We start from the raw sequence: 111,286 nt of genomic DNA, 5'->3' as shown, positions 1-111,286 counted from the left end.
CGCGGAGCCGGCGGATCTTGTCGGTCATGTCGATGAAGCTCTGGCCGCCGAAGCCGGGGTTCACCGTCATCACGCAGACCAGGTCCGCGAGGTCGAGCAGATGGGCCGCCGCCTCGGCCGGCGTGGCGGGGTTGAGCGCGACGCCGGCACGCATCCCCGCCGCGCGGATCGCCTGAAGCGTGCGGTGGATATGGGGCCCGGCCTCCAGATGGGCGGTGAGGATGTCGGCCCCCGCATCGGCATAGGCCTGGATGCTGGGATCGACCGGCGCGATCATCAGATGCACGTCCATGACGGTCGTCACATGGCGGCGAAAGGCTTTGACGGCGGGCGGGCCGAAGGTGAGGTTGGGCACGAAGTGGTTGTCCATGACGTCCACGTGAACCCAGTCGGCACCCTGGGACTCGATGGCGCGGATCTCCCGTCCGAAATCGGCGAAATCGGCCGAAAGGATGGAGGGCGCGATCTTGACGGTGCGCTCCAGCGTCACGCGCCCGCTCCGTCCGTGCGGTCCGTCGCCGCGCCGATGCGCCGTCCGGTGGCCGCCGATCCGGCGGGCAGGGCGGCAGGCGCGCCCCGCGGCCGGCCCGGCGGGTCGCGGCGGCAACGGCCCCGGTCGGCAGAGGAGAGGCCGCCGGCGGGTGCGGTCTGCGAAATCATGGTCCTGACCTCCGGTGTCTTTCCAGCGAACGTGGGCGCGGCCGCGCGGATGCGCAAGGATTCCCCGGCCGCGCCAAGGTTGCAAGCCGACCTTTCGGCGCCGCGCCGTCCGATCCGGACCGCGCAGATCCGACCGGTCGAAATCCGCCGCCCACCCGATGCGGCGGAGACGGACCGCCCGCGCGGCACCCGCCACCGCCGTTCCCCCGCGAACGAGCGCCGGACGCCGCGGCGCCGGACCAGGGTCGCGGCGATCGCGACCGCAGCGTTTCCGGCACCGCCCGCCTGCCGCGGCACGAATAGAGGGCCGCGGTGTCCCTGACGCAGTCCGCGTAGTGGGACCCGCCTGAGCACCGACCTGTCGCCTACCCGGCGGCAGGTCTTTATTTTTGGGGGTGTCCGCGAACCGTGTTGGTCCGCTCTGCGGACAGAGCTGCCGTTCAGGCTCTCTGGCGAAGATGCGCTTTCAGTCCTGAAGGATAAAGCTTCGGGCCTTCTGGAAGATCTAAGGTATCCAGCGAGAACCATTCTGCGAAGCATGTGGTCCCACTGTCTTCAGTGAACTGTATGCGCCCTGACCTGCCACTGAACTTTCATCCAGCCGCGATCGGAGCCCAGTTGGTGTTTACGCCAGTTGGCGCAGGTTGAGCAATCGCCCGACGCGCGGAGCTTTCATCTCGCGCAGCGGGGCGGGCGATTGCGGTGGTCAGGGTCCGCGCGTAGGCGGCCGGGGTTTGGTAATCGAAGGCCGAGTGTGGGCGCTCGGTGTTGTAGTCGGCTGCCCAGGCGGCGATCACGGCGCGTGCGTGAGCCAGGTTCCGGAACATGGTCTCGTTGAGCAGCTCGTCGCGCATTCGCCCGTTGAAGCTCTCCACGAAGCCGTTCTGCATGGGCTTGCCCGGCGCGATGTAATGCCACTCGATCCGGTGTTCGGAACACCACCGCAGGATGGCATTCGAAGTCAGTTCCGTGCCGTTGTCGCTGACAATCATACCGGGCTTTCCGCGGCGCTCGATCAGGGCCGTTAGTTCGCGCGCGACACGGCGCCCCGAGATCGAGGGTGAGCCATCGGGCCGCCACCGGTCCGAAGCCGATGGCGAACGGGATCGCGGCGAGACACTCGCGGGTCACGTCGTCGACCACGTTGAGCACCCGGAAGCGCTGGCCGTTGGCGAACTGGTCATGGACGAAATCCAATGACCAACGGGCGTTCGGTCGCGCCTCGACCAGGATGGGAGCCCGTGTCCCGAGGGCCTTGCGTCGGGCCTTTCGCTTGCGCACCGTGAGCCCTTCCTCGCGGTAGAGCCGATAGATCCCCGAGGGCTCGCCCTCGCGGCGCAGCAGGACGAAGAGCCGCCGGTAGCCAAACCGTCGGCGCTCGGTGGCCAGTTCCCGCAGCCGACCGCGCAGCACTGTGTTCGGCGCACGCTGAGATCGATAGCGGATCATCGTGCGATCCGCGCCGACGATGTGGCAGGCCCGTCGCTCCGACAGGCCATGCTTGGCCCGAAGATGCGTAACGGCTTCACGCTTCACGGCGGGCCCTACCCTTTTTTTTGCAATCAGATCCTTCATCGCAGCCAGATCCAGCATCTGCTCGGCCAGCAGCTTCTTCAGCTTCGCATTCTCATCCTCGAGCGCCTTCAGCCGCTTGGCCTCTGACACCGTCATGCCGCCGAACTTGGCCTTCCAGTTGTAGAAAGTGCCTTCCGACATGCCGTGCTTGCGACAGAGGTCCGCGCACTTTGCGCCTGCCTCGTGCTCGGCAAGGATACCGATGATCTGCTCGTCCGTGACTCTCGTTCGCTTCATTGTCCGTCCTCAGGTTGGGTCGGACTCTAATCGAGGCGTGGAGGAAAAATCCCGTGGCAGGTCAGGTGAGATCCAGCGCCTTCGCCTCATTGGCGAGGAAGGGTTCGGATTCCGATCCGACAAGGAGCCGGCCCGAGGCTCATTCACAGGCATGATGGTGCGGGACACCTACACCAAGGCCGCACACTTCATCTTGCCGAAGGAGATGCTGCCACCGGGAACATCGTCCTGACGACGGAGCAGGAATCGACGCTGCCAGCCAGTCTGCCTCATGTCGTTCATGACGAGATCCTGCGCGACCAGGTCACCTGGCTTGCCATGACGTACGACAAGACGGCGAAGACGCCGGAGATCGTGCGAAAGGTTAACGCCTACCGCGAGGACCGGTGGGAGTGCCACAACATCGGCATGTATGACGGTCGTTTCACCCCGGACACAGACGAGGAAACCGTAACCAAGGCGTTCATCGCCGAGAGGATGAAGAATGCCGCGCCCGAACGCAAGACACCGGCCATGCGCCACGGGATCGAGGCCTTCGTTCGTCGCAAGACCGGCAAGGCGGATGCGCCAGACCTTCACCGGGTGATCTATCGACCGTGGCTGTATGCAGGCACGAAGGTCGGCGCCCGGCTCGACAGCAGTTGGGGGCGTCGTGCAGTGCGGAAAACGCAAACCACGACTTTGGTGCCCGCCGTCACCGAACCTACGTCGGGTGTATGAAGTCTTGTCTCAACCCATTCTTGAGATTACGCTTTTCCAATACGCGAGGAGGTTTCATGACTGATCGGCCGGATTTTATCGTCAGTGGAGACGAGGCAAGGCTATTTCCGATACTTGCGGAAACAAGCAAAGAAAAACGGGTGGCCTCCATTTTTCTGGCCGTAATGACGCAGATCCCTGCACTCGCCGAGGAGCTCCTTTCGACCGTCGGTATACGGGTCGGAAAACGCACGCGCGTTCGAGCATTCACCGAAGTGGTGCTGAAGGAATAAGTCGAAGATGGCTGCCGCCCCGATGGGCTCCTGATCATCGACACTGGACGAACCCGGTGGTCAGCCCTGATAGAGGCCAAGATCGGGCGTAACGAGCTGACATCTGAGCAGGTCGCAAAATATGCAGAGCTGGCGAAGGCCAACGGCATCGATGCGGTGATCACGATCTCGAACGAGTTCGTCGCGCGAGCGGATCATTCCCCCGTTTCGATCTCGAAAACACTTCTCCGAAAGGTCGACCTATTCCATTGGTCATGGTCGTGGTTGGCCACCGTTTGCGAGATTCTCGAATACAAGGAAGCCGTGACCGACAGCGAACAGGCATACCTGCTCCGACAACTGAACCATTTCCTCGCGCATCCCGCCACCGGGGTCGAGCGCTTCACCCAGATGACCGCGAGTTGGAAGGACGTGACGCAGTCGGTCCTGAACGACGAGGCATTGAAGAAAACGGCTCCCGAGGTCGAAGCTGTTGCCGCAAGCTGGGTCGCGGAAGAGCGCGACCTGTGCCTGCACATGTCCAGCCATGTCGGCCAAGAGGTCGCTGCCAAGGTCGAGAGGAAGCTCGCCGAAGATCCCGCAGCCCGGCTCAAATCACTGGTGGAAAGCCTCGTTGCTCGGCAGACGATGTCGTCCGTCATACGCGTGCCCAACTGCGCTTCGGACATGGATGTCTGCGTCGATCTTGCCCGGCGGACGGTTGCCGTGTCGATGTCGCTCAAGGCTCCGAGCGACAGGAAATCCACCAAGGCTCGGGTCAACTGGTTGCTGCGAATGCTGTCGGAAGATGACGAACGCCTTCTCATTCGTGCGCACTGGCCCGGTCGTGGAGCTCCGACGACGAAGGATGTCAAGACTCTCCGGAGTGATGCGTCTGCCATCCAGAACGACAATGCGGACGCGACGCCACACACCTTCGAAGTTCTGCTCGTGGAGAATCTGGGCAAGCGCTTTTCAGGTCGCCGCACCGTCATCGAGGACATCGAACGCATCGTTCCCAGCTTCTACGATCTCGTCGGTGTCAACCTGAAGGCATGGCAAGCGCCGCCGCCGAAACCAGTCAAAGCCCGCCACGAGCCCGATCCGGGGGAGCTAGGCCCGGATGATCTGGAAGAGGCTGGAGCGATTCCTCACGACGAATGAGTCAGCCGGCCCTGAGGCCGGCTGAACTTTTCTGGTCCCGCTAGGCGGAATGCGTCACGGTGTTCCGCAGCCCGTTTCCCGTCACGCCCTGGCCGATCCGCTCAGCAGATCGACATGGCCGCCCGCCGCGCCTCTGGCACGTCGAAGCGGTCGAGCATCATCACCTTGGTCCAGGCCCGCACGAAGTCCTTGACCAGCCGCGCTTCGCCGTCGGAACCGCTGTAGAGCTCGGCCACCTGACGCAGTTCCGCATTGGCGCCGAACACCAGGTCGCAGCGCGTCGCGGTATGGCGCGTCCGGCCGCTGGACCGCTCGACGATGTCAAAGCTCATCTCCTGCGCGTCATGCGGCTCCCAGCGGTAGTCCATGGAGACCAGCACCTTGAAGAAGTCGTTGGTCAGCACCCCCTTGCGGTCGGTAAAGACGCCATGCGGCGCGCCGTCGTAATTCTGGTCGAGCGCGCGCATCCCGCCCGTCAGCGCCGTCCATTCCGGAGCGGTCAGGGTCAGCAGGGCGGCACGGTCCAGAAAGATGTGCTCGGGCGCCACGCCGAAGCCCACCGCCGTGTCGTGGTAGTTGCGGAACCCGTCCGATACCGGCTTGAGCCAGTCGAAGCTTTCCGCGTCGGTCTGGTCGTCGGTCGCGTCGGTCCGGCCCGGCACGAAGGGCACGGTCACCTCATGGCCGCCGTCGCGTGCCGCCTTCTCAACCGCCGCGGCGCCCGCCAGCACGATCAGGTCGGCCATGGACACGCGCTTTTCCCCGACGCCGTCGAAGTCCGACTTGATCCGCTCCAACATCGACAGAACCCCGGCCAGGCGGTCGGGCGCGTTCACGTCCCAGTCCTTCTGGGGGGCCAGCCGGACGCGCGCGCCGTTGGCGCCGCCCCGCTTGTCCGTGTCGCGATAGGTCGAGGCGGAGGCCCAGGCCGCCGCCACCAGATCGCGCACCGGCATCCCGGCGTCCAGGATGCGGCGCTTCAGGTCGGCCACGTCGGCCTCGTCCACCAGCGGATGGTCCGCCTCGGGCATGGGGTCCTGCCAGATGAAGTCGCCGCCCACGTCGGGTCCGATGTAGCGCGACTTCGGACCCATGTCGCGGTGGATCAGCTTGTGCCACGCCTTCGAGAACGCCTCCGTGAAATAGTCGAAATCCTCCAGGAAACGCTCGCAGATCCGGCGGTATTCGGGATCCACCTTGAAGGCGATGTCGGAGGTCATCATCATCAGCGGGTTCATCTGCCCCTCGATATGGGCGTCCGGCGTCTTGGGCGCGTCGGGATCCTTCGGGGTCCACTGGACAGAGCCGGCCGGGCTCCTGGTCTGCTCCCATTCGAAGGCGAAGAGGTTCTCAAGATAGCTGTTGTCCCAGTGGGTGGGATGCGGGGTCCAGGACCCTTCGATGCCGTTGGTCATGGTGTGCTGGGCAAAGCCCGTCCCGCGGGGGTTCTGCCAGCCCATGCCCATCGCCTTCATGGGCGCGCCTTCGGGCGCCGGGCCGATCTCTTCCGCTGGGGTCATGCCGTGGGACTTGCCGAAGGCGTGCCCGCCGGCGATCAGGGCCACGGTCTCTTCGTCGTTCATGGCCATGCGCGAGAAGGTCTCGCGGATGTCGCGGGCCGAATCCATCGGATCGCCGTTGCCGTTCGGACCTTCCGGATCGACGTAGATCAAAGCCTGGTGGGACGCCCCGACCGGGTTCTCCAGGTCGTAGTGATCCGACTTCACGTCGCCCTCCCAGCGCAGGGTCCGCGTGACCATCTGGTCGGGGTGGCCCTCCATCGGGCCGGCGGCGGTCTCGGTCGGCTTCTTGCCGTTCCAGCCCTCCGGGCCCCAGTAGGTCGCGCGGTCGGCCTCCCAGGCGTCGATCCGCCCGAAGGCGAACCCCTGGATCGGCAGGCCCATGTCCTCCAGCGCGACGGTGCCCGCCAGCACCATCAGGTCGGCCCAGCTGAGCGCGGAGCCGTATTTCTGCTTGATCGGCAGGAGCAGGCGGCGCGACTTGTCGGTGTTGCCATTGTCCCACCAGGAGTTGATGGGCGCAAAGCGCTGCATCCCCTCGGCCGCGCCGCCGCGGCCGTCGGCGATGCGGTAGGTTCCCGCGGAATGCCACGACATGCGGACCATCTGCGGACCGTAATGGCCGTAATCCGCCGGCCACCAGTCCTGCGATGTATGGAGCAGGGCGCGCACGTCCTCCTTCAGCGCCTCGTAGTCGATGCGCGCGAATGCCTCGCGGTAGTCGAACCCTTCGCCAAGCGGATTGGCCTGCACCGGGTTCTGGTGGAGCAACTCGACCTTCAGCCGGTTCGGCCACCAGTGGTCGAGCTGCGGCTCCGAGCCGAGCGCGCCGCCGACGCGCGTGCCGCGGAACGGGCAGGCGCCCTGGGTTGCTGCGTGATCTTTCATGACGAGGGACTCCTTGGGGATCTTTCCGTCCCTCTCAATGGCGTTTCGTGCGTGCGGTTCCGGCCCGCGTCGTCCTGCCGCCGGTTGCGCCGGGTTCCCGTTGCGACAACCCCTGCGATCTCTCGCAATCGTGACCCTCGGCGCGGGCGGCAGCGGGCGCGCGGCCCGTCTGGCGGCGGCGGCCCGGTCGCGATCTTTGGCCTATGCCCGCCCGCCGAAGGACGCTAGAGCACGCCGCGACGGGGTCGTTGCGAGGCGCGACCGCCCGCCGCCCGTGCCGCTCCCGCCTCACGACGACCGGTCAGACCCCCGGAGGCTGCGATGACCACCACCGTTCGGCTCGCCATCGGAAGCATATTCGTAGGCGCGCTGGTGCTGGCCATCAAGATCCTGGCCTGGTGGCTGACGGGATCGGTGGCGCTCCTGTCCGACGCGCTGGAAAGCACCGTCAATGTCGCCACCGCCTTCGCGGCGCTGATCGCGATCCGCATCGCCGCGCGGCCGGCCGACGCGTCCCATCCCTACGGCCATCACAAGGCCGAATTCTTCAGCGCCGTTCTGGAGGGCGTGATGATCATCGTCGCCGCGTTGCTGATCCTGCGCGAGGCCTATGCGGGCATCCTGAACCCCACGGCGCTGGACCTGCCGTTCGGGGGGCTGCTGGTCAACGGTGCCGCGACGGTTCTCAATGCCATCTGGGCCGGGGTGCTGGTCCGCCGCGGGCGCGACGCGCGCTCTCCGGCGCTGGTCGCGGACGGCAGGCACCTGTTCACGGATGTCGTCACCTCGGTCGGGGTGGCGCTGGGGGTGCTTCTGGCCATCCTGACCGGCTGGTGGGTGCTCGACCCGATCCTGGCGGCCCTTGTCGCGGTGAACATCCTGTGGTCCGGATCGCACGTGGTGCGCGAATCGCTGAGCGGGCTGATGGACGAAGCGGTGCCCGAAAAGACCCTGGACACCGTGCGCGCCGTCATCTCCTCGGAGGCCGGCGGCGCCGTCCAGGCCCATGACCTGCGCACCCGGCACGCGGGCCAGGCGACCTTCATCGACTTCCACCTTGTCGTTCCCGGCGACACGACCGTGTTCGACGCCCATGAGATATGCGACCGCCTGGAGGCCGCGCTCAAGACCGCCATCGACGGCGCGCGGATCACCATCCATGTCGAGCCGGAGCACAAGCAGAAGCGCTCCGGCGTCATCCTGCCCGACTGACGGCCGACTGGCGGCCCGACTGGCGGCCCGACTGGCGCGCTGCGGCGCGGACGGTCGCGGCGGCGGTGCCCGGGCGACCCGGCGCCTGGCACCGCGCCGCCCGGCCCCATCCCGCGCCCGGGCGGGCAGGGCGCCCCCCTGCGGACGGCGCCCCCTCCGGCGGCTACTTGTGCAGGTCGAAACGGTCCAGGTCCATGACCTTGGTCCAGGCGGCGACGAAATCGCGGACGAACTTGGGTCCGGCCCCGTCCTGGGCATAGACCTCCGACAGCGCGCGAAGCTGTGAGTTGGAGCCGAACACCAGATCGCAGCGGGTTCCGGTCCACAATGTCTCGCCGGTCTTGCGGTCGCGGCCCACGTAGGTGACCGCGCCCTCGGACTCAGGCTTCCACTCCGTTCCCATGTCCAGCAGGTTGACGAAGAAATCGGTCGTCAGCTGCCCCGGACGGTCGGTCAGTACGCCGTGCGACGTGGCCCCGGTGTTGGCGCCCAGCACGCGCAGCCCCCCGACCAGCACCGTCATTTCCGGCGCCGTCAGCGTCAGAAGCTGGGCGCGGTCCACCAGCAGCGCCTCGGGAGAGGCGGTATAGGCACGGTCCTGGTAGTTGCGGAACCCGTCTGCCTTGGGCTCCAGCGGCGCGAAGGACTCCGCGTCGGTCTGGTCCTCGGTCGCATCGGCCCGGCCCGGCGTGAACGGCACCTCGATGTCATGGCCGGCGTCGCGGGCGGCCTTCTCGACCGCCGCCGTGCCGCCCAGGACGATCAGGTCGGCCAGCGATACCGGCCGGGCAAAGCCGTCGCGGATACCGTCCAGCACCTTCAGCGTGGCGGCCAGACGGTCGGGATCGTTCACCGGCCAGTCCCTTTGCGGCGCCAGACGGATGCGCGCGCCGTTGGCCCCGCCGCGGCGGTCCGACCCGCGGAAGCTGGCCGCGGAGGACCAGGCCGCGTGCACCAGATCCGCCACCGACAGGCCGCTGTCCAGGATCCGGTCCTTCAGCGCGGCGATGTCATCGGCCCCGATGACGTCATGCTCCCATGCCGGGATCGGGTCCTGCCAGATCAGATCCTCCGCCGGCACCTCGGCGCCCAGATACCGCGCCTTGGGTCCCATGTCGCGGTGGGTCAGCTTGAACCACGCGCGGGCGTAGGCGTCCGCGAAACCGGCGGGATCGGCCAGATAGCCCTCGGCGATGCGGCGGTACTCCGGGTCCGCTTTCATGGCCATGTCGGCGGTGGTCATCATCGGCGCGTGGCGCATCCCGTCGCGATGGGCGTCCGGAACCGCATCGGCCATGGCATCGCCCTTGGGCTTCCACTGATGCGCGCCGGCGGGGGATCTGGTCAACTCCCACTCGTTGTTCAGCAGCGTCTCCAGATAGCTCATGTCCCAGGTGACCGGCGTGGGCGTCCAGGCCCCCTCGATGCCGCTGGTGGTGGTGTGCGGCCCGTGCCCGGTCTCGAACGCGTTCTTCCAGCCGAACCCCATGTCCTCCATGCCGCCGGCCTCGGGCTCGGCGCCCACCAGACCTGCGTCGCCCGCGCCATGGGCCTTGCCGAAGGTGTGGCCGCCCGCGGTCAGCGCCACGGTCTCCGCGTCGTCCATGGCCATCCGGGCGAAGGTGTCGCGGATGTCCTCGGCCGATTTCATCGGATCCGGCTCGCCGTTGCGGCCCTCCGGGTTGACGTAGATCAGCCCCATCTGCACCGCGGCCAACGGGTTCTCCAGATAGCGCCCCTGACCGGACCCCGCGCCGTAGCGCGTGTCCTTGTCGTCCAGCCAGGTGTCCTCCATGCCCCAGTAGATGTCCTCCTCCGGCTCGTAGATATCCTCGCGCCCGCCGCCGAAGCCGAAGGTCTTGAACCCCATGGTTTCCATCGCGACGTTGCCGGTCAGGATGAACAGGTCCGCCCAGGAGATGGCGTTGCCGTATTTCCGCTTGATCGGCCACAGCAGGCGCCGCGCCTTGTCCAGGTTGCCGTTGTCGGGCCAGGAGTTCAGCGGCGCGAACCGCTGGGAGCCGCTGGTCGAGCCGCCGCGCCCGTCCGCGGTGCGATAGGTGCCGGCGCTGTGCCAGGCCATGCGCACGAAGAACGGCCCGTAATGGCCGTAATCGGCGGGCCACCAGTCCTGGCTGTCGGTCATGAGAGCGGCCAGGTCGGCCTTGACCGCGCCCAGATCCAGCTTGGCAAATTCCGCGCGATAGTCGAAATCGGCGCCGTTGGGATCCACCTGCGGCAGGTTTTGGTGCAGGATCTTCAGGTTCAGCTGGTTGGGCCACCAGTCGCGGTTCGACCGGGTGCTGCCCATGACATGGCGCGCGCCGGCATGGGCGACGGGGCATCCGCCTTTGGTGGGTTGGTCGTTTCCGTCCATCATGGTCTGGTCTCCCGCTGGGTCTGGTTTGCCGACGTGTTTAGCAAACCCTCAGCATAAAGAAAAATTGCATTTCCATATCCGCGCGATAACTCTGCGCTATGAGTCACCTGACCCTCAAGCAGCTTCGCTATTTCGAGGCCCTGTCGCAGGAGCGTCACTTCGGCCGCGCGGCCGATCTGTGCCACGTCTCCCAGCCCGCCCTGTCCGTGCAGATCCGGACGCTGGAGACCGGGCTGGGCGCGCCGCTGTTCGAGCGCGCGCCGAAGGGCGTCCGCCTGACCGCCTTCGGCGACGGCTTTGCCGCCCGCGTCCGCGACATCCTGCGCGCGGTGGACGACCTGGAGGACCTGGCCCGGTCGGCGCGAGAGGGCCTGACCGGCCACCTGCGCCTCGGCGTCATCCCGACCGTCGCGCCCTATCTGCTGCCGCGACTCATGCGCCGTCTCCAGCGCAGCTGGCCCGGGCTCGCCATCGACATCCGCGAGACCGCCACCGCGCATCTGTTGCGGGAAATCGCGGACGGGCGGCTCGACACCGCCATCGTCGCCCTGCCGGTCTCCGAACCCGGCCTGCACGAAGAGCCGCTTCACGAGGAACCGTTCGTGCTGGTGCGTCCCGCCGCCGACGGCTCCCGCCCCATGCCGGACCGCGCCGCGCTGCGCGAGATGCGCCTGCTGCTGCTGGAAGAGGGCCATTGTTTCCGCGATCAGGCCCTGTCCTTTTGCGACATGGACCGGGCGCACACCGCCCATGGGCTGGACGCCACTTCGCTCTCGACCCTGGTGCAGATGGTCGGCGCCGGCATGGGCGTCACCCTGGTTCCGGAGATGGCCGTCCCGGTGGAAACCCGGCTGGCCCGGGTCGCCACCGGCCGCTTCGCCCCGCCCGCCCCGTCCCGGCGCCTGGGCATGATCTGGCGCCGCACCACGCCGCTGGGCGGCCAGCTCGCCCGGCTCTCCGCCACGGTCGGGGACGCGCTGCGCGAGACCGGCTCACCCCCCGCGTAACAGACACCGCCCGCGCCCACGCGTCGCCGGACCGCAGCCCGCGCCCGCGCCCGTCCCGCCCTTCATCTTTCCCAAAATATCCCGGGGGAGTCGCCGCAGGCGACGGGGGCAGCGCCCCCTCCCGCGAAAAACTCAAGGCACGCCGCCACGCAGGTGCCGACCGCCGCGATCGGCCCAGCGACCCCGCAACGGCGCTCGCCGGAGCCCGGTCCGCCCGGCGCCGGAACCGCTCTGGGCGATCGACGACTGCCGCGCTCCGCCCGTTCGCGCCCCGATCGCTCCGCCGGAGCGATCGCCGGCAGAGCCGGATCGGCGCTCTGCGGGGCTCCGCCCGTTCGCGCCCCGATCGCTCCACCGGAGCGATCGCCGGATGCGCCGGATCGGCGCTCTGCGGGGCTCCGCCCGTTCGCGCCTCGATCGCTCCACCGGAGCGATCGCCGGCAGAGCCGGATCGGCGCTCTGCGGGGCTCCGCCCGTTCGCGCCTCGATCGCTCCACCGGAGCGATCGCCGGCAGAGCCGGATCGGCGCTCTGCGGGGCTCCGCCCGTTCGCGCCTCGATCGCTCCACCGGAGCGATCGCCGGCAGAGCCGGATCGGCGCTCACCCCATTCGATCCGAGGTGTAGGAGCCGGGGGAGGGCGGAAAGACCACCGTCTTGTCGCCGTTGATGAACACCCGGTGGCGCGCATGGGCGTGGATCGCGCGGGCCAGGACCTGCGCCTCCACGTCGCGGCCCAGGCTCACGTAATCCTCGTTCGACTGGGCGTGGGTCACCCGCACGGTGTCCTGCTCGATGATCGGGCCCTCGTCCAGATCGCCGGTCACGTAGTGGGACGTTGCGCCGATCAGCTTCACCCCCCGCTCGAACGCCTGCCGGTACGGGTTGGCGCCCTTGAACGACGGCAGGAACGAGTGGTGGATGTTGATGATCCGCCCCGAATACTCCCGGCACATCCGGTCCGACAGGACCTGCATGTAGCGCGCCAGCACGATCAGGTCGGCGCCGGCCTCGTCGATGATCTCCATCTGCCGCGCCTCCGCATCGGCCTTGTTGTCCTTGGTGACGCGGATGTGGTGGAACGGGATGTCGTGGTTCACCACCACCTTCTGGTAGTCGAGATGGTTCGACACCACGCCCGCGATGTCGATCGGCAGCGCGCCGATGCGCCAGCGGTAGAGCAGGTCGTTCAGGCAATGCCCGAACCGGGAGACCATGACCACCACGCGCATCTTCCGCGACTCGTCGTGGAAGGCGAATTCCATGTCGAAAGGCTGCGCGACCGCGGTGAAGGCCTCGGCCAGGCCGTCTGCCGTCGCGCCGGTCTCGGCCCGCACAGACAGGCGCATGAAGAACCGGCCGGTCCTGAGGTCGTCGAACTGCGCGGAGTCCACGATGTTGCAGCCCTTTTCGGTCAGAAAGACCGAGATCGCCGCGACGATCCCGCGGGTCGACGGGCAGGTGACGGTCAGCGCGATGGTGTCCATGGACGGGCTCCGGGCGGAAATGGGTTGGGGCCGGGCACACCGGCGTCGGGGGTGTCGGCGGGGCGAGAGGCAGGTGCAACCCCTTGCCCCTCGCTAGCGGCGTTTCCGGACGGCGCGTGGCGCGCCACCGACGGCGGGCGGACGGAAACCGACGCGGGCAGCGCCATTTCGCGGTTTCGCCGCGACCGCGGGGCGTGCAGGATCGGCGCATCGCAACGGAGGGGACGGCAGATGCGCCACGGCGGACAGATCCTGATCGACAGCCTTGTGGCGCTGGGCGCGCGCAAGTGCTTCGGCGTGCCGGGAGAGAGCTTCCTGGCCGTGCTCGACGCGCTCCACGACACGGCCGGAAGGCTCGATTTCGTCAACTGCCGGCAGGAGGGCGGCGCCGGTTTCATGGCCGCGGCCTGGGGCAAGCTGACGGGCAGTCCGGGCATCGCCTTCGTCACCCGCGGGCCGGGGGCCACCAACGCCTCCATCGGGGTCCATACGGCGATGCAGGATTCGGTGCCGATGATCCTGTTTATCGGCCAGGTCGGCACCGCCATGACCGGGCGCGAGGCGTTCCAGGAGGTCGACTACCGCGCCATGTTCGGCCCCCTGGCGAAATGGACGGTCGAGATCGACCGGATCGGGCGGCTGCCGGAACTCGTCGCCCGCGCCTGGACCACGGCCACCACCGGGCGGCCCGGTCCCGTGGTCGTCGCCCTGCCGGAGGACATGCTGTCGGCGCGCTCCGACGTGGCGCCGCTGACCCGCGCCGCGCGCATCGCCCCCGCCGCGCCGGACCCCGACGCCGTGGCAGAGGCCCGGCGGATGCTGGGAGAGGCCGCCCGCCCGCTCATCCTGATCGCCGGCGCGAACTGGAGCGGGGCGGGCCGCGCCGCCCTGCGCGCCTTTGCCGAAGGCTCCGACATCCCGGTGGTGGCCGCGTTCCGCTACCAGGACAAGATCGACAACAATTCCAAGGTTTTCGCGGGTGAAGCTGGCGTCGGGATGCCGCCCCATGTGCGCGCGCTCATGTCCGGGGCCGATGTGATTCTGGCGCTCAACACCCGGTTCGGAGAGAACGTCACCGGCGGCTACACCCTCCTCGACGTGCCGGTGCCCGGGCAGCGGGTGATCCATGTCCACGCCTCCGACCGGGAGATCGGCAAGGTCTACCAGCCCGCGCTCGGCATCCACGCCCATCACGACGCGTTCGTCCGCGCGGTCTCTCCCATCTCGGGCGGTTGGGCCGGCTGGCGGGCGGAGGCCCGCGCGGGGTACGAGGCCAGCCTGGACGTGCCGCCGCAGCCCTCTGCGGTCGATATGGGCGCGGTGATCGCGCACCTCCAGGACGTGCTGCCCGGGGACGCGATCCTGACCAACGGGGCGGGCAACTTCTCGATCTGGTCCAACAAGCTTTTCCGCTACGCAGAGGACGCGCGCCTGCTGGCGCCGCAGTCGGGCGCGATGGGCTACGGCCTGCCCGCCGCCATCGCCGCAAGGATCGCGTATCCCGACCGGACTGTGGTCTGCGTGGCGGGCGACGGCGACCTGCAGATGACGTCGCAGGAACTGGCCACCGCGGCGCAGGAGCGCGCCTGCCCGGTGATCCTGGTGGTCAACAACGGCACCTACGGCACGATCCGCGCCCATCAGGAACGCCACTACCCCGACCGCGTGTCGGGCACCGCCCTGGCCAACCCCGATTTCGCCGCCCTGGCCCGCGCCCACGGGTTCCACGCCGAGCGCATCGCGGCGACGGCGGACTTCGCCGCCGCCTTCGCGCGTGCCCTTGCCTCGCCGACCGGCGGGCTTCTGGATCTGGACGTCTCGGCAGAGGCGCTGACCCCGCGCCAGAGCCTCGGCCAGATTCGCCAGGCCGGCCGGGACGCCGCGAAAAACGCCTGAGACGCCGGGTTTTCGCCACCTATCCGCAATAATCATTGACGATCGCGCGGAGTTCCAGACCAATGCGCCCGTCAAGGAAGGCCCGCCGCACGGGCCCGGACAGCCAACAGGAGAGACGATGAAACACCTGATGACGACCACCGCCGCCCTTACCCTGATCGCCGGCGCCGCCTGGGCCGAGGACGTGAAGATGGGCGTCCTGCTCAGCTTCACCGGCCCGATCGAAAGCCTCACCCCCGCCATGGCCACCGGCGCGGAAATGGCCATTTCCGAGGTTTCCGGCGACGCCAACTTCATGGACGGCTCCACGGTTGAGCCGGTGCGCGCCGACGCCACCTGCGTGGACGCCGCCGCCGCCACCACCGCGGCAGAGCGGCTGGTGACCTCCGACGGGGTGACGGCGATCATGGGCGCCGACTGTTCCGGCGTGACCACCGCGGTGCTGGCCAATGTGGCGGTGCCCAACGGCGTGGCGATGATCTCTCCCGCGGCCACATCCCCCGCGCTGACCGACGCAGAGGACAACGGCCTGTTCTTCCGCACCGCGCCGTCCGATGCCCGCCAGGGCGAGGTGCTGGCCACGATCCTGTCCGAAAAGGGCATGTCTGAGGTCGCGGTGACCTATACGAACAACGACTACGGCAAGGGTTTCGCCGACGCGTTCGAAGCCGCGTTCCAGGACGCCGGCGGCACGATCACCCTGTCGGCCGCCCATGAGGACGGCAAGGCGGACTACTCGGCGGAGGTCGGCGCGCTGGCCTCGGCCGGCGGAGACGCGCTGGTGGTGTTGGGCTACGTGGACCAGGGCGGCGCCGGGATCATCCAGTCGGCGCTGGACAGCGGCGCGTTCGACACCTTCGCGCTGGGCGACGGCATGATCGGCGACAGCCTGACCGAGCGGTTCGGCACCGACATCGACGGCACCGTTGGCACGGCGCCCGGCTCCGACAACGAAGGCGGCAGCATGTTCGCCGAGATGGCCTCGGGCGCGGGGATCGACGGCACCTCCGTCTATGCGGGCGAAAGCTACGACGCCGCCGCACTGCTGCTGCTGGCGATGGCGAAGGCCGGCTCGACCTCGGCCTCCGACTACGCGGGAGAGGTGATGGGGATCGCCAATGCCCCCGGTGAGCCGATCCTGCCCGGTGAGCTTGCCAAGGCGCTGCAGATCATCGCCGACGGCGGCGATGTGGACTATCAGGGCGCCACCGGCGTGGAGCTCGTCGAACCCGGCGAGGCCGCCGGCAGCTACGCCGAATACACCGTCACCGACGGCGCGCTGGAGGTGGTCGGCTACCGCTGATCGCACGATCCGACGACAGGGCAGCCCGGACGCGCGTTCGGGCTGTTTTCGCATGACAGGGGCAGGGGCATGATCGTCGTTCAGGACGTTCACAAGCATTTCGGCGGATTCCGCGCGGTCGATGGCGCCAGCCTGACCGTCCGCGAGGGCACGATCACCGGACTGATCGGACCGAACGGCGCGGGAAAGACCACGCTTTTCAACGTGATCGCAGGCGTTCTTGAGCCTACCTCCGGCCGCGTGACCATGGCCGGAGAGGACATCACCGGGCTGCCGCCCCACGTGCTGTTCCACAAGGGTCTGCTCCGGACCTTCCAGATCGCGCATGAGTTTTCGTCCATGACCTGCCGGGAGAACCTGATGATGGTGCCCGGCGGCCAGGCCGGAGAGCGGCTCTGGGACACCTGGTTCGGCCGCCGCCGCATCGCGGAGCAGGAGCGCGCCCTGCGCGCCAAGGCCGACGCGGTGCTGGAGTTCCTGACCATCGCGCACCTGGCCGATCACAAGGCCGGGCAAGTCTCCGGCGGGCAGAAGAAGCTGCTGGAACTGGGCCGCACGATGATGGTGGACGCGCGAATCGTGTTCCTCGATGAGGTCGGCGCGGGCGTGAACCGGACGCTGCTGAACACCATCGGCGACGCGATCCGGCGCCTGAACCAAGAGCGCGGCTATACCTTCGTGGTCATCGAACACGACATGGAATTCATCGGCCGGCTGTGCGATCCGGTGATCTGCATGGCCGAAGGCCGCGTGCTGGCCGAAGGCACCCTGGAAGAGATCAAGGCCAATGACGACGTGATCGAGGCCTATCTGGGCACCGGCCTTAAAAATCGCGACAAGCTGGGGACGGGCGCGTGAGAGAGAAAACGGACCAACCCGTGCTTCCGGGAGCGCCCGCCCTCGGCGCGGACGTAGCCGACCTGATCCGCATCGCCGCGCGTCACACCTTGTTGCCGCACCCCGATGTCGTCGCAAAAATGAATGGTGCGATGTTCCCGTCCGTTCGCGGTCCGATGAAAGATCGCTTGCGTGTGATCCGGCACGGCACGTCCGACGTGCTGGTCGATGACAACACCACTCCGCGCTGGGCCTTGTTTTGGTCACACGGGATTCGCGCAACGCACAGTGCCAAGGGCTGGACGGTCGCGCATCTTTGGCCGGGTGCGACCGTGCGGGACCCCCGATATTATACCGCGCTAGGCAATCTTGCCCTGATCGCGGAACCTTTGGCGGCGCTCTCGGACACGTCCGGCCCGTTCGCGGATTATCTGCGGTTCCATGCAAAGGCGGTCTATGGATTCGTGCCGTCCGGCGCGCCAATCCCGGCGGAGCCGCCGGGCTACGGTGCGATAGCCTGGCGCTATCTCGATCCGATCCCGGATCCGCGAGCATTTCTGCGCGGGCAGATGCTGCGGCTTGCAAATCAACGGGTCGAGAGACTTCGCCCTTTGATGTGGCCCGCGCAATGAGTGAAAGCGGCACCGACTACGGCGGGCGCGGCACGCGCGACGCCTCCATCGTGAACCCGCGCGGGGGCGGGAGGCTGCGTGCGGCGCATCGGACCGGCGGCCCCGCGCCGCAGGTGGCGGACGCGCCGTTCCTGGAAGGCCGCGCGATGACGGGCGGCTACGGCAAGGGGCCGGACATCCTGCACGACTGCACGGTGTCGGTGAACGCCGGAGAGATCGCGGTGATCGTCGGGCCGAACGGCGCGGGCAAGTCCACGGCGATGAAGGCGATCTTCGGGATGCTGGACCTGCGCGAGGGCGCGGTGATCCTGGACGGGCGGGACATCACCGCTCTGTCGCCCCAGGACCGGGTGGCGGCGGGCATGGGGTTCGTGCCGCAGACCTCGAACATTTTCACCTCGCTCAGCGTGGAGGAGAACCTGGAGATGGGCGCCTTCATCCGCCGCGACGACATCCGCCCGACCATGGAGCAGGTCTATGACCTGTTCCCGATCCTGCGCGAAAAGCGCCGCCAGATGGCCGGGGAGCTGTCCGGCGGCCAGCGCCAGCAGGTCGCCGTGGGCCGCGCGCTGATGACCCGGCCCAAGGTGCTGATGCTGGACGAACCCACCGCCGGCGTCAGCCCCATCGTCATGGACGAGCTCTTCGACCGCATCATCGAGGTCGCCCGCACCGGCCTGCCGGTGCTGATGGTCGAGCAGAACGCCCGCCAGGCGCTGGAGATCGCGGACCGCGGCTATGTGCTGGTCCAGGGCCGCAACGGATTCTCCGGAACGGGGCAGGAGCTTCTGGCCGACCCCGAAGTCCGCAAGTCGTTCTTGGGGGGGTGACGGAATGATCCGGTGGCTTCCCCTGCTGGCCTTCACGCTCGCCCTGTCATCGACGGCACAGGCCGATATGACAACCTTGAACTGCACCGTCACGGCGCGGTGCGACGGGCGCATCCTGGGGGCAAACTGCGTTCCGATCGCACCCGAAACGCATCGGTTCTCGCTGAGGGAAGGGGGCGCGACCGCGACCCTTGTCATTCGGAAAGAGCGGCTGAGACGGATCACCTATGTGCCCCACGAACGCCAATACGCCTTTGTCGACTATCTTGGGTCCGGCGCTCCGTTCGATACGATGGAATATGCAATCGAAAGATCCGATCTTAGCCTTCTGAAAGTGCCCGACTGGTCGCAGCCGGGCGGGCTCGACCAGCCGCACTGGACGGGCAGCTGCGCTGAGACCGCGCCCGACCTGCTCTCCATGAACGGAACGGAGCCCGCCGTATGGACCTTCTGAACGCCGTCGTGGCGCTGTCCAATTTCGTCCTGATCCCGGCCATCGCCTATGGCAGCCAGCTGGCGCTGGGTGCGCTGGGCGTGACGCTGGTCTACGGGATCCTGCGGTTCTCGAACTTCGCGCATGGCGACACCATGGCCATCGGCACCATGGTCACGGTGCTGTTCACGTGGTGGTTCCAGTCCATGGGGCTGAGCCTCGGCCCCGTGCCCACCGCGCTACTGGCGCTGCCCTTCGGGATCGCCGGCTGCGCGCTGCTGCTCCTGGGCACCGACCGGCTGGTCTATCGCTTCTACCGCGCGCAAAAGGCCAATCCGGTGATCCTGGTGATCGTCTCCATGGGGGTGATGTTCATCTACAACGGCATCACCCGGATCGTCATCGGACCCGACGACCAGCGTTTCGCGGACGGGGCGCGGTTCCTGATCTCGGTCGGCGACTTCCGCAAGGCCACGGGGCTTGAGGAGGGGCTGGCGATCCGCACGACGCAGGCCGTCACCGTCGTCACCGCGGTGATCGTGGTGGCCGCGCTCTTCTGGTTCCTCAACCGCACCCGCACCGGCAAGTCCATGCGCGCCTTTTCCGACAACGAGGACCTTGCCCTGCTTTCGGGGATCTCGCCCGAGCGGGTGGTCACCGTCACATGGCTGCTGGTCGCGGGACTCGCCACCATCGCGGGGGTGCTCTACGGGCTCGACAAGTCGTTCAAGCCCTTCACCTACTTCCAGCTTCTGCTGCCGATCTTCGCCGCCGCCATCGTCGGCGGGCTCGGCAGCCCGCTGGGCGCCATCGCCGGCGGCTTCGTCATCGCCTTTTCAGAGGTCACGGTCACCTACGCCTGGAAGAAGGTGCTGGGCTATCTGACGCCCGACGGGTGGGAGCCGGATGGCCTGGTCCAGCTGCTGTCCACCGACTACAAGTTCGCGGTCAGCTTCATGATCCTGGTGGTGGTGCTGCTGTTCCGCCCGACCGGCCTTTTCAGGGGGAAATCGGTATGAGCGAACCCGTCCGCAACGCCGGCCTTTTCGGCATCGTGGCGCTGCTGATCCTGGGCACGGGCGTGCTGCAAAGCTGGAACTCGGCTCTGTTCATCCTGAACTTCGGGCTGGTCTCGGCGATCATGGCGCTGGGGGTGAACCTGCAATGGGGTTTTGCCGGGCTCTTCAACGTCGGTGTCATGGGGTTCGTGGCGCTGGGCGGTCTGGCGTCGGTGCTGGTCTCCATGCCGCCGGTGGGGGCGGCCTGGTCGGCCGGCGGGCTGCGCATCCTGGCGGGGCTGGCGCTGGGGGCCGTCAGCATCGCGGCGGCCATTGCCGCCTGGCGCCTGCTGGCGCCGGGCCGGGTGCGGGCGGTGGCCATGGTGGCGATCCTGATCCTGGGGTTCGTGCTGTTCCGCGCGGTGCTCGATCCGGGCGTCGCGGCGGTGGAGTCGGTGGACGCCTCGACCACCGGCTATCTGGGCGGGCTGGGACTGCCGATCCTGCTGGCCTGGCCCGCGGGCGGATTGCTGGCCGCGGGGGCCGCCTGGGTCATCGGCAAGACGGCGCTGGGGTTGCGGTCCGACTATCTGGCCATCGCCACCCTCGGCATCGCCGAGATCGTCATCGCCGTCATGAAGAACGAGGATTGGCTGGCCCGCGGCGTCAAGAACGTCATCGGACTGCCGCGCCCCGTCCCCTACGAAATCGACCTGCAGCGCTCCTCCGCCTTCGTGGAGCGTGCCGATGCGCTGGGGATCGACCCCGTCACCGCCTCCGGCCTCTGGGTCAAGCTGCTCTATGGCGGGCTTTTCGCCGTGGTTCTGGCGATCGTCTTCGTCCTGGCGCAACTGGCGCTACACAGCCCCTGGGGCCGGATGATGCGCGCGATCCGCGACAATGAGGTTGCCGCCCGCGCCATGGGCAAGGACGTCACCCGCCGCCATCTGCAGGTGTTCGTCCTGGGCTCCGCCGTCTGCGGGCTGGCCGGCGCGATGATGACCACACTGGACGGGCAGCTGACCCCGACCACCTACCAGCCGCTGCGCTACACCTTCCTGATCTGGGTGATGGTGATCGTCGGCGGGTCGGGCTCGAACCTGGGGGCCGTGCTGGGCGGGTTCCTGATCTGGTTTCTCTGGGTCCAGGTCGAGCCTCTGGGCCAGCTGGTCATGTCGCTGGCCACGTCCGGCATGTCCGACGCCTCGCCGCTGAAATCGCATCTGCTCGACTCGGTCGCGCATATGCGGCTGCTGACCATGGGCGTGGTTCTGCTGCTGGTGCTGCGGTTCAGTCCGCGCGGGCTGATCCCGGAGAAATGACCGCTCAGACCTGCTCGACCGTCACCGTGTCGCCCTGGAATGCCAGGCAGCGTTCGATCCGGCCCACGCCGGCCTTGGGCTGCTCGTAGCTCCAGGCCGCGTCCTTCAGCGTCACCGATTTGGTCTGGATGCTGAAATAGCTGGCCGTTCCCTTGTGCGGGCACTCCGTCGTGGTGTCCGAGGGGTCCAGGAAGGCCATCGCCACATCGCCGCGCGGAAAGTAGATGACGTCGTCATGGCCGTCCTCGATCAGCCGCAGCGCCGCGGCGCTTTCGCCGATGACCGCGCCGCCGGCCCGCACGACCCAGGTGCCGTCGGCCTCTTCGATGGTGATCTTTTCCGCCATGGTGTTCTCCCCCGGTCGCGGGCCGCCGATCCGGGCCCGGTCGGTGGACTGTAGCAGGTCGCGCGTCGCAGGCAATTGCGACAGGCGCTTTGCGGGGCGCCCGTCACCGGGGACGCGCCCAACCGGGGGCGCGTGTCACAGGGGCCGGGTCACGTCCCGGAGCCAGGCCGCGACCTCCGCGGGGACCAGCGGACCGATCCGCGCCGCCACGGCGGCGTGATAGCCGTCGAGCCAGCGGCGTTCCGAGGCGCAGAGCGCGTCCGTGTCGATCAGCCGCCGGTCGATGGGTGCGAAGCTCAGCGTCTCGAACTCCAGCATCTCGCGGTCCGGATCGCCGCCCGGGGGGGGCGCCGCGCGCGCGACCGCGACCAGGTTCTCGATGCGGATGCCGAACGCCCCCTCGCGGTAGTAGCCGGGCTCGTTCGACAGGATCATGCCCGGTTCAAGCGGCGTGGCCGACTGGCGAGAGATCCGCTGCGGCCCCTCGTGGACCGACAGGTTCACGCCGACCCCGTGGCCGGTGCCGTGGTCGTAGTCCTGTCCCGCCCGCCACAGCGCCGCCCGCGCCAGCGCATCCAGGTCGCGGCCGGCCAGCCCCTCGGGCCAGCGCGCGCGGGACAGCGCGATCATCCCCTGCAACACGCGCGTGAAACAGGCGATTTCCTCGGCGCCGGGCGCGCCGATGGCCACGGTGCGGGTGATGTCGGTGGTCCCGTCCTCGTACTGGGCGCCCGAATCGACCAGCAGCAGCTCTCTGGCCGCCAGCGCCCGGTCGGTCCGCCGCGTCACCCGGTAATGGACGATGGCCCCATGGGGACCGCTGCCGGCGATGGTCTCGAACGAGATGTCCTGCAGCGCGCCGGTCTCGTGCCGGAACCCCTCCAGCGCCGTGACCACGTCGATCTCGGTCACCCGGTCGCCGGCCAGCACGCGCGCCTCCGCGCCCGCCAGCCAGTGCAGGAACCGCGCCATGGCCGCCCCGTCGCGGAGATGCGCGGCGCGGGTCGCCGCGATCTCCGCGCCGGTCTTGCGCGCCTTGGGCAGGATGCAGGGATCGGGCGCCCAGGCGATCTCCACCCCGCTCTCCTCCAGCATGTCGCCAAAGGCGAAGGGGGCGGTGTCGCGGTCCACGCGCACGGGCCCGGAGAGTTGGGACAGCGCCTGGACGATGGCTTCCTGCGGCAGCACCGGCACGCCGGGGTCCATGTCGCGGAACTTGGCTCGATCGGCAAAGAGCGTCACGGCGCCGGTGGCGGTCTCGATCAGGGCGAAGGCGTGGACGACGGGGGTGCGGGGAATGTCCGCTCCGCGGATGTTCAGCAGCCAGCAGATCGAATCCGGCACGCTGAGCGCGGCAAAGGCCTGTCCCTCCGCTTTCATCGCCGCGCAGATGCCGGCGATCTTCTCCGCCCGTGTGGCCCCGGCGATGGCTTCGGGAAAGGCGCGGACCGGACCCCGGGGCGGGGCGGGGCGGTCGGTCCAGATCCCGTCCACCGGATTGGGCGTCACGGGCACCACGCCGATCCCGGCGCCCAGACGGTCGCGCAGCCCGTCGATGTCGGACCGGGTGTGCAGCCACGGATCGAAGCCGACGCGCGCCCCCTGTCCCAGCCGGCCGGCCAGCCAGTCGGAAACCTTGCGCCCGGGCACCTGCTGCGGTTCGAAGCAGGGCGCCACCTCCGCGCGGACCTGCACGCCGTAGCGCCCGTCCACGAAGATCGCCGCCGCCTGCGCGGTCACCACGGCCATCCCCGCCGATCCGGTGAAGCCCGTCAGCCAGCGCAGCCGTGCGTCGCGCTCGGCCACATACTCGCCCTGATGCGCATCGGCGCGGGGCACCAGAAACGCGTCGAGCCGCGCCGCGGCCATGGCGGCGCGCAACTGCATCAGCCGTCCGGGCCCCGCATCCCGCTCGCCCGCCGTCTCAAAGCTCTGGAACATGGCCCCGCCCTTCATCTTTCCCGAAATATCCCGGGGGAGTCGCCGCAGGCGACGGGGGCAGCGCCCCCTTCTTGCGCGCCGTCAGGCCGCGCGGCCCGGCCTGCCCAGCATCCGCGCGCGCTTGCGGCGGTCGATGTCGAAGAGGCTCGCCAGCTGTTCGGTGATCGCGCCGGCCAGCTGGTCGGCATCGGTGATCGTCACCGCCCGGTCGTAGTACCGCGTCACGTCGTGGCCGATGCCGATCGCGCAGAGTTCCACGGCGCGCCTCTTCTCGACCATGGCGATCACGTCGCGCAGGTGCTTTTCGAGGTAATTCGCCGGGTTCACCGACAGGGTGCTGTCGTCCACCGGCGCCCCGTCAGAGATCACCATCAGGATCTTGCGCTGCTCCGGCCGTGCGGCGATGCGCCGGTAGGCCCATTCCAGCGCCTCGCCGTCGATGTTCTCCTTCAGCAGACCCTCCTTCATCATCAGCCCCAGGTTCGCGCGCGCGCGGCGCCAGGGCGCGTCGGCGGACTTGTAGATGATGTGGCGCAGGTCGTTCAGCCGGCCCGGCAACTGCGGGCGGCCGGCGGCCAGCCACGCCTCCCGGCTCTGGCCGCCCTTCCAGGCGCGGGTGGTGAAGCCCAGGATCTCGGTCTTGACGTCGCAGCGTTCCAGCGTCTGGGACAGCACGTCGGCGCAGATCGCGGCGATGCTGATCGGCCGCCCCCGCATCGAGCCGGAGTTGTCCAGCAGCAGCGTGACCACGGTATCGCGGAACTCGGTGTCCTTCTCGACCTTGTAGCTGAGCGGCGTCGTCGGCGACGCCACCACCCGCGCCAGCCGCCCGGCATCCAGCAGCCCCTCGTCGCGGTCGAACTCCCAGGACCGGTTCTGCTTGGCCTGGAGACGGCGCTGCAGCTTGTTGGCCAGGCGCGACACCGCGCCCTTCAGCGGCTCCAGCTGCTTGTCGAGATAGGCGCGCAGCCGCTCCAGCTCGGCCGGTTCGGCCAGCTCCTCGGCGCGGATGATCTCGTCGTGCTGCTGCAGGAACACCTTGTAGTTGCTGTCGGCCTCGCTCACGGCGGGGGGCGGCGGCGGCTCCAGGGGCGCGTCGCCGTCGGGCAGGTCGCTCTCTTCGCCCTCGGCGGCATCGGCCATGTCGTCCATGGAGACCTGCGCCTCGGCCGCGTCGGTCTGGGTCTCCTGGCTCTGGTCGGGCGCGGCCTCCTGTTCGTCGCTGTCCTCCTGGTCGCCGCCGGTCGAATCGGGCTGGTCCTCCTCCGCGGCATCGGCCTCCTGGTCGTCGCCCTCCTCGTCCGGGTCGCCGTCGGGATCGTCGCCCAGCTGGTCGCCGTAGCCCAGATCGTCGATCACCTGCCGCGCCATCCGCGCGAACCGGGCCTGGTCGGACAGCGCGTCGTCCAGCTCGCCCAGGGTCGCCCCGGCCTGATCCTCGAAATGCGCGCGCCACAGGTTCGCGGCCACGTCGGCGCCTTCCGGCAGGTCGCGGCCGGTGGCCATCTGACGCACCAGGTAGCCCGCGGCGACCGACAGCGGCACCTCTTCCTTGGCGACCAGCGACTTGTAGCCCTTGCGCGCGGCATCCGCCTCGATCCGCGTGTCGATGTTGGACGCGGTGCCGGGCATGGCGCGGGCGCCGATCGCCTCGCAGCGGGCGTGTTCCATCGCCTCGAAGATCTCCCGCGCCAGATCGCCCTCCGGGGCGTAGCGGCGGTTCGTCGCGCCGTCGTGGAACCGGCGGCGCAGCGCGTAGCTGTCGGCGGTGCCGCGCGCCAGCATGACCTCGTCGCGGGTCATGCGGCGGCTGACCTGCGGCAGGCGCAGCCCGTCGTTGGAAATCCCCGGCGGATCGACCGAATAGGTCACGCCCATCTCCGGGTCGTTGGCGAGCGTGCGCGTCGCCTCTGCCAGGGCCTTCTTGAACGGATCGGCCGGATTTTCGGTCTTGTTCGCCATGGGGTGCAATCTAGCCGCTGGGACGGCAGGCACAATGGGGCCGGGCGATGTTGCCGGCCGCCGCCACGCCTTTCGCCCCGGAGCCCCGCAAGGCGGGCCGGGGGACGGCGGATGTCCGTGATGGGGACGATTGGTGGCGCCACCCGGTCGGGGCAGGGATGCTGCGGCGGGGCGTCACCCCCGGGCCGTTTCTCTCACCGGTGAGACCGTTGCGGCCACCCCCTCCGATTGCCAGGCCGGAGGTGGCCCCTGATCCCTGTCGTCGTCCTGTCGCGCGCCGGGGGGTGATGCCCCGGCGCGCCTTTCGGCGGCCCTAACGCGCCGCGCGCAGGTCAGCCCAGGCTGACGCTGGCGGCACTTTCGGGCAGTTCCTCGTCAAAGCAGCGCTGGTAGAACTCGGCCACGGTCTCGCGCTCAAGCTCGTCGCACTTGTTGAGAAAGCTCAGCCGGAAGGCGTAGCCGACATTGCCGAAGATCTCGGCGTTCTGGGCCCAGGCGATCACGGTCCGGGGACTCATCACGGTGCTCAGCTCACCGTTCATGAAGGCGGTGCGGGTCAGATCGGCCACGGTCACCATCTGGTTGATGGTCCGGCGCCCCGTGTCGGTGTCGTAGCCGGGCATCTTCGACAGCACGATCCGCGCCTCCGCGTCATGCTCCAGGTAGTTCAGCGTCGCCACCAGCGACCAGCGGTCCATCTGGCCCTGGTTGATCTGCTGGGTGCCGTGATAGAGTCCGGTCGTGTCGCCCAGCCCCACGGTGTTCGACGTGGCGAAGAGGCGGAAATAGGGATGCGGATGGATCACCTTGTTCTGGTCCAGGAGCGTCAGCTTGCCGTCCACCTCCAGCACCCGCTGGATCACGAACATCACGTCGGCGCGGCCCGCGTCGTATTCGTCGAACACGATGGCGGTCGGGTTGCTCAGCGCCCAGGGCAGGATTCCTTCCTGGAATTCCGTGACCTGCACCCCGTCCCTCAACTTGATCGCATCCTTGCCGATCAGGTCGATCCGGCTGATGTGGCTGTCGAGGTTCACGCGCACGCAGGGCCAGTTCAGCTGCGCGGCCACCTGCTCGATATGGGTGGACTTGCCGGTGCCGTGGTAGCCCTGGATCATGACGCGGCGGTTGTGCTCGAACCCGGCCAGGATCGCCAGCGTCGTGTCGGCGTCGAAGCGATAGGTCGGGTCGCGTTCCGGCACCCGCTCCGAGCGATCGGCGAAGCCGTGCACCACCATGTCGCTGTCGATGCCGAAGGTCTCGCGCACCGAGACCTTGCGGTTCGGCTTGGCTTGGATGTCGAGGCTGCCGTCGGCCATGTCTGGGTCCTTCTTTCTCCGCGCCGGGGCGGGGGTCGCGTGTCGCAGGCGTCGTGCAACATATGGCCCCCGCCCGCAAGGGAAAGGCCTTTTCCGTCTGGCCAGAACAGCGCCGGTTTGGTCTAACCGCGGTCAGTGACCGTCCCCAGATCCGGAGCGACGCCGTTGGCGACCACCACCAGAGACGATATCGAGGCGATGATCGCCCGCACCGCGCAACAGGATCGGGACGCTTTCCTTGCTCTCTACGACGCGACATCGGCGAAACTGTTCGGCGTCTGCCTGCGTGTGTTGGACAGCAGGCCCGATGCGGAAGAGGTCTTGCAGGAGGTTTTCGTGAAGGTCTGGCGCAATGCCGGGCGCTATTCCGCGAACGGGCTCAGCCCGATGACGTGGCTCATCACCATCGCCCGGAACACGGCGATCGACCGGCTGCGCGCGCGCAAGGTGGTCCATGAGGATGCCGATGCCGTGGGCGGGCTTGAGGACAAGGCGCCCGGCCCGGAGGCGCAGGCCATCGCCGCCTCCCAGGCGCGGGAGATCGCCCGCTGCCTGGATGAGCTGGACGACGACCGCGCCGCCGCCGTGCGGGGTGCGTATCTGGACGGCCAGTCCTATCAGGACCTGTCGGACCGGTTCGCCGTGCCGCTGAACACGATGCGAACATGGCTCCGGCGGAGCCTGATCAAGCTGAGGGAGTGCCTGGGCGGATGAGCGACGGGACGATCGACGGACCCTTCGGGAGCGATGCGGTGCTGGCGGGCGAATATGTCCTCCACCTGCTGCCGCCAGAGGCGCGCAGGGCGGCAGAGGACCGGCTGGCCGTCGATGGCGCGTTCCGCGCTCTTGTCGCACAGTGGAGCGAGCGGTTCGCGCAGCTGGCCGACACGGTCGCGCCCGTCGATCCGCCCGCCGGCATCCGCGCGGCGCTGAGACAGGCCGTGGCCGACGCGCGCCACAATGAGCGGCGGCGGCGCGGTTCGGTGCTGGGGCGGCTGTTCGCCGGCGGTCTGGGCGGGCTGTTGGCGGCGGGCGCGGCGGTCCTGTTTCTGACCGTGGCCCTGCCGCGGATCGAGCCGCCCTATTCGGGGCCGCTTTATGCCGCGCAGTTGCAGGGAGAGGACTCGGACCTGGTGGTGCAGGCCCGTTTCGATCCGCGCGACAACGCGATCACCGTGCTGCGCCAGGCGGGCGGCCCGGCGCCGGGACGGGTGCTGGAGCTGTGGCTGATCGCGGAGGGCGCGGAAGGCCCGGTATCTCTGGGCGTGCTGCCCGAGGGCCGGGAGGTCGAGGTGGACGTGCCGGACGATCTCGCCGGCGCCATTCCCACCGGGACGCTGGCGATTTCGGACGAACCGCCCGGCGGCTCTCCGGATGCCGCGCCTTCGGGTCCGATCCTGGCGGTCGGCGCGGTGGAAGACGCCTGAGAAGACGCCTGACACGTCGATCACGTCTGCGCCATGCCGCTGTCGCCCCGCCGGCCCTGCGGGTTACTGTATCCACCGAAGATCCAAACCGGAGGACGACCGATGTACCGAAGGGCTTTCCTGACCGCCGGCGCCATGGCCGCCCTGCTGCCCGGCGCCGCCCGCGCCGCAGAGGCGTTCGAGGTGACCCGCTCGCGCAAGGAATGGCGGGCGATGCTGACCGACGCCGAATACCGGGTGATGCGGGACGAGGGCACCGAACGGGCGTTCAGCTCACCGCTGAACGCGATCACGGACAAGGGAACGTATCACTGCAAGGGCTGCGATCAGGCGCTCTACCCGTCGGACACCAAGTTCAAGTCCGGCACCGGCTGGCCGTCCTTCTGGGCGCCGCTTGAGGATGCCGTGGGCACCAAGCCCGACCCGGGGCTGTTCGGCACGCGCACGGAGGTCCATTGCGACCGCTGCGGCAGTCACATGGGTCATGTGTTCCAGGACGGGCCGGAGCCCACCGGACAGAGATGGTGCATGAACGGCGTGGCGATGTACTTCGCCCCCTCCGCCGGGGGCGCGAAGGTCGTCGGCTAGAGCGGACCTGACCGGGCGCGGCCGCAAGGTGCGCGCCCGACGCGTCAGCCGGTGAAGTGACGGCTGTCCTTGATCTGATCCCAGGCCCAGACCACCTCTGACAGCTGTTCCTCGTGACCGCGGTCGCCGCCGTTCATGTCGGGGTGAAGAACCTTGATCAAAGCCTTGTAGGCCTTGCGGATTTCCGCCTTGGTCCAGTGGTCGCGCGCATCCAGGATCTCGATCGCGCGGCGCTCTGTCGGGGGCAGTCGGCGGGTCGTGCCGCCGGTCTCGGACTTGCCGGGGTTGCGGGTGGCGTTGTTGCCCAGCACCTGATGCGGGTCGTCCACGCCCAGCCGCGCCCAGGCGCGCTGCTCCTCGGACCGCCAGGGCTTGGTGTCGCGGCCCCAGACCTTGTCCTTGGAGATCTGCTCGTCGAATTCCTCCTCGGTCTGGCCGTTGAAGAAGTTCCACTTCAGATTGTACTCTCTGACGTGATCCTTGCAGAACCACAGGTACTCATCCAGGTGATCGGGTGAGCGGGGCGCCCGGTAGAGACCCTTTTCGGCGCAGCCGGGATGTTCGCAGACCCGCGTCGAGGTCTCGAACGCGCCGGACATGCCCCGCTTGCCGCGCGGGTTTTTCTTTTTCGCCGACGACACGCGCATGTCGAATCCGAATGGGTCGCTTTTCGGCATGGGGCAGTGCTCCTTTCCGACTCGGAGACGAGAGTTTAGAGGTCCACCGCGAGAGGTGAAGAGGGAGATGCTTCTAATGCGTGTTGCCGAAGAGATCAAATCGCGGCTGGAGACCCGGTTCGCCCCGCGCGAACTGGCCGTCGAGGACGAGTCCGCGCTCCATGCGGGTCACGCCGGGGCCCCGGACGGGGGGCAGAGCCATTTCGCCGTGCGCATCCGTGCCGGAGAACTGGGCGATATGTCGCGTATCGCGCGCCACCGGGCCGTGCATGACGCGCTGGGACAGGGGTTGATGGACCGGATCCACGCCCTGGCGATCGACGCGGACGGCTGACGGCGCGGCATAGCGCCCTCAGTCGCGCGAGGTCCCGGGCAGGGGCCGGAGCCGGCCGTCTCCCTCCCGCCGGGCCGACAGGCGCGGGCCGGTCTGGCCCGGCGCATCCACGGGATCGCCACGGGCCGTTTCGGACGCGGACGGTCGCGGCTGCGCGACGCCGGGCTCCGGCCGGAGGGGGGCGGTGTCGTCCGGCGCGGCGGCGCTGTCGTCCCATGCGTCCCCCGTTCCCGTGTCGATCCAGCGGCGGAAGATCAGCACCGCCAGCGTCTCCGGCGACCGCTTGCCCAGCCAGCCGCGCCGGACCTCCGCCGTCAGGCTTTCGGAGCGCTGGAATTCCCAGCCCGCCAGCCCTTCGGCGTTCAGGATCTGCGCCATGGATTGGGCAAAGCGATCCTCCGGCGTCCTGGCCCCCTTGATGCGGGGCACGGAAGCGGGGGCCGGCACGACACGATATTCGTAGTGGGACATGGGGCGTTCTCTCTGGATCGGCCCGCCGATCTCTAGGTCAAGGGACCGGACCTGCGCAAGCCGGGGGCGGCGCGGTTTTTCGCCCGGCGGCGGGAACCCCCGGCGGGTTCCGCCGTTGCCTCGGAGTTCCGGGGCGCAGAACGCGGACGCGGCGCCATGTCCGTCCGCTTTCACAGCCGGTTCGGGACGTGGGCAATGGTGAACCTGCCCCGCAGGTTCCCGTCCCGGCAACCCCGTGCCGTCCGCCGGCGCGGACCCGTCGCACCGATCCACGATTGGCCTTTCTCTTGCGGACCTTTCACCTCACCGATCTTCAAGGAGACCACATGACCCGTATCACCGCCTTCTCAGCCCTTCTCGTGTTCCTCGCCGCCTGCCAGACCGGCGGGCCGACCGCCAGGGAGATCACCTCGGTCGATGAGCCGGAAACCATCGAAAATCCCAGCGACGGGTTCGACAACGAGATTGAAGCGGAGTGAGCCGGCCCGGCAGCCGCGGGGCCGCTCTTTCGCCGCGGCCGGTGAGCCTACATCCTGCTGACTGACCCTTCCGCGGCCCGATGCCGGTCTTGCCCCTTGCAGACCGGCATCGGGTTACGTGGCGCGATCGCCCCACCGGCCCTGACATGCCGCGCGCCCCGGAAATTCGCTTTGGCCCGCGGCCCGGCGGGTCAGAGCCCCAGCCGGTCCTGGACGATCCGGTTGACCGCCGCGGGATTGGCCTTGCCGCCCGTGGCCTTCATCACCTGACCCACGAACCAGCCGGCCAGCTTCGGATTGGCGCGGGCCTTCTCGACCTGAGCCGGGTTGGCGGCGATGACGTCGTCCACCGCCGCCTCTATCGCGCCGGTGTCGGTGACCTGGCGCATGCCGCGCTCGTCGACGATGGCCTCCGGGTCTCCGCCTTCCAGATAGACGATCTCGAACAGGTCCTTGGCGATCTTGCCGGAGATGTCCCCGGCCCTGATCAGCGCCACGATCCGGCCGAGCTGCGCTGCCGACAGCGGGCTGTCGCCGATGTCGCGATCGTCCTTCTTGAGCTGCCCGAAAAGCTCGTTGATGACCCAGTTGGCGCTGGCCTTGCCATCGCCGGACACCTGGGCGACCTGCTCGAAATAGGCGGCGTTCTCGACCTCGGCCGTCAGCACGTCGGCATCGTATTCCGTCATGCCGTAGTCGAGCACGAAGCGCGCCTTCTTCTCGTCGGGAAGCTCCGGCAGGGAGGTGGCGATGTCGTCCACCCAGGCCTGCTCGATCTCCAGCGGCAGCAGGTCGGGATCGGGGAAATAGCGGTAGTCGTGCGCCTCTTCCTTGGAGCGCATGGATCGCGTTTCGCTCTTGTCGGGATCGAACAGGCGGGTCTCCTGCACCACCGTGCCGCCGTCCTCCAGAATGGCGATCTGGCGCCGGGCCTCTACCTCTATGGCGGCCTGGATGAACCGGGTGGAGTTCATGTTCTTGATCTCGCACCGCGTGCCCAGATGGGCGAAATCGCCGCTTTCCTGGTAGCGCTCGTAATCGCCGGGGCGGCAGACCGACACGTTCACGTCGGCGCGCAGGTTGCCGTTCTGCATGTCGCCGTTGCAGGTGCCGAGGTAGCGCATGATCTGGCGCAGCTTCAGCACGTAGGCGGCGGCCTCCTCCGGCCCGCGGATGTCGGGGCGCGACACGATCTCCATCAGCGCCACCCCGGTGCGGTTGAGGTCCACGAAGGACAGGGCGGGGTCCATGTCGTGGATCGACTTGCCGGCATCCTGCTCCAGGTGGATGCGCTCGATCCGCACCCGGCGGGCGATGCCGGGGGCCATGTCCACGATCACCTCGCCCTCGCCCACGATGGGGTGGTAGAGCTGGCTGATCTGGTAGCCCTGCGGCAGATCGGGGTAGAAATAGTTCTTGCGGTCGAAGGCGGAGGTCAGGTTGATCGCGGCTTTCAGCCCCAGACCGGTCTTGACCGCCAGCGCCACGCAGCCCTCGTTGATGACCGGCAACATGCCGGGCATTCCGGCATCCACGAAGGCGACGTTGGCGTTCGGCTCCGCGCCGAAAAGCGTGGAGGCGCCCGAAAACAGCTTGGCCGCGCTTGCGACCTGGGCGTGGACTTCCAGCCCGATCACCAGTTCCCAGTCGTCTCGCGCGCCCTGGATCACCTTGGGCGCGGGCGGCTCATAGGTCAGGTCGAGCATGGCCGGACTCCTTCATTCGCGGGTGGCGGTGTCCTATCCCCGGCCGCGGGTGAGCGCAACGCCGCCGACTCCGCCGGCGGGGACTCGCCAGTCGGCCGCGAATCGGTCTAGGGGTCCGCTGCCGGCCGCATCGGAGCCGGCGCAACCGGCAAGTGAGAAAATGCGGCGACTGTTGCTTATCCTGGGCCTTCTTGGCCTTTCGGCCTGCGCCACTACCCCCAATGCGGCGCAGCCCGAAGAGCCGGAGACGCCGCCGGTGATGCGCTGGGATTTCCGGCCCGACAGCGCCCCCTGGACCGAAAGCACAATGGAGGCGCTGCAGACCTTCGGCGCGGGCCTGCCGGCGATGGTGCCCGCCGACTACGCCGAATGGTGCCCCGCCTACCCAGACCAGACGGCAGAGAACCGCGCCGCGTTCTGGGCCGGGCTGTTTTCCGCGCTGGCCAAGCACGAGAGCACCTGGCGGCCCGAGGCCGTGGGCGGCGGCGGGCTGTGGTACGGGCTGGTGCAGATCGACCCGCGGACCGCGCGCGCCTATGATTGCGAAGCGCAGTCCGGAGAGGCGCTGAAGAACCCCATCGCCAACCTGCGCTGCGGCGTGCGGATCGCGGCGCGGCAGGTGACCAAGCGCGGCACCATCGCCCGGGGGATGCGCGATTGGGGACCGTTCTATTCTGCCGCGAAGCGGGCCGAGATGTCGGCCTGGACACGGTCCCAGTCCTACTGCCGACCGCAGGCGTAATCCGCCGACGGGGCCGGGCGGGCCGTTGCGCCAGAGGCGCGGGGGCGGTTTACTGACGCGGATGCGACGCGCCCTCATCCTGCTTCTGGCGCTGCTGGCGGCCCAGCCTCTCTGGGCAGAGCCCCAGCGCCCCAGACCCCGCCCGGTGGCGGACCCGATCCCGGTGACGCGCTGGGATTTCCGCCCCGAGGGCGAGGACTGGAGCCGGGCCTCTCTCACCGCGCTGAAGTCCCATGGGCGCAGGCTGGTGGACTACACCCCCCGCGATGTCCGCCGCTGGTGTCCCGGCTATCCGCGCGCGTCCGGGACGGAGCGGCGGGCCTTCTGGGTCGGGTTCCTGTCGGCGCTTGCGAAATACGAAAGCACCTGGAAGCCCCGCGCCGTGGGCGGCGGCGGTCTGTGGTACGGCCTGCTGCAGATCCTGCCCTCGACCGCGCGGCAGTACGGCTGCGCCGCCGGAACCGGAGAGGCGCTGAAGGACGGCGCCGCCAATCTGTCCTGCGCGATCCGCATCATGGCCCGCACCGTGCCCCGCGACGGGGTGATTCACGCGCGCCAGCCGCGCTGGTCCGGGGTCTCGGCCGACTGGGGCCCGATGCGCTCGGCGGAAAAGCGCCAGGACATGCGGCGCTGGCTGCGGTCGCAGGAGTACTGCCAGATCGGCGTCAGCCCGCGCCCGCAGCCGCGACCGGCGCCCCGGACCCTTGTGTCCGGCCCCTACCGCGCGCCGCTGGTGCCGTTGCAGCGGCCCGAGGCGGGGCTGCGCGGCGGCCGCGCGCCGGCGTCGAACCTGGCAGAGACCTCGGACGCGCGGGACGACGACGATGTGCTCGGCGACGATCCGGGACGCCCGGCCCCTGTGTCCGGGGGTCAGTAGGGGCGGGCGGACCAGCTGGGGCGCTTGGTCATGTCGAGAAGCGACACTTCGGGCGCGTGGCGTCCGCCCAGCGCCAGGGTGGCGCGGCGCATCACGTCGATGGCGTCCTCCGCATCCGCCGACAGCGCCTTGGGCGAGATCGGATCCCCGACGCTGATGCGGTAGGGCTGGCGCGCCTTGTTCAACGTCTCATGGAACAGGGTGATGTCGCGCAAGGACGGGTGGATCAGGTCGAAGATGTAGAACAGCGCGGAGTTGCGGGCGCGGATGTTGATGGGGATCACCGGAACGTCGAACTTGCGCGCGATCATCGCCGCAGAGGTCATCCAGGGCCGTTCGTACAGGCGCAGACCGCGCCTCTTGGCCAGGCGGCCGGAAGGGAAGATGATGCCCAGCCGGTCGTTGCTGAGCGCTTCGCGGGTATAGGCCATCGTCTCGCGCGTTTTGGAATGGCTGCGCTTGTCCTGGCGCCATTCGACCGGCGCGATCATCGACTCCAGCTGCGGGACGACCCGCAGGATGTCGGAATTGGCATAGAAGAAAAGATCCGGGCGGATCGGCGCCAGCAGCGACCACAGGATGATGCCGTCCGCGATGCCGGTGGGATGGTTGCACACGATCAGCGCCCCGCCCGCCCGGGGAATGCGGTCCAGGCCGGTCACCTCGACCTCTTGGGCCAGCATCCGGCCCATCCGGTCCATGATCCGGGGTCCGGACCAGCTTTCCATCTCCCGGGCCAGGGCGATGGTGCGGTCGTAGCTGAGCATCCGGTTGAGCACCGCCCGGATGCCGGAAACCACCGGATTCGGGCGTTCGAGCCATCCGGCCCGTTCGACGATCTGCTCGTCTATCCGCTCTTTCATCCCCATGGGTGCCTCGGGACATGACGCATATCATGTTGAAATGGCCCGAGGACCACCGAAAGGCAAGGCACGGCATACGGAATCGGGCGGCTGGGCAGCGACCCGCCCATCGCCGCCCGGGCGGCCGTCACGCGGCCCGGCCTTCGGACGCCGCGCGTGTCACGGCGTCCACGATGGCCCTGACGAAGGCGGGCAGGTCGCCGGGGTTGCGGCTGGTGATGACGTTGCCGTCGGTCACCACCTCTTCGTCCACCACGTCGGCGCCGGCGTTCTTCAGATCCGTGCGGATCGAGTTAAACGAGGTCATGCGCCGTCCCTCGACCACGCCAGCCTCGATCAGCAGCCACGGCGCGTGGCAGATGGCGGCGACCGGTTTGCCGCTGTCCGCGAAGGCGCGGATCTTGTCCACCACCGCGGGCATGGCGCGCAGCAGGTCGGGGTTGATCTGGCCGCCCGGCAGCACGAGCGCGTCGAAATCGGCGATGTCGATATCCTCGATCCTGGCGTCGGCCGCGGTGACGTCGCCCCAGTCGTCGCCGTCCCATCCCCTGATGGAGGATCCGTCCGGCGTGGCGACGGTCACGGTGGCGCCGGCGTCGGTCAGGTCGTTCTTGGGCGTGGTCAGTTCGGATTGCTCGAACCCGTCGGTGGCGAAGATCGCGATTCTGGCGGTGTCTATACGGTCCATGGGATGCATCCTTTCACTCTGTAACATGTCGGTTGATCCTGGGGGCGAAACGGCGCGGGGCGCGGCGGGTTCCGCGGGGCGGCCGCATGTCTCAGGCCGCGCGCGGGTCCGTGTAGGGTCAGCGTCCCCCGCGCCGGCGTCGCCGGTTCCGCCTCAGCCCGCGGAGGCGCCAAGGATGCGCGACACCATTTCGGCGGTGTCGCGGCTGAGGCCGGGCGTGTCGGCGATGCGCTCCAGCGCCCGGGACGCCCTGTCCCGGCGGCCGGTATCGTAGCGGCGCCAGGTCTCGAACATGGTGGTCATCCGGGCGGCGGTCTGCGGGTTCAGCGGATCGAGCCGGATCAGCCAGTCCGCGACCAGATCGTAGCCGCTGCCGTCGGGGGCGTGAAAGGCCGCGTGATTGGTCCCCAGCGCGCCGATGACGGCACGGAACCGGTTCGGGGTCTTCCAGTCGAAGGCCGGATGGCCGGTCAGACGGGCGGCGACGGCCGCGCCCGTGTCGCCCGGCGCCGCGGTGATCTGGAGCGAGAACCACTTGTCCAGCACCAGCCGGTCCCCCTGCCAGCGGTCGTGGAAGGCCGCGGCCTGGTCATCGCCTGCGCCGATGCGCAGAAGGGCGGCAAGTGCCGCGATGCTGTCGGTCATGTTGTCGGCGGCCGCGAACTGCGCCCGCGCCCGCGCGCCCCCGTCCCGGCGGGTCAGCAGCGACAGGCAGGCGTTGCGCAGCGCGCGCCGCCCGGCCGGTTCCGCGCCGGGGCTGTAGGGGCCGGCGACGGCCATCCGGTCGAAAAGATCGGTCAGCACGGGCTTTAGCTCATCGGCCATGGCGGTTTGGAGTGCTGTCCGGGCCGCGTCGATGGCCGCGGGGTCGGGGACGGTGCCGCGGTCCGACAGGGCCTGCGCCAGGTCGTCCGCCGACGGCAGCCCCAGCACCAGCGCGCGAAACGCCGGATCCAGCGTGCCATCCGTCAGCACCGGCGCCAGCGCGTCGATATGGGCGGGGTCCGGGGCGGCTCCGTCCGCGACCATCCCCAGCAGGGAGTCGCGTGCCAGGATGCGGCCCTGCTCCCATTTGCAGAACGGATCGGTGTCATGGGCCAGAAGGAGCGCGCGGTCGGCACGCGACAGCGTCTGGGTCAGGATCACCGGGGCGGAGAAGCCCCGCAGGACCGACGGCACCGCCGCCTCTGCCCCGACCTCCAGCCGCAATTCCTGGCGCGGCTCCGTCAGCTCGACCACCTGGCTCGGCACAAGCTCGGCGCCGTCCGCGCCGATCACGCCAAGCTCCAGGGGGATGAGATGCGGGGCCTTCGCGTCCTGTCCCGGCGTGGCCGGGATCTCCTGGCGGACCTCCAGCACCATGGTGCCGCCCTCCATCCGGTGGGCGACATGGACCCTGGGCGTTCCGGCCTGGTGATACCACAGGGCGAACTGCGCCAGGTCCCGGCCGGTCGTGTCCTCGAACACCTTCAGCCAGTCCTGGATCGTGCAGGCCTGCCCGTCATGACGGAGGAAATAGAGGTCACACCCGGCGCGATAGGCGTCGTCCCCGATCAGACGCTTGAGCATGCCGATGATCTCGGCGCCTTTCTCGTAAACCGTCGCGGTGTAGAAGTTGTTGATCTCTATGTAGGATTTCGGCAACACCGGATGCGCCAGCGGCCCTGCGTCCTCACGGAACTGGCGGGCGCGGAGCATCTGCACGTCCTCGATCCGCTTGACCGCGCCGGACCGCGCATCCCCGGAGAACTGCTGGTCCCGGAACACGGTCAGCCCCTCCTTGAGGCAGAGCTGGAACCAGTCGCGGCAGGTGATGCGGTTGCCGGTCCAGTTGTGGAAATACTCATGCGCGACGATCGCCTCGATCCGGGCGTAATCGGCATCCGTGGCCGTTTCCGGCGAGGCGAGGACGTAGCGGGCGTTGAAGATGTTCAGCCCCTTGTTTTCCATCGCCCCCATGTTGAAGTCGTCCACCGCGACGATGTTGAACACGTCCAGATCGTAGGCGCGGCCGTACTCCGTCTCGTCCCAGCGCATGGCGCGCTTCAGCGCGTCCATGGCGTAGGCGCAACGGTCCTGGTCCCCGGCGCGGACCCAGATGTTCAGCGTGACGTCCCGACCGTCCATGGTGGTGAACCGGTCCGACCGGGCGACCAGATCGCCCGCGACCAGCGCAAAGAGATAGGCGGGCTTCTTCCACGGGTCGTGCCAGACGGCGTGGCCGCCGCCGGTCCGGACCGCGTCGCCGTTGGACAAAAGCACCGGCAGGTCGCTGTCGATGCGCACGTGGAAGGGCGCCATGACGTCGGGGCGGTCGGGATAATAGGTGATCTTGCGGAAGCCCTCGGCTTCGCACTGGGTGCAGTAGAGCCCGCCCGACATGTAGAGCCCGTCGAGCGCGGTGTTCTCCTCCGGCGCGATCTCCACCTCCGCCTCCCAGGTGAAGCTGTCCGGCGCCGCGATCTCCAGGCCCGTGTCCGTCAGGCGGGGCGTCACGGGGGCGCCGTCGATCCATGCGCCGATCAGCCGCAGCCCTTCGCCGTCCAGCGCCAGGGGGCCGCCCGAACCGTCCGGATTGCGCCGGAACGCGATGCGCGACAGCACGCGCGTGGCCTTTGGATGCAGGCGGAACGTCAGATCGACGTGATCGACCAGATAGGCCGGCGGCCTGTAGTCCGACAGGCGGATCGCGCGCGGCTGGGCATCTTTCATCGAAACCTCCTGGGGGTCGTGGCGAACCTTGTGCCGCCGTCTTACGTTATCGGCATGAATGCCCGGAACCGGGCAGATCGCACAGCCGAAAGGAACGACATGTCAGCGCCCGAGACGAATGTGAAGAAGCAGGAAAAGCAGCACAAGGTGCCGCTGGTCGGAATGGTGTGGACGGTGGTCTGGTCTGCGGTCCTGCTGATCGGCCTGCTGGTCTGGCTCAGCTTCTCCGGCAATGAGCCCGGCAACGACAAACCCATCGGCGAGGAACAGGGCGGAACGGGTGCCGCGACAAGCACGCAGTGACGCGCCCGCCCCGCGGGTCCGCAAGGCAGACCTGCCCAGCAAGACCTGCGCCGTTTGCGGACATCCGTTTTCATGGAGAAAGAAGTGGCGGACGGACTGGGACCGTGTGAAGTACTGCAGCGCAAAATGCCGCAGCCGCGGGACAAGGGAGACGACGACATGACCGAACGGGTTGAGCGCGGGGGGCTGCGGGTGGCCGCCCCCCTGGCGGAATTCGTGGAAAAAGAGGCTCTTGAGGGGCTGGATCTGACCGCCGAGGCGGTCTGGTCCGGGCTTTCGGGGATCCTGCACGACATGGGCCCGGAAAATGCCGCGCTGCTGTCGGCCCGCGCGGATCTGCAGGAAAAGATCGACGCCTGGCACAGGGACCGGCCCGGCCCGGTCGCAGATGGCGACGCCTATCGGGACTTTCTCCGCGAAATCGGCTATCTGGTCGAGGAGGGCCCCGACTTCGCCATCGAGACCGGCCGGACCGATCCGGAGATTGCCGACATCCCGGGTCCGCAGCTCGTGGTGCCGATCATGAACGCCCGCTATGCGCTCAATGCCGCGAACGCGCGCTGGGGATCGCTCTATGACGCGCTCTACGGCACGGATGCGCTGGGCGACGCCCCCCAAGGAACGGAGTACGACCCCGCGCGGGGCAACCGCGTCATCGCCCGCGCCAAGACGTTCCTCGACACGCATTTTCCGCTTGCGTCCGGCAGCCACGAGATGGCCGTCGGATACCGCATCGGAGCGCAGGGCCTGGAGGCGCTGATCCTCAACGGCGAGGACTGGCGCACGGCCGACGCCACCCGCAAGAGCGACAAGGCGCGGCCGTCCGGCGACACGCCGCGGGTCGAGCACGCGCTGCCCCTCGACCGGCCCGAGACCTTCGTCGGGTTCCGCGGCGACAGGGATGCACCGACCGAAATCGTGCTCAAGAACAACGGGCTGCACGTCATTCTTGTGATCGACAGGGAGCACCGGATCGGCAAGCGGGACGCGGCCGGACTGGCCGATGTCGAGATCGAAAGCGCCATTTCCGCGATCATGGACTGTGAGGATTCCGTCGCCGCCGTCGATGCGCAGGACAAGGCGCTGGCCTATCGCAACTGGCTTGGCCTCATGCGGGGCGATCTGTCCGAGGAAATCGCAAAGGGCGGTGAGACCTTCACCCGCAGCCTGCATGGCGACCGGGAGTTCACCGCCCCCGACGGCGGCGCGCTGCGGCTCAAGGGCCGGGCGCTGATGCTGGTGCGCAATGTCGGCCATCTGATGACCACGCCCGCGATCCTGGACCGCGACGGAAACGAGGTGTTCGAGGGGTTGCTGGACGGCGTGATGACCTGTCTCCTCGCGCTCCACGACCTGAACCGGGAGGGCGGCAATTCGCAGACCGGTTCGATCTACGTGGTCAAGCCGAAGATGCACGGACCCCAGGAGGTCGCCTTCAGCGACCGTCTCTTCGCGCGGGTCGAGGACATGCTGGGCCTGCCCGCCGGGACCGTGAAGATCGGCATCATGGATGAGGAACGCCGCACCTCCGCCAATCTCAAGGAATGCATCCGCGCCGCGAAGGGCCGGGTGGCCTTTATCAACACCGGTTTCCTGGACCGCACCGGCGATGAGATCCACACCTCGATGGAGGCCGGTCCGATGGTGCGCAAGGGAGAGATGAAGAACTCTGCCTGGATCCGCGCCTATGAGGATCGCAACGTGGACATCGGGCTGGCCTGCGGGCTGCGCGGCCGCGCGCAGATCGGCAAGGGCATGTGGGCCATGCCGGACCGGATGGCGGAGATGCTGGAACAGAAGATCGGCCATCCGAAGGCGGGCGCCAACTGTGCCTGGGTGCCGTCGCCCACTGCGGCGACGCTGCATGCGCTGCACTACCATGAGGTGGACGTGCTGTCGGTTCAGCAGGAACTGGCGCGCGGCGGGCCGCGCGCGTCGCTTGACGACCTGCTGACGCTGCCGCTGGCGCAGGCCGACTGGGGCGATGCGGAGATCGACGAGGAGATCGAGAACAACGCACAGGGGATCCTGGGCTATGTGGTGCGCTGGGTGAACCACGGGATCGGCTGCTCGAAGGTGCCGGACATCCACGACGTCGGGCTGATGGAGGACCGCGCGACCTGCCGCATCTCCAGCCAGGCCCTGGCGAACTGGCTGCACCACGGCGTCGTCTCCCGCGACCGGGTGATGGAGACCATGCGCAAGATGGCCGAGGTTGTGGACCGCCAGAACGACGGCGATCCGGCCTATGCCCCGATGGCGCCGGGCTTCGACGGTCCGGCCTTCAGGGCGGCCTGCGATCTGGTCCTTGAGGGGCGCGAGCAGCCTTCGGGCTATACCGAACCGGTCCTGCACGCGCGCCGCCGCGAGAAAAAGGAGATGACCCAATGACCCTCACGCTCGACGTCGCCCGCGCCGCGATCCGCGCCACGTTCGACGCCGGGGCGGAGGCGGGACTGAAACCGCTTTCGGCCATCGTGCTGGATGCCGGCGGCCATGTCCTGGCCTTCGAGCGGCAGGACGGCGCGTCGCCCGGCCGCTTCGCCATCGCGCATGGCAAGGCCTACGGCGCGGTGATGCTGGGGATGCCCGGTTCCGCCCAGATGCAGCGGGCCGAAGAGCAGCACTACTTCATGACCGCCGCCAACGGGGCCTTCGGGGGCGCGGTGATCCCGGTCCCGGGCGGGATCCTGATCAGCGAAGCCGGCGCGGTGATCGGCGCGCTGGGCGTGACCGGCGACACGTCGGACAACGACGCCGCGGCCGGGATGAAGGGGCTGGAGGCCGCCGGCCTGACCGGCGCCGCCTGACGGTCGCAACCGCTCTGCGGCAATCGCCGGGCGCGACGCGGTTGCCTACCGGGGTGGGCGGGCACTAGATAGGGGCTATTCGCAACAAAGGATGACCCCATGCCCCGCCCGGTTGTCGGCATCATCGGCAATTATCATCTGGTGAACGACACCTATGAGATTCACGGCGGAGGCCGCATGAACTCGGAGGCGGTGGCGCAGGTGGCGGGGGCGGTGCCGCTGATCGTGCCGTCGGACCCGGCGCTGGTGTCGGTCGAGGATCTGATGCAGACCTGCGACGGGTTCCTGTTCACCGGCGGCCGGCCCAACGTCCATCCCGAGGAATACGGCCATGGCGAGACCGAGGCCCACGGCACCTTCGACCGGCCCCGCGACCGCGTTGCCCTGCCGCTCATCCGTAGCCTGACAGAGCGCGGCCAGCCGTTTCTGGCGATCTGCCGGGGCTATCAGGAGGTCGCGGTCGCCTTCGGGTCGGTACTGCACCCCGAGATCCGCGACCTGCCGGGGCGGCTCAACCACCGGATGCCGCCCGACGGTACGATCGCGGAGAAATTCGCCCTCCGCCATGAGGTGACCTTTTCCGAGGGCGGCCCGTTCCATCGGCTCATGGGCGCGCAGCGGGTGATGACCAACACGCTGCACGGGCAGGGTGTGATGGCCCCCGGTCCGCGCTTCGCGATCGACGGGTGGGCGCCGGACGGCACGCCGGAGGCCGCCTATATCGCCGATGCGCCGGGGTTCACCCTGTCGGTCCAGTGGCACCCCGAATACGATGCCGCGCGGGATCCGGTCTCGCGCGCGCTGTTCGGCGCCTTCGGCGCGGCCCTGCGCGACTGGGCCGACGGCGCCGCCCGCGTGCCCACCCGCGCCATCGCGTGACCGGAGCCGCATCGGGCTGCCCGCCCGGGCGTCACGTGTTGCCCGGATCGGCGCTCGGCCCGGCGCCGCCGGTCCCGCCGGGGCCCGTGTCATCCTGCGTGTCCGCGGGGCCGTCGTCACCGCCGCCGCCGTCCGCGGGGTCATCGTCCGCCTCCGCACCGGCGCCTTGGGCCGTTTCGGCGGCGGGACGGGGCCGGGGTTTCGGGGTATGGTCGATCGCCTCGCCCGACAGATCTGCGGGCAGGTCGGGCGCGGGGATGTCGGGCGGGGCGGCCGCGGGCGGCAGCGGATCGGCCGCGACCGGACCGCCCCGGGCCGGTTCTCCGAACACCTCCGTGGCATAGCTGCGCACCGCGTCGATCACCGCCATGTCGGGATCCTGCCGGCAGCGCAGCGCCACGCCGGCCACCACATCCGCCGGGTCCGCCGTGGACAGGGTCGCGCCGTCCACGGGCGTCTGGCCGGCGTCCACGCGGCCGACCATGTAGCCCAGCGCCCAGTCGCCCACCTGCCCCAGATAGGGTGCATTCCGCGCCCCGGCGAGCTGGGCGCAGACCATCCGCCCGACACCGCCCAGCCGGGTGTCGTCGCCCTCCTGCGCCATGGCCGGGACCGCCGCCGCCGCCCACGCAAGCCCGCACATCAGCACGATCGGACGCATGGGGAACCTCCTGCGGGCCGCGGCGCACGCAGCGCCCCCGCGCTGCATCGTGCAGATAGCGCGCGTGCCGGGTCCGGCGATCCAGTCCGTCCGGGGGCCAGCCGCCGACCCGATCGATCGCGCAACGCGGCGCGGCACCCGAGGGGATGGCGCAGAGCCGCGACACGCCCGGCGATCCCATCGCGCGGCGCCTGCGTCACGTCACCGCCTGCCTCCGGCGGAAGGCGGGATCGTCCCAGAGACCGCGGTCCATGATCCGGGCCAGGGTCTCCACGCAGCGGTCGATTTCGGCCAAGCCGATATAGAGCGGGGTGATCCCGAACCGCAGGATGTCCGGCGCCCGGAAGTCGCCGATCACGCCGTCGGCGATCAGCGCCTGCATGATGGCGTAGCCCTGCGGATGGCGGAACGACACCTGGCTGCCCCGCGCCGCATCGTCGCCGGGCGAGGCGAGGACCAGCGCCGGGCAGGCCGCGCCGACCCCGTCGATGAGCCGGCGCGACAGGTCCACGGACCGGGCGCGCACATCGTGGATCGAGGCGATGTCCCAGACATCCAGCGCGGCGTCGAGCGCGGCCATCTGCAGGACCGGCGGCGTGCCGATGCGGAACCGCTTTGCGGCGGCGGCGGGGCGGTACTGCGGGTCGAAGTCGAACGGCGCCGCGTGGCCAAGCCAGCCGGGCAGGGCGGGGTCGATGCGGTGCGCGATCTGCGGGCCGACATGCAGGAAGGCGGGGCCGCCGGGGCCGGAATTGAGATACTTGTACGTGCAGCCGACCGCGAAATCGGCGCCGCAGGCGGTCACGTCCACCGGCAGCGCCCCGGCGGAATGGGCCAGATCCCAGACCGTGATTATGCCGTTCCGGCGCGCTCTGTCGCCCAGCCGGGCCATGTCATGGCGGCGTCCCGTGCGGTAGTCCACCTCTGTCAGCAGGAGCACGGCGATGTCGTCGGACAGGTGGGACTCGACCTCCTCCGGCGCAACGACACGCAGGGCATGGCCGGCGTCGAGCGTCCGGACCAGCCCCTGCGCCATGTAAAGATCGGTCGGGAAGTTACCGGTATCGCTGAGGATCACGCGACGGTCGGTCAGCGACAGTGCGGCCGCCAGCGCCTGGTGCACCTTGATCGACAGGGTGTCGCCCAGCGTGACGGTGCCCGGCGCCGCGCCGATCAGCGGCGCGATCCGGTCGCCCAGGCGCTCCGGCCAGTCCATCCATCCCGCACTGTTCCAGGCGCCGATCAGATCGCCACCCCATTCGCGCGTCATCGTCCGCGCCACCCGGTCCGGCACGGCGCGTGCCAGCGGCCCCAGGGAGTTGCCGTCGAGATAGGCGATCCCGTCGGGCAGGTCGAACAGCGCCCGCGTGGCGGCGAAGTCGGTCACGCCGCCTGGCCGCCCGCGATCTCTATGGTCTGCCCGTTCACGGAGCCGGAGGCCGGATCGCAGAGCCACAGCGCCGCGGCGCCGACCTCCGAGGCGTCGATCAGCCGCTTGTGGCGGTTCTGCGAAACCATCATTTGCAGCGCCTCCTCATCCGTCACCCCGGCGCGGTCGCGGATGGCGTTGACGTTCCGGGTCACGATGTCGGTGTCCACATAGGCCGGGCAGATGGCGTTGAAGGTCACCGGCTTGCCCAGGAAATCCTCACTCAGGGCGCGGATCAGGCCGATGACGCCATGCTTGGAGGCGGAGTAGGCCGGCGCGCCCTTCAGACCGCGCACCCCCGCGATGGAGCTGACCGCGATGACCCGTCCGTAGTCCAGCGCGGCCATGCTGCGCAGGCTTTCGCGGATGGTCAGAAACGCGCCGTCGAGATTGGTCGCCATGATATGCCGCCAGAAGGTCAGGTCTGTCTTGAGCAGGTTGCGCCCCTCGGCCACGCCGGCGTTGGCGACGCAGATGGCCATCGGCCCGCGCGCGGCGACGGCCCCGGCGATGCCGTCGGCGACAGACGATTCGTCCGTCACGTCCATGGCCAGGGGATGCAGCCGCGGGTCGCCCGCCGCGGCCTCTTCCAGCCGCGACAGGGTGCGCCCGGTGATCGTCACGTCGGCCCCGGCGCCGGCCAGGGACCGCGCGATGGCCAGGCCGATGCCCGACCCTCCTCCGGTGACGATGGCGTGTCGTGCGTTGAGATCGGTCATGGCCCCTCCCGTTCCGTTTGCGCTAGGGTGGCCGCGACGCGGAGGGGATGCAATGGGCTGGACACGTTGGGCCGACCTGCCGCCGGTCTGGACGGCGGCGCATCTGGCCGCGCTGTGGCTGGGGCGCGGTCTGGGCCCGCGCCTGGACGGACCGGTCTGGGACGGGGTGGGGGCTGCGCTGGCGGTTCTGGGCCTGGCGCTCATGGTCTGGGCGGTGGCGGTCATGGCCCGGCACCGGACCACGGTGATCCCGCATCGCGTGCCGGACGCGCTGGTGACCACCGGACCCTTCGCGTTCAGCCGCAATCCGATCTACCTGGGCGACGTACTGGTGCTGGGCGGCGCGGTGTTCTGGGCCGGAACGGTCTGGGGCGTGCTGCTGATCCCGTCCCTGGTGGCGATCCTCACGCGCCGATTTATCTTACCCGAGGAAGCGCGTCTCCGCGCCGGTTTCGGCGCGGGGTTCTGCCGCTGGCGCGCCGGGGTCAGGCGATGGGTCTGAGCCGTCCGGCGCGCTTGCGAAACAATATTGCGCAGGATATGCGCTGAGAGACCGGAAACAGGGGGACGGACGCCATGAAATTTGGGGTCGTGAAAGAAAGCCAGGAAACGGAGGCGCGGGTTGCGCTCACCCCGGCCTCGGCCGAGCAGATCCGCAAGCTCGGCCATGAGATCGTGGTGGAGGCCGGCGCCGGGGCCAGGGCCGACATCTCCGACGATCTCTACCGCGAGGCGGGCGTCGAGGTTCTGGACAGCGCCGAGAAGGTGTTCGAGGTCTCCGACATCATCGGCAAGGTCCGCCCGCCCACCGAAGCGGAGGTGGAGCGCCTGCGCGAGGGGCAGACGCTGATCTCGTTCTTCTACCCGGCCGAGAACGAGGCGCTGCTGAAGACCGCCGCCGACAAGGGCGCCACGCTGGTCGCCATGGACATGGTGCCCCGGATCAGCCGGGCGCAGAAGATGGACGCGCTGTCGTCCATGGCCAATATCGCCGGCTACCGCGCGGTGATCGAGGCGGCGAACAATTTCGGGCGGTTCATGACCGGGCAGATCACCGCCGCGGGCAAGGTGCCGCCGGCCAAGATCCTGGTCGTGGGCGCCGGCGTCGCCGGTCTGGCGGCGATCGGCGCGGCCACCTCCCTCGGGGCCATCACATACGCGTTCGACGTCCGCCCCGAGGTCGCCGAGCAGGTCGAGAGCATGGGCGCCGAGTTCGTCTATCTCGACTTCGAGGGCGAGCAGGAGGAAGGCTCCGGCGGCTACGCCGCCCCGTCCAGCCCCGAGTTCCGCGAGGCGCAGCTTGCGAAGTTCCGTGAGATCGCGCCGGACATGGATATTGTCATCACCACGGCGCTGATCCCGAACCGGGAGGCGCCCGAGCTGTGGACCGAGGACATGGTCAAGGCGATGAAGCCCGGCTCGGTGATCGTGGACCTGGCCGCCGAGAAGGGCGGCAACTGCAAGCTGACCGTGAAGGACGAGAAGATCGTCACCGACAACGGCGTGACGATCATCGGCTACACGGATTTCCCCAGCCGGATGGCCAAGCAGTCCTCGACCCTCTACGCGACCAATATCAGGCACTTCCTGACCGACCTGACGCCCGAGAAGGACGGTCAGGTGAACCACGACATGGACGACCAGGTGATCCGCGGCGCGACAGTCGCGCATGGCGGAGAGGTGACCTGGCCGCCGCCAAAGACGGAAAGCCCGTCTCCGCAGAAGCCGCGGCAGGAGAAGAAGAAGGAAAAGACCCGCGAGGAGAAGCACGCCGAGGAAAAGGCCGCCTTCGCCAGGCAGACCCGCGGCCAGATCGGGCTTCTGGCCGTGGGGGCGGTGGTGATGCTGCTGATCGGCTCGGTCGCGCCGGAAAGCTTCATGAGCCATTTCATCGTCTTCGCGCTGGCCTGCTTCGTCGGCTTTCAGGTCATCTGGGGCGTGGCGCACAGCCTGCACACGCCGCTGATGGCCGTGACCAACGCGATTTCCGGCATCATCATTCTGGGCGCGCTGCTGCAGGTGGGCGCCGGCAACTGGCTGGTGGTGATCCTGTCGTTCGTGGCCATTCTCATCGCCAGCATCAACATCGTCGGCGGCTTTCTGGTGACGCGCCGGATGCTGTCGATGTTCGTGAAATCCTAAGGGAGCGGGACATATGATCGAACTGGGACTCCAGTCGGCGGCCTATATCGTCGCCACGATCCTCTTCATCCTGGCCCTGGGCGGCCTCAAGGACGAGGAAAGCGCCAAGCGCGCCATCTGGTACGGCATCGTCGGCATGGCCCTGGCGGTGCTGGCCACGGTGTTCGGCCCCGGCGTGCAAAACATCGCGCTGATCCTGATCGCGGTCGCCATCGGCGCGGCGGCGGGCTGGTACATCGCCGGCAAGGTCCAGATGACCGAGATGCCGCAACTGGTCGCGGCGCTGCATTCCTTCGTCGGCCTGGCGGCGGTGTTCATCGGGCTGAACGCCGACCTGATGCTGGGCGCGGTGCAGCAGATGCAGGCGCAGGGCATCGGCCTTGCGGAGGCCGACCTGACCGGCTTCGGGGAAAAGCTGTGGGAAAAGGACGCGGTCGAGATCGCGATCCTCAAGGTAGAGGTCTTTCTGGGCATCTTCATCGGGGCCGTGACCTTCACCGGGTCCGTGATCGCCTTCGGCAAGCTGGCCGGCAAGGTCGACGGCAAGGCCACCAAGCTGCCGGGCGGCCATGTCCTGAATGCGGGCGCGCTGGCGCTCTGCATCCTGCTGGGCATCCTCTACTTCAACGGCGCGGGGATCTGGACGATCTTCCTGGTGGCGATCATCGCGGGGTTCATCGGCTACCACCTGATCATGGGGATCGGCGGCGCCGACATGCCCGTGGTGGTGTCGATGCTCAACAGCTACTCGGGCTGGGCCGCGGCGGCGATCGGATTCACCCTGGGCAACGACCTGCTGATCGTCACCGGCGCGCTGGTGGGATCGTCGGGCGCGATCCTCAGCTACATCATGTGCAAGGCCATGAACCGGCAGTTCGTCAGCGTCATCCTGGGCGGCTTCGGCTCCGGCGGCGGCGCGCAGCAGGAGGTCGAGGGCGAGATGGTCGCGATCGACGCCGACGGCGTGGCCGACGCGCTGAAGGAGGCCGACAGCGTGGTGATCGTGCCCGGCTACGGCATGGCCGTGGCCCAGGCGCAGCAGGCGGTGAGCGAGCTGACCCGGAAGCTGCGCGATGAGGGCAAGACGGTGCGTTTTGCGATCCACCCCGTGGCGGGCCGCCTTCCGGGCCACATGAACGTGCTGCTGGCAGAGGCCAAGGTGCCCTATGACATCGTGCTGGAGATGGACGAGATCAACGACGATTTCAAATCGACCGACGTGGTGATCGTCATCGGCTCGAACGACATCGTGAACCCGGCGGCGAACGACGATCCGAACTCTCCCATCGCCGGGATGCCGGTCCTGCACGTCTGGGAGGCCACCGATGTGTTCGTGTGCAAGCGCGGCTCCGGCACCGGCTATTCGGGGATCGAGAACCCGCTGTTCTACAAGGACAACACCCGGATGTTCTACGGCGACGCCAAGGAGAGCGTGAACGCGCTGATCCAGAAGCTCTGATCCGGGGAAACATCGCGGACCCGGCGCGCGACCGGTTGAAGTCGCGCGGCACGCGTCCGATAGGACGGGACCGGGTCGACAGCGGAGGGGACATGCGGATCGAGGACATGGCGACCGACACCCATGAGCGGGTTCTGCGCGTCACCGACGAGGGCTCCGGCCTGACCGGCTACATCGCCATCCATTCCACCACCTTGGGCCCGGCGGCCGGGGGACTCAGGATGCGGGTCTATGGCGACGAGGCGGCGGCGCTGGAGGACGTGCTGCGCCTGAGCCGGGGCATGACCTACAAGAACGCCGCCGCCGACCTGCCGCTGGGCGGCGGCAAGGCGGTGATCCTGGGCGATCCGGACGCCAAGACGCCCGCGCAGCTTCGCGCCATGGGGCGGGCTGTAGAATCGCTTGCCGGTCTCTATTGGACCGCCGAGGACATGGGCATGGCCCCCGGCGACATGGCCGAACTGGCGCGGGAAACGGGCTATGTGGCGGGCCTGGCCTCCGGCCGCCACGCCAGCGGCGATCCGTCCCCCGTCACCGCGCGGGGCGTGTTCGAGAGCCTGCGCGTCACCGCCCGCCACCGCTTCGGGTCGGACGATCTGTCGGGGCTGCGGATCGCCGTGCAGGGGCTGGGCCATGTGGGCCGGGCGCTGGCAGAGCTTCTGGCCGGGGCGGGCGCGCGCCTCATCGTGGCCGATCCCCGCGCGTCGGAGGTGGATCGCGCGGTGGCCGATCTGTCCGCCCGCTCCGCCGCGCCCGACGGCATCCTGGCCGTCGACGCGGACATCCTGGCCCCCTGCGCGGTGGGCGCGGTGCTGAACGCCGACACGGTCCCGGCCTTGCGCGTCGCCGCCGTCTGCGGGGCCGCGAACAACCAGCTGGCCGGCCCCGAGGACGCGGACCGGCTGCACCGCCGCGGCATCCTCTACGCGCCCGATTACATCGCCAATGCCGGCGGTATCGTCAACGTCGCCACCGAGATCCTGCGCATCGACGACGCGCCCGCCTTCGTGGCCGAAAAGCTCGATGCGCTGGGGCGGACGCTGGACCGGATCCTGACCCGCGCCGCCGCCGCGCGGACCAGCCCCCACCATCTGGCCGATGCCATCGTCGCCGAACGCATCCGCGCCGGATAGACCGCCCGTTTTTCGGGCAGGCGCGTGATTTCGCCGCGAAACCCCGCCCACCCCCCTGAAACCCGGACAGTCTTTCTATATGACAGGGGAACGCCGACCCAATCGGAGACACCCATGACCCAGAGCGACGCACCGGCCGAATACGTCTACGATCTTTTCGTGATCGGCGGCGGCATCAACGGCACCGGCATCGCCCGCGACGCGCAGGGCCGCGGGCTGAACGTCTGCCTGGCCGAGATGGGCGATCTGGCAGAGGCCACGTCCTCCAAATCCACCAAGCTGTTCCACGGCGGGCTGCGCTATCTGGAGTTCTTCGAGGTCGGCCTGGTCAAGAAGGCGCTGGTCGAGCGCGAGGTATTGCTGGAGGCGATGCCGCATATCTCCTGGCCGATGCGCTTCGTGCTGCCCTACAGCCCCGACATGCGGTTCGAGGGCGACACGCCGACATCGAAGCTGCTGAATACGGTCATGCCCTGGATGAAGGGGCGCCGGCCGGCGTGGCTGATCCGGCTGGGTCTGTTCATGTACGACAATCTCGGTGGGCGGAAGTATCTGGCCGGCACCAGCACGCTGGACCTGACCACCGCCCCCGAGGGCAAGCCGATCCGCGACCGCTTCAAGCTTGCCTATGAGTATTCCGACTGCTGGGTGGAGGATTCCCGCCTGGTCATGCTCAACGCGCGCGATGCCGAGGCGCGGGGCGCGCGCATCATGACCCGGACCAGGGTCGTGTCGGCCGAGCGCGAGGCCGGCGCGTGGACCGTCACAGTGAGCGACGTCGAGACCGGCGATACCCAGCGCATCCGCGCACGCGGGCTGGTCAACGCCGGCGGTCCGTGGGTCGAGGACGTGGTCAAGAGCACGATCCGGATCAACTCGACCGAAGGGGTGCGGCTGGTCCGGGGCAGCCACATCGTGGTGCCCAGCCTCTACGATCACGGCAAGGCGTATTTCTTCCAGGGTGAGGACGGTCGCATCATCTTCGCGATCCCCTACGAGACCGACTTCACCCTGATCGGCACCACCGACAAGGACCACGGCCACGACCCGTCGGTAAAGGCCGAATGCACGCCGGAGGAACAGCAGTACCTGTGCGATTTCGCCACCCAGTATTTCGAGAAGTCCGTCACCCGCGACGACATCGTCTGGACCTATTCCGGCGTGCGCCCGCTCTATGACGACGGGGCGAAATCGGCCACGGCGGCGACGCGGGACTACGTGCTGAGCGTGGAGGCCGGTCCGATGACCGACGGTCCGGTGGGGATGGAGCCGCCGCTGCTCAACGTGTTCGGCGGCAAGATCACCACCTATCGCAAGCTGGCCGAGCAGGCGCTGGCCAAGCTCAAGCCCTATTTTACCGACATGGGCGACGCCTGGACCGCGCGCGTGGCGCTCCCGGGCGGCGATTTTCCCGTGGATCAGGTGGCGGCCCGCACCGCAGAGCTGCGCTCCGCCTATCCGTTCCTGGGCGACTACCACGCCGCGCGCCTGTTCCGCGCCTATGGCACGGAGGCGCGGGAGATCCTGGGCGCGGCCGGCTCCCTGGAGGATCTGGGCCGCGACTTCGGCGGCACGCTGACCGAGGCCGAGGTGCGCTGGCAGATGAGCCGCGAATACGCCCGCCGCGCCGCCGACGTGGTCTGGCGCCGCACCAAGCTGGGCCTGCGGATGACCGAGGAGCAGATCGCGGCGCTGGACGAGTGGATGCAGGCCGAACGCGGCGCGGTCCAGGCGGCGGAATAGCCTCAGCCGTCCTCTGTGCAGGTGTCCGCCAGCGCCTCGGCATCCTCGGGCAGTCCCTGTTGGCGCAGGGTCGCGACCTGGGCCGCGCGGTCGGGCGCGTGACACGGGACGTAGGTGTTCATCTTCTCGGTCCAGGCGCAGGTCGCCGAGACGGTGTCGTGCAGCTGGTCCAGACCGACCGCGGCGCGGATCCGGTTCATGTCCCGGATGATGGCGCAGACGTCGCAGAGATCGAGCGGCGTCGCCCCGACGATGACCGCCACGCCGGCGAAGGGCATCACCTCGGCCGGCAGGCGCGCGTGTTGCGCGCGGCGGCGCGCGAGGTGCGCCGCGCAACCTGGGCGGAGGCCGAGCGCACCGCGCCCGCCGCCGCGCGGATCCGTCTCTCCTGCTGCTTCCGGCGCTCTTCTGCCTCCCCTCCGGCCGTCACGGCCAGCGCGAGGCGTCGCCCCGCGTCGTCCGGCATGTCCTGCAATCGGTCCTGCCCGGTCCGGGAGACGGCGATCAGCCGACCCGCATCCTCCAGCGCGCCGCGTGCCCGGTCGCGCTCGGCGCGCAGCCGGTCCAGGTCGCCCCGGAGCGCTTCGATCCGGTCTTCCAGGGCACGATGCCCCGCGGCCTCGACCACCGCACCGCCGAAAGGCGTGTCCCGGAGGGCGGCCAGCACCCGGCCGGCCATCGCCTCGGACGAGAACGACACCAGCACCGCCGCGATCCAGCTGTGGACAAGGACCGTTCCGGCCAGCGTCCCGACCTACAACCCGAGTTTCATGCGCAACGCCTTTTCCCGATCTGGAGACGCGGTAGGATTTAACGCCGGTTTGCACCAGCGCCGCGCGCCCTAGGTGCTGTGCAGCGTGCCGGAACGGACGCACGGCAGGAACAGGGAGGAAGCGCATGTCTCATATCATGGCGATCGACCAGGGCACGACGTCGAGCCGGGCGATCATCTTCGACGGCGACATGAAGGTCGTGGCCAGCGCCCAGGAGGAGTTCGAGCAGCACTACCCGCAGTCGGGCTGGGTCGAGCACGATCCGTCGGACCTGTGGTCCTCGACCGCCGCGGTGTGCCGGTCGGCGATCGAGAAGGCCGGGGTGCCGGAGGGCGAAATCTCCGGCATCGGGATCACCAACCAGCGCGAGACCGTCGTGGTCTGGGACAAGGAGACCGGCAAGCCGATCCACAACGCCATCGTCTGGCAGGACCGCCGCACCTCGGAGATCTGTGCGGAGATGAAGGACAGTGGCTACGAGGATCAGGTGATCGAGAAGACCGGGCTGCTGCTCGACCCGTATTTCTCGGGGACGAAGCTGAAATGGATCCTCGACCACGTGGACGGCAGCCGCGCGCGGGCGAGGAACGGCGAGCTGCTGTTCGGCACCGTGGACACGTATCTCATCTGGAAGATGACCGGCGGGAAGTCCCATGTGACGGACGCCACCAACGCCTGCCGGACGCTGCTCTATGACAGCTTCAAGGGCGGGTGGTCCACGACCATCGCCGGGATGCTGGACATCCCCATGGAGATGCTGCCCGAGGTCAAGGACAGCGCCGCCGACTTCGGCGTGACCCGGCGCGATCTCTTCGGCCGCGAGATCCCGATCCTGGGCGTCGCGGGCGACCAGCAGGCGGCCACCATCGGCCAGGCCTGCTTCCAGCCCGGGATGATGAAATCGACCTACGGCACCGGGTGCTTCGCGCTTCTGAACACCGGCGAGACGCCGGTGCGGTCGCAGAACCGGCTGCTGACCACGGTGGCCTACCAGATCGACGGCAGGACGACCTATGCGCTGGAGGGCTCGATCTTCATCGCCGGCGCCGTGGTTCAATGGCTCAGGGACGGGTTGAAGATCATCCGTTCGGCCGAAGAGACGCAAGCCCTGGCCGAGAGGTCGGACGAGGGCCAGGACGTGGTGCTGGTGCCCGCCTTCGTGGGCCTCGGCGCGCCCTACTGGAACGCGGACTGCCGCGGCGCGGTCTACGGGCTGACGCGGGCGACGGGGCCCGAGGAGGTCGCGCGCGCGGCGCTGGAGAGCGTGGGCTACCAGACCCGCGACCTGCTGGAAGCGATGTTCGACGACTGGTCCGGAAAGGGCGAGCCCGAGACGCTGCGCGTCGATGGCGGCATGAGCGCCTCTGACTGGGCGATGCAGTTCCTGAGCGACATCATCGGCGCGCGGGTGGACCGGCCCGAGGTGCTGGAGACCACGGCGCTGGGCGCCGCCTGGCTGGCGGGGATGCGGGCCGGGATCTATCCGGGGATGGAGGGGTTCGCGGACAGCTGGCGGCTGGACCGATCGTTCGAGCCGGCCATGGAGGCGGACCTGCGCGCCGGGAAATACGCCCGCTGGAAACGCGCCGTCGCGGCGACGATGTCGGTATGAGGGGTGGGAGGGGGCGCTGCCCCCGCCGCCTGCGGCGGCCCCCCGGGATATTTCTGGAAAGATGAAGATGCATCGTCCGCGGCGGGCGGCTCCCGGGGGTTCGGGATGCGGTGCCGGCGCGGTGTTGGCGGGGGAGCGCGGTTCCGGAGTTCCGGGCGCGGTCCGTGGCGGAAAGCCCGCGGGCGCCGCGCGCCGGTGGCGGGGGCACGGCCCGCGGGGTCGGATCGGAGGGTTTGGATGACGTTCACGTTTCGCACGGCGGGAGAGATCCGTTTCGGGCGCGGGGTCGCCGCCGAGGCGGCGCCCTGGGCGGTAGCGCGCGGGCGGCGGGTCTGCGTGGTCGGGGGGGCGTCGGCGGGGCGCTCCGACGGGCTGGCGGCGGCGCTGGAGGCGCTTGGCTGCGAGGTCGTGCGGCTGTCCGTCCCGCGCGAGCCCGACGTCGCGCTGGTCGAGGACGGTGTGCGGCGGGCGCGGGGCGCCGAGGTGGTCCTGGCCCTGGGCGGCGGATCGGCGATCGACGCCGGCAAGGCCCTGGCGGCGCTGCTGCCCGCACCCGGCGGCGCGATGCGGCATCTGGAAGTGGTGGGGGAGGGGCGGCCGCTGGACGCCGATCCGCTTCCCTTCGCGGCGATTCCGACCACTGCCGGGACCGGCGCGGAAGTCACCAAGAACGCGGTGATCGCGGTCCCGCAGATGCGGCGCAAGGTCTCGCTTCGGGACGACCGGATGCTGGCCGATCTGGCGCTGGTGGACCCGTCGCTGACCGACGGGTGCCCGAAACCGGTCACGCTGGCCTCCGGGCTCGACGCGGTCTGCCAAGTGATCGAGCCCTACCTGTCCGCCCGCGCCAACCCGCTGACGGACGCGCTCTGCCGCGCGGCGATCCCGGCGGGTCTGCAGGCCCTGGCACGGCTCATGGAGGTCGAGGACGCGGACGCCCGCGACCGCATGGCCTGGGTCAGCCTGTGCGGCGGAATGGCGCTGGCCAATGCCGGGCTGGGGGTCGTGCACGGCCTGGCGGGACCGCTGGGCGGGGTCTCGGGCGCGCCGCACGGGGCCATTTGCGGTGCGCTCCTGCCCCACGGGCTGGCCGCGAACCGGGCCGCGGGCGCCGTGCCGGAGCGGATCGCGGAGGTCGAGGCGTGGAGCCGCGCGGCGCTCGGCGGCGACATCGGGGACTGGGCGCGGCGCCACGGATTGCCGCGCCTGGGCGAGATGGGCCTGTCGCGCGACGACATTCGGGATGTGGCCGAAGCGGCGGCCGGGTCGTCGTCGATGCGGGGAAATCCGGTGGCGCTGGAGGCGGGCGTGCTGGTCGGGATCCTGGAGGCGGCGTGGTAGCGTCCCGCGCGCCGGGTTGACATCCCCGCCCCGCCCCGCAATTGCGGGGCGATCGTCGGACCGGCCAAGCCTTGCGGCTGTCCCGGCGCGTGACTAAGACTCGTCCGACTTCGAGGCAGGCACAGGAAAGGCCGGTTCATGCGCGACCCCATCGAGAACTACACCAACAACCTGGTCCCGATGGTGGTCGAACAGACCTCCCGCGGAGAGCGGGCCTATGACATCTTCTCGCGGCTGCTGAAGGAGCGCATCGTCTTCGTGAACGGCCCCGTCCACGACGGCATGAGCCAGTTGATCGTCGCACAGCTGCTGCATCTGGAGGCGGAGAATCCGAAGAAGGAGATCTCCATGTACATCAACTCTCCCGGCGGGTCGGTGTCGGCGGGCCTGTCGATCTACGACACGATGCAGTACATCCGGCCGAAAGTGTCCACGCTGGTCTGCGGGCTTGCGGCGTCGATGGGGTCGGTGCTGTCCATGGCCGGTGAGAAGGGAATGCGGTTCTCCTTGCCCAACTCCGAGTTCATGGTGCACCAGCCCTCGGCCGGTTTCCAGGGCACGGCCGAGGACATCCTGATCTCGGCGCGCAACATCGAACGCAACCGCGAGAGACTCTACAAGCTCTACGTCAAGCACACCGGGCAGGACTTCGAAACGGTGCAGAGGGCGCTTGACCGCGACAAGTGGATGACGCCAGAGGAGGCCAAGGAATGGGGCCATATCGACGAGATCGTGGAGAACCGCAAGGAGCGCGAGGAGGCCGGGTGAGCCCCGTCGGCCGCGATCTTTTTCGAGGTTTTTGACATTGCGAGCGCGGCACCGCCGTCCTAGGCTTTGCCGAAGGCGCGTGCCGTGCAGGACGAGAAGGGCGGGATGCCCCGAAGGATGATCGATGGCGAACAACTCAGGCGATAGCAAGAACACGCTCTACTGCTCGTTTTGCGGCAAGAGCCAGCATGAGGTCCGCAAGCTGATCGCCGGGCCGACGGTGTTCATCTGCGACGAATGCGTCGAGCTCTGCATGGACATCATCCGCGAGGAGACCAAGACGACCGGGCTGAAATCCTCCGACGGGGTGCCGACCCCAAAGGAGATCTGCGACGTGCTGGACGATTACGTGATCGGCCAGCGGGTCGCCAAGCGGGTCCTGTCGGTCGCGGTCCACAACCACTACAAGCGGCTCAACAACGCCGGCAAGTCCGACATAGAGCTGGCGAAGTCCAACATCCTGCTGATCGGCCCCACGGGCTGCGGCAAGACGCTGCTGGCCCAGACGCTCGCGCGGATCCTCGACGTGCCGTTCACCATGGCCGACGCCACCACCCTGACCGAGGCGGGGTATGTGGGCGAGGATGTGGAGAACATCATCCTCAAGCTGCTGCAGGCGTCGGAATACAATGTCGAGCGCGCCCAGCGCGGCATCGTCTATATCGACGAGGTCGACAAGATCACCCGCAAGTCCGACAACCCGTCGATCACCCGCGACGTGAGCGGAGAGGGCGTGCAGCAGGCGCTGCTGAAGATCATGGAGGGCACGGTGGCGAGCGTTCCTCCGCAGGGCGGGCGCAAGCATCCCCAGCAGGAATTCCTGCAGGTGGACACGACGAACATCCTGTTCATCTGCGGCGGCGCCTTTGCCGGGCTGGAAAAGATCATCGCCCAGCGCGGCAAGGGATCCTCCATCGGCTTCGGCGCCGATGTGAAGAACAACGACGACCGCGGCGTGGGCGAGCAGTTCCAGGAGCTGGAGCCCGAGGATCTGCTGAAGTTCGGTCTGATCCCCGAATTCGTCGGCCGCCTGCCGGTGATCGCGACCCTGGAGGATCTGGACGAAGAGGCACTGGTCACCATCCTGACCCAGCCCAAGAACGCCCTGGTCAAGCAGTACCAGCGCCTGTTCGAGCTTGAGGACGTAAAGCTGAGCTTTACCGAGGATGCCCTGTCGGCCATCGCCAAGCGCGCGATCGAGCGCAAGACCGGCGCCCGGGGGCTGCGGTCGATCATGGAGGACATCCTGCTGGACACGATGTTCGACCTTCCGGGCACCGAGAACGCGCAGGAGGTCGTGGTCAACGACGAGGCCGTGACATCGGACGCCGCGCCGCTGACCATCTATGCCGACCAGAAGGAATCGGCCAGCGCGGGCTGATGCGCCCTGCCGGCCGATCCGGCAGAGGGGCCCTGCGGGGCCACCGGCCGTTTTCCAAGGATCCCCGCGCGGCCGGGAGCAGGTGCGCCCGGACCATGTCGGAAGGGACGCGGGCATGAGAAAGCTGATCTCGACCGGATCGCCCTTCGAAGAGCGGATCGGCTACAGCCGGGCGGTGGTCAGCGATGGCTGGGTCTGCGTCGCGGGGACCACGGGCTACGACTACGCCAGCATGGAGATGCCCGAGGACGTGGCCGCGCAATGTCGCAACGCCCTTTTCACGATCGAGGCGGCGCTGACCCAGGCCGGGGCCTCCATGGCGGACGTGGTGCGGGTACGCTACATCCTGTCCGACCGGGCGGATTGGGAGGCCTGCTGGCCGGTGACCTCTACCGTGTTCGGCGCCATCCGGCCCGCCGCGACGATGTTCGTCGCCGGGTTGCAGACACCGCAGATGAAGATCGAGATCGAGGTGGACGCCCGCCTGCCGGAGTGACGGCGCTGGACGTTGGCGCTTCCATGGGCCATAGCGGACCAGTCGAGAACGGAGAGACCCATGGGTATCCTCAACCGCATGCTGCAGGCCGTCACCTGGTGGAACGGGGCGACGCTGAACACGCTGCTGTGGTCCAGCCGTCACGGCACCAAGGTGGGCGAGGACGAGGCCGGAAACACCTACTACAGTTCCAAGGAGGGGCGCCGCTGGGTGATCTTCTCCGGCGAGGCAGAGGCCAGCCGGGTGACGCCGGAATGGCATGGCTGGCTGCACCACACCTGGGACGCGCCGCCGACGGAGCGTCCCATTGCGCACAAGTCCTGGGAGAAGCCGCATCTGCCGAACCTGACCGGGACGCCCGCGGCCTACGCGCCCGCAGGATCGATCCGGCGGCTCCAGCCGGCCCCGAAAGAGGATTACGAGGCATGGACGCCGGAATGACCCTCCTCACTGCCGGGGCCCTTCTGGGCCTCGTCCTCTGGGCCGGATCCGCTCCGGCGCAGGAGATTATCCCCGGCGCCGAGGATCTGTTTTCCGACGAGGTGGATGAGGAGCAGCTTCGGGACGATTGGGAAAACGGCGTGCTGGGTCCGCTGGGCGGCGACGTCACCACCGAGGAAAGCGACCGTGTCGAGCAGGCCGGCGGCGCCGTTCTGCGCGGGCTCGACAAGCTGACGGGCGATGTCGGCGATCTGGAGGTCGCGGTGGGCGAGACTGCCGAGGTGGGCCGTCTGCAGGTCACCCTGGGAGAGTGCCGCTATCCGGTGACGGACCCCAACGGCAATGCCTACGCCTATCTGGTGATCCGCGAGCCCGGCGCGCAGCAGCCGTCCTTTGCGGGCTGGATGATCGCCGACTCTCCGGCGCTGAACGCGCTGGAGCATCCCCGCTACGATATCTGGGTCATGCGCTGCAGGACCTGAGCCGGGGGGTCCGGCGCGGATGTGTCGAGCCGGGCCGGGATGGCGAGCGCGCGGTCCAATGCGGCATGGTAGTCCGCGCGGCCGATCTCGACCCCGCCGAGAGAGGCCAGGTGCGGGGTCAGGAACTGGGTGTCGAAGAGGCGGAAGCCCGATAGCCGAAGCCGGTCCACCAGATAGGCCAGTGCCACCTTGGAGGCATCCGTGCGGCGCGAGAACATCGATTCCCCGAAGAACGCCGCGCCCAGCGTGACGCCGTAGACGCCGCCCACCAGCGTGCCGCCCTCCCGGACCTCGATGGAATGGGCGTGGCCCGCGGCGTGGAGTTCCATGTAGAGGCGGGCGATTTCGGGGTTGATCCAGGTCTCTGCCCGGTCGGCGCAGCCGTCCAGGACGCCCGCGAAATCCGCGTCGAAGCCGAGCGCGAACCGCGCGCTGCGGATCGTGCGGCGCAGCGACCGGGAGACCCTGAAGCCGTCCAGCGGCAGCACGCCGCGCAGCCGCGGGTCGATCCAGTAGATCTCTGACGAATGGCGGCTGTCGGCCATGGGGAAGATGCCGCGCGCATAGGCCGACAGCAAAAGCTCCGGCGTGAGGCCGCGGGCGCTCACCCCAGATGGGTCTCAAGCCAGTGTTCGAGCCAGTGGATCGTATAGTCCCCGGTCTGTATCGCCTCTTCCTGCAGAAGCGCATGGAAGAGGGGCACCGTGGTGTCCACCCCGTCCACGATCAACTCTCCCAGGGCGCGGCCCAGACGCGCCAGAGCCTCCGGCCGGTCGCGCCCGTGAACGATGAGCTTGCCGATCAGGCTGTCGTAATAGGGCGGGATCCGGTAGCCGTCATAGAGCGCGCTGTCCATCCGCACGCCCAGGCCGCCGGGCGCGTGATACTGGGTGATCCGCCCCGGGGAGGGCGAGAAGGCGGGCAGTTTCTCGGCGTTGATCCGGACTTCGATGGCGTGGCCGCGGGGGACCAGCTCATCCTGCGTGAAGCTGAGCGGCAGGCCGGCGGCGACGCGGATCTGCTCGCGGACCAGATCGACACCGAAGATCGCCTCGGTCACGGGGTGCTCGACCTGGAGGCGGGTGTTCATCTCGATGAAGAAGAACTCTCCGTCCTCGTAGAGGAACTCGACCGTGCCGGCGCCGGCGTAGTTGATCCGCGCCACGGCGGCGGCGCAGCGGGCGCCGATGTCGGCGCGCTGCTCCGGCGTGATCGACGGGCCGGGCGCCTCTTCCAGAACCTTCTGGTGGCGGCGCTGGAGCGAGCAGTCCCGCTCGCCCAGATGCACGGCCCCGCCGCGCCCGTCGCCGAAGACCTGCACCTCGATATGGCGGGGGCGGCCCAGGTAGCGTTCCAGATAGACCTCGTCGTTGCCGAAGGCGGCCTTGGCCTCCGCGCGCGCGGTCTGGAAGGCGCGGTCCAGATCGGCGGGCGTCTTCGCCAGCTTCATGCCGCGCCCGCCGCCGCCGGCGGTTGCCTTGACGATCAGCGGAAAGCCCACGTCGGCCGCCACGGCGCGCGCCGTCTCCAGATCCGGCACGCCGCCGTCGGAGCCCGGAACGCAAGGTACGCCAAGGGCGCGCATCGTGTCCTTGGCGGTGATCTTGTCGCCCATGATCCGGATATGCTCGGCCGTGGGGCCGATGAAGGTCAGCTGGTGATCCTCCACGATCTGCACGAAACTGGCGTTCTCCGACAGAAAGCCGTAGCCGGGGTGGATCGCCTGGGCGCCGGTGACCTCACAGGCGGAGATGATCGCCGGAAAGTTCAGGTAGGACTGCGCGGCGGAGGGCGGTCCGATGCACACGCTTTCGTCGGCCATGCGCACATGCATGGCGTCGGCATCGGCGGTGGAATGGACCGCGACCGATCCGATCCCCATCTCCCGTGCCGCCCGGATGATCCGAAGCGCGATTTCGCCGCGATTGGCGATGAGGATCTTGTCGAACATGCGCCCGCCTCAGGACAGGATCACGAGGGGCGCGCCGTATTCGACCGGCGCGCCGTCCTCGACGATGATCCGGGTGACCTTTCCCGATCGCGGAGCGGGGATGTGGTTCATCGTCTTCATGGCTTCGACGATCAGCAGCGTCTCACCCTCTTCGACGGTGTCGCCGACCTTGATGAACGGCGGGGCGTCGGGTTCCGGCGCCAGATACACCGTTCCGACCATGGGCGATGCGATGGCGCCGGGATCCGCGGCAGGGTCCGCGGCGTCTCCGCCGGCGGGCGCGGGACCGGCGCTCTGGGCGCCGGGGGCGGGTGCGGCGGGCTGCGGCGCCTGGATCTGGGCCGGACCGGGCGGCGGTCCGCCGCGGGAGACGCGGACATCCAGGCTGTCGTCCTCGGCGTATTCGCGTTTTACCCGCAGTTCGGTCAGGTCGTTCTCTCGCAGAAGCTCGGCAAGGGCCTTGATAAAGGCCACATCGGAATCGTGCCGCGTGTCGCTCATGCCGTCCTCGTCGCTTTGTTCCGGCCAATCGTGGATCGGCCCCTGTTCGGCTGTCTATATGATAGGGTTACGGCGGGGGAAAGGCGAACGCCGCAGGGAAAATCGCGGTGTTCTGCGGGCAGGCGACCGGGCCGCGGCGCGCGACCGATGTGTTATTGCCACGCGGCGGGGCCGGGTCCGGCGCCGCTCCGGCCCCTCCTTGACCCCCTTGGGCCCTCTGCTAGCCTCCGCGAGGTCGCAGCAGGGGAGACGTGGCGCATGCGGAACGGATCGATCGGCCTGGCGGCGCTGCTGCTGCTGGGCGCCTGCGTGATGTCGGAATACGACGAGGAGGGGCGCCTTCGCAACATCTCCCCCGCCGCCCTGGCGGCGCTGCCCGCGGGCATCGACCCGGCCTTTCTAATCCGCGACGCGGACGGCTGCTACGGGATCGTTCTGGTACAGTCCGAGACCGCCGAGGGCGTTCGCCTGCTGAACGATCAGGGCGTCCAGGTCTGCGATGCCTGACGCCCCGGCGGACGCCGCGAAGCGTCGCGCCGTCGCCCCCGTCCTCTGCTATCCCGCGGAACGCCTGCCCCGCCCCGACTCGGGGCGCATCGACGCGGTCCTGTCCGATCTGACCCCCGTGGACGGCCTGCGCGTGCCGCCCCGCGACGCCGCAGCGATCCGGGTGCCCAAAGGTCACGTCCTGCGGATCCTCAGCGTCGAGGGCCCCCAGGTGGGCGATCTGAACCTGTTCGCCGCCGCGAACCTGGCCGAGCGGTTCTATTCCGGCAAGACCCGCGCCCTCCACGGCACCCATCTGGGGACGGGGGACCGGATGTGGTCCTGTTTTCCCTACCTGCGGCCCATGGCGACGGTGGCGGCCGACAGTCTGGACTGGTACGGCACGGATGCCTGGGGCGCGCGGGTCCATGACGTGATCGGCACGCGCTGCGATCCCTATACGGGGCGGCTGCTGTCGGATGCGGATTACCACCATTGCTGCCACTCCAACCTGACCCGCGCGCTGGCGCAGGCCACGGGTCTGGGCCGGGTGGCGGCAGAGGCCCATGTCCACGATGTCCTGAACGTGTTCATGTGCACCGGCTTCACCGCCGACAGGGGCCAGTATTTCATGAAGGCCAGCCCGGTGCGCCCCGGCGACCATTTTGACCTTCTGGCCGAAATCGACCTTCTGGCGGTGCTCAGCGCCTGCCCGGGCGGCGATTGCGGGACCGAACATTCCAGCGACACGGCCGCCTGCCATCCGCTGGAGATGGAGGTTCTGGCCCCCTCCGCCGCGGTCCTGGCGGCGTGGCGGGAGCCGCCGGTCTCCGGCTACGACCGCAGTCACGGGGTCTGAGGCGCGCCCCTGGCCCTGGTCGCGTCGTCGAGCGCCGCCCACCACGCCGCATAGCTGCTGTTCCAGGGCGCGCGCCGGCTTTCGTCCGGGGCGCCGTCGGTCCACCAGACGGGCCCGCGCTCGCCCAGCCGGTGCTTGGCCGCATCGACCCGGCTGCGCGCGTCCCGTCGTTCGTCGTCGCCGGTCGCGCGCCCCACGTCGCGGCGGGCTTGCATCAGCGCCTTGACGGCGGCGCGGCGCTCCGCGTCGGGCAGGCGCGGATCGGTCCTGCGCCAGAGCCGGCCCTTGGCGACGAAATAGCGCCCGTCCGGCGTCTCCGGATGGTCTCTGGCCATCGTTCAGCGGGCCAGGGCGGACGTCATCGACGGCTGCGGAAAGCAGGTCGCGCGCTGGCCCGTCGCCTCCTGCCAGCGGCCGATGGAGCGACGCGTCTTGTAGCCCGGCAATCCGTCCGCGCCGCCGACGTCGTGGCCCATGGCCTCCAGCCCCCGCTGCATCGCCGCGATGTCCGAGCGCATCATCCGCCCGACCTGTCCCCAGGGGGCGGCGAAATCGCCGACGCCATACTGGATCCGGTCGCCCACGTGGCCCACGAAGAGCGCGTAGAGATCGCTCATGTTGTAGTCCTTGAGCACGTAGAAATTCGGCGTGACCACGAAGGCGGGACCGTTCCGGCCCGCCGGCAGCATGAGAAACCCCTCGCCCCGCAGTTCCGCGTCCGGAAAGGGCCGTCCGGAGACGCGGGTGATGCCCATGGCCGCCCAGTCGGCGATCCGGCGGCCCTGGTCGGGGCCTTCCAGCGTGCAGGAAACAGAGGCCGGCAGCGTCACCTCGAACCCCCAGTCGCGGCCCGCGACCCAGCCGTGCCGCGCCAGGTAGCTGCCGATCGACGCGATGGTGTCGGCCTCCGACCGCCAGATGTCGGCGCGCCCGTCGCCGTCTCCGTCCGCGGCATAGCGCAGAAAGCTCGACGGCATGAACTGCGGCTGTCCCAGCGCGCCCGCCCAGCTGGATCTCATCGCGCTTTCGGGGGCGTAGCCGGCCTGGGCGATGCGCAGCGCGGCCACAAGCTCATCGGTGAAATAGTCCGCCCGGGTGCTCATGAAGCCCTTGGTTCCCAGCACGCGGAACGCGTCATGGGGGATGGCGGCGCGGCCGTAGCCGCTTTCGCGACCCCAGATCGCCAGGATGATGCGGCCGGGCACGCCGGTCGCGGACTGGACCCGGGCGAGCGTTCCGGCATGGGCGCGCGCCATCTGCCGCCCCACCGAGGTGGCCCCGTCCACCGTGCCGCGCCTGAAGTAGCGCGACGGCGCGCCGAATTCGGACTGGCTCTGGGTGCGGGCGCTGCGCGGCGCGCTGCCCGGCGGGACGAGATCCGGCAGATCCCAGTCGAGCGCCACGCCCGCAAAGGCCGCGTCGAACGTGGCCCGCGCGACGCCCTGGTTGCGGGCCCGGGGCCAGACGGTCCGTTCCAGCCAGGTGCGGAACTGGCGTTCCACGCCGGCGCGGTCCTGTGCCGCGGCGGGCGCGGCCAGGGCGATTGCAAGGAGCAGCAGAAGGGCGCGCAGGGTCACATCGGGCTCCGGATCGGGGTCTGGGCGCAGCCTAGCCCAGCCGCGCGACGGTGGGGAAGGGGGCAGGCACAGATTCGCCTTGCGGCGGCGCGGTCGGCTTGCGACGGACAGGGGCGGTCCGCCGGGCCGCGCGGCATGACGACGGGAGGGCGACATGACCAGGGCGAGATGGACGGGCATCGCCGCCGTTCTGGCCGCCGCGGTGCTCTGGGGAAGCACGGGCACGGTCCAGACGGCCCTGCCCGACGCGCGGGAGCCGCTGGTCGTCGGCGCCCTGCGGCTGGCCATCGGCGCGCTGGCGCTGCTGGCGCTCGCCCTGTCGCGGCCCGATACCCGCCGCGGGTTGGCGCGTCTGCCCTGGCGGGGCGTCCTCTTTGCCGGGATCGCCATCGGCGCCTACAACCTGCTGTTTTTCCGCGCGGTCAGCGATGCGGGCGTGGGCGTCGGCACCGCCGTCACCATCGGCAGCGCGCCGATCTGGGCCACGGCCTGGGAGATCGCGTGGGACCGTCGCTGGCCCGGCCGGCTGCGCGGCGGGGCGCAGGGTCTGGCCGTCCTGGGGGTCGGCTTGCTGGGGCTGGGCGGCGGGACAGGCGGGACGGCGGGGCAGGGCGTTGCGCTCGCCCTGGCCGCGGGCGCCTGCTACGCGGCCTATTCGCTGGCGACCAGCCGCGTCGGGCGGGGCGTGCCGTCCACGTCGCTGGCCGCGGGAACGTTCGTGGTGGCGGCGGCCCTTGCGGCACCGGTGCTGGCGCTGGCTCCGCTCGGCTGGCTGGGCGCGCCCGGGGTCTGGGGGCCGCTGATCTTTCTGGGGATCGGGGCGACGGGCCTGTCCTATGCGCTCTATACCTGGGGCCTGACGCGGATGGCGGCCTCCACCGGCGTGACCCTGGCGCTGGCCGAGCCGGTGACCGCGCTGGTCCTTGCGGTCTGGGTCGTCGGCGAACGCCTGACGGGCTTGGGCGTGCTTGCCGCCGGAACGATCCTGGCCGGGCTGGCGGTCGTCGCGCTGGTCCCCGCCCCGCGCGCGCCCCAAGGCTGAGACCGGAGGCGGGCGCGGCATGACCTGCGCCGGGCCGGGTCCTTGTCCCGGTCCGACGGCCAACACAGCCCCGGCCCCCGCAGGGCCTTGGCCTGCGGGGCCGAAGCCACGGATACGGCGCGCGGACGCCCGGTCCCGCGCGCCCGTGCCCCCTATTTCAGCAGGCGGTTCTCGATCAGATCGTCCACGACCTCCGGCTCCGCCAGCGTCGAGGTGTCGCCAAGCTGATCGTGCTCGTTCGCCGCGACCTTGCGCAGGATCCGCCGCATGATCTTGCCCGACCGGGTCTTGGGCAGGCCGGGCGCCCACTGGATGTAGTCGGGCTTGGCGATGGGGCCGATCTCGTTCCGCACCCAGTCGCTGAGCTCCTTTTTTAGCCCGTCGGACGGCTGCTGTCCGTCCATGAGCGACACGTAGCAATAGATCGCCTGACCCTTCACGTCATGGGGCACGCCGACCACCGCGGCCTCCGATACCGCGTCATGGGCGACAAGGGCCGATTCCACCTCTGCCGTGCCCATCCGGTGTCCGGAGACGTTGATGACGTCATCCACCCGGCCGGTGATCCAGTAATAGCCGTCCTGGTCCCGTTCGCAGCCGTCTTCCGTGAAATAGTAGCCCTTGTACTGCTGGAAGTAGGTATTCATGAACCGCTCATGATCGCCGTAGACCGTGCGCATCTGCGACGGCCAGCTGTCGGCGATGGCCAGCACGCCCGACACGCCGTTGCCCTCCTGGACCTTGCCGCTTTCGGGGTCCAGAACCACCGGCTGGACGCCGAAGAACGGCCGGGTGGCCGACCCCGGCTTGGTGGGGGTGGCGCCGGGCAGGGGGGTGAGCATGTGGCCGCCGGTCTCTGTCTGCCACCAGGTGTCGACGATGGGGCATTCGCCCTTGCCGACGACATCGTTGTACCAGTTCCAGGCCTCCGGGTTGATCGGCTCACCCACCGTGCCCAGCACCTTGAGCGACGACAGGTCGTACTTTTCCACGAAGTCGTCGCCCTTGGACATGAGCGCGCGGATCGCGGTGGGGGCGGTGTAGAACTGGTTCACCTTGTGGTCCTGGCAGATCTTCCAGCACCGTCCCGCGTCGGGATAGGTGGGCACCCCCTCGAACATCAGCGTCGTGGCGCCGTTGGCGAGCGGGCCGTAGACGATGTAGCTGTGCCCGGTGACCCATCCGACATCGGCCGTGCACCAGTAGACGTCGCCATCGTGGTAGTCGAACGTGTACTGGTGGGTCATGGCGGTATAGACCAGATAGCCGCCCTGGCTGTGGACGACGCCCTTGGGCTGCCCGGTGGAGCCCGAGGTATAGAGGATGAACAGCGGATCCTCTGCCGCCATCTCCTCCGGCGGGCAGTCGTTGGACACCGTGTCCTCCATCTCATGGAGCCAGTGGTCGCGGCCGTCGGTCCAGTCGATGTCGTTGCCGGCGCGCTTGACCACCAGCATCTTGGCGTCGTGCTCGACCTTCTGGAACGCCTTGTCGGCATTGGCTTTCAGCGGCGTGACCTTGCCGCCGCGCAGCGACCCGTCAGAGGTGATCACGACCTTGGCCTTGGACCCGTTGACGCGCTGGGCCAGCGCATCGGGGGAGAAGCCCGCGAAGACGACCGAATGGACCGCGCCGATCCGCGCGCAGGCCAGCATGGCATAGGCGGCCTGCGGGATCATCGGCAGGTAGATGATGACCCTGTCGCCCTTCTCCACCCCCATCTCCTTGAGGACGTTGGCGAACTTGCCGACATGACTGGCCAGTTGGCTATAGCTGATCGTCTGGTCGGAGCCGTCGTCCGCGTCCGGTACCCAGATGATCGCGGTCTGGTCGCCGCGCGATTTCAGGTGCCGGTCGATGCAGTTTGCGGCGACGTTCAGCGTGCCGTCCTCGAACCAGCGGATATCCACCTTGCCGTAGTCGAACGTCGTGTTCTTGACCTTGCTGTAGGGCTTGATCCAGTCGATGCGCTTGCCGTGCTCTGCCCAGAAGGCGTCCGGGTCTGCGATGGACGCGTCGTACATCTTCTCGTAGGTCTCCGCATCAGCGTGGGCCGACCTGGCGAATGCCTCCGACGGCGGGTGCATCTTGGCTGCGTCTTCGTCCTTCATGTGCTCTCCTCCTCGCGATGGCGCGATGACGGGGTCTGGCCCGCGCCGGTTGTTCAATACGCGCCGCAGGGGCGCGAACCTGTGAGAGACTTACCCCTCGCCTCAGGGAAAACCATAGCGCCAAAGGCCTAGATGGCGAGGTACTGCTGCCGCAGATCCCCGTCCTGCAGGGATCCCGGCGGTGCTGGCGATGCCCAGGTTCGCGGGTTAACCTCATGGAGAACGGTCCGGGCGTGTCGTCGTCCAGGCAGAAGCCGACCTGCGAGACATTCGCGTTGGGGGGGGCAGAGGCCAGGGCTGTGTGGTTACACCTGTTTCTGACAGGGAGTTACAGGGGGTTTTGACACGGAAGAGACCGGAAGTCCGGCTCCTATCCGGAATGGTGTGACGTCGGATAAGGTCAGGATAGAGGTGTCGTTTTTCGCCGGAGCTTCCACCAGGCGTGGATTGCCGACCGGCCGACGCGGCGGTCAGGCGGGAAGTGTTCGGCCACGGCGTTTGCGACCTGCGCGAACGTCATGTGGTCGATCCGGTCGTTGATGAAGGCGCGCGGGTCCGGGTCCTATGTCGATCCGGCGCGGCCGTCGGGATCGGTGCGCGCGCCGGTGCTCCTCGGGCGGTGTGGCGGGCGGGGTGAACGGGGTGTTTCGGGGGCGTCGAACGTCCCGTTCACGGGCGGCGTCGGGCGCGGCCCGGACGGTTGCCAGCGCGGCGGCGGCGTCGTCCACGGCCGCGAGGGCCGCAGGCCGTGCGCCGGATCCGTCGGGGCGCCAGGCAACGCGCCGGATCCGTCGGGGGCCGCGGCGGTCATCCGCGGCGCACGGGCCCGACCGACCGCGCGGCTGCCCTTGCAGGACATCGAGCGCCATTCCGGGCCGCGTCGATACGTGCCGCGCCCGTCATGGCGACGCCCTCCGGACGCAGGGCCCGTGCCGGCKCCCCGAATGCCGAAGCGGCATGTGCGGGTGCCTTCGCGCGCTGTTCGTCGCTTTCGGACATGCCGCGGATCTGCGGAGGCGGCACGGGTGGCGCTGAACGTGGCGGACCGGGTCGAGCGATGGACGCGCTCCGTTCGGCCCGCACGCCTCCCGAACCCGAACCCGGACCCGGACCCGGCCGCGTGTCGCCCCCGGCCCGCGGCCGGCGATGGGTCAGCCGAAGGCGCTCGGCCCGAGGGTCGAGCCGGCGGCAGGGCGCGGCGGTGCCGGCATCCACCTGAGCCGCGCCGGGTGCGCGCGGGCGCGGCGGCGGCGTCGTCCACGGCCGCGAGGGCCGCAGGCCGTGCGCCGGATCCGTCGGGGGCCGCGGCGGTCATCCGCGGCGCGCGGGCGCGGCCGGCGCTGCGGCTCGGACAGCTTCGCGACGGGCGCGGCGGTGCCGGCGTCGATATGCGCCGGGCCGGATGCGCGCGGGCGCGGCCGGTGCTGCGGTTCGGACAGCTTCGCGAACGGCGCGGCCGAGGATGAGAGGAACTCGTCGAAACTGTCGGGCGACTGGCGGCGGAGCGCCCCCAATCGCGCATCGCGGGCGTGATGTGGCCCGCGACGGTTGCCGCGTCCACGCGGGCCTCGGCTTCCCGGTCGGACATGCTGGCGGACCGGTCGCGATGGGCGCGCATCAGCTCGGCGACGGCTGCGACGGGCGCGGAGCGGGCCGGGTCCGGAGCGGCGCGGTTCTCGGCTGTCATCCCGTCCGGGGCGGCGCGGATCGCGTCGATGTCTGCATCCCCGGGCCGGGGGCGGCGGCGATCCGGGCGAGGTCGGTCGGGTCGGTGGCGGGGTCGGGTTCGTTCATCGTGGCCTCCTGGCGGGACAGGGCGGTGAGTTCGAGGTTCGGTTCGCGGACCGGACCCGCGCCCTCGACGCGCGGGATCTTGCTGCGGGGCGGGGGTGGAGACGGGGCTCGGGCAGCGGTCCTCCCGCGCGGGGATCGTCGCGCGCGCCCGTGCCGTCCACTCGACACGGCCCCATAGCCCGTCCGGCCCGGCGACCGGTTCCCCGATCCGGCCCGCGGCCGGGACCGGCCCGTTCTTGCGAAGCGCGAGGTGGGCCGAGGGGTGCGCATGGTCCACGGACGGGTCCACACCCCGGTCGCGGGTGCGCCGGATGACCGCGGCCGGATCGTCCGTCCGGTCGCGCCGCCCGGCACGGCTTGCCGGAGCGATGTTCGCGCCGGTGCTCCTCGGGCGTTGTGGCGGGCGGCTTGAACGGAGTGTTTCGGGGGCGTTGAACATCCCCTTCAAGGGCGGATGCAAGAGCGGCGCGAGCGGTGGCCAGCGCGGCTGCGGCCTCATCCAGAGCGGCGAGGGCCTTAGTCATCGGATCGGGCGTATCGGTCACGTCTTGGCTCTATTGGTAGGGCGGCACGGGAGACGCGCCGACCGGGATGAGGTGGACGGGCCGGGTCCGCGCCGTGCCGTCCGGCAGGCGCTGCGCTTGGCGGATGGCGGCCGGGGCGGCCATGGTCGGCCCGCCGGGAGCGGGGTCACGACCGGCTCGGCCGTCGCCTTGCGGGGTTGGAACCGGATCCACCCCGGCCCCGGCATCGCGGGCGCGGTCCTCCATCTCCCGCCGGTCTCGGTCAGCTCGGTATCGAGGACGTGCAGCGCGTCGTCTTCCAGCTCCGGCGGGACGACCACGGTGTTCGGCGTGACGCTCGGGATGCGGCCCTTGCCGCCGCGCGGGCGCCTCATCGCGGTGCGGGCGGAGACGTCGTTCCGGACCCGTGCGCGGGGCCTTCGAGGCGAAGCCGAGATGCCACGGCCCGAAGCCCGCATTCACCCGCGCGCGGACGCCGCAGAGGAACGCGCCGGTCATCTCGCCGGTCATCAAGACATGCGCATCGCCGGGGCGGTTGATCGCGTTGAACCCGTCCCGGTCGAGCCGTGGATCCGGTCACACCCGCCATGTGAACGCGCGTCGCGCGGTCGTGCTCTTCCGACAGGTCGAGCTTGCCTCTGGCGACATGCAGCAGCGCGATCTGCCGCCTGGTGATGCTCCATGGCGCGGGCGTGTCGAAGAGATACCAGGCCGGACCCGGCGTGCCCGACGTGCCGCCATCGCAATTGCCGACGGTCCGCATCCACGGTCGGGCGATCGGCGTCGAAGACCGCCTGACCGTCATGGCAGAGCGCCGAGGCTCCGGKTTCCAGCAGGCCGYAGAGGGGCTCTTCGGGCGGCAGCCGCGCGGTGTGGCCCGTCCCGGCGATCATCGGCTTGAAGATGCCCAGGCGGTCGGAGACATCCTCGCGCCGGATGTTCAAGGCGCTCTCGAACTTGCGGTTCGCGCTCGTGTAGGACTGCGCCTCGATGTCCTTCAGCACGCGCCCGCCGCCCGGCCATTCGCGCATCTGCGGGAACTGGCCGAGCCAGCCGTAGGTCTCCTCTCGCACGGCCGAGGGCACGGTCATGGCGATCTTGTCCCAGGTGACGGGGGCCTTGGTGCAGGCGTCGGTATAGACGGTCTTGAAGCCCCTGTAGGCGAGGTCGAGGTTCTGGCTGTTGACGATCATCGGTGGGTCCTGTCGGTGGTCGGGGTGAGGTCATGGCCGTGGGCGCGAAGCCGCGCGCGGTAGCGGGTGACGGTCCGGGTGTCGATGCCCAGGGCAGAGGCGATCCGGTCAGTGCTGTGGCCGTTCCGGCTGGTGCGCAGCACCGCCCGGGCGGCGCGGATGTTGCGCCGGGCGGGGCCGAGCGGGACGAAGAGCTGGCCGAAGCCCGGCCGGTCGCTCAGCCAGAGGATGGCGGTCGCATGCGGGTCGTCCGGCCGGGCTCGGTCGGTCCGGGGAAGATCGACGCGCTGGCCGGCGTGCCGGACCCGGCGTGTGCGGCACGTCTCGACGCCCAGCTCCGCCTCCATGGCGGGGATCAGCCCAGGGATGTCGAAGCCCATGGACCGCGCTTCGGCGCAGCTCGGGATCGGAAGGTCGGAGGGGTCCGGATATATGCCCGGAGGTATGTGGCATCGGCCGACACATGTCTCCGCCGACAGGTGTCGGGGGCGCGTCCGGAGGGGCGGAAAGGTCCCTCCCGGCACAGAGCCGGCGCTCCGTCCGGTTCGGCCGCGCCGAAACTCTGCGACGGGTGACGACCGAAATCAAGAGACGGCGCATGACGCGCCTGGAGGGGCGGAACGCATCCCTCCCGGCACACGACCGGGTGCTCCGACTGGCTCAGGCGCGTCACCCTCGAAATACCCCCTTTTGGGGCCGATTTCAACGGCAGACGCCAATCGGCCCCGAGGAACGGCACGCAACGCGTCCATTTAATACCAGTTAAAGGGGTCTGTGTGGCCAACTCGGGTTTCAGGACCCGGGGGGCCGAATGGAGAAGATGGCGCTCATCGGGCCGCTCAGCGCGTCTAGCGAAAACGCCGAAGGGCGGCGACCCGCGCGACCGCCGCCCTTCATCTTCGCAGGTGCGTCGCTCAGGCCGCGCGGGCCTCCATCGCCTTGAGCGCCGTGATTGCCTTCCGACCCTGGCCCTTCGTGAGGAACCGCAGGCTCGACGCGTGGAAGGTTCGTTCGATCCACGTGTTCAGTCCGTCCGCCGTGCCCGCGCCCTTGGTCCATTCGGCCCACAGGACGCGGATCGGTTCGAGCTGCGCGAAGCGCGCCATGCCGGGCCGGTCGCCGCCGTTCGGGCCGGTCTTCGCCAGGGGCCGGAGCCCCATCCACGCGAGGACCCCCATGATCGCGTCGAACCCGTCCTGGTCGGGCCGTGGATCTGGTCACACCCGCCATGTGGACCAAGGTCGCGCGGTCGTGCTCTTCCGACAGGTCGAGCTTGCCTTTCGCGACATGCAGCAGCGCGATCTGCCGCTTGGCGATGCTCATGGCGCGTCCTTTCCGGCCTGGCCGCCGCCGTAGAGCACCGCGGCTTCCCCATCCGTCTCCGCGATCCGCCGGATCGCCTGGCTGGCCAGGCGCGCAATCGCCAGAGCCTCGCCTTCGTCCAGATCGCCCCGGCCGARTGCGTCGAAGACACAGGCCGCGTCGTACAGCGCCAGGTGAAGGTCGTTCAGCCGATCCGCCTGGTCCCGGTCAGCACGCCGGGTCATTGGATGACTCCTTCTTGACACGCGGGAACGGACCCTGCGCATCGGCATGAACGAAGGCATCAAGGATCGCGGCTGCATTCGCGACCGCCTCTCGCGCAGCGGGCCGATCCTCGCGGGCGCGCTCGGCTTCCGCGAAGGCCAGCTGCGCGGCCGCAACCCGGCGCATGGCGTCGAGCGCGTCACCCGGTCCCGCAACCATGTAGATCAGGCATTTGCCTTCGACCTGTTCCGGTGTGAGTTCGGTGGGGAGTGTAAAGTTGACGGTCATTTCAGGTCTCCTTTCGGGGCGAGCTTCATGTCGAGGATCGCGGCCTTGAGATGCGACAGGTTCGGCACGTCGCGCCCGGCGAAGAGACCCGCGCGCCGGATGATATTCTCGACGTTCCGCAACCCGCCGCGCTTCCGTGCGACCGCCGCCAGCGCCTTGACCGCCTCGGGGCTGTCCCGGCCGGTTCCACTGGCGAGGGCTTCCACATCCTTTGGACGAACGCCTTCAATCACGACAGGGCGGCGCATCCGGCTTTGCAGCTGCGGCATCGAAGAGACGGCGGCAATGAGGTTCGAGTCGCCGCACAATACCACCGGGAAACCGCCGGTCTCCGCCATGCCGCGCAGCCATTCCAGCGCCTCGCCGCATTTGCCCGTCCGGCGGTTCTTCTGGTCGAGATACTGCGCTTCGTCCACGATCATCATCCGGTAGCGTCCGATGAACGATGCTAACGTTACTCGCGCTTCCGGGACCGTGCGGAAGTCAGGCGGGGCGTAACCCCAGATGCCGGCCAGACTATGCGCGAAGTTCCAGGGCGTCCCTTCGCCCCGCACCGCCTGGACGAGCACTCGAAGTAGGAAGCGAAGACTGGATGAAGAAGGCCGAAGAGGCGGCTTTCGACCGGGCGTGGCGCTTCCGCGATTCGTATTTCCGCGAACTCGAAGACGCGAAAGCCACCGGTGCGAAAATCGCGGTTGGCTACCTGTAACCGTTAAGCGGACGCTTAACGGTCCGAACTGCCCCGCGCTGATTCCATTGAATTTTCTCGGTGACAGAACCAGTAAATCGCCCCGATCACCCCCCGAACGTGACAAAACCAGTGAAACGCCGATTTACAGAACATTGATTTTGTTCGTCTTTTTTTTCGAGGTGGTGACAAACCTGTTGAAAGCGCTCAGCCGGGCGCACAGGTCGAGCTTCCCCCCCCCCAAACGCGGCGGCCGGGCTGAACTGCCAGGCGGCGAGCCGTCGCGATCCGATGCCGGGGACCATCGGTTTCGCGCCCGGGTTCGTCGAACTTGAAAGCACGCAAGGCAAGACTCCAGCCCGCGTCCGTGTCGACGGGGGCGCCGGGCCGGGCGTGCGGGGCCCGGTCCATCCCCAGACGCGGCGCGCGGCGGCTGACAGTCCATGCCACGCGCCGGGACAGGCGGGCCGGCCGGGACGATAGCGACGCCGGGTCGGGAGGCGCGCTAGAGCGGCGGGATCCGTCCGGCCAGGCAGTCGCGCAGGCGTCCGCAGCCTGTGGCGTCCTCGATCCAGCCGGAAGGTGCCGCCAGGTAGAGCCGCAGCGTGGCGGCGATGTCGGCGGCGTCGCGGACCGGGTCGATCCCGTGGAACAGGTAGCTGGCCCGGCCCGGCCCCTGGAGCGCCATGGCCGTCGGCGCGGCGCAGAGGTTCAGGCACGGATGGCCCCGCACCGCGACCGGCAGGGCCTCTGCGGCCAGCCGCGCGGTCAGGGCGGGGACCGGATCCGCCGCGCCGCAGGTGGTACACAGGGTGACCGTGGCGCTCATGCCGTGTCTTCGGTGCGCAGCAGGTAGGTGTCCATGATCCAGCCATGGGCGGCGCGGGCGGCGGCGCGGGTGCGGGCGATCCGCGGCCCGGCCTCTGGCAGCGGTCCATGATCGAGGATCTGCTCGGCCATCCCCAGATAGGCGCCCCACCAGATCGTCAGGTCCGGCCGGGCGAGGGTTAGGAAGCTCGCCTCACCGTCGAGCACGACCGCAAGCGTCTCCGCCCCCTCCGGCCAGCCGTGATCGCGCAAGCGGCGCCCGGTGGTGACGGTGACCGCGCCGGCCACGGTGTTGAAGGGGATGGCGTGGGCCGCGGTCAGGGCCTGGAGCGCGGTGACGCCGGGGATGACTTTCAGCCGCGGTTTCGGAGACAGGCGCCCTGCGATCCTGAGGGTGCTGTCGTAGAGTCCGGGATCGCCCCAGACCAGCAGTGCCACGGGGGATTCGGCGCCGCCGAGCGCCGTCTGCCAGCGGCGCGCGATCTCATCGTGCCAGAGGCGCACGCGGGGCTCGTAGGGCAGGGCGGGGTCGCGCGCGGGGTAGTCGAAATGGACCTGCCGCGCGGTGCTGCCGGCGTTGTGCAGGATGCGGTGGCGCAGATCGGCGAGATCCTCCTTGCCCGTCCCCTTGCGGGGGATCAGCACGGTGCGCGCGGCTTTCAGCGCGGCCTGCCCCTCGAGCGTCACGTGGCCGGGCGATCCGGTGCCGATGCCGATGAGCCAGAGTTCAGTCATCCGGGGGGCCGTCGGCCAGGGGGCCGTAGAGGATCAGCGCCGGCTGGGCGCCGGTGGCGTGGGAGAGTGCATCGGCCAGGGCGGCGACGGTGGTTCGGGTCAGGGTCTGGTCGGGGGTCGAGACCGCCTCGGCCAGGATGGCGGGCTGGTGGGCGGGCAGACCGCGGGCAATGAGCGCGCGGGCAAGCGCCGGGAACGTGCGCTTGCCCATGAACACCACGGTCGAGGCGGTGGGATCGGCCAGCGCGTCCAGGTCGATGTCGGTAGGCAGCGCGCCGGTGGCGTCGTGGCCGGTGACGAACTGCACCCGGCGCGCGGTGAGGCGGCGTGTCAGCGGGATGCCGGCGGCGGCCGCGGCGGCGATGGCCGAGGGAACGCCTGGCACGATCTCATGGGCGATGCCGGCGGCGCGGAGCGCGACGAGTTCCTCCTCCAGCCGCCCGAACACGCCGCCATCGCCGGATTTCAGCCGCACCACGCGCAGATCCTGGCGCGCGTAATCCACCAGCAGGCGGCTGACGTGGTCCTGTTTCGGGGACGGGCGCCCGGCCCGCTTGCCGACGCCCACGAGGTCGGCCCCCGCGCGGGCATGGGACAGGATCGGCCCTGCGGACAGGTCGTCGAACAGCACCGCGTCGGCGCGTTTCAGGCGATCCACCGCCTTCAGGGTCAGAAGTTCTGGGTCGCCGGGGCCGGAGCCCACGAAGCTGACGAAACCGGTCATGGCGGGGCTTTACGCGCTGCACCGGGGCGGGGGAAGATTCTCGTTCCGAGAATCTTGGCGCCCGGGGGATCAGGGCTCGGCCGAGATCATGTGAAAGAACGTGCCGCTGACGCGGTCACGGCAGGCGCCCGTCTCCGGGACGGGATTGCCGTCGGCGTCGGCAACCTTGGCCAGGGGCGGGTCCGGGCTGTCGAGGATCGTGGAATAGTGGAACTCATGGCCGCGGAGCGCCGTGCCGGGAGGGTGGCCGGGCATCGGCCGGGTCAGCACCGCGCGGCGGTATCCCAGGTGAAACTTCCGGGTCTCGTAGCTGGTGACGAGACCAAGAAGGCCGGCCATCCGGTGCCGCGTGCCGTCCTTGTCGATCAGTGCCGCCCCCAGCGCCATGTAGCCGCCGCATTCGCCGTGGACGGGGCGGGTGTCGGCATGGCGGGCGAGGCCGGCGCGGAAGGTGTCGGCGGCCGCGAGGCGTCCGGCGTGAAGCTCAGGATAGCCGCCGGGGAGCCAGACGAGGTCCGCCTCCGGCGCGGGTGCCTCATCGGCCAGCGGCGAGAATGGCAGGATCTCGGCCCCCGATTGCCGCCAGCCTTCGAGGAGATGCGGGTAGGTGAACGAGAAGGCCGCGTCCCGGGCCAGGGCGATGCGCTGGGCGGGGGGCGGCGGAAGGGATCCGAGCGGGGGCGCGGGTCCGATGCGGGCGGCGGTGCGGATCGCGGCGAGGTCCACGTTGTCGCGCAGAAAGGTCGCGTAGCCGGCTATGGCGGCCTCCAGATCCGGGTGCTCGACGGCCTGGATCAGGCCCAGGTGCCGCTCGGGCAGGGCAAGATCCCCGCGCCGGGGCAGAACGCCCAGGACAGCGAGGCCCGCATGGTCCATCCCGGCGCGGATCAGGCGTTCATGCCGGGGCGAGGCGACGCGGTTCAGGATCACGCCTGCGAACGGCAGGTCCGGGGCGTAGCGCGCGAACCCCAGGGCGGTGGCGGCGGCGGATTGCGCCTGGCCGCCGGCATCGATCACCAGGACCACCGGCCAACCCATGCGCCGCGCTGTCTCTGCCGAAGAGCCGAAGCCCGCGCGGCCCCTGGTGGCGACGCCGTCGTAGAGACCCATGGAGCCTTCGGCGATGCAGATGTCGGCGCCGGCTGCGCGGGCGGCGATGGCGCCCAGCAGTGCCTCGTCCATCGCCCAGCTGTCGAGGTTGTAGGAGGCGCGTCCCGCGGCGGCCAGATGGAAGGCGGGGTCGATGTAGTCCGGACCGGACTTGAAGGGCTGGACTGCCAGCCCGTCCTGGGCCAGGGCGCGGAGAAGGCCCAGCATCACCGTGGTCTTGCCGGTTCCGGATGCGGGGGCGGAGACGAGGAGGCCCGGGATCATCTGCGGTTCCCGCGGCAGGCGTTGCGCGGCCTCCGGCGGGGATATTTGGGGAAAGATGAAGGGGCGGAGCGCGTGTCAGTCATCGGAGGGGGTCCAGTCCGACCAGGGGCTGCCCGCCGACTGGGGGCGGTACCGGCGGTCGTAGCCGGTGGCGTAGAGGCGGCTTTCCGTGAAGTCCCGCGCCGCGAGGGCGGGGCCGACGAGGATCAGGGCGGTGCGCGACACGGTATCGGGAATTGCCGCCGCGATGGTGGACAGCGTGGCGCGGAAGAGCTGCTCGTCAGGCCAGCTGGCGCGGTAGACCACGGCCGCGGGACACTCCGGGCCGTAGGCGGGGGTCAGCTCCGCCGCGACGGTGGCGAGGTTGTGGATCGACAGGTGGATGGCGAGGGTCGCGCCGGTGGCGGCGAAACCGGCCAGCGTCTCGCCCGCGGGCATCGACGAGGCGCGGCCGGGCGTCCGGGTCAGCACCACCGATTGCGCCACCCCGGGCAGGGTGAGTTCCGCGCCCAGCGTCGCTGCGGCGGCGGCGAAGGCGGGCACGCCCGGCGTGACGGTCCAGGGGATGCCCATGGCGTCGAGACGGCGGATCTGCTCACCCATGGCGGACCAGACCGACAGGTCGCCGGAGTGGAGGCGGGCGATGTCGTGGCCGTCGGCATGGGCGGCGGCGATCTCTGCCACGATGGCGTCGAGATCGAGCGGCGCGGTGTTCACGATGCGCGCGTCCGGCGGGCAGTGCGAGAGCAGCGCCCGGGGCACGAGCGAGCCGGCATAGAGGCAGACCGGGCAGGAGGCGATCAGGTCGCGGCCGCGCAAGGTGATGAGGTCAGGCGCGCCGGGTCCGGCGCCGATGAAGTGTACGGTCATGGGGAGGCTCCGGTGGCCAGGGCGCAGGTGGCCATCCGGTCGGCCGAGACCGCGCGGGGGCCGACGAGCCGTGCGCCCGGCCCGGCGGCGGCCAGGGCCGCGGCTTCGGCGAGGCTGGGCGTGGCACGATGGGTAAGGGACGCGGTCGAGCGCGTGGCGGTGGGCTGACCGCGCAGGTGCTCCGGTGAGAGGCCGGTCACGGGCAAGGCCAGATCGCGGACCAGGGCGCGGAAGGCCGGGTGGCGGGCCTTGTCCGCGGCGGTGGCCAGGGCGTCCGGGACGCCGCCGGTCCGTTCCAGCGCGTCGCGCAGGCTGGCGGCGGTCGCACCGGCGCGGAAGCCGAAGCCGGCGACGATCACAGCGTGGTGCTCCATTGCAGGACCGGGCGGGCGGGGGACCAGGCGCGGAAGGCGCCGACCGGCGCCGGGCTTTCCGTGGCAACGCGGAGAAGGGATCCGCCGAGGACCGGCTGGCGGGCGAGGATCAGCGACTCCGTCTCCAGGGTGACGGCGTTGGCCACCAGGCGGGCGCCCGGTGCGCGGGCGGAGAGCGCGTCGAGAAGGGGCGCGGTGAGCCCGCCGCCGACGAAGATCGCGTCGGGGGGCGGGCCGGTCAGGGCCTCCGGCGCGGCGCCATGGATCACCGTGAGTTCGAGACCCAGCGCGTCGGCATTGGCGCGGATGCGGGTGGCGCGGTCGGCCCGGCGCTCGATGCTGGTGGCGGTCAGCGAGGGTCCCGAGAGCAGCCATTCGAGCGCCACCGCCCCGGATCCGCCGCCGATGTCCCACAGATGCTCCCCCGCGCGCGGGGCGAGGGCGGCGAGGGTCAGGGCGCGGATCGGCGATTTGGTGATCTGGCCGTCGTTGTCGAAGAGCGCGTCGGGGCGGCCCGGGGACAGCGCCAGGGCGGCGATGCCCCGGGGCTCGATCGCGGCGGTGACGGGGGCGGCGTGGTCACCGGCCAGCGCGTCGGCGCGTGCCGTGGCGAGGCGCGCGCGCGGACCGCCGAGGGCCTGGCAGACATGCACGATGCTGGCGCCGCCGCCGAGGCCGGTGAGATAGGCGCCGAGCTCTTCCACGGCGGCGGCGTCGCGGAGGGTGGCGAGGATGCGGACGCCGGGAGCCAGATGGCGGCGCAGGCGCGACAGCGGTGCGGCATGGAGCCCGAGGCAGGCCGTGCGCTCCAGCGGCCAGCCGAGCCGCGCCGCGGCGAGCGAGAAGACCGACGGTCCGGGCAGCGCCGTCCATTCGTCGGGCGACAGCGCGCCGGCGATGATGCGGCCGGCGCCGAACCAGAACGGATCGCCGGAGGCGAGGGCCACGGTGGGACGTCCGCGCTGCGCCAGCAGGAGCGGCAGGCCGTCGGCGAAGGGGGCGGGCCATTCAACCTGCCGGCCGGTCAGCCCGGGCAAAAGCGACAGGTGGCGGGGCGGGCCGATCACCGTCTCGGCCGCGTCGAGGGCGGCGCGCGCGGCCGGGATCAGGCCGGCGGCGCCGTCCTCTCCCAGTCCCACGATGGTCAGCCAGGGGAATTCCATGGCGCAGGGGTGTCACGGGTCGCGGGCGTGGGCAAGCTCTTGCGCGGGCGGATGGCTGGCGGCATGACGTCGGGCCATGACGGGTCCCAACATCCTGATCCTCGGCGGAACGACCGAGGCTTCGGCGCTGGCGCAGGCGCTGGCCGCCGCCGGTATCCGCGGCACCGTGTCCCTGGCCGGTCGGGTCGAGCGGCCGGCCCCCCAGGCGCTGCCCCTGCGGGTGGGCGGCTTCGGCGGGGCCGAGGGTCTGGCGGCGTGGATGCGGGCCGGGGCGGTGACCCATCTGGTGGACGCCACCCATCCCTTCGCGGCGGCCATCTCGCGGAACGCGGTCGCGGCGGCGCGTCTGGCCGATGTGCCGCTGGTCGCACTGACGCGGCCGGCCTGGGAGGCGGGACCGGGCGACGACTGGCGGCGCGTACCCGACATGGCCGGCGCGGTCGCTGCCCTGGCGGGCCCGCCCAGGCGGGTGATGCTGGCGGTGGGCCGGATGCATCTGCCCGCGTTCGCGGTGCAGCCGCAGCACGCCTACCTGCTGCGGCTCGTCGATCCGCCGCGTGAGGCGCTGCCGCTACGGGAGGCGCGGGTCGAGGTCTCGCGCGGGCCGTTCACGCAAGCTGGCGACCGCGCGCTGATGCAGCGGCACGGAATCGATCTGGTGGTGTCGAAGAACGCGGGCGGAAGCGGTGCGCGCGCGAAGCTGCTGGCGGCGCGGGCGCTGCGGCTTGCGGTGGTGATGGTCGACCGACCGGCGCTGCCCGAGCGCGACGAGGTGACATCGGCCGGGGCGGCGCTGGACTGGATCGCCGGGCGGTGAGGTCGGGGGGGCGCTGCCCCCGGCGCCCCTGGCGCCTCCCCCGGGATATTTCGGGAAAGATGAAGGGGGGCTGCCCGGTCCGGGTTTCGATGTCGGCGGAGGGCGGATCAGCCGGCGAAGCGGGGGGTGTAGACGATGGGCGGGCGGCCGTCGCGCCGGATCAGACGGGTGCGGGACGACCCGATCAGGACGACGGTGCGCATGTCCGCCATCCCGGCCGTTGCGTCCGGCAAGGGGACCACGCGGAGCGATTCGTCCGGGGTGGAGACGGCGCGGGCGAAGATCACGGGACGCGCATCCGCACAGGTCTCGCGGAGGATGGCGAGGGTTCGGGCGAAACCCTCCGGACGGGCGGCCGAGCGGGGGTTGTAGAAGGCCATGGCGAAGTCGGCCTCTGCCGCCAGGCGCAGGCGGCGCTCGATCAGCGCCCAGGGCTTGAGGTTGTCGCTGAGGTTGATGGCACAGAAATCGTGGCCGAGGGGCGCGCCGGCGCGGGCCGCCGCGGCGAGCATTGCGGTGATGCCGGGCAGCACCTCTATGTCCAGCGCGCGCCAGGCGGGGGGACCCGTCTCGACCGCCTCGAACACCGCCGAGGCCATGGCGAACACCCCCGGATCGCCCGAGGACACCACCGCGACCCGGCGGCCCTGTGCGGCGAGGGTCAACGCATGGGCGGCGCGGTCGAGCTCCACCCGGTTGTCGCTGGCGTGTTTCACAAGGCCGTCGCGGTCCGGCAGGCGCGCGACATACGGGATGTAGCCGACAGCGTCGGTGGCCTGATCCAGCACCGCCTGTGCCTCGGGCGTGACCAGCCGTCCGGCGCCGGGGCCGAGGCCCACGATCCGCAGCCAGCCGGTCACGGGCGGCGGCCCCGTCCATGGACCAGGACGATGGAGAAATAGGGCACCGCGCGGCCCTCCGCCTCGAGGAGCGGCATGACCCGTTGCGCCTCCATGGCCGCACATTCCACCAGCCAGGCGCGGTCGAACTTGCCCGCCGTGCGGAGCGCGCGCCGGACGCGGTCCATGTTGCGGCCGATCTTCATCACCACCAGCGCGTCGGCCTCTGCCATGCGGGCGGCCAGGACGTCCTCGGGCAGGGTCGCCATCAGCACCGACAGCACGTCGTCGCCCCAGGTGATCGGCCGGTTGGTGGCGGTCCAGGCCGCGGACATGCCGGTGATGGCGGGCACGATCTCGACCGGGATCCGGTCTTTGAGCCGGGCATGGAGATGCATGAAGGAGCCGTAGAAGAACGGATCGCCCTCGCAGGGGACGACGACCTCCGCGCCGCCCATGACCAGATCTCGGAGATGGGCGCAGACGTCCCCATAGAAGGCCGAGAGGGTCGCGTTATAGGCCGGATCGTCCAGAGGGATCTCCGTCGTGACCGGGTATTCCATGGCAAACTCGGTCACGCCTTCGGGCAGCATCCCGTCGATCGAGGTACGAGCGCGGCCGGGGCGGCCGGCCTTGCGGAAATAGGCGACATGGCGCGCGCCGCGGATCAGGCGGTCGGCCCGGACGCTCATCAGGTCCGGGTCGCCGGGGCCGAGGCCGACGCCGACCAGGCGGCCCGGCGTGGTCATTCCGCGCGGCTCGCCAGCGCGTTCACGGCCGCGACGGTGATGGCCGAACCGCCCAAGCGCCCCTCGACGATCAGCGAGGGCACCGGCTGCGCGGCCCAGAGCGCGTCCTTTGATTCGCGCGCGCCGACAAAGCCCACCGGACAGCCGACGATGGCCGCCGGACGCGGGTAGGCGGGGTCCTCGAGCATGTTCAGCAGGTGGAACAGGGCGGTGGGTGCGTTGCCGATGGCCACCACCGCGCCGTCCAGATGGGGGCGCCAGAGTTCCAGCGCCACCGCGGAGCGGGTGTTGCCCTGCTCCAGCGCCATGCCGGGTATCTTGGGGTCGTTCAGCGTGCAAATTACCGCGTTGCCGGCCGGAAGGCGGGGCCGGGTGATGCCCTCGGACACCATGCGCGCGTCGCACAGGATCGGGGCGCCGGACTCCAGCGCGGCGCGGGCGGCGGGAACGAAATCCGGCGACATGCGCACGTCGCGCTCCAGTCCGACCATGCCGGCGGCGTGGATCATGCGCACCACGACGGGTTCGGCGTCGGCGTCGAACCGCGTCAGGTCGGCCTCTGCCCGGATCGTGGCGAAGGACTGGCGGTAGATCGCAGCGCCGTCTTTCTCGTACACATGGGGCATCAGAGGGCGTCCGCGACCTGCACCGGGGTCAGGCCCCGGCGGGTGGGTATGTCGCCCGCCCGGCCGTCGGTGACAAGGTCGAACCGTCCGTCACGCCCCACCAGCGTTACGGCGGCCGGGCGGGACCGCGCGCAGCCCTTGGCGCAGCCGGAGACGTGGAGGCTGGCCACCCGGCCCGCCAGCGCGCGGGCGACGGAGCGGGTCTCGACGCTGGCGCTGGCGCAGAACGGCGCGCCCGGGCAGGCGTCCACGGCCAGGATCGGGTCGTCGGGGCGGGTGATGAGGCCTTCCGGCGCCGTATCGGCGCCTTCCAGAACCAGCATCCGCCACGGCGTGATCCTGAGCGCGGTCGCGGCGCGCGCGGCAGCGGTCCAGAGCGGCGCCTCGATCTGGCCGAAGGGCACGCCGGCAAGGGAACCGTGGGGAGTCGGGCCGGGCCGCGGCGGCGCGGCGGGTGGCAGCGGCGGCGCTCCGGCGAAACGGTCGGGCAGGGCGGCGCGGTCGAGCAGGGCGGACATCCGGCGCGTGTCTCCGCGGTTGGCCGCGAACCACCGGGCGAGGTCGAGCATGGCGGGCACGGCGCCCTCCTCAAGGACGGCGCGACCCGTGGCCGCGCCATCGGCCCGGACGATCAGCCCGGAGGCGGCGCGCTCCACCCGGATGTCGGCGGGATCGCGGCCGAGGATCGGCGCGGCGCCGGTATCGACGGCGAGACCGAACTTGGCCGGCAGGTCGGGCAGGTCGGCAAGGACCTCATGGAGACGGTGGCCCAAGCGATGTGTCGTGTCGCCCGCCGCCCAGAACGGCTGGACCAGGATGTTGCGCCGGGCCTCCGTCTCGGGGTCGGTGTCCAGCAGGCCGAGGGCATTTAGTCCGGTCAGGACCGCGTCATGGGCGGCGGGCGACACCCCCCGGATCTGTACGTTGCCGCGCCGGGTCAACTCGATCACGCCCGACCCATGGCGGGCGGCGATCTCACCCAGTCCCAGTGCCGCGTCGCAGGCCAACCGGCCCAGCCGGGGACGCACCCGCACCACCAGCCCGTCGCCCGACATCATCGGCCGCCACGCGCCGGGGCACCATCCCCTGACCGCGCCCGTCATGCCTCCAGCCCCGACAGGATCGAGTTCCGCCGCGTCTGCCACAGGCCCGCGGCATGAAGCGCGGCGAAGCGGTCGCGCATGGCCGCCAGCGCCAGCGGATTCTCGCACTCCAGGAAGGCCACGACCGTTTCATCGCCCAGTGTCGCGTCGTGATAGGCGTCGAAGAGATGCGGCGCCACGGCATCGGCAAGCTGCGCGAAGGCGGCCATGTGCTCGAGCGTGGCGGCGATCTCCGCCCCGCCGCGAAACCCGTGGCGCATCATCCCCGCGATCCAGCCCGGCTGGGTGGCGCGGCCATGGACCACCCGGGCGATCTCTTCGGGCAGGCTGCGGGTGCGGGGGCGGGCGGGGTCGGTGTTGTCGAGGTGCCAGAGCCGGGCGCGGCCGCCGGTGACGGATTGCGCGGCGGCGAACCCGGCCTCGTGCGTGGCGTAGTCGCCGGCCAGCAGCAGGTCGCTTTCGGCCAGATCCTGGGCGTGGACGAAGCTGTCGGCGGCGGCGACCCGGTCGTGCAGACCGCCTGAGTCCTGCACAGGTACGGGGCCGTCATGGGCATAGGCGCTGGCGGCAAGCCAGGCCTCTCCCGCCGTGCGGCGGCCCGCCTCGGAATAATCCTCCACGTCCATGCCGGTGCCGAAGCTTCCCGGCGCGGGGCCGTAGACCCGGTGGCCCGGGCGGCCCACATACGGGTTCCAGTCCGGCGCCTCGTCGCGCGCGGCCAGGGCGCGGGCGGCCTGTCCGTGCAGCGTGGAAAGCTGCGGGAAGGTGTCGCGGAACAGCCCGGAGATGCGCAGGGTCACGTCGCAGCGGGGGCGGTCGAGTTCGGCGATGGGCAGGATCTCGATCCCCGAGACGCGCTCGGAGCCGTCGTCCCAGACCGGCCGCACGCCCATGAGCGCAAGGCCCATGGCGAAATCCTCGCCCGCGGTGCGCATGGTCGAGGACCCCCAGAGGTCCACCACCGTGGCGCGGGGCCAGTCGCCCTTATCCTGGAGGTGGCGGCGCACCAACTCGTCGGCAAGGCGCGCACCCTGGGCATAGGCGGCGCGGGTCGGGATGGCGCGGGCGTCCACGGTGTAGAGGTTGCGCCCGGTGGGCAGCACGTCGCGCCGCCCGCGATAGGGCGACCCGGAGGGGCCGGCGGGGATCCGGCGGCCGTCCAGCGCGGACAGCAGCGCGTCGCGCTCGTCGGTGCCGGGGCCGAAGGCGTTGGCCCGGCCCCAGACGTGCAGCCCGTCGCCGAACTGGCTGTCCTTCACGTCGCAGACGAAGCGGTCGATGCGGCTGATGGCCTCGGAGCCGCAGAGATCGGACGCAAGGCCCAGGTCGTCCTCGACCCCGCGGCCGCGCGCCTCGTCGCGGATGTCGTCCATCAGCCGGTCGCGGCGGCGGGGGTCGAGCCCGTCGGCGTTGGAGAACTCGTCCAGCAGGGCCTCGAGCCGGGCCAGCCGGTCGGGCGTGTCCGAAGGCCGGAGCGGGGGCGGGACGTGGCCGAGCGTCACCGCGCCGATGCGGCGCTTGGCCTGGGCGGCCTCTCCCGGATCGTTGACGATGAACGGATAAATCACCGGCAGGTCGCCGGTCAGCGCCTCTGGCCAGCAGCTGCCGGACAGGGCCACCGCCTTGCCGGGCAGCCATTCCAGCGTGCCATGGGCGCCGATATGGACTAGCACGTCGGCGCGGGCGTGGAGCCAGAGGTAGAAGGCGACATAGGCGTGGCGCGGGACGCGCGACAGGTCGTGGTAGTCATCGCCCCGGTGCGCCGTGCTGCCGCGCTCGGGCTGGAGAGCGACGAGGCCGCGCCCGGTCTCGATGGCGGCGAAGCGGATCGCGTCATCCGCGATGTTCGGGTCGTCCTCCGGAGCACCCCAGGCGGCCGCAAGACCGTCTTGCAGGGTGCGGGGTAGCCGCGCGAGGGCCGCGCGGTAGTCCGACAGCGGCCAGCAAAGCGTCCGCTCGGCGAGACGCGCGGGCAGATCCGGGACCGCACCGACCGCATAGCCCGCAGCACCCAGGTCCGACAGGATCGCCGCGGCCGAGGCTGGCGCATCGAGCCCGACCGCATGGGCCATGTTCCAGTTCCGCCCCGGATAGGTGGACAGCACCAGCGCCACCCGTCTCTCGCGGGCCGGTGTCGCGCCCAGTCGGATCCAGGCCGCCACCCGCCCGGCGATGGCGTCGATCCGGCCCGCGTCCGGACGATGGGCGACGCGCGCGAACTCCAGGTCCGCATCCCGCGCGCCGGCTTCCTTGAACGACGCGACGCCCGCGAACACGCGCCCGTCCATCTCCGGCAACACCACGTGCATGGCCAGGTCCGCGGGCGACAGCCCCCGCTCGGCCCCGCCCCAGGCCGCCCGGTCGGAGGTCGCCAGCGCCACCTGGAACACCGGCACCCCGGCGGCATCCAGCGGCGACGTCCCATCCGCCCCGCGCCCGGAGAACGACGTCGCGTTGACCACCGCCACGGGCCGGTGAAACGCCATCTGCCGCGCCAGCCAGCCCGCCGCCCCGGGTGTCTTCAGCGACGGCACGAACACCCCCATGGCCTCGAACCCCCGCGCGCGGAGCGCCTCGATCAGCGCCGCGACCGGCGCCAGATCCGCCGCCACGAGGTAGGAGCGGTAGAAGGTCACGAGCACCCGCCCCTTCATCTTTCCGGAAATATCCCGGGGTCCGGGGCAGAGCCCCGGCGCGGTCGCCGCCGGGCAGCACACCCCGTCCTCCGGTGTCCACGCCCCCACCATGGGCAGCGCCTTCTGCCCGCGCACGGGGGCCGCGTATAGCCCCGATGCCAGAGCCATCTGCGCCAGCGCCGCCTGCGCCGCCACCGCACCGCCGGTGTCGCAGAGATGCGCCAGACGGCGCAGCGTGGAGACCGGCAGGGTCGAGGCCGCGTCCAGGGCCGTGTCCGGGCGCCCGTCGGCGGGCAGGACGGCAAGGGCGATGCCCCGCGCGCGCGCCAGGGTCGCGACCTGCTGAAGGCCGTAGGACCAGTAGGGCGCCCCGCCGATCAGACGGATAAGGATGCCGGTGGCGCCTGACAGCGTCTGCTCGACATAGGTGTCCACGGACAGCGGATGGCGCAGGGCGGCCAGGTTGGCGAGCCGGAGAGAGGGCAGCCCATCGCCCTCCGCCGCGCGGTGCCAGCCGGCCGCAAAGGCGCCGAGATCGGAATCCGAGAAGGACAACACAACCAGATCGGCCGGGCTCTGGGCCAGGTCGCGGGGCGCGTCGGCCTCATCCAGCCCGTGACTTTCGCGGAAGACGACATGCATGTCAGATCGACCCGCCCGTTCCGGCCCCGGCCCGCGCGCACGTCACACCGGCGCGAGGCGCATCGTGCGGTGTGCGTGAGTCGGCGGCGCGCGTCATGTCACCCGGCGGCCTCAAGCTGGCCCAACGCCGCGCGGATTGCCGTTGCGTCGATGTCGTCATGCTCGGCGATCACCACCAGCCGGCCCCGGCGCCCTTCCGCCGGAGTCCAGGGGCGATCGAACTGGTGGCGCACCCGCGCGCCGACGGCCTGTACCAGGAGGCGCATGGGCCTGCCGCGCACGGCGGCGTAGCCCTTGACCCGCAGGATGTCGTGGGAGGCCGCGAGGCGTTCGATGGCGGCGACCAGCGCGGCGGGATCGTCCAGTTCCGGCAGGTCCACGACGACGCTGTCGAAATCCTCATGGTCGTGGTCCGCCGCGCCGTCGTGATGGGACGGGCGGGCGTCGATGTCGTCCTCCGCCGCCGCCTCCAGTCCCAGGATGATGCGCGGATCCACGGCGCCCTCCGCCACTTCGACCACCGGCAGGGGGCGGGGCGCCTGGGCTGCGATGATCTCGCGGGCCCGGGCCACGCCGTCGGGGCCGGCGAGGTCGGGCTTGGTCAGCAGAACGATGTCGGCGCAGGCGATCTGGTCCTCGAACACTTCGGACAGGGGCGTTTCGTGGTCCAGGCTGTCGTCGGCCAGGCGCTGGGCGTCCACGCGGGCCACGTCGGGGGCGAACCTGCCGGCGGACACCGCCTCGGCATCGGCCAGCGCGATCACCCCGTCCACGGTGATCTTCGAGCGGATGTCGGGCCAGTCGAACGCCTTCAGCAGCGGTTTCGGCAGGGCGAGGCCCGAGGTCTCTATGAGAATGTGATCGGGGCGCGGCTCCAGCGCCATCAGCGCCTCGATCGTCGGGATGAAGTCGTCGGCCACGGTGCAGCAGATGCAGCCGTTGGCGAGCTCCATGATGTTCTCCGCCGGGCAGTCGGGGATCGCGCAGCCCTTCAGGATCTCTCCGTCCACGCCCATGTCGCCGAACTCGTTCACGACCACCGCCAGACGTCGGCCACCCGGGTTCTGCATCAGGTGCCGGACCAGCGTGGTCTTGCCGCTGCCCAGAAACCCGGTGATGACGGTAATGGGAAGTTTCGCAAGGTCAGCCATCCTGGGTCTCCGGCATGGGGGGAATTCGCGCGATGCAGTTGCGCTTGAAATGTTCGGATCGCTCACGCCACGGCACCAGCCCGTCGGGCTGCCCGGCATAGAGCGCGGCGCCATGGGTCACGATGTCGGCGTCGGTTTCCGTAAGATTGCCATAGACGAAGGTCCAGCGCCCCGGGCCGCGCAGCGCGACCGAGCACCCGCGCTCGCAATTCGACAGGCATTCGGTGCGGGTCAGGCGCACGCCGTCGGGCAGGCGTTCGGCCACCCGGTCGGCCAGCACCTCTCCCGGGCGGCGCGGCTCGCCGGGGGCGTCGATTCCGCGACGGCATTTCACGCAGACCAGAAGCTCGGTCCCCGGATCGCTCCCCGGCATGGCTCACCCTCTCTGGCCGGGGAGGCGGGCAAGGGCGGAATGGGGGCGGCGGCCCCGTCCTCCGATCCCGGCACACCCCGTCCGGCTCGTGTCACTCTCGGCGCTGGCAGGTCTCCCGGCTTGCGGATGTGGGCGCGGGGCCCGCGGCCCGCCTGCCTTCCCGGGACGACCCAGTGGCGTTGGCGGACCTCTCCGGTCACGGTCGCGGGGGCGGCTGGGATCAATGTCCCATTCCCTTTTCACCCGTTGCAACGGGCACCGGCGCGGGCGACACATGCGCCGAGCCATCGTCCCGAGTCAAGGAAGAACCATGCGTGGACATTGCCATTGCGGCGCGGTCGAATGGCGCGTCGACGGCCCGGTGACCTGGTCGGCGCTGTGCCATTGCGACGACTGTCGCCGGATCGCCTCCGCACCAATCGTGGCGTTTTTGGGCGCACTTCGATGCCATGTGACTTGGCAAGGCCGTCCGGCAATCTACGCCTCGGCGCCTGGCAACGAGCGGCTTTTTTGTGGTGTCTGCAGCTCTGCCCTGGCGTTCCGCGGCGCGCGCTATCCGGATGGGGTGTTCCTTCACGCTGCGACGATGAACGATCCGGCCGGTTACAGGCCCGATTGCTACGTGATGACCGACGCGCAACTCGCCTGGTTGAAGATCGACGACGACCTGCCGCGCCATCCAGGGTTCAACGAGGGGAAGGTGACATGAGCGACGAGACGACCGAGCGCCACAATGCCAAGATGAAGAAGATCAAGGCGGCCCGCGACGAGATGATGAAGACCAAGACCGAGGAGAAGGGCCTGATCCTGGTCCATACCGGCAAGGGCAAGGGCAAGTCCTCGGCCGGGTTCGGCATGGTGATGCGCTGCATCGCTTGGGGGATGCCATCTGCCGTGGTGCAATTCGTCAAGGGCAACTGGGACACAGGCGAAAAAACCCTGCTGCGCGATCGGTTCGCCGGCGAATGCCGGTTCTTCGTCTCCGGTGAGGGGTTCACCTGGGAGACGCAGGACCGGGAGCGCGACATCGCCGCCGCGAAGGAGGGCTGGCGCATCGCGCAGGAGCAGATCCTGGACCCGGAGATTCGGTTCGTGCTGCTGGACGAGATCAACATCGCCCTGCGCTACGACTATCTGGACATCGATGAGGTGGTGGCCTTCCTGCTGGAGAGCAAGCCGCGCATGACGCATGTCTGCCTGACGGGCCGCAATGCCAAGCCCGAGCTGATCGAGGCGGCGGACCTGGTGACCGAGTTCGAGCAGGTGAAGCATCCGTTCCGCGAGGGCGTGAAGGCGCAGAAGGGCGTGGAGTTCTGATGCGCGGCAGGCCCCCGGTCCGCACCCCGGCGCGCGTCCGATGGTGAGCGGGGTCGATGTAGTCGTCTGGGATTTCGACGGCGTGCTCAACGTCAATCCGGGCGGAGAGGTGTTTCCCTGGGTCGCGCGGCTGAAGGAGGACCTGGGCATCGCGCCGGCCTCCTTCCGGCGGTTCCTGAACGAACCCGGACAGGCCCGCGACGTGCTGAAGGGCGACGCCGACCTTCTGGCGCGCCTGCGCCGCTGGATCGAGGACGAGGGCCATGCCATCGACGGCAAGGCCTTTCTGGAGCATTGGCTCGTTTCCGACGACCGCCCGGACGACCAGGCCGTGGGCTGGCTGGCCGCCCATGACGGGCGCAAGGTGATCGCCACCAACAATCCGCCGTCCCGCGCCCGCTACATCGCCGAGCGGACCCGCGCCGGCCGCCTGGTCGAAACGGTGCTCGCCAGCGGCGAGATCGGCGCGGCCAAACCCGATCCGGGGTTCTTCCGCTACGTCGAGGGCTGGACCGGTGTGCCGCCGAACCGCTTGCTGCTGATCGACGACAGCGCGGACAACGTGGCCCAGGCGGCGCGGCGCGGGTGGCGGACGTTCCGCTTCGCCGCCGACACGCGCGACCGCCTGCCCGGGATCCTGGGCCTGTGAGGGACAGGTCCGAGCGTGTGGTGACCCACCGCATCCGGGCCCTGCGCGACGTGGCGGTGCCGCCGCTGAAGATCGCGATGATCGCCGATCTGCATGCCTGCCGTCCCGGCATGGCAGAGGACCGGATCGCGCGGATCGTGGCGCAGGCGAACGGCCTGGGCGCCGACCTGATCTGCCTGTTGGGCGACTACCCGGGTCATACGCGCGGCACCACGCCCCTGACGCCCGATGAGGTGGTGCCGCGTCTCACCGCACTGCGCGCGCCGCTGGGGGTGGTGGCGATCATGGGCAACCACGACTGGCTGGACGATCTGCCCGCGCGCCGCGGGGAAATCCCCGAAACCCGCTGGCACCGCGCCTTCCGGGACGCGGGGCTGACGACGCTGCACAACGCGGCGACGACGCTGCGCAAGGACGGGCTGGAGGTCACGCTTGCTGGGCTCGATTCGCAGATGGCCCATGGTCGGAAACGTCCCGGCGCCGACGATTTCGCGTCCGTCTCCGCGCGGATCGACCCCGGCCGGTTCACCATCCTTCTGGCCCATGAGCCGGACATCTTTCCCGACCTTCCCGGCCATGTGGACCTGACGCTGTCGGGACATATGCATGGCGGGCAGGTGCGGCTCTTCGGCCGGGCGCTCTACTGTCCGTCGCGCTACGGCACCCGCTACGATCTGGGCCATTTCCGTGAGGGGACGCGGCAGCTTGTGGTCTCTGGCGGGCTGGGCAACTCGTTGCTGCCGATCCGCTTTGGCATCCCGCCCGCCATCACGGTTGTCGACATCGGATGAGCCGCGCGCTGATGATCCAGGGCACCGGGTCCAACGTGGGCAAGTCGCTGCTGGTGGCGGGGCTCTGCCGGGCGGCGCACAGGCGCGGGCTGTCGGTCGCGCCGTTCAAGCCGCAGAACATGTCCAACAACGCTGCCGTGACCGCCGACGGGGGCGAGATCGGCCGCGCCCAGGCGCTGCAGGCCCGTGCGGCGGGGCTGGCGCCGGTGACCGACATGAACCCGGTGCTGCTGAAGCCCGAGACCGATACCGGCGCGCAGGTGGTGGTGCAGGGGCACCGGCTGACCACGGTGCGGGCGCGCGACTACGCGGCGCTGAAACCGCGGCTGATGGCTCCGGTGCTGGAGAGCTTCGCGCGGCTGCGCGCGGCGCATGACCTGGTGCTGGTCGAGGGTGCCGGCAGCCCGGCCGAGGTCAACCTGCGCGCCGGCGACATCGCCAACATGGGTTTCGCGCGGGCCGCCGGGGTGCCGGTTGTGCTGGCCGGCGACATCGACCGGGGCGGGGTGATCGCGCAGATCGTCGGCACGCGGCAGGTCCTCGACCCGGCCGACGCCGCGATGGTGGCGGGGTTCGTGGTGAACCGGTTCCGGGGCGACCCGCGCCTTTTCGACGACGGCTACCGGATGATCGAGACCCGCACCGGCTGGTGCGGCTTCGGCCTCTGCCCGTGGTTCCCGGACGCCTGGCGACTGCCGGCGGAGGACGCGCTGGACATCCGCACCGAACGGACGGGGGGCGGGCTGCATGTCGTCTGCCTGCGCCTGTCCCGGATCGCCAATTTCGACGATCTCGATCCGCTGGCACAGGAGCCGGGCGTGCGGCTGACCATGCTGGGGGCTGGCACGGCGCTGCCGGGCGACGCCGATGTGGTGATCGTGCCGGGGACCAAGTCCACGCGCGGTGATCTGGCGTGGCTGCGCGCGCAGGGCTGGGACGTGGACCTTGCCGCCCATGTGCGGCGCGGCGGGCATGTGCTGGGGATCTGCGGCGGCTACCAGATGCTGGGCCGGTCGGTGGCCGATCCGCAGGGGCTGGAGGGCGCGCCGGGCGCCGATCCGGGCCTTGGCCTCTTGCAGGTGGACACCGTCATGTCGCCCGCGAAGCGTCTGGGAGAGGTCGCGGCCGTGCATGTGCCCAGCGGCGCACCCCTGACGGGCTATGAGATCCACCTGGGCCGGACCGAGGGCCCGGACCGTGCCCGCCCCTTCGCGCGGGTGGACGGGTCGGACGAAGGCGCGTCGGACGGGACCGGGCGCATTTCCGGCAGCTATCTGCACGGCATGTTCCGCGACGACCGGTTCCGCGCGGCGTGGCTGGCCGGGTTCGGGGTGGCGTCCGAGGCGGGCTACGACGCGGGGCTGGAGCGGGTGCTCGACGCGCTGGCCGATCATCTGGAGGCGCATCTCGACGTCGAGGGGCTGTTCGACGCGGCCAGCTAGCCCAGTGCCCGCAAGAGCCTCTGCCAGGCGGCGTCTCCGTCCGGCAGGCCAAGCCGGATCCAGCGGGCGGAATAGGGAAAGATCCGCGACCATATGCGGTCTCGTGCCAGACGTGTCTGCGCGGCGGCGCTGTCCGCGGTGTCGTAGGTGCGAAACAGCGATGTGCCCCCGACAAGGGCCCAGCCTGCGCCTTCGGCCAGGGCATCCAGCCGCGCGGCGTCCCGCGCCAGGCGCGCGGTCGTTCCGGCCTGCCATGCGGTGTCTGCCAGCGCGGCGCGTCCGACCGCGATGGCGGGCCCGGAGACGGCCCATGGCCCCGCGGCGGCGGCGATACGCCGGGCCAGGGGCTGGGCGGTCAGGGCAAAGCCCAGCCGCACCCCGGCCAGCCCGTAGAACTTGCCGAAGGACCGCAGGACGATGACGTTGTCCAGCGTCGCCAGCCGCGGCGCGAGGGACAGCGCGGGGTTCGGGTCGGCGAAGCTTTCGTCCACCACGAGGCATCCGACCTTTCCGGCCAGCACGGCAAGGGCCGCCGGCGTGTGGCGGCGCCCGTCGGGATTGTTCGGGTTCACCACCACCGCGACGGCCGCGCCGGCCAGATCGCCCGGGGCCGCGACTTGCAGGACGCGGCGGCCCGCGGCGCGCAGGGCGGCGGCATGTTCGTTGTAGGTCGGCCCCAGCACGCGGGCCGGACCCGGCGGGGCGACGTGGGGGACGATCTGGACCGCCGCCTGCGCACCGGCCAGCGGGACCGGCAGGACCGGGCTGCCATAGGCGCGGGCGGCGCTCCGGGCCAGCGCATCCAGCGCGGCGCCGGTGGGCAGCGCGGTCCAGTCGCGGGGGCGAAGGGGCGGCAGCGGGTAGGGCCGCGGGTTGATGCCGGTGGACAGGTCCAGCCACTCATGCGCCGCGCCGCCGAACTCTGCCATGGCGCGGTCGAGGTCGCCGCCGTGGTCGCGCGCGCCGCTCATGCCAGCGCCACTGCCGCGAGGGCGGCCAGCCCCACCAGCAGGGCACGGCGGCAGAGCGACAGCGCGCGGTCGATGTCCGCCGCGCCGGGGTCCGGGGCACCCGCGTTCAGCCAGGGCTCATCGGCCTGCCCTTCGGCATAGGCGCGCGGTCCGGACAGGCGGACGCCCAGGGCCGCGGCCATGGCGGCCTCCGGCCAGCCGGCATTGGGCGACCGGTGCCGGGGCGCGTCCCGGCGCATCGCGGCGAACACCGCGCGGGGCGCGGGCGACACCAGCGCGAAGAGCGCCCCGGTGGCCCGTGCGGGCAGCAGGTTCACAAGGTCGTCCAGCCGCGCCGCGGCGCGTCCGAAATCCGCCAGTTCCGGCGTGCGGTGTCCGATCATCGAGTCCATCGTGTTGACGGCCTTGTAGGCCGCGATCCCCGGAAGGCCCAGAAGCGCGCCCCAGAAAAGCGGCGCGGTCACGGCGTCCGACGCGTTCTCGGCCAGGCTTTCGATGGTGGCGCGGGCGACGCCGGCGCGGTCCAGACGCTCGGGATCGCGCCCGACGATCATCGCCACGGCACGTCGCGCGGCAGGAAGGTCGCCACGGCCCAGCGGCACCGCGACGGCGGCCACATGGTCGCGAAGCGCGCGGATCGCCACCAGCGGCCAGGCAAGGACGGCGGTCAGGACCGTCCCGCTGATCCCGTCCGGCAGGGCCGTCTGGACCAGCAGGGCCGGAAGGGCGGCCGCGGCGGTGACCAGCAGGACCGTGAGGGCCCCCATCGCCCGGCGGCGCGCCGCGCTGCCATGGTTGAGGCGCGCGCGCAGCCGGTCGATCAGGGTGCCTATCCAGATGACCGGATGGCCGATCCGCCGGACCGCCGGACCGGGCCATCCGAACGCCGTGTCCAAAAGGGCCGCCAGCAGCATCGCGGCGGTCATGGCGTGCCCGTGGCGAAGCCGATCACCCCCGTCGCACCAACGGATGCCAGGGCTTCCAAGGCCGCGGCGGGAGCGGTGCCGGGCGGAAAGACCAGCCCCCGCGCCGATCCGGTATGGGCGCGGACATGTCCCAGAGCGCCCAGATCCCGGGCAAGCCGGGCCATGGGATCGTCCGCGGGGCCGCGTAGGGCGGTGGTCCGCTCGGCCGAGACGGCGGCGAGGGCGGCCTGTGCGCGGAGGGTGCGCGGGCCTTCGCACCACCGCGCCACCAGGTCGGAGATGTCGGGAAAGCGGTCGTCGGAGGGGTCGGTCCGCTCCACGGGGCCGAGGAACCCGGCGACGATCTCCGCGCGGCAAGGCTGCGGGACGTCCGACAGCGTGCGCGCCTCTCTCGGCGCCCAGAGCACGGCGTCCGGACGGGGCAGCATCAGCGGATCGGTCGCGCCCTCGACCGTCAGACAGGCGGCGGCGATCCGGGCGGGATCGACGACGCCCGCCGCCCGCGCCAGGGCGACCAGCGCGGCGGTGGACACGCCCGCGCCGCCGCCGGGCGGCATGTCGGCGGACAGGCCAAGGTCGGGCAGGGGCACGCCCAGCGCCGCCGCGAAGCGGGCGCGTGCGCCGGGCGGCACGGCAAGCCGTCCGGGCGGGGCGCAGGTCGCAACGCCGAGCGCCGGGCAGCACAGGGTGATGAGCGCGACTGGACCCGCGGGACCCAGCCGCCCCTGCAGCCATTCGCCTAGATGGCCGGCGACCCGTGTCACGCGGCGGTCCGGTTGACGCATCCGACGGCGATCCCGGCAGGGTGCCGGATCAGCCGGGTCAGCGACAGGGGCGCGACCTGGAAGGCGAGCGCCGGTGCCGTGGCCCCCATGGCCCAGGCAAGCGCGGCCCTGACCGTGCCGGCATGGGCGACGATCGCGACCGGACCGCCGCCCGGCAGGCCGGACAGCGCCGATGCGACGCGGGCGGCCATGTCCTCGAAGCTCTCGCCGCCCTCCCAGCGATGAGCGGCCAGGGCAGCGGCGGAAAGCGCCCCGATGTCCGGCAGGCTTTCGAGCGGCGCGCCGTCGTACCGGCCGAAATCCTGCTCCCAGAGACGGGGGTCCGTGGTCGCGGCACGGCCCGGAAAGAGCGCGCGCGCCGTCTCCACGCACCGCGCCGCGGGGCTGGTGACGATCCGCCGCGGCGCGGCCAGCAGCGCCGCCAGCGCGGCGATGGCCTCTGGCTCGATCCGCGCGGCAAGGTCCGTCCGCCCGGCCAGACGCCCCGGCTCCGCGACCGGCGCATGGCGGATCAGCAGCATCTCGGTGCCGGGGGTCATCGCGTGCGGGCTTCCTTTTTGCGGCGCGGTATGATGTGTCACCTCGCGATGGCAAAGTCGATCCTCATCACCGGAGGCGCGCGGTCGGGCAAGTCCGCGCTGGCCGAGCGGCTGACGCTGGGGCTCGGGTCGCGCCCCGTCTATATCGCCACGGCAGAGGCCCGCGACGCGGAGATGGCGGACCGCATCGCCGCCCATCGGACCCGGCGCGGCGGGGACTGGTCGCTGGTCGAGGCGCCGCTGGATCTGATCGGGGCGCTGCGCGACAGCGATCATGCGCCCCGGCTGGTGGACTGCCTGACCCTGTGGCTGTCGAACCTCATGCTGGCGGAGCGCGACTGGCGGCCGGAGGCCGCGGCGCTTCGTGCCCTGATCCCCGACCTTGCGCAGCCGGTCGTTCTGGTGACCAATGAGGTCGGCCTGGGGATCGTCCCGGACAACGCGCTGGCCCGTGCGTTCCGCGATGCCGCAGGGCAGTTGAACCAGACCGTCGCCGCTGCCTGCGACGAGGTTCACCTTTGCGTCGCCGGCCAGCCCATCAAGGTGAAACCCGCCCCATGACCGCTCCCCTGCCAGACCCGCGCGATCTGCCCGCCTTCGACACCGCCGCGGCGCAAGCGGCGCAGGCGCGCCAGATGACGCTGACCAAGCCGCCGGGATCGCTGGGGCGGCTGGAGGAACTGGCGATCTTCATGGCCGGATGGCACGGCACGGCCCGGCCGCGGATCGAGCGCGCGCAGGCGCTGGTGTTCGCCGGCAACCACGGGATCTGCGCGCGCGGGGTGAACCCGTTCCCGCAGGAGGTCACGGCGGCGATGGTCGCCAACTTCCGGGCCGGCGGGGCCGCGATCAACCAGCTCTGCGGCGTCGCGGGGGCAGAGCTGACGGTCGTGCCGCTGGAGCTTCATCGCCCGACGGCGGATTTCACCGTCGCGCCGGCCATGGACGAGGATGAGTGCGCCGCCGCCATGGCGGCGGGCGCGCGGGCGGTGGACCGGGCGGCCTCTGTGCTGGTGCTGGGCGAAATGGGAATCGGCAATTCCACGGTCGCCGCCGCGCTGGCCTGCGCCTGCCTGGGCGGCGCGCCCGGGGACTGGGTGGGGCGCGGCACCGGTTCCGACGCCGAGGGGGTGGCGCGCAAGGTGGCTGCGGTGTCGGAGGGCGTCGCGCGGCACGGCGGTCTGTCTCCGCTGGGCCTGCTCGCGGCGCTTGGCGGGCGCGAGCAGGCGGCCATCGCGGGCGCGGTGATCGAGGCGCGGCGCCACCGTATTCCGGTGCTGCTGGACGGTTTCATCTGCACGGCGTCCGTCCTGCCGCTGTGGCGCGCGGCGCCGGAGCATCTGGACCACTGCCTTGCCGCCCATCGCAGTGCCGAACCGGGTCATGCCAGGATGCTGGAGACCATCGGCAAGCGCCCGATCCTGGACCTTGGGATGGCCCTGGGAGAGGGGTCCGGGGCGGCCTTGGCGCTTGCGGTGCTGCGCGCGGCGCTGGCCTGCCACGACGGCATGGCCACCTTCGCGGAGGCCGGGATCGGTGGCTGATGTCCCGCCGCGATGAGCTTCGGCTGGCCGTCACCTTCCTGACGCGGGTTCCCGTGGGCCGGATCGACCCGCTGCCCGACATGGGGTCCGCGCGCTGGGCCTTTCCGCTGGCGGGGGTTCTGCCGGGACTGGCCGCCTGGGTGGCCTTCGCCGCCGTCGGCGGTGCGCTTGGCGGTGCGCTTGCCGTGCTGGCGGCGGTGCTGGTGACCGGGGGTCTGCATCACGACGGTCTGGCCGATACAGCCGACGGGCTGTGGAGCGGCCGCGATCGGGCACGGATGCTGGAGATCATGCGCAACAGCACGGTGGGAAGCTGGGGTGTGCTGGCGCTGGTCCTTGCCGTGGCGCTGCCGACGCTAGCGATGGCGCGGGCTGCGCCGGGGCTGGCGGCGTTCCTGCTGATCGGGGTGGCCAGCCGGGCGGCGATGCTGGCGGTGCTACAGGCCCTGCCCCCGGTCCGCCCGGACGGGCTGGGCCGGTCGGCGGCCGGGCGCGGCGGTCTGTGGCCGGGGCTGGCCGTCACGGCGATGCTGGCGGTGTGGACGGGTGCGGCGGCGTTTGCGGCCCTGGCGGCCATGGCGCTGACCGCACTGTTTCTCGCGCGCGTGGCACGCGCCCGGATCGGCGGTCAGACGGGGGACGTTCTGGGGGCCGTGCAGGTCGCGTCGGAGGTCGCGGGCTGGGTCACGCTGGCGACGCTTGCGGGGTCCGGCTGAGCCCCTGCGCCATCGCCGCCGAAGCCCCCCGTGGCCCTGGCCGGAAACCGTGGCGGTCGGCCGCGTCCTTCGTGCGGATCAAAAGCCATGGATGTCCGCGCGGGGCTGGGCCACTGACAGGACCGCGGCCACGAAAGACCTCTGCCCGGTCCGCGCGGATCGTTGCGCCGCGGCCGCCGCAGCCACCCCGTGCCGCGGGCATCGCAGGGGCAGGGACGGGACGCACGGTGTTGTCGAGCGCCGGATCGATCCTGGGCGCGCCAAGCTATCGCGGCTGGGGGCCGCGACGGCGATTGACCTGCCCACCGTCCGCCCCGATGCTTTCGCGACCCCTCGAAAGGAGCCCCCGATGACGGACCGCAGCCTTCTGACGCCCTTGGACGACGCGCACTGGCCCGAAACCATCGCCGATCTCAGGGACGGGTTCGCCGGGCGGCTGGACGTCTACCGGGTCCTCGCCCGACACCCGGCGCTCATCCGAGCCTGGACAGGTTTTCGCGAGCATGTCGTGCTGAACTCGACCCTGGGTCCGGAGCAGAGCGAGGTCGTGATCCTGCGGACCGCGCATCGGCGGCGCGCGGCCTACGAATGGGCGCATCATGTGGTGCGCGGCCGCGACCGGGGCCTGAGCGACGCGCGGATCGCGGCGCTATCCGGGCCGCTCGCCGACATGGGGCCGGACGACCGGATGCTGGCCCAGGCCGTGGATGAGCTGGTCGATGACGCCTGCATCTCTGCGCCGCTCCGCGCCGCTCTGGTCGATCGGCTCGGCGCGGAAGGTACGCTCGATCTGATGGCGACGGTGGGTGCCTATACGCTGCTGGCGTTCGTCGTGAAGACGTTCGAGACCCCCGTGGATGCCGATATCGCGGACCATCCGCCCCTGTCGCCCTGATCGCTGCCGGATCGGGCCCGGCGGGCCCGGGCTACACGACGACCTCACGCCGCTTCTGGTGGCCCACGTCGAAGACCCGCCGATAGCGCGCGACCTCCTCGCCGGGGCCGGTGGCCTTTTCGGGGTTGTCCGACAGCTTGACCGTCGGCCGGCCGTTGGCGTAGCGCGCCTTGCAGACCAGGGAAAACGGGGCCAGCGCGTCGCCTTGCGTCAGCCCCCGGAAGTCGTTGGTCAGAAGCGTGCCCCAGCCGAAGCTGACCCGCACCCGGCCCGAGAACCGGGCGTAAAGCTCTTCGATCTTGCCGACGTCGAGCCCGTCCGAGAAGATGATCAGTTTTTCCGCCGGATCTTCTCCCCGGCTCTTCCACCATGCGATCGCAGTTTCAGCGCCCTCCGCCGGATCGCCGGAATCGATGCGCATTCCGGTCCACCCGGCCAGCCAGTCCGGCGCATGATCGAGAAATCCCCGGGTGCCGTAGGTGTCCGGCAGGATGACGCGCAGGTTGCCCTCGTGCTCCTCGTGCCAGTCGGCCAGCACGTCGTAGGGCGCCTGGCGCAGCGCATCCTCGGTATCGGCGAGGGCGGCGTAGACCATGGGCAGTTCGTGGGCGTTGGTGCCGATCGCCTCCAGGTCGCGATTCTTGGCGATCAGGCAGTTCGACGTGCCGGTGAAGCTTGCGCCCAGCCCCTCCTGCATGGCCTGCACACACCAGTCCTGCCACAGGAACGAGTGCCGGCGCCGCGTGCCGAAATCCGCGATCCGCAGATCGTCCAGCGCTTTCAGCCGGGCGACCTTTTCCCACAGCTTGGTCATGGCGCGGGCGTAGAGCACCTGCAGCTCGAACCGGCCGAGATCGCGCAGCACCGCCCTGCCGCGCAATTCCATCAGCACGGCAAGGGCCGGGATCTCCCATAGCATGACCTCGGGCCAGGCGCCTTCGAAGGTCAGCTCGTACTGGTCGCCGACGCGCTCCAGGTGATAGGGGGGCAGGCGCAGGTCCTCGAACCAGTCCATGAAGGCGGGGGTGAACATCTGCCGCTTGCCGTAAAACGTATTGCCGTGCATCCAGGTGGACTCGCCCCGGCTGAGCGACAGGCCGCGGATGTGATCCAGCTGTTCGCGCAACTCGCCCTCGTCCACCAGCCGGGCCAGGGGCACCGACGTGGTCCGGTTGATCAGGCTGAAGGTCACGCGGGTGTCCGGATGGCGGCGAAACACGGTCTGGCACATCAACAGCTTGTAGAAATCCGTGTCGATCAGGGACCGGACGATAGGGTCGATCTTCCACTTGTGGTTCCAGACGCGGGTCGCGATGTCGACCATGTCACTCTCCCGTGAAGTCGGGTGCATATGTGCACCCCCCGAGGCAGCGGGCAAGGTGCGGGGCCGGGGCGGTCCCCGGCTCAGTTCTCCGGATCGACCTGGCCCCGCAGCGCCTTGACCGCGCCGCGCTGTTTCTTTTGCGACAGGCGGCGCTTTTTCGACCCCAGCGTCGGGCGGGTCGGGATCCGCCTGCGCGGCGCCTCGGTGGCGCGTCGGATGAGCTCTGCCAGGCGTTCGCGCGCGATCTCGCGGTTGCGGGCCTGGTGCCGGGTCTCGGCGACCTGGATCAGGACGGCGCCGTCCTTGGTCCAGCGCCTCCCCGCGGCCCGTCGCAGCCGGGTCTTGACCGCAGCGGGAAGGTTTGGCGAGCGCTCTGCCTCGAACCGCAGTTCCACGGCCGTCGAGACCTTGTTGACGTTTTGCCCGCCCGGGCCGCCCGCGCGCGTGAACTGCTCGGTCAATTCCCAGTCCTGGATGGCGATGCGGTCGGTGATCCTGAGGCTCATGTCACGATGAGAACCACCGATAGGCCGTAGAGCGCAAGCACGGTGACGCTCTCGAATCCGATCATGGCGGGTCCCTCCTTGTCGCGCTTGACCAGTCCCAGAAGCAGCATCCCGGTCATCAGCAGCGCGATCAGGGCGGTCGAGCGGTCCGCGGCGGTCATTTCGGCGTAGATGGAACCGTCGTAGGCCACATCGGCGGCGGCCAGAAACATCACCTCGAACGCGTTGCCGCCGATGATGTTGCCGATGGCCAGGCTGACCGCCCCGGCGCGGACCGCGGCGATGGCGGTGACGAGTTCGGGCAGGGAGTTGGCGACGGCGGCGAAGATCGAGCCGACCGGACCGGCCCCCAGCGACGTCTTGTCCAGCAGCCCGATGGAGGCCTGTCCGATGGCGAAGCCGGCCAAGGCGGTAACGCCAGCCAAGAGCGCGAATTCGACCCACAGGCGGGGCATCCGGCCCTCTATCGCCTCGACGTCGGAGAGGACCTCTTCGGTCTCGTCGGTGTCCTTGGGGATCCACATGGGGTTCTTCTGGATCTGCCACAGCAGCCGCAGACCGAAGATATAGGTGATCGGAATTGCCAGCGTGGCCGGGTGGACGCGCCAGATGGTGATGTCGCTTTCGGCCGAAGCGAGAAGCGGGATGGTGAGCATGATGACCATCAGGATGCCCTGGGCCAGGCCCGCCACGCTTGCTGCGGCATGTTCCAGATTGGCCCGGCGATAGGCGATGTCGGCCACGGCGACAAAGGCGGTTTGCGCGGTCAGCCCGCCCAGGGCATTGCCGATGGCCAGTTCCGGCTGGCCTTGAAGTGCGGTGCTGACGGAGGTGATCGCGCCCGGGAGCGACGTTGCGGCGCCCACGAAAACCGCACCCGCAATGACCTCTCCCATTCCGGTGCGGTCGGCGAGTTCGTCGGCGACATAGCTCAGACGGGTGCCGGCGATGCAGATGGCGATGGCGGCGGACACGAAGACGGCGACCAGCCCGGCAAGAGGGTAGGCGGTGATCTGAAGGACTTCAGGCAATGCTGTCTCCGGCCGAAAGGGCGCTTCGGTCGCGAACGCGTGAGACGGAAAAAGGGGGCCGACCCCGCCGCGCGACTGGAAGGGGCTCTGCCCCTGCCACGCCGGTGGCGCGGCACCCCGGGATATTTTTGGAAAGATGAAACCGCCAGCAACCGATCTGCCTGACTGCCTGATCCCCGAGCGGCCCGCGGTTCCCGCGATTAACCTTAACGCGTGGATCCCCCTCTTTCACTTTTCCAAAAATATCCCGGGGGGTCGCCGCTCTGGCGGCGATGGGGGCGGCGCCCCCTTCCCGGAGAGCACCATGAAGACCGCCGTCGAGACTTGCGAACTTGCGAGCGAAAAGAAAAGGGACCGCCGGCATCCGGCGGTCCCTCGAATGTTTCGGAGGTGGGCCCGGTTAGGGTCCGACCCAACCATGGAAGTTCCGTCCGGGGCTGCCCTCAGACATTGGCTCCCATGACTGTTCCGACCCCACACTCCTGCATCATTCTCGACACTGGACCACCTCCTTTCATTGATTGCCTATGTCAGGACGTTGCCACAGATTTTTCTGTTGTCAAAAGAATTTCCTGTTCGCCGCGACATGGACAAATGGCCACCCGATCCGGCGGCGCTTAGCTGCGCACGATACATCTGCAATCGCTATGTCGCCAACGATTAGCCCATCGCCGGACCACATCGGCCGGGCCAATGACCTTTCGGCTCCGGTGCTGAGTGCACCCCGGATATCGGTCATCCCGCCCCATGTCGCCGCGACGGGCTTTGCCGCACAGTTCCAAGCCGCCCCCTGCGGGCTTTGTCATGTCGCGTGGCAGTTCGCAGCCCCGAACGTCGGTCCGGCCGAGGATCGGTCCAATTCCGATGAACGCCCGTTGATGAGCACGACCCGGATGGTCCGAGGCTGTGTGGAAACTCCGAGCTGAGCGGCGTGGTGGAGGTCAGTTCTTTGCGGCAGACGGGTTTGGGCTTCGAGGCGCGGGTTCTGCCCCGCCTGTCAGCCCGATAGCGCCGCCATCAGGCCAATCGTTCCCATCATCGAGAGCATTCGCCTGATGTTGTAAGCCAGAATCTGCAACGCTATCTCGGTCCGGACGTTCTTCAAGCGCCGCATCTGGAAGTGGGTCGCGCCCACTTACGCCTTGATCGTGCCGAATGGGTGCTCGACGGTGGCGCGTCTGAGCCGCATCCATCCCCCGCCACCGCCGATTCGCCTTTGCATCTCCTCGACCAGATGCTCGTGTTCCCAACGGGTGATCCGGCGTTCCTTGCCGGTGGTGCAGCGATACTTCAGCGGGCAGTCGCGGCACGCGTTCGTCCGGTCGCGACGCAGATGCAGACCGTCCTCCTCCGTCGTGTAGCGATAGGTCAGCTCCTCCTCGGCCGGGCAGCGATAGATGTCGCCGGCGTCGTCGTAGGCGAACTGAGGTAGTCCCCGGTTCCCGGACGGGTTGGCGGCGCTGTCAGGCTTGCCGGTTGATCGTGCCGCCTTCAGACCGGGGCCCTGGTGGGCCTCTATCGGTCCGCCGAGCGCGGAGTGTGGGCGCTCGGTGTTGTGAACGTCGATCCACCTGCCGATGTCCGCCCGTGCCGCGGACCCTGTTTCGAAGGCGCGCAGGCAGACGCAGTCGTGTTTCGGGGACCGCCATGGCCGCTCGATCGTGACGTTGTCCATCCGGAGCGCGGCCGTCCACCCAGACCTTCACCGCCGCATCCGGCAGGGCTTGCGTGAACCGCGGGCTGGTGAATTGGCTGCCCTGGTCCGTGTCGAATCCGGTCGCCCGGAGCCGAAGAGCCCCGGAAGAGCATCGTCCGGTGCCTCGATGCGAAACTCGGCGTCCATGGCGTTCGACAGCCGCCATGCCGGCACCCGGCGTGTCGCCCGGTCCACGATCGCGACCGCCGCATCGGAATGCAGGCGATMTCCGCGCACCAGGCTTGGTTTGGCCGGTCGATCGGCAGACCCCGGAGCAGAGACGGATACTTGCGGTGCTCCGGGTGAGGCACAGTCGTGCGCGGCCGCCGGTGGACGGCCCGCGGATCCATCCGGGCCATCGGCCGCCGGACCGCAGTGGCCCTGGTTGCGCAGGTGCCTCGCCATCCGGCGGCTGCCGTGGAACGGCGTCTCCATGAACCGCGCGTCGATCGGCTTCGTCAGCGCCAGGTTCAGCGGGCTCTCGCCCTTGCCCGGGCGACCGGCTGATGCCGATCAGGGCGCATTGTCGGGGGATCGACAATGCCGGGTGGGGGGCGGCGATCGTCTCAGGCCTCCCGGGCCGCGCTCACCGACCGGAGGCTTTGGCCGGAAAATCGCGGTCTCCCCCAAGCTGGCCGATCCTGGCGTGCAGCTTCTCGATCTCGCCCTCCTTCCCGACGGCCTTCGCCTCGGCCTTGCCCGGAAAAATCCCCGACATGCCCGCGAGCGCCTGCCGCTTCGAGGTGTCGATCGGAGCCCGATGCACGCCGCGCTTCGCCACCGGCCCGGCCACCGTCATCTCACCACGGATCGGCTCGAGCGCCACCTTCGCCTCGCACTCGGCACCGCAATTCCTTCGTTTGCCAGCCACGCTATCCGTCCTTGCCACCGTTGGCGGCAAGCTTGGCCGGATGACCGGTTCTCGGGGGCCACGTCAGAAAACCGGACCGAGGATGCCGCGGTCCGCGGGTCCGGCCGAGGCGGAGGAGGCGATGATCGTCGCGTTCCGGCGTCATACGCCGCTGCCGCCGGACGACGGTCTGCAGGCCTTGCAGCCATCGGTTCCGCATCCGACGCGCTCAGCGCGGCACCGGTGCCTGCAACGTAACGGCATCTCCCGCCTGCCGGACGTCGAGGGGGAGAAGCCGAAGCGACAGAAGTCCAAGCGCGCCCCGATCGGGTTCTTCGACGTCGAGATCGTCGAGGTGCGGAGCTCCGCAGGCAAGCTCTACCTCTTCGCAGGCATCGACCGGACCGGCAGATTTGCCGTCACCCAGATCATCGAGACGGCAGACGTGAAGGCGGCGTGGGAGTTCCTTCGGCACATGCTCGAAGCGGTGCCCTATCAGATTCATATCGTTCTCACGGACAGCGGCATCGAGGTCGCCGGGCAGCCAGGAAAGGGCCACGATCCTGTCCCCGGCCCCTGCGCCTTGACACGATCTGCGAGGCCGACGGCGTCGAGCACCGGCTGACCAAGTCGAACCATCCTTGGACCACGGGCCAGGTCGATGGGGTGAAGTCCACCATGAAGGACTCGACCGCAAGGCGCGTCCACGACGGCACTCACAATCAGCCGCGCAGGCACCTTGGCGACTTCATGGCGGCCCAGGATGTCGCCCGAGGGCCAAAGCCCCCCGGTGGCCGCACGCCCTGCGAATACATCTGCAAGCTCAGGGCGTCGGAGGCGGACAGATCCACCCTCAACCCGATCCACCAAATGCCTGGACTGAACACCTAGCGTCCGTCGCTACCGCTGTCGGCATTCGCGTCCGCGGGATCGGCAGCCGTGTCGGTCTCTGGCGGGCGGGGAGCGATCTGGTTGCCGCGGGGGACCGCGGCGCCGGGGGGTGGCGGCTCGTCCCGGTAGGCAGGCGGGGACCGCAACGTGTCGGGGTTGCGCAGCCACAGGTCCTGCTGCGGGAACGGGATCTCGATACCGGCCTGCGCGAAACGGCGGGCGATTTCATGGTTCATCTCCGAGTGCACGTTCAGCACAAAATTCACGTCACGCAGGATCGCGCGCAGCTCGAAATCCAGAGAGCTTGCACCGAATCCCTTGAAATAGATGAATGGCGGCGGCTTGAGAGACACCATGGGATTGTCCTTTGCCACCTCCGTCAGGATCCTCTCGACCAGCCTTGTGTCGGTGCCGTAGGCGACGCCCACGGGCACGATGACGCGACCGACGTTGTTGCCGTGCGTCCAGTTGGTCACGGTTCCTGAGATGAGATCGGCATTGGGCACGATCACGTCGGTACGGTCGAACGTCTCGATCCGGGTCGAGCGGACCGAGATGTCCCGCACATAGCCTGTCTGGTTGTTCACGCTGATCCAGTCGCCCTCGCTGATCGGCCGCTCGATCAGCAGGATGATGCCGGACACGAAATTCGACACGACGTTCTGCAGACCGAAACCGATGCCGACCGACAGCGCACCGGCGACGATGGCCAGGCTGGACAGGTCGATCCCGGCGCTGGTCACGGCGGCGATGACCGCGATCAGGATGCCGACATAGCCGATCCCAGAGGCGATCGCGTTCCGCCCGCCGACGTCGAGCTTCGTCTTGGGCAGGATCTGGCTGCGCATCGTCGCCTGAACGAACCGCGTGGCCGCGTAGCCGATCGCGAAGACGATGAGGAACGTCAGGAAGTCCGCCGGAGAGATGCGCGTCTGGCCAAAGGTGAAACCGGCGCGGAACCGGGACCAGATCTCCGTCAGATCGGCCACCCGGGCGCCCCAGATCAGCGCATAGACCGGAAGGGCCGCCAACGTGAGGCCGAAGCCGATCAGGACCGGGGCAAGAGCGTCGGTTTCCCCTTCCGGCGTGCCGGTGATCAGGGCGTAGACGTCATAGACCAGCCGTTGGAGTACCAGGAGGAACCCGGTTAGAGCCAGGGTCACGACCGTGGGGATCAGCATGATCTCGGCCGCGTTGGAGTAGCCGACCGTCGCCAGGACGACGCCCAGGACGGCGGCCAGAACCGACAGACGACCCAGGACGCGCGTCATGGATCCGGTAATCGACCTTGCGTCCTCCTCGCCGTCTGCGGGCGCGGCGCGGCGGGCCAGCATAAGCAGACGGCCGGTGCGATAGATCGCGAAGGCCAGCAGCAGGCGCGGGATGTAGAGCAGGACCGACACGGCGATGTCGTCACGGTTGGTCAGTCCCGCCAGCACGTGGATGGCAACGATCAGGGTCGTGGCCAGAGCGAGCAAGCGGGAGGCGCGCTTGAGCCGTACGCTCAGGTCATCGGCCAGGCGCATCGGACCCGTGCGGTCCGTGGGGAACAGCGCCCCCGCCAGCCAGAGTCCCGCCACGAACGGAAAGGCGATGGTGGCCAGCGCGCGGGCCAGTTCGATCGCCATCGGTCCGGCAAGACCGGTGAGATCGACGGCGTAGGCGATCAGCGTCACCCCCGCCAGCGGCAGGACGACCTGCCCAAGGGACAGGAAGAAGCCCAGCACCCCCCTTCCCCGGCGGCTCTTGGCAACGGCCCAGCGCTCCAGCACCCAGACCCACAGCGACGATCGAAACACCAGCAGGAGACCGATCAGCGCCAAGCCCCCGGCAAGCGGCAGGAGTCCGCGCGCCCGGTTCCGAACAGTATCCACTGCCCAGTTCGCCTTCGCCTCTTCCCAAAGGCTGAGACCGGTATCGACCGCGGCGGCAACCGCGCCGGACCAGTAGAGGGGGTTCAGCGGAGTCGGCTCACGGGCTAGAAGCCGCGCGGCATAGGCATCCCGGATCCGCCGGTCGATCGCCGCCACCAGCCCGTCGGCCTCGGTGTAGGCCTCCTCGGCGGCCTGGACCGGTTTGCGCAGGGTGTCCAGCTGGTCGTTCAGTGCCTTGCGCCGCTGGGCGATCTGTTCGCTTTCCGGCGACGCGCCGTCCGCCGGAGGGGCCCCAAGCGCGTTCAACTGGCTCTGGACGGTCTCGATCTGCGCGGCGTTCTCATCCTGAGCCTTGAGAAAGGTCGCCCTTCGATCTGCGATCCTGGAACGGAGCGCCTCCAGTCGGTCGACGCCGGGCGTTCCGTCCAGCGCGGCGCGCGCCTGGTCTGCCAGGGCCGCCCAGGAGCTGTAGTTCGGCGCCGCGCTGTCCTGGGCCGCCACCGGCGCCGTCAGCGCCAGGACAAGCCACAGAACGACGGCGAGGATGTGGCGGGTCATGCGTCCTCGAACACCGACGGAAGATCCGGATTCGCGGCCTGGACCAGCCATTGCGGCACGGGCAGGCCCTTTTCGCGCAGAAAATCGGGGTTGAAGATTTTCGACTGGTAGCGTGTCCCGTAGTCGCACAGGATGGTCACGATCGTATGACCCGGCCCGAGTTCGCGCGCCAGGCGCATGGCGCCCGCGACATTCGTGCCGGTGGAGCCGCCCATGCAGAGCCCTTCGTCCTGGAGCAGATCGAACACGATGGGCAGCGCCTCGGCATCGGGGATGCGGTAGCAGAAGTCGGGCGTGAACCCGTCGAGGTTGGCGGTGATGCGGCCCTGGCCGATGCCTTCGGTGATGGAGTCGCCCGGGTTTTCCTCACCGGTGTAGAGCTTGTAGAGACCCGATCCCTCTGGGTCCGCCAGCCCGATCTTGACGCCCCGGTGCTGCAACGCCTCGGCCACGCCGGCCACGGTGCCCCCGGATCCCACCGCGCAGATAAAGCCGTCCACCTTGCCGCCGGTCTGCTCCCAGATCTCGGGGCCGGTGGTCTCCAAATGGGCGCGGCGGTTGGCGGTGTTGTCGAACTGGTTGGCCCATATCGCGCCGTGCGTCTCGCTGCGGGACAGCTCATCGGCCAGGCGACCGGAATATTTCACGTAGTTGTTGGGGTTCTTGTAAGGCACGGCCGGAACCTCGACCAGATGCGCACCCGCCAGGCGGATCATGTCCTTCTTCTCCTGGCTCTGGGTTTCCGGAATGACGATGACTGACCGAAATCCCATCGACGCACCCACCAGGCTGAGGCCGATACCGGTGTTGCCCGCCGTGCCTTCGACGATGGTGCCGCCCGGCTCCAGCAGGCCCCTTTCGACCGCGTCGCGGATGATGAAGAGCGCCGCCCGGTCCTTGACCGACTGGCCGGGGTTCATGAACTCGGCCTTGCCGAGGATCTCGCAGCCCGTCGCCTCGGACGGGCCGCTCAGGCGGATCAGGGGCGTGTTCCCGACGGCTGAGGCCAAGTCGCTGTGGATGGTCATAGCGGCAACTCCCTGTCACGATGTCAGGGCCAGGAGGTAGGCCCTTAGACGCGCGACCTCAAGCGAAGCGGCCGCGATTCCGTTCACGCTCCAGCCACAGGACCGACACCATGAGCGGTCCGGTATCTACCTCTCCGCTGTCCAGCAGGTCCATGAGCCGCCGAAACGTAATAACATGGGCGCGAATGTCCTCTGCCTCTGCGTCAAGGCCGCCGATGCCCTCTGCGGCATCGGGGAGATCCGCAAGGCCAATGTAGCTGGTGACGTATTCGGTGACCGCCCCCGGGCTGGCGTAATAGCACCCGACCTCATGGAGCGCGCCGATCTCCAGCCCCGCCTCTTCGCGTGCCTCGCGCCGGGCGGTCCTGTCCGGCGTTTCGCCGGGATCGACGCGTCCTGCTATGGGTTCGAGCGCCCAGGGGTACAGGTCGCCCCGCAGCCAAGGGCCGTAGCGGAACTGCTCGATCAGCATGACCCGGTCGCGGGCGGGATCGTAGGGCAGCACCGTCACCGCATCGCCGCCGTGAAACCCGGCGCGCAGGATCTCCGGGCTCAGCTCGCCCCCGAAAAGCGGATGGCGCAGCCGCGTTTCGGCAAGGGCGAAATAGTGGCAGTACGGCGTGTCATGTGACAGCACCTGAACACGATCGCGGTGGATGTCGGCGCGCAAGGTCCGGGGAACCGGAGTCCGGGCGGCCTGAAGCTCGGAAAAGACCCGCGCCCGCAGCGTCGGCATCCGAAAGCGCAGTTCCTCCGGCGTGGCGCTGCCGTACATGGCCATGGCGCGCGCGGCGGTGGCGCGCGTCAGTGCGCCGTGGCTGACCTGCCAGCGGTCGAGCGACCAGCTTTCGCCGCTGCCCGCGCCCTCCGGCGCGCGATAGATCACGGCGCGCACCGGGCCGCCGGCCTCTACCTCTGCCGTCTCTGGCAAATAGCCGAACCCGGCCTCATAAAAATGCGCGCGGTCCAGAGCGGTGGCGTCAGCGTCCAGCAGCAGCCCCTCCGTCCGGGCGCCGGCGCGTGCCGCCAGGATCGGCCAGTCGCCGGCCTGCGAACGTTCCACGCGGTGTCCGATAAGCACTGCCGGGACGGCGGCGACGTGATGTCCCAACACGGTGCCGCGAAGCTCGGGGTCCAGAAGCGTGCCGAAGACGAAAAGCGGCCCGCGCGCCATTCCCGTGCCCCCGCCCGTCACGCCCGCGAAACGGTGATCTGCGTCACATCGCAGTTGCCGCTGTGGAAGGTGGCCGCACAGGAGGTGAGGTAGAAATTCCACATCCGCCGGAACCGGTCGTCGAACCCCAGGCCCGCGATCTCACCCCACTTGTCGTTGAACGTTTCGTGCCAGCGGCGCAGGGTCTGGGAGTAGCTGTCGCCGAATTCGACGGACCGCACCAGCCCCAGCCCGGCCCGCGCGATCTCGGCCCGCAAGGCGCTCGGCGACGGCAGCATGCCGCCGGGAAAGATATATTTCTGGATGAAGTCCGGCGCGCGCTTGTAGACCTCCCAGCGGCGGTCCTGCACGGTGATGATCTGTAGCGTCGCATTGCGGCCGGGCTTCAGTCGCTCGCGCAGCGTGTCGAAATAGACGGGCCAGTATTTCTCGCCCACCGCCTCGAACATCTCGATCGAGGCGATGCCGTCGTAGCGCCCGCGCTCGTCGCGGTAGTCCTGCATCTTGATCTCGACCCGGTCCGCCAGGCCGGCCCGCGCGATGCGCGCCTGGGCGTAGTCGAACTGCTCGCGCGAGATCGTCAGCCCGGTGACACGCAGCCCCCTCTCGCGCGCGGCGTATTCCGCGAAGCCGCCCCAGCCGCAGCCGATCTCCAGCACGTGCTCGCCGGGCCGGGCCCCCATCTGGTCCACCATCGAGGCGTATTTCGCTACCTGCGCGGCCTCCAGACTTTCCTGCCCGGTCCCGAACTTGGCCGATGAGTAGGTCATCGTATCGTCCAGCCACAGGCCGTAGAACCGGTTCCCCAGATCGTAATGCGCGGCGATGTTGCGCCGGGCCTGGCGGCGGGTGTTGCGGTAGAGCCAGAAGCGGGTCTTTTCGTAGAGCCGCACCAGCCCCATGCCGGGAAAGCCGTCATACATCTCATCGTTGCCGGCGTGGACCAGATCCATGAACGCCTGCAGGTCGGGGGTGGACCACCAGCCATCGACATAGGCCTCACAGAAACCCAGATCCCCCTCTCGGATCAGCCGCGCGAAAATCTCCGGATTGTGGATGTCCAGCTCTGCCACCGGGCCGGGATTGCGCCCGTCGGCGCGGAACCGGCGGCCATCCGGCAGCACCATGTCGAGCCGGCCGTTCTGCATCTCGCGCGCCATCTGGAAGACATGGGTGAAAT

110 protein-coding genes, 3 pseudogenes and 1 riboswitch (2 of these 114 only partly in view) are annotated in these 111,286 nt (G+C 69.8%); of the genes and pseudogenes, 51 read left to right on the top strand and 62 right to left on the bottom strand.

Features of this window, described 5'->3' with window-relative positions; genetic code table 11:
* Together rpe and KW83_RS06870 are read right to left on the bottom strand one after the other, a co-directional pair.
* Positions 1-490, bottom strand: partial view of a ribulose-phosphate 3-epimerase gene (rpe, locus tag KW83_RS06880; protein ID WP_036176569.1) — the 5' portion only. The gene continues 209 nt to the left of window position 1, outside the view; 490 of the gene's 699 nt are visible here — the first part of the coding sequence; it begins with the start codon at positions 488-490; its stop codon lies beyond the left edge, outside the window.
* Positions 491-1,253: 763 nt separating this feature from the next.
* A pseudogene (locus tag KW83_RS06870) lies at positions 1,254-2,472 on the bottom strand (IS3 family transposase).
* Between the two features lie 318 nt (positions 2,473-2,790).
* Here KW83_RS06870 and KW83_RS06865 point away from each other — a divergent pair.
* From KW83_RS06865 to KW83_RS06860, 3 genes are all read left to right on the top strand, one after another.
* Entirely contained in the window at positions 2,791-3,192 is a 402-nt protein-coding gene (locus KW83_RS06865) for a hypothetical protein (protein WP_036176565.1), read from the top strand.
* Between the two features lie 56 nt (positions 3,193-3,248).
* Entirely contained in the window at positions 3,249-3,464 is a 216-nt protein-coding gene (locus KW83_RS20480) for a hypothetical protein (protein WP_152563502.1), read from the top strand.
* Positions 3,465-3,620: 156 nt separating this feature from the next.
* Positions 3,621-4,607 carry a hypothetical protein gene (locus KW83_RS06860; RefSeq protein ID WP_051928330.1) on the top strand — a complete coding sequence of 329 codons (987 nt, stop codon included), beginning with the start codon at positions 3,621-3,623 and terminating at the stop codon, positions 4,605-4,607.
* Between the two features lie 101 nt (positions 4,608-4,708).
* Here KW83_RS06860 and katG (KW83_RS06855) read toward each other — a convergent pair whose 3' ends face one another.
* Positions 4,709-7,015, bottom strand: coding sequence for a catalase/peroxidase HPI (katG, locus tag KW83_RS06855; protein WP_036176563.1), 2,307 nt, complete (start codon positions 7,013-7,015; stop codon positions 4,709-4,711).
* Positions 7,016-7,336: 321 nt separating this feature from the next.
* Between katG (KW83_RS06855) and KW83_RS06850 the strand changes: the two genes are divergently transcribed.
* Positions 7,337-8,227: a cation diffusion facilitator family transporter gene (locus KW83_RS06850; protein ID WP_036176560.1), complete on the top strand. Its 891-nt coding sequence runs from the start codon at positions 7,337-7,339 to the stop codon at positions 8,225-8,227.
* A gap of 163 nt (positions 8,228-8,390) precedes the next feature.
* Here the strand turns inward: KW83_RS06850 and katG (KW83_RS06845) are convergent, their stop codons facing one another.
* Entirely contained in the window at positions 8,391-10,604 is a 2,214-nt protein-coding gene (katG, locus tag KW83_RS06845; RefSeq protein WP_036176958.1) for a catalase/peroxidase HPI, read from the bottom strand.
* A 101-nt stretch (positions 10,605-10,705) separates the two neighbouring features.
* On the opposite strand from katG (KW83_RS06845), the gene KW83_RS06840 reads away from it, so the two are divergent.
* Positions 10,706-11,614 carry a hydrogen peroxide-inducible genes activator gene (locus KW83_RS06840; RefSeq protein ID WP_036176557.1) on the top strand — a complete coding sequence of 303 codons (909 nt, stop codon included), beginning with the start codon at positions 10,706-10,708 and terminating at the stop codon, positions 11,612-11,614.
* A 600-nt stretch (positions 11,615-12,214) separates the two neighbouring features.
* Here KW83_RS06840 and purU read toward each other — a convergent pair.
* A complete protein-coding gene (gene purU, locus KW83_RS06835; protein ID WP_036176554.1) occupies positions 12,215-13,099 on the bottom strand; it encodes a formyltetrahydrofolate deformylase in 885 nt (294 codons plus the stop codon).
* Positions 13,100-13,330: 231 nt separating this feature from the next.
* Here purU and KW83_RS06830 point away from each other — a divergent pair, with 231 nt between their 5' ends.
* From KW83_RS06830 to KW83_RS06795, 8 genes are all read left to right on the top strand, one after another.
* Positions 13,331-14,995 (top strand): thiamine pyrophosphate-dependent enzyme, encoded by a 1,665-nt coding sequence (locus KW83_RS06830; RefSeq protein ID WP_036176551.1) that lies wholly within the window; start codon positions 13,331-13,333, stop codon positions 14,993-14,995.
* A gap of 118 nt (positions 14,996-15,113) precedes the next feature.
* Entirely contained in the window at positions 15,114-16,298 is a 1,185-nt protein-coding gene (locus tag KW83_RS06825; protein ID WP_036176548.1) for an ABC transporter substrate-binding protein, read from the top strand.
* Positions 16,299-16,367: 69 nt separating this feature from the next.
* Positions 16,368-17,156 carry an ABC transporter ATP-binding protein gene (locus KW83_RS06820; RefSeq protein ID WP_036176546.1) on the top strand — a complete coding sequence of 263 codons (789 nt, stop codon included), beginning with the start codon at positions 16,368-16,370 and terminating at the stop codon, positions 17,154-17,156.
* Positions 17,153-17,767, top strand: coding sequence for a hypothetical protein (locus KW83_RS06815; protein ID WP_152563501.1), 615 nt, complete (start codon positions 17,153-17,155; stop codon positions 17,765-17,767). Before KW83_RS06820 ends, KW83_RS06815 begins: the two co-directional genes overlap by 4 nt.
* The gene (locus KW83_RS06810; protein ID WP_081904495.1) at positions 17,764-18,597 is read left to right on the top strand and encodes an ABC transporter ATP-binding protein; all 834 of its coding nucleotides are present in this window, start codon (positions 17,764-17,766) and stop codon (positions 18,595-18,597) included. The genes KW83_RS06815 and KW83_RS06810 overlap by 4 nt, the downstream gene beginning before the upstream one ends.
* A gap of 4 nt (positions 18,598-18,601) precedes the next feature.
* Positions 18,602-19,051, top strand: coding sequence for a hypothetical protein (locus tag KW83_RS06805; protein ID WP_036176541.1), 450 nt, complete (start codon positions 18,602-18,604; stop codon positions 19,049-19,051).
* Complete coding sequence (locus tag KW83_RS06800) at positions 19,039-20,049, top strand: branched-chain amino acid ABC transporter permease (RefSeq protein ID WP_036176538.1); 1,011 nt, start codon at positions 19,039-19,041, stop codon at positions 20,047-20,049. The genes KW83_RS06805 and KW83_RS06800 overlap by 13 nt, the downstream gene beginning before the upstream one ends.
* On the top strand, positions 20,046-21,350 hold the full coding sequence (locus KW83_RS06795) for a branched-chain amino acid ABC transporter permease (protein ID WP_036176535.1): 1,305 nt from the start codon (positions 20,046-20,048) through the stop codon (positions 21,348-21,350). Before KW83_RS06800 ends, KW83_RS06795 begins: the two co-directional genes overlap by 4 nt.
* A gap of 4 nt (positions 21,351-21,354) precedes the next feature.
* Here the strand turns inward: KW83_RS06795 and KW83_RS06790 are convergent, their stop codons facing one another.
* From KW83_RS06790 to cobS (KW83_RS06775), 4 genes are all read right to left on the bottom strand, one after another.
* On the bottom strand, positions 21,355-21,696 hold the full coding sequence (locus KW83_RS06790) for a DUF427 domain-containing protein (RefSeq protein ID WP_036176532.1): 342 nt from the start codon (positions 21,694-21,696) through the stop codon (positions 21,355-21,357).
* 135 nt (positions 21,697-21,831) lie between these two features.
* Positions 21,832-23,637, bottom strand: coding sequence for an aminopeptidase P family protein (locus KW83_RS06785; RefSeq protein ID WP_036176954.1), 1,806 nt, complete (start codon positions 23,635-23,637; stop codon positions 21,832-21,834).
* Positions 23,638-23,718: 81 nt separating this feature from the next.
* A complete protein-coding gene (gene cobT, locus KW83_RS06780) occupies positions 23,719-25,599 on the bottom strand; it encodes a cobaltochelatase subunit CobT (protein WP_036176530.1) in 1,881 nt (626 codons plus the stop codon).
* 332 nt (positions 25,600-25,931) lie between these two features.
* Positions 25,932-26,918: a cobaltochelatase subunit CobS gene (cobS, locus tag KW83_RS06775; RefSeq protein ID WP_036176528.1), complete on the bottom strand. Its 987-nt coding sequence runs from the start codon at positions 26,916-26,918 to the stop codon at positions 25,932-25,934.
* A 165-nt stretch (positions 26,919-27,083) separates the two neighbouring features.
* Between cobS (KW83_RS06775) and KW83_RS06770 the strand changes: the two genes are divergently transcribed.
* From KW83_RS06770 to msrB, 3 genes are all read left to right on the top strand, one after another.
* Positions 27,084-27,632, top strand: a complete 549-nt coding sequence (locus tag KW83_RS06770) for a sigma-70 family RNA polymerase sigma factor (protein ID WP_268745533.1) — start codon at positions 27,084-27,086, stop codon at positions 27,630-27,632.
* Complete coding sequence (locus tag KW83_RS06765; protein WP_051928329.1) at positions 27,629-28,345, top strand: anti-sigma factor; 717 nt, start codon at positions 27,629-27,631, stop codon at positions 28,343-28,345. Before KW83_RS06770 ends, KW83_RS06765 begins: the two co-directional genes overlap by 4 nt.
* A gap of 102 nt (positions 28,346-28,447) precedes the next feature.
* Positions 28,448-28,933 carry a peptide-methionine (R)-S-oxide reductase MsrB gene (msrB, locus tag KW83_RS06760; RefSeq protein WP_036176525.1) on the top strand — a complete coding sequence of 162 codons (486 nt, stop codon included), beginning with the start codon at positions 28,448-28,450 and terminating at the stop codon, positions 28,931-28,933.
* A 44-nt stretch (positions 28,934-28,977) separates the two neighbouring features.
* Here the strand turns inward: msrB and KW83_RS06755 are convergent, their stop codons facing one another.
* Positions 28,978-29,610 carry a DnaJ domain-containing protein gene (locus KW83_RS06755; protein WP_036176522.1) on the bottom strand — a complete coding sequence of 211 codons (633 nt, stop codon included), beginning with the start codon at positions 29,608-29,610 and terminating at the stop codon, positions 28,978-28,980.
* Between the two features lie 67 nt (positions 29,611-29,677).
* On the opposite strand from KW83_RS06755, the gene KW83_RS06750 reads away from it, so the two are divergent.
* Positions 29,678-29,944: a BolA family protein gene (locus KW83_RS06750; protein ID WP_407667845.1), complete on the top strand. Its 267-nt coding sequence runs from the start codon at positions 29,678-29,680 to the stop codon at positions 29,942-29,944.
* 18 nt (positions 29,945-29,962) lie between these two features.
* Here the strand turns inward: KW83_RS06750 and KW83_RS19050 are convergent, their stop codons facing one another.
* Entirely contained in the window at positions 29,963-30,415 is a 453-nt protein-coding gene (locus tag KW83_RS19050) for a hypothetical protein (RefSeq protein WP_051928328.1), read from the bottom strand.
* Between the two features lie 326 nt (positions 30,416-30,741).
* Between KW83_RS19050 and KW83_RS20910 the strand changes: the two genes are divergently transcribed.
* Entirely contained in the window at positions 30,742-30,894 is a 153-nt protein-coding gene (locus KW83_RS20910; protein ID WP_161785463.1) for a hypothetical protein, read from the top strand.
* 191 nt (positions 30,895-31,085) lie between these two features.
* Here KW83_RS20910 and gatB read toward each other — a convergent pair whose 3' ends face one another.
* Positions 31,086-32,600 carry an Asp-tRNA(Asn)/Glu-tRNA(Gln) amidotransferase subunit GatB gene (gene gatB, locus KW83_RS06740; protein ID WP_036176516.1) on the bottom strand — a complete coding sequence of 505 codons (1,515 nt, stop codon included), beginning with the start codon at positions 32,598-32,600 and terminating at the stop codon, positions 31,086-31,088.
* Between the two features lie 160 nt (positions 32,601-32,760).
* Between gatB and KW83_RS06735 the strand changes: the two genes are divergently transcribed.
* Positions 32,761-33,342 (top strand): transglycosylase SLT domain-containing protein, encoded by a 582-nt coding sequence (locus KW83_RS06735; protein WP_036176513.1) that lies wholly within the window; start codon positions 32,761-32,763, stop codon positions 33,340-33,342.
* 61 nt (positions 33,343-33,403) lie between these two features.
* A complete protein-coding gene (locus KW83_RS06730) occupies positions 33,404-34,219 on the top strand; it encodes a transglycosylase SLT domain-containing protein (RefSeq protein ID WP_081904493.1) in 816 nt (271 codons plus the stop codon).
* Here KW83_RS06730 and KW83_RS06725 read toward each other — a convergent pair.
* The 3 genes from KW83_RS06725 to pepN all read right to left on the bottom strand — a co-directional run bounded on the left by KW83_RS06725 (position 34,213) and on the right by pepN (position 38,482).
* Complete coding sequence (locus tag KW83_RS06725) at positions 34,213-35,082, bottom strand: lysophospholipid acyltransferase family protein (RefSeq protein ID WP_081904506.1); 870 nt, start codon at positions 35,080-35,082, stop codon at positions 34,213-34,215. The two genes, KW83_RS06730 and KW83_RS06725, sit on opposite strands and share 7 nt — an antisense overlap.
* A gap of 127 nt (positions 35,083-35,209) precedes the next feature.
* Positions 35,210-35,770 (bottom strand): type 1 glutamine amidotransferase domain-containing protein, encoded by a 561-nt coding sequence (locus tag KW83_RS06720; RefSeq protein ID WP_036176507.1) that lies wholly within the window; start codon positions 35,768-35,770, stop codon positions 35,210-35,212.
* 153 nt (positions 35,771-35,923) lie between these two features.
* Entirely contained in the window at positions 35,924-38,482 is a 2,559-nt protein-coding gene (pepN, locus tag KW83_RS06715) for an aminopeptidase N (protein ID WP_036176504.1), read from the bottom strand.
* Positions 38,483-38,581: 99 nt separating this feature from the next.
* Here pepN and KW83_RS20475 point away from each other — a divergent pair, with 99 nt between their 5' ends.
* From KW83_RS20475 to KW83_RS06695, 5 genes are all read left to right on the top strand, one after another.
* Entirely contained in the window at positions 38,582-38,785 is a 204-nt protein-coding gene (locus KW83_RS20475; RefSeq protein ID WP_036176501.1) for a hypothetical protein, read from the top strand.
* Positions 38,715-38,948, top strand: coding sequence for a DUF2256 domain-containing protein (locus tag KW83_RS19710; RefSeq protein WP_081904491.1), 234 nt, complete (start codon positions 38,715-38,717; stop codon positions 38,946-38,948). Before KW83_RS20475 ends, KW83_RS19710 begins: the two co-directional genes overlap by 71 nt.
* Positions 38,945-41,176 carry a malate synthase G gene (locus KW83_RS06705; RefSeq protein WP_036176944.1) on the top strand — a complete coding sequence of 744 codons (2,232 nt, stop codon included), beginning with the start codon at positions 38,945-38,947 and terminating at the stop codon, positions 41,174-41,176. The genes KW83_RS19710 and KW83_RS06705 overlap by 4 nt, the downstream gene beginning before the upstream one ends.
* Complete coding sequence (locus KW83_RS06700) at positions 41,173-41,595, top strand: GlcG/HbpS family heme-binding protein (protein WP_036176490.1); 423 nt, start codon at positions 41,173-41,175, stop codon at positions 41,593-41,595. The genes KW83_RS06705 and KW83_RS06700 overlap by 4 nt, the downstream gene beginning before the upstream one ends.
* A gap of 99 nt (positions 41,596-41,694) precedes the next feature.
* Positions 41,695-42,474 (top strand): gamma-glutamyl-gamma-aminobutyrate hydrolase family protein, encoded by a 780-nt coding sequence (locus KW83_RS06695; protein ID WP_036176487.1) that lies wholly within the window; start codon positions 41,695-41,697, stop codon positions 42,472-42,474.
* 31 nt (positions 42,475-42,505) lie between these two features.
* On the opposite strand, the gene KW83_RS06690 is transcribed toward KW83_RS06695, so the two are convergent.
* From KW83_RS06690 to KW83_RS06680, 3 genes are all read right to left on the bottom strand, one after another.
* Positions 42,506-43,135 (bottom strand): hypothetical protein, encoded by a 630-nt coding sequence (locus tag KW83_RS06690; RefSeq protein WP_036176486.1) that lies wholly within the window; start codon positions 43,133-43,135, stop codon positions 42,506-42,508.
* Between the two features lie 196 nt (positions 43,136-43,331).
* Entirely contained in the window at positions 43,332-44,522 is a 1,191-nt protein-coding gene (kynU, locus tag KW83_RS06685) for a kynureninase (RefSeq protein WP_036176485.1), read from the bottom strand.
* The gene (locus tag KW83_RS06680) at positions 44,519-45,283 is read right to left on the bottom strand and encodes an SDR family NAD(P)-dependent oxidoreductase (protein WP_036176484.1); all 765 of its coding nucleotides are present in this window, start codon (positions 45,281-45,283) and stop codon (positions 44,519-44,521) included. The genes kynU and KW83_RS06680 overlap by 4 nt, the downstream gene beginning before the upstream one ends.
* A gap of 52 nt (positions 45,284-45,335) precedes the next feature.
* Between KW83_RS06680 and KW83_RS06675 the strand changes: the two genes are divergently transcribed.
* From KW83_RS06675 to glpD, 5 genes are all read left to right on the top strand, one after another.
* Positions 45,336-45,785: a methyltransferase family protein gene (locus KW83_RS06675; RefSeq protein ID WP_036176483.1), complete on the top strand. Its 450-nt coding sequence runs from the start codon at positions 45,336-45,338 to the stop codon at positions 45,783-45,785.
* Positions 45,786-45,859: 74 nt separating this feature from the next.
* On the top strand, positions 45,860-47,425 hold the full coding sequence (locus KW83_RS06670; protein WP_036176481.1) for a Re/Si-specific NAD(P)(+) transhydrogenase subunit alpha: 1,566 nt from the start codon (positions 45,860-45,862) through the stop codon (positions 47,423-47,425).
* 16 nt (positions 47,426-47,441) lie between these two features.
* The gene (locus KW83_RS06665; RefSeq protein ID WP_036176942.1) at positions 47,442-48,884 is read left to right on the top strand and encodes an NAD(P)(+) transhydrogenase (Re/Si-specific) subunit beta; all 1,443 of its coding nucleotides are present in this window, start codon (positions 47,442-47,444) and stop codon (positions 48,882-48,884) included.
* A gap of 92 nt (positions 48,885-48,976) precedes the next feature.
* Positions 48,977-50,017 (top strand): Glu/Leu/Phe/Val family dehydrogenase, encoded by a 1,041-nt coding sequence (locus tag KW83_RS06660; RefSeq protein WP_036176478.1) that lies wholly within the window; start codon positions 48,977-48,979, stop codon positions 50,015-50,017.
* Between the two features lie 114 nt (positions 50,018-50,131).
* The gene (gene glpD / locus KW83_RS06655; protein WP_036176474.1) at positions 50,132-51,760 is read left to right on the top strand and encodes a glycerol-3-phosphate dehydrogenase; all 1,629 of its coding nucleotides are present in this window, start codon (positions 50,132-50,134) and stop codon (positions 51,758-51,760) included.
* A 2-nt stretch (positions 51,761-51,762) separates the two neighbouring features.
* Here glpD and KW83_RS06650 read toward each other — a convergent pair whose 3' ends face one another.
* Both KW83_RS06650 and KW83_RS06645 read right to left on the bottom strand, forming a co-directional pair.
* The gene (locus KW83_RS06650) at positions 51,763-52,038 is read right to left on the bottom strand and encodes a hypothetical protein (protein WP_036176472.1); all 276 of its coding nucleotides are present in this window, start codon (positions 52,036-52,038) and stop codon (positions 51,763-51,765) included.
* The gene (locus tag KW83_RS06645) at positions 52,038-52,466 is read right to left on the bottom strand and encodes a hypothetical protein (protein WP_036176470.1); all 429 of its coding nucleotides are present in this window, start codon (positions 52,464-52,466) and stop codon (positions 52,038-52,040) included. Before KW83_RS06645 ends, KW83_RS06650 begins: the two co-directional genes overlap by 1 nt.
* Positions 52,467-52,657: 191 nt before the next feature.
* Between KW83_RS06645 and glpK the strand changes: the two genes are divergently transcribed.
* The 7 genes from glpK to KW83_RS06610 all read left to right on the top strand — a co-directional run bounded on the left by glpK (position 52,658) and on the right by KW83_RS06610 (position 59,054).
* Entirely contained in the window at positions 52,658-54,145 is a 1,488-nt protein-coding gene (gene glpK, locus KW83_RS06640; protein ID WP_036176468.1) for a glycerol kinase GlpK, read from the top strand.
* A 237-nt stretch (positions 54,146-54,382) separates the two neighbouring features.
* Positions 54,383-55,486, top strand: coding sequence for an iron-containing alcohol dehydrogenase (locus KW83_RS06635; RefSeq protein WP_036176466.1), 1,104 nt, complete (start codon positions 54,383-54,385; stop codon positions 55,484-55,486).
* A 138-nt stretch (positions 55,487-55,624) separates the two neighbouring features.
* Positions 55,625-56,254, top strand: a complete 630-nt coding sequence (locus KW83_RS06630; RefSeq protein ID WP_036176463.1) for an ATP-dependent Clp protease proteolytic subunit — start codon at positions 55,625-55,627, stop codon at positions 56,252-56,254.
* A gap of 124 nt (positions 56,255-56,378) precedes the next feature.
* Positions 56,379-57,635, top strand: coding sequence for an ATP-dependent Clp protease ATP-binding subunit ClpX (gene clpX / locus KW83_RS06625; protein ID WP_036176460.1), 1,257 nt, complete (start codon positions 56,379-56,381; stop codon positions 57,633-57,635).
* Positions 57,636-57,750: 115 nt separating this feature from the next.
* Positions 57,751-58,131: a RidA family protein gene (locus KW83_RS06620; protein WP_036176457.1), complete on the top strand. Its 381-nt coding sequence runs from the start codon at positions 57,751-57,753 to the stop codon at positions 58,129-58,131.
* A gap of 60 nt (positions 58,132-58,191) precedes the next feature.
* The gene (locus KW83_RS06615; RefSeq protein WP_036176447.1) at positions 58,192-58,572 is read left to right on the top strand and encodes an NADH:ubiquinone oxidoreductase subunit NDUFA12; all 381 of its coding nucleotides are present in this window, start codon (positions 58,192-58,194) and stop codon (positions 58,570-58,572) included.
* Complete coding sequence (locus KW83_RS06610; RefSeq protein WP_081904505.1) at positions 58,569-59,054, top strand: DUF2155 domain-containing protein; 486 nt, start codon at positions 58,569-58,571, stop codon at positions 59,052-59,054. The genes KW83_RS06615 and KW83_RS06610 overlap by 4 nt, the downstream gene beginning before the upstream one ends.
* On the opposite strand, the gene aat is transcribed toward KW83_RS06610, so the two are convergent.
* From aat to accB, 3 genes are read right to left on the bottom strand one after another with little or no spacing between them, the layout of a single operon-like run.
* Positions 59,021-59,662 (bottom strand): leucyl/phenylalanyl-tRNA--protein transferase, encoded by a 642-nt coding sequence (gene aat, locus KW83_RS06605; RefSeq protein WP_036176445.1) that lies wholly within the window; start codon positions 59,660-59,662, stop codon positions 59,021-59,023. The two genes, KW83_RS06610 and aat, sit on opposite strands and share 34 nt — an antisense overlap.
* Complete coding sequence (accC, locus tag KW83_RS06600) at positions 59,659-61,005, bottom strand: acetyl-CoA carboxylase biotin carboxylase subunit (RefSeq protein ID WP_036176443.1); 1,347 nt, start codon at positions 61,003-61,005, stop codon at positions 59,659-59,661. The genes aat and accC overlap by 4 nt, the downstream gene beginning before the upstream one ends.
* 9 nt (positions 61,006-61,014) lie before the next feature.
* The gene (accB, locus tag KW83_RS06595; RefSeq protein WP_036176440.1) at positions 61,015-61,506 is read right to left on the bottom strand and encodes an acetyl-CoA carboxylase biotin carboxyl carrier protein; all 492 of its coding nucleotides are present in this window, start codon (positions 61,504-61,506) and stop codon (positions 61,015-61,017) included.
* Between the two features lie 258 nt (positions 61,507-61,764).
* Here accB and KW83_RS06590 point away from each other — a divergent pair, with 258 nt between their 5' ends.
* Both KW83_RS06590 and KW83_RS06585 read left to right on the top strand, forming a co-directional pair.
* Positions 61,765-62,013 carry a hypothetical protein gene (locus KW83_RS06590; RefSeq protein ID WP_036176437.1) on the top strand — a complete coding sequence of 83 codons (249 nt, stop codon included), beginning with the start codon at positions 61,765-61,767 and terminating at the stop codon, positions 62,011-62,013.
* On the top strand, positions 62,006-62,851 hold the full coding sequence (locus KW83_RS06585) for an urea carboxylase-associated family protein (RefSeq protein WP_036176430.1): 846 nt from the start codon (positions 62,006-62,008) through the stop codon (positions 62,849-62,851). Before KW83_RS06590 ends, KW83_RS06585 begins: the two co-directional genes overlap by 8 nt.
* Here KW83_RS06585 and KW83_RS06580 read toward each other — a convergent pair.
* Entirely contained in the window at positions 62,839-63,186 is a 348-nt protein-coding gene (locus tag KW83_RS06580) for a hypothetical protein (protein WP_036176427.1), read from the bottom strand. The genes KW83_RS06585 and KW83_RS06580 overlap by 13 nt on opposite strands.
* Before the next feature lie 3 nt (positions 63,187-63,189).
* Entirely contained in the window at positions 63,190-64,428 is a 1,239-nt protein-coding gene (locus KW83_RS06575) for a lytic murein transglycosylase (protein WP_407667844.1), read from the bottom strand.
* A gap of 154 nt (positions 64,429-64,582) precedes the next feature.
* Here KW83_RS06575 and KW83_RS06570 point away from each other — a divergent pair, with 154 nt between their 5' ends.
* Positions 64,583-65,470 carry a DMT family transporter gene (locus KW83_RS06570; RefSeq protein ID WP_036176424.1) on the top strand — a complete coding sequence of 296 codons (888 nt, stop codon included), beginning with the start codon at positions 64,583-64,585 and terminating at the stop codon, positions 65,468-65,470.
* Between the two features lie 152 nt (positions 65,471-65,622).
* On the opposite strand, the gene acs is transcribed toward KW83_RS06570, so the two are convergent.
* The 17 genes and pseudogenes from acs to KW83_RS06495 form a co-directional block, all read right to left on the bottom strand.
* Positions 65,623-67,581, bottom strand: coding sequence for an acetate--CoA ligase (gene acs, locus KW83_RS06565; RefSeq protein WP_036176422.1), 1,959 nt, complete (start codon positions 67,579-67,581; stop codon positions 65,623-65,625).
* 562 nt (positions 67,582-68,143) lie between these two features.
* Complete coding sequence (locus KW83_RS21845) at positions 68,144-69,268, bottom strand: phage protease (protein WP_152563510.1); 1,125 nt, start codon at positions 69,266-69,268, stop codon at positions 68,144-68,146.
* A 216-nt stretch (positions 69,269-69,484) separates the two neighbouring features.
* A pseudogene (locus KW83_RS21840) lies at positions 69,485-69,814 on the bottom strand (phage protease); the annotation flags it as partial.
* A 102-nt stretch (positions 69,815-69,916) separates the two neighbouring features.
* Entirely contained in the window at positions 69,917-70,357 is a 441-nt protein-coding gene (locus KW83_RS21835; protein WP_152563499.1) for a Mu-like prophage major head subunit gpT family protein, read from the bottom strand.
* 51 nt (positions 70,358-70,408) lie between these two features.
* Positions 70,409-71,092, bottom strand: coding sequence for a Mu-like prophage major head subunit gpT family protein (locus KW83_RS06555; RefSeq protein ID WP_051928327.1), 684 nt, complete (start codon positions 71,090-71,092; stop codon positions 70,409-70,411).
* Positions 71,089-71,472: a helix-turn-helix domain-containing protein gene (locus KW83_RS06550; RefSeq protein ID WP_036176413.1), complete on the bottom strand. Its 384-nt coding sequence runs from the start codon at positions 71,470-71,472 to the stop codon at positions 71,089-71,091. Before KW83_RS06550 ends, KW83_RS06555 begins: the two co-directional genes overlap by 4 nt.
* A 534-nt stretch (positions 71,473-72,006) precedes the next feature.
* The gene (locus KW83_RS21385; RefSeq protein ID WP_235191374.1) at positions 72,007-72,270 is read right to left on the bottom strand and encodes a phage protein GemA/Gp16 family protein; all 264 of its coding nucleotides are present in this window, start codon (positions 72,268-72,270) and stop codon (positions 72,007-72,009) included.
* A gap of 141 nt (positions 72,271-72,411) precedes the next feature.
* Entirely contained in the window at positions 72,412-72,639 is a 228-nt protein-coding gene (locus KW83_RS06540) for a hypothetical protein (RefSeq protein WP_036176408.1), read from the bottom strand.
* Positions 72,623-72,907, bottom strand: a complete 285-nt coding sequence (locus tag KW83_RS06535; RefSeq protein ID WP_036176405.1) for a hypothetical protein — start codon at positions 72,905-72,907, stop codon at positions 72,623-72,625. The genes KW83_RS06540 and KW83_RS06535 overlap by 17 nt, the downstream gene beginning before the upstream one ends.
* A complete protein-coding gene (locus KW83_RS06530; protein WP_161785460.1) occupies positions 72,904-73,476 on the bottom strand; it encodes a TniB family NTP-binding protein in 573 nt (190 codons plus the stop codon). The genes KW83_RS06535 and KW83_RS06530 overlap by 4 nt, the downstream gene beginning before the upstream one ends.
* A 624-nt stretch (positions 73,477-74,100) precedes the next feature.
* On the bottom strand, positions 74,101-74,424 hold the full coding sequence (locus tag KW83_RS06525; protein ID WP_036176399.1) for a DUF1636 family protein: 324 nt from the start codon (positions 74,422-74,424) through the stop codon (positions 74,101-74,103).
* Positions 74,421-75,158, bottom strand: a complete 738-nt coding sequence (cobF, locus tag KW83_RS06520) for a precorrin-6A synthase (deacetylating) (RefSeq protein WP_036176396.1) — start codon at positions 75,156-75,158, stop codon at positions 74,421-74,423. Before cobF ends, KW83_RS06525 begins: the two co-directional genes overlap by 4 nt.
* Entirely contained in the window at positions 75,151-75,882 is a 732-nt protein-coding gene (gene cobA, locus KW83_RS06515; RefSeq protein ID WP_036176394.1) for a uroporphyrinogen-III C-methyltransferase, read from the bottom strand. Before cobA ends, cobF begins: the two co-directional genes overlap by 8 nt.
* A gap of 69 nt (positions 75,883-75,951) precedes the next feature.
* Positions 75,952-77,256: a cobyrinate a,c-diamide synthase gene (locus KW83_RS06510; RefSeq protein WP_036176392.1), complete on the bottom strand. Its 1,305-nt coding sequence runs from the start codon at positions 77,254-77,256 to the stop codon at positions 75,952-75,954.
* Between the two features lie 75 nt (positions 77,257-77,331).
* Positions 77,332-78,126 (bottom strand): precorrin-4 C(11)-methyltransferase, encoded by a 795-nt coding sequence (cobM, locus tag KW83_RS06505; RefSeq protein ID WP_036176390.1) that lies wholly within the window; start codon positions 78,124-78,126, stop codon positions 77,332-77,334.
* Entirely contained in the window at positions 78,123-78,485 is a 363-nt protein-coding gene (locus KW83_RS06500) for a cobalamin biosynthesis protein (RefSeq protein WP_036176389.1), read from the bottom strand. Before KW83_RS06500 ends, cobM begins: the two co-directional genes overlap by 4 nt.
* Entirely contained in the window at positions 78,482-79,663 is a 1,182-nt protein-coding gene (locus KW83_RS06495; protein WP_036176383.1) for a bifunctional cobalt-precorrin-7 (C(5))-methyltransferase/cobalt-precorrin-6B (C(15))-methyltransferase, read from the bottom strand. The genes KW83_RS06500 and KW83_RS06495 overlap by 4 nt, the downstream gene beginning before the upstream one ends.
* A gap of 76 nt (positions 79,664-79,739) precedes the next feature.
* Here KW83_RS06495 and KW83_RS06490 point away from each other — a divergent pair, with 76 nt between their 5' ends.
* Positions 79,740-80,480, top strand: a complete 741-nt coding sequence (locus KW83_RS06490; RefSeq protein WP_036176377.1) for a cobalt-precorrin-6A reductase — start codon at positions 79,740-79,742, stop codon at positions 80,478-80,480.
* 107 nt (positions 80,481-80,587) lie between these two features.
* On the opposite strand, the gene cobJ is transcribed toward KW83_RS06490, so the two are convergent.
* From cobJ to KW83_RS06455, 7 genes are all read right to left on the bottom strand, one after another.
* A complete protein-coding gene (gene cobJ / locus KW83_RS06485; RefSeq protein ID WP_036176376.1) occupies positions 80,588-81,340 on the bottom strand; it encodes a precorrin-3B C(17)-methyltransferase in 753 nt (250 codons plus the stop codon).
* Complete coding sequence (cobI, locus tag KW83_RS06480; protein ID WP_036176374.1) at positions 81,337-82,068, bottom strand: precorrin-2 C(20)-methyltransferase; 732 nt, start codon at positions 82,066-82,068, stop codon at positions 81,337-81,339. Before cobI ends, cobJ begins: the two co-directional genes overlap by 4 nt.
* Positions 82,065-82,694, bottom strand: a complete 630-nt coding sequence (locus KW83_RS06475; protein ID WP_036176370.1) for a precorrin-8X methylmutase — start codon at positions 82,692-82,694, stop codon at positions 82,065-82,067. Before KW83_RS06475 ends, cobI begins: the two co-directional genes overlap by 4 nt.
* On the bottom strand, positions 82,694-83,797 hold the full coding sequence (locus KW83_RS06470; protein ID WP_051928326.1) for a cobalamin biosynthesis protein CobG: 1,104 nt from the start codon (positions 83,795-83,797) through the stop codon (positions 82,694-82,696). Before KW83_RS06470 ends, KW83_RS06475 begins: the two co-directional genes overlap by 1 nt.
* Complete coding sequence (cobN, locus tag KW83_RS06465; protein ID WP_036176364.1) at positions 83,794-87,075, bottom strand: cobaltochelatase subunit CobN; 3,282 nt, start codon at positions 87,073-87,075, stop codon at positions 83,794-83,796. The genes KW83_RS06470 and cobN overlap by 4 nt, the downstream gene beginning before the upstream one ends.
* Positions 87,076-87,173: 98 nt before the next feature.
* Entirely contained in the window at positions 87,174-88,226 is a 1,053-nt protein-coding gene (gene cobW, locus KW83_RS06460) for a cobalamin biosynthesis protein CobW (RefSeq protein WP_036176361.1), read from the bottom strand.
* A complete protein-coding gene (locus KW83_RS06455) occupies positions 88,219-88,599 on the bottom strand; it encodes a DUF1636 family protein (protein ID WP_036176359.1) in 381 nt (126 codons plus the stop codon). The genes cobW and KW83_RS06455 overlap by 8 nt, the downstream gene beginning before the upstream one ends.
* A gap of 88 nt (positions 88,600-88,687) precedes the next feature.
* A riboswitch (cobalamin riboswitch) is annotated at positions 88,688-88,877 on the bottom strand.
* A 32-nt stretch (positions 88,878-88,909) separates the two neighbouring features.
* Here KW83_RS06455 and KW83_RS06450 point away from each other — a divergent pair.
* From KW83_RS06450 to KW83_RS06430, 5 genes are read left to right on the top strand one after another with little or no spacing between them, the layout of a single operon-like run.
* Entirely contained in the window at positions 88,910-89,308 is a 399-nt protein-coding gene (locus tag KW83_RS06450; RefSeq protein ID WP_036176358.1) for a GFA family protein, read from the top strand.
* The gene (gene cobO / locus KW83_RS06445) at positions 89,305-89,916 is read left to right on the top strand and encodes a cob(I)yrinic acid a,c-diamide adenosyltransferase (protein WP_036176356.1); all 612 of its coding nucleotides are present in this window, start codon (positions 89,305-89,307) and stop codon (positions 89,914-89,916) included. Before KW83_RS06450 ends, cobO begins: the two co-directional genes overlap by 4 nt.
* A 40-nt stretch (positions 89,917-89,956) precedes the next feature.
* Entirely contained in the window at positions 89,957-90,565 is a 609-nt protein-coding gene (locus KW83_RS19045) for an HAD family hydrolase (protein WP_051928325.1), read from the top strand.
* A 20-nt stretch (positions 90,566-90,585) separates the two neighbouring features.
* A complete protein-coding gene (locus tag KW83_RS06435) occupies positions 90,586-91,356 on the top strand; it encodes a metallophosphoesterase (protein WP_152563498.1) in 771 nt (256 codons plus the stop codon).
* Positions 91,353-92,798, top strand: coding sequence for a cobyric acid synthase (locus tag KW83_RS06430; RefSeq protein ID WP_036176354.1), 1,446 nt, complete (start codon positions 91,353-91,355; stop codon positions 92,796-92,798). The genes KW83_RS06435 and KW83_RS06430 overlap by 4 nt, the downstream gene beginning before the upstream one ends.
* Here the strand turns inward: KW83_RS06430 and cobD are convergent.
* From cobD to KW83_RS06410, 4 genes are read right to left on the bottom strand one after another with little or no spacing between them, the layout of a single operon-like run.
* Positions 92,795-93,769 carry a threonine-phosphate decarboxylase CobD gene (gene cobD, locus KW83_RS06425; protein WP_036176352.1) on the bottom strand — a complete coding sequence of 325 codons (975 nt, stop codon included), beginning with the start codon at positions 93,767-93,769 and terminating at the stop codon, positions 92,795-92,797. The genes KW83_RS06430 and cobD overlap by 4 nt on opposite strands.
* Positions 93,766-94,695, bottom strand: coding sequence for an adenosylcobinamide-phosphate synthase CbiB (gene cbiB, locus KW83_RS06420; RefSeq protein ID WP_036176350.1), 930 nt, complete (start codon positions 94,693-94,695; stop codon positions 93,766-93,768). Before cbiB ends, cobD begins: the two co-directional genes overlap by 4 nt.
* A complete protein-coding gene (locus KW83_RS06415) occupies positions 94,692-95,459 on the bottom strand; it encodes a propanediol utilization protein (protein ID WP_235191373.1) in 768 nt (255 codons plus the stop codon). Before KW83_RS06415 ends, cbiB begins: the two co-directional genes overlap by 4 nt.
* The gene (locus KW83_RS06410; RefSeq protein ID WP_036176340.1) at positions 95,456-96,019 is read right to left on the bottom strand and encodes a histidine phosphatase family protein; all 564 of its coding nucleotides are present in this window, start codon (positions 96,017-96,019) and stop codon (positions 95,456-95,458) included. The genes KW83_RS06415 and KW83_RS06410 overlap by 4 nt, the downstream gene beginning before the upstream one ends.
* 48 nt (positions 96,020-96,067) lie before the next feature.
* On the opposite strand from KW83_RS06410, the gene cobU reads away from it, so the two are divergent.
* The 4 genes from cobU (at position 96,068) to KW83_RS06390 (ending at position 99,174) form a co-directional block, all read left to right on the top strand.
* The gene (cobU, locus tag KW83_RS06405) at positions 96,068-96,580 is read left to right on the top strand and encodes a bifunctional adenosylcobinamide kinase/adenosylcobinamide-phosphate guanylyltransferase (RefSeq protein WP_036176338.1); all 513 of its coding nucleotides are present in this window, start codon (positions 96,068-96,070) and stop codon (positions 96,578-96,580) included.
* Positions 96,577-97,563, top strand: a complete 987-nt coding sequence (gene cobT, locus KW83_RS06400; protein WP_036176337.1) for a nicotinate-nucleotide--dimethylbenzimidazole phosphoribosyltransferase — start codon at positions 96,577-96,579, stop codon at positions 97,561-97,563. Before cobU ends, cobT (KW83_RS06400) begins: the two co-directional genes overlap by 4 nt.
* Positions 97,563-98,279 carry an adenosylcobinamide-GDP ribazoletransferase gene (gene cobS / locus KW83_RS06395; RefSeq protein ID WP_036176336.1) on the top strand — a complete coding sequence of 239 codons (717 nt, stop codon included), beginning with the start codon at positions 97,563-97,565 and terminating at the stop codon, positions 98,277-98,279. The genes cobT (KW83_RS06400) and cobS (KW83_RS06395) overlap by 1 nt, the downstream gene beginning before the upstream one ends.
* Before the next feature lie 349 nt (positions 98,280-98,628).
* Positions 98,629-99,174 carry a carboxymuconolactone decarboxylase family protein gene (locus KW83_RS06390; protein ID WP_036176335.1) on the top strand — a complete coding sequence of 182 codons (546 nt, stop codon included), beginning with the start codon at positions 98,629-98,631 and terminating at the stop codon, positions 99,172-99,174.
* 31 nt (positions 99,175-99,205) lie between these two features.
* Here KW83_RS06390 and pncB read toward each other — a convergent pair whose 3' ends face one another.
* From pncB to KW83_RS19700, 5 genes and pseudogenes are all read right to left on the bottom strand, one after another.
* Complete coding sequence (gene pncB / locus KW83_RS06385; RefSeq protein WP_036176334.1) at positions 99,206-100,498, bottom strand: nicotinate phosphoribosyltransferase; 1,293 nt, start codon at positions 100,496-100,498, stop codon at positions 99,206-99,208.
* 80 nt (positions 100,499-100,578) lie between these two features.
* Positions 100,579-101,004: an alternative ribosome rescue aminoacyl-tRNA hydrolase ArfB gene (gene arfB, locus KW83_RS06380; protein ID WP_036176331.1), complete on the bottom strand. Its 426-nt coding sequence runs from the start codon at positions 101,002-101,004 to the stop codon at positions 100,579-100,581.
* Complete coding sequence (locus KW83_RS06375) at positions 101,001-102,035, bottom strand: sodium:calcium antiporter (protein WP_081904487.1); 1,035 nt, start codon at positions 102,033-102,035, stop codon at positions 101,001-101,003. Before KW83_RS06375 ends, arfB begins: the two co-directional genes overlap by 4 nt.
* A 1,135-nt stretch (positions 102,036-103,170) precedes the next feature.
* Complete coding sequence (locus KW83_RS21380; protein ID WP_407667849.1) at positions 103,171-103,530, bottom strand: transposase; 360 nt, start codon at positions 103,528-103,530, stop codon at positions 103,171-103,173.
* A gap of 6 nt (positions 103,531-103,536) precedes the next feature.
* Positions 103,537-104,602: pseudogene (locus KW83_RS19700) on the bottom strand (DDE-type integrase/transposase/recombinase); the annotation flags it as partial.
* 121 nt (positions 104,603-104,723) lie between these two features.
* Here KW83_RS19700 and KW83_RS20455 point away from each other — a divergent pair.
* Positions 104,724-105,206: a hypothetical protein gene (locus KW83_RS20455; protein ID WP_152563497.1), complete on the top strand. Its 483-nt coding sequence runs from the start codon at positions 104,724-104,726 to the stop codon at positions 105,204-105,206.
* Positions 105,207-105,468: 262 nt separating this feature from the next.
* On the opposite strand, the gene KW83_RS06355 is transcribed toward KW83_RS20455, so the two are convergent.
* The 4 genes in view from KW83_RS06355 to KW83_RS06340 are tightly spaced (at most 58 nt apart) and all read right to left on the bottom strand, a layout consistent with a single transcriptional unit that may run on beyond the window.
* On the bottom strand, positions 105,469-107,904 hold the full coding sequence (locus KW83_RS06355; RefSeq protein WP_051928322.1) for a DUF3772 domain-containing protein: 2,436 nt from the start codon (positions 107,902-107,904) through the stop codon (positions 105,469-105,471).
* Positions 107,901-108,932, bottom strand: a complete 1,032-nt coding sequence (locus KW83_RS06350) for a cysteine synthase A (RefSeq protein ID WP_036176328.1) — start codon at positions 108,930-108,932, stop codon at positions 107,901-107,903. Before KW83_RS06350 ends, KW83_RS06355 begins: the two co-directional genes overlap by 4 nt.
* A 58-nt stretch (positions 108,933-108,990) precedes the next feature.
* Complete coding sequence (locus KW83_RS06345) at positions 108,991-110,106, bottom strand: NUDIX domain-containing protein (protein WP_036176326.1); 1,116 nt, start codon at positions 110,104-110,106, stop codon at positions 108,991-108,993.
* Positions 110,107-110,123: 17 nt separating this feature from the next.
* Positions 110,124-111,286 carry the 3' portion of an SAM-dependent methyltransferase gene (locus KW83_RS06340; protein WP_036176322.1) on the bottom strand. Its footprint extends 46 nt past the window's final position, so the window shows 1,163 of its 1,209 coding nt (coding positions 47-1,209); the start codon falls outside the window, past its right edge — the gene reads right to left on this strand; its stop codon occupies positions 110,124-110,126.

This window comes from Palleronia rufa, from assembly GCF_000743715.1.
Lineage (GTDB): Bacteria > Pseudomonadota > Alphaproteobacteria > Rhodobacterales > Rhodobacteraceae > Palleronia > Palleronia rufa.
The sequence above is the reverse complement of the archived record's forward strand: the minus strand, read 5'-3'. Positions and strand labels throughout refer to the sequence as shown.

Coding starts and splice junctions, on each gene's coding strand:
- KW83_RS06865 (WP_036176565.1), top strand. CDS start 2,791: ATGACGTACGACAAGACGGCGAAGACGCCGGAGATCGTGCGAAAGGTT.
- pncB (WP_036176334.1), bottom strand. CDS start 100,498: ATGGTCGACATCGCGACCCGCGTCTGGAACCACAAGTGGAAGATCGAC.
- KW83_RS06850 (WP_036176560.1), top strand. CDS start 7,337: ATGACCACCACCGTTCGGCTCGCCATCGGAAGCATATTCGTAGGCGCG.
- KW83_RS06800 (WP_036176538.1), top strand. CDS start 19,039: ATGGACCTTCTGAACGCCGTCGTGGCGCTGTCCAATTTCGTCCTGATC.
- KW83_RS19045 (WP_051928325.1), top strand. CDS start 89,957: ATGGTGAGCGGGGTCGATGTAGTCGTCTGGGATTTCGACGGCGTGCTC.
- KW83_RS06550 (WP_036176413.1), bottom strand. CDS start 71,472: ATGGGCTTCGACATCCCTGGGCTGATCCCCGCCATGGAGGCGGAGCTG.
- katG (WP_036176958.1), bottom strand. CDS start 10,604: ATGGACGGAAACGACCAACCCACCAAAGGCGGATGCCCCGTCGCCCAT.
- KW83_RS19710 (WP_081904491.1), top strand. CDS start 38,715: ATGAGCCCGGCAACGACAAACCCATCGGCGAGGAACAGGGCGGAACGG.
- arfB (WP_036176331.1), bottom strand. CDS start 101,004: ATGAGCCTCAGGATCACCGACCGCATCGCCATCCAGGACTGGGAATTG.
- KW83_RS06610 (WP_081904505.1), top strand. CDS start 58,569: ATGACCCTCCTCACTGCCGGGGCCCTTCTGGGCCTCGTCCTCTGGGCC.
- KW83_RS21385 (WP_235191374.1), bottom strand. CDS start 72,270: ATGGGGGTCCTCGCGTGGATGGGGCTCCGGCCCCTGGCGAAGACCGGC.
- KW83_RS06390 (WP_036176335.1), top strand. CDS start 98,629: ATGACGGACCGCAGCCTTCTGACGCCCTTGGACGACGCGCACTGGCCC.
- KW83_RS06765 (WP_051928329.1), top strand. CDS start 27,629: ATGAGCGACGGGACGATCGACGGACCCTTCGGGAGCGATGCGGTGCTG.
- KW83_RS06490 (WP_036176377.1), top strand. CDS start 79,740: ATGACGGGTCCCAACATCCTGATCCTCGGCGGAACGACCGAGGCTTCG.
- KW83_RS20910 (WP_161785463.1), top strand. CDS start 30,742: ATGACCCGTATCACCGCCTTCTCAGCCCTTCTCGTGTTCCTCGCCGCC.
- KW83_RS20480 (WP_152563502.1), top strand. CDS start 3,249: ATGACTGATCGGCCGGATTTTATCGTCAGTGGAGACGAGGCAAGGCTA.
- cobN (WP_036176364.1), bottom strand. CDS start 87,075: ATGCATGTCGTCTTCCGCGAAAGTCACGGGCTGGATGAGGCCGACGCG.
- purU (WP_036176554.1), bottom strand. CDS start 13,099: ATGGACACCATCGCGCTGACCGTCACCTGCCCGTCGACCCGCGGGATC.
- KW83_RS06725 (WP_081904506.1), bottom strand. CDS start 35,082: ATGAAAGAGCGGATAGACGAGCAGATCGTCGAACGGGCCGGATGGCTC.
- KW83_RS06805 (WP_036176541.1), top strand. CDS start 18,602: ATGATCCGGTGGCTTCCCCTGCTGGCCTTCACGCTCGCCCTGTCATCG.
- KW83_RS06670 (WP_036176481.1), top strand. CDS start 45,860: ATGAAATTTGGGGTCGTGAAAGAAAGCCAGGAAACGGAGGCGCGGGTT.
- KW83_RS06650 (WP_036176472.1), bottom strand. CDS start 52,038: ATGCCCTTCGCCGGCGTGGCGGTCATCGTCGGGGCGACGCCGCTCGAT.
- KW83_RS06735 (WP_036176513.1), top strand. CDS start 32,761: ATGCGGCGACTGTTGCTTATCCTGGGCCTTCTTGGCCTTTCGGCCTGC.
- cobD (WP_036176352.1), bottom strand. CDS start 93,769: ATGAGCGGCGCGCGCGACCACGGCGGCGACCTCGACCGCGCCATGGCA.
- glpD (WP_036176474.1), top strand. CDS start 50,132: ATGACCCAGAGCGACGCACCGGCCGAATACGTCTACGATCTTTTCGTG.
- cobM (WP_036176390.1), bottom strand. CDS start 78,126: ATGACCGTACACTTCATCGGCGCCGGACCCGGCGCGCCTGACCTCATC.
- KW83_RS06615 (WP_036176447.1), top strand. CDS start 58,192: ATGGGTATCCTCAACCGCATGCTGCAGGCCGTCACCTGGTGGAACGGG.
- cobS (WP_036176528.1), bottom strand. CDS start 26,918: ATGGCCGACGGCAGCCTCGACATCCAAGCCAAGCCGAACCGCAAGGTC.
- cobA (WP_036176394.1), bottom strand. CDS start 75,882: ATGACCGGTTTCGTCAGCTTCGTGGGCTCCGGCCCCGGCGACCCAGAA.
- KW83_RS06510 (WP_036176392.1), bottom strand. CDS start 77,256: ATGATCCCGGGCCTCCTCGTCTCCGCCCCCGCATCCGGAACCGGCAAG.
- cobI (WP_036176374.1), bottom strand. CDS start 82,068: ATGACCACGCCGGGCCGCCTGGTCGGCGTCGGCCTCGGCCCCGGCGAC.
- KW83_RS06810 (WP_081904495.1), top strand. CDS start 17,764: ATGAGTGAAAGCGGCACCGACTACGGCGGGCGCGGCACGCGCGACGCC.
- KW83_RS06695 (WP_036176487.1), top strand. CDS start 41,695: ATGCCCCGCCCGGTTGTCGGCATCATCGGCAATTATCATCTGGTGAAC.
- KW83_RS06570 (WP_036176424.1), top strand. CDS start 64,583: ATGACCAGGGCGAGATGGACGGGCATCGCCGCCGTTCTGGCCGCCGCG.
- KW83_RS06475 (WP_036176370.1), bottom strand. CDS start 82,694: ATGCCCCATGTGTACGAGAAAGACGGCGCTGCGATCTACCGCCAGTCC.
- KW83_RS20455 (WP_152563497.1), top strand. CDS start 104,724: ATGATCGTCGCGTTCCGGCGTCATACGCCGCTGCCGCCGGACGACGGT.
- KW83_RS06470 (WP_051928326.1), bottom strand. CDS start 83,797: ATGACGGGCGCGGTCAGGGGATGGTGCCCCGGCGCGTGGCGGCCGATG.
- KW83_RS06690 (WP_036176486.1), bottom strand. CDS start 43,135: ATGCGTCCGATCGTGCTGATGTGCGGGCTTGCGTGGGCGGCGGCGGCG.
- KW83_RS06795 (WP_036176535.1), top strand. CDS start 20,046: ATGAGCGAACCCGTCCGCAACGCCGGCCTTTTCGGCATCGTGGCGCTG.
- KW83_RS06700 (WP_036176490.1), top strand. CDS start 41,173: ATGACCCTCACGCTCGACGTCGCCCGCGCCGCGATCCGCGCCACGTTC.
- KW83_RS06830 (WP_036176551.1), top strand. CDS start 13,331: ATGCGCCACGGCGGACAGATCCTGATCGACAGCCTTGTGGCGCTGGGC.
- KW83_RS06680 (WP_036176484.1), bottom strand. CDS start 45,283: ATGACCGATCTCAACGCACGACACGCCATCGTCACCGGAGGAGGGTCG.
- KW83_RS06495 (WP_036176383.1), bottom strand. CDS start 79,663: ATGGAATTCCCCTGGCTGACCATCGTGGGACTGGGAGAGGACGGCGCC.
- KW83_RS06455 (WP_036176359.1), bottom strand. CDS start 88,599: ATGCCGGGGAGCGATCCGGGGACCGAGCTTCTGGTCTGCGTGAAATGC.
- KW83_RS06705 (WP_036176944.1), top strand. CDS start 38,945: ATGACCGAACGGGTTGAGCGCGGGGGGCTGCGGGTGGCCGCCCCCCTG.
- KW83_RS06755 (WP_036176522.1), bottom strand. CDS start 29,610: ATGCCGAAAAGCGACCCATTCGGATTCGACATGCGCGTGTCGTCGGCG.
- KW83_RS06820 (WP_036176546.1), top strand. CDS start 16,368: ATGATCGTCGTTCAGGACGTTCACAAGCATTTCGGCGGATTCCGCGCG.
- msrB (WP_036176525.1), top strand. CDS start 28,448: ATGTACCGAAGGGCTTTCCTGACCGCCGGCGCCATGGCCGCCCTGCTG.
- KW83_RS06840 (WP_036176557.1), top strand. CDS start 10,706: ATGAGTCACCTGACCCTCAAGCAGCTTCGCTATTTCGAGGCCCTGTCG.
- cobT (WP_036176337.1), top strand. CDS start 96,577: ATGACCGCTCCCCTGCCAGACCCGCGCGATCTGCCCGCCTTCGACACC.
- cobU (WP_036176338.1), top strand. CDS start 96,068: ATGGCAAAGTCGATCCTCATCACCGGAGGCGCGCGGTCGGGCAAGTCC.
- KW83_RS06630 (WP_036176463.1), top strand. CDS start 55,625: ATGCGCGACCCCATCGAGAACTACACCAACAACCTGGTCCCGATGGTG.
- KW83_RS06430 (WP_036176354.1), top strand. CDS start 91,353: ATGAGCCGCGCGCTGATGATCCAGGGCACCGGGTCCAACGTGGGCAAG.
- KW83_RS06825 (WP_036176548.1), top strand. CDS start 15,114: ATGAAACACCTGATGACGACCACCGCCGCCCTTACCCTGATCGCCGGC.
- cobS (WP_036176336.1), top strand. CDS start 97,563: ATGTCCCGCCGCGATGAGCTTCGGCTGGCCGTCACCTTCCTGACGCGG.
- KW83_RS06410 (WP_036176340.1), bottom strand. CDS start 96,019: ATGACCCCCGGCACCGAGATGCTGCTGATCCGCCATGCGCCGGTCGCG.
- KW83_RS06590 (WP_036176437.1), top strand. CDS start 61,765: ATGCGGAACGGATCGATCGGCCTGGCGGCGCTGCTGCTGCTGGGCGCC.
- KW83_RS06635 (WP_036176466.1), top strand. CDS start 54,383: ATGACGTTCACGTTTCGCACGGCGGGAGAGATCCGTTTCGGGCGCGGG.
- gatB (WP_036176516.1), bottom strand. CDS start 32,600: ATGCTCGACCTGACCTATGAGCCGCCCGCGCCCAAGGTGATCCAGGGC.
- accB (WP_036176440.1), bottom strand. CDS start 61,506: ATGAGCGACACGCGGCACGATTCCGATGTGGCCTTTATCAAGGCCCTT.
- pepN (WP_036176504.1), bottom strand. CDS start 38,482: ATGAAAGATGCCCAGCCGCGCGCGATCCGCCTGTCGGACTACAGGCCG.
- cbiB (WP_036176350.1), bottom strand. CDS start 94,695: ATGACCGCCGCGATGCTGCTGGCGGCCCTTTTGGACACGGCGTTCGGA.
- cobT (WP_036176530.1), bottom strand. CDS start 25,599: ATGGCGAACAAGACCGAAAATCCGGCCGATCCGTTCAAGAAGGCCCTG.
- cobO (WP_036176356.1), top strand. CDS start 89,305: ATGAGCGACGAGACGACCGAGCGCCACAATGCCAAGATGAAGAAGATC.
- KW83_RS06525 (WP_036176399.1), bottom strand. CDS start 74,424: ATGAGCGCCACGGTCACCCTGTGTACCACCTGCGGCGCGGCGGATCCG.
- KW83_RS06730 (WP_081904493.1), top strand. CDS start 33,404: ATGCGACGCGCCCTCATCCTGCTTCTGGCGCTGCTGGCGGCCCAGCCT.
- KW83_RS06790 (WP_036176532.1), bottom strand. CDS start 21,696: ATGGCGGAAAAGATCACCATCGAAGAGGCCGACGGCACCTGGGTCGTG.
- KW83_RS06535 (WP_036176405.1), bottom strand. CDS start 72,907: ATGACCGTCAACTTTACACTCCCCACCGAACTCACACCGGAACAGGTC.
- KW83_RS06585 (WP_036176430.1), top strand. CDS start 62,006: ATGCCTGACGCCCCGGCGGACGCCGCGAAGCGTCGCGCCGTCGCCCCC.
- KW83_RS06675 (WP_036176483.1), top strand. CDS start 45,336: ATGGGCTGGACACGTTGGGCCGACCTGCCGCCGGTCTGGACGGCGGCG.
- KW83_RS20475 (WP_036176501.1), top strand. CDS start 38,582: ATGTCAGCGCCCGAGACGAATGTGAAGAAGCAGGAAAAGCAGCACAAG.
- KW83_RS06620 (WP_036176457.1), top strand. CDS start 57,751: ATGAGAAAGCTGATCTCGACCGGATCGCCCTTCGAAGAGCGGATCGGC.
- glpK (WP_036176468.1), top strand. CDS start 52,658: ATGTCTCATATCATGGCGATCGACCAGGGCACGACGTCGAGCCGGGCG.
- KW83_RS21835 (WP_152563499.1), bottom strand. CDS start 70,357: ATGCGGGCTTCGGGCCGTGGCATCTCGGCTTCGCCTCGAAGGCCCCGC.
- KW83_RS06750 (WP_407667845.1), top strand. CDS start 29,678: ATGCTTCTAATGCGTGTTGCCGAAGAGATCAAATCGCGGCTGGAGACC.
- KW83_RS06345 (WP_036176326.1), bottom strand. CDS start 110,106: ATGGCGCGCGGGCCGCTTTTCGTCTTCGGCACGCTTCTGGACCCCGAG.
- KW83_RS06355 (WP_051928322.1), bottom strand. CDS start 107,904: ATGACCCGCCACATCCTCGCCGTCGTTCTGTGGCTTGTCCTGGCGCTG.
- cobF (WP_036176396.1), bottom strand. CDS start 75,158: ATGACTGAACTCTGGCTCATCGGCATCGGCACCGGATCGCCCGGCCAC.
- KW83_RS19050 (WP_051928328.1), bottom strand. CDS start 30,415: ATGTCCCACTACGAATATCGTGTCGTGCCGGCCCCCGCTTCCGTGCCC.
- accC (WP_036176443.1), bottom strand. CDS start 61,005: ATGTTCGACAAGATCCTCATCGCCAATCGCGGCGAAATCGCGCTTCGG.
- KW83_RS06580 (WP_036176427.1), bottom strand. CDS start 63,186: ATGGCCAGAGACCATCCGGAGACGCCGGACGGGCGCTATTTCGTCGCC.
- KW83_RS06350 (WP_036176328.1), bottom strand. CDS start 108,932: ATGACCATCCACAGCGACTTGGCCTCAGCCGTCGGGAACACGCCCCTG.
- cobW (WP_036176361.1), bottom strand. CDS start 88,226: ATGGCTGACCTTGCGAAACTTCCCATTACCGTCATCACCGGGTTTCTG.
- KW83_RS06720 (WP_036176507.1), bottom strand. CDS start 35,770: ATGGACCGTATAGACACCGCCAGAATCGCGATCTTCGCCACCGACGGG.
- KW83_RS06450 (WP_036176358.1), top strand. CDS start 88,910: ATGCGTGGACATTGCCATTGCGGCGCGGTCGAATGGCGCGTCGACGGC.
- katG (WP_036176563.1), bottom strand. CDS start 7,015: ATGAAAGATCACGCAGCAACCCAGGGCGCCTGCCCGTTCCGCGGCACG.
- clpX (WP_036176460.1), top strand. CDS start 56,379: ATGGCGAACAACTCAGGCGATAGCAAGAACACGCTCTACTGCTCGTTT.
- KW83_RS06785 (WP_036176954.1), bottom strand. CDS start 23,637: ATGTTCCAGAGCTTTGAGACGGCGGGCGAGCGGGATGCGGGGCCCGGA.
- KW83_RS06660 (WP_036176478.1), top strand. CDS start 48,977: ATGCGGATCGAGGACATGGCGACCGACACCCATGAGCGGGTTCTGCGC.
- acs (WP_036176422.1), bottom strand. CDS start 67,581: ATGAAGGACGAAGACGCAGCCAAGATGCACCCGCCGTCGGAGGCATTC.